Annotated in this window: 103 protein-coding genes and 2 pseudogenes (1 of these 105 cut by a window edge); 40 read left to right on the top strand and 65 right to left on the bottom strand. The window is 71.5% G+C overall.

Annotation, left to right across the window (positions count from 1 at the left end):
* Positions 1-122: the beginning of a TIGR03086 family metal-binding protein gene (locus IF67_RS0105185; RefSeq protein ID WP_078889275.1), read on the bottom strand. Its footprint begins 586 nt before the window's first position; the window shows 122 of its 708 coding nt (coding positions 1-122); its start codon is at positions 120-122; the stop codon falls past the left edge of the window.
* 52 nt (positions 123-174) lie between these two features.
* On the opposite strand from IF67_RS0105185, the gene IF67_RS0105180 reads away from it, so the two are divergent.
* Positions 175-702, top strand: coding sequence for a MarR family winged helix-turn-helix transcriptional regulator (locus IF67_RS0105180; protein ID WP_030982592.1), 528 nt, complete (start codon positions 175-177; stop codon positions 700-702).
* 186 nt (positions 703-888) lie between these two features.
* Positions 889-1,284, top strand: a complete 396-nt coding sequence (locus IF67_RS0105175; RefSeq protein ID WP_030982591.1) for a thiol-disulfide oxidoreductase DCC family protein — start codon at positions 889-891, stop codon at positions 1,282-1,284.
* Positions 1,285-1,396: 112 nt separating this feature from the next.
* Here the strand turns inward: IF67_RS0105175 and IF67_RS0105170 are convergent, their stop codons facing one another.
* Both IF67_RS0105170 and IF67_RS0105165 read right to left on the bottom strand, forming a co-directional pair.
* On the bottom strand, positions 1,397-2,128 hold the full coding sequence (locus IF67_RS0105170; RefSeq protein WP_051817605.1) for a L,D-transpeptidase family protein: 732 nt from the start codon (positions 2,126-2,128) through the stop codon (positions 1,397-1,399).
* Positions 2,129-2,271: 143 nt separating this feature from the next.
* Positions 2,272-2,700: a hypothetical protein gene (locus IF67_RS0105165; RefSeq protein ID WP_030982588.1), complete on the bottom strand. Its 429-nt coding sequence runs from the start codon at positions 2,698-2,700 to the stop codon at positions 2,272-2,274.
* Positions 2,701-3,045: 345 nt separating this feature from the next.
* Here IF67_RS0105165 and IF67_RS0105160 point away from each other — a divergent pair, with 345 nt between their 5' ends.
* Together IF67_RS0105160 and IF67_RS45930 are read left to right on the top strand one after the other, a co-directional pair.
* Entirely contained in the window at positions 3,046-3,525 is a 480-nt protein-coding gene (locus IF67_RS0105160; RefSeq protein ID WP_030982586.1) for an EF-hand domain-containing protein, read from the top strand.
* 575 nt (positions 3,526-4,100) lie between these two features.
* The gene (locus IF67_RS45930; protein WP_030982584.1) at positions 4,101-4,793 is read left to right on the top strand and encodes a transglycosylase family protein; all 693 of its coding nucleotides are present in this window, start codon (positions 4,101-4,103) and stop codon (positions 4,791-4,793) included.
* Positions 4,794-4,946: 153 nt separating this feature from the next.
* On the opposite strand, the gene IF67_RS44130 is transcribed toward IF67_RS45930, so the two are convergent.
* From IF67_RS44130 to IF67_RS44620, 3 genes are all read right to left on the bottom strand, one after another.
* Complete coding sequence (locus IF67_RS44130; RefSeq protein WP_051817602.1) at positions 4,947-5,588, bottom strand: LppU/SCO3897 family protein; 642 nt, start codon at positions 5,586-5,588, stop codon at positions 4,947-4,949.
* Positions 5,589-5,755: 167 nt separating this feature from the next.
* Positions 5,756-6,193: a CBS domain-containing protein gene (locus IF67_RS0105145; protein WP_030982579.1), complete on the bottom strand. Its 438-nt coding sequence runs from the start codon at positions 6,191-6,193 to the stop codon at positions 5,756-5,758.
* Between the two features lie 23 nt (positions 6,194-6,216).
* Entirely contained in the window at positions 6,217-7,308 is a 1,092-nt protein-coding gene (locus tag IF67_RS44620; protein WP_234340983.1) for a hypothetical protein, read from the bottom strand.
* Between the two features lie 127 nt (positions 7,309-7,435).
* On the opposite strand from IF67_RS44620, the gene IF67_RS44615 reads away from it, so the two are divergent.
* On the top strand, positions 7,436-8,506 hold the full coding sequence (locus tag IF67_RS44615; protein WP_234340982.1) for a M3 family metallopeptidase: 1,071 nt from the start codon (positions 7,436-7,438) through the stop codon (positions 8,504-8,506).
* An 89-nt stretch (positions 8,507-8,595) separates the two neighbouring features.
* On the opposite strand, the gene IF67_RS0105135 is transcribed toward IF67_RS44615, so the two are convergent.
* Positions 8,596-9,213: a maleylpyruvate isomerase family mycothiol-dependent enzyme gene (locus tag IF67_RS0105135; protein ID WP_078889312.1), complete on the bottom strand. Its 618-nt coding sequence runs from the start codon at positions 9,211-9,213 to the stop codon at positions 8,596-8,598.
* 124 nt (positions 9,214-9,337) lie between these two features.
* On the opposite strand from IF67_RS0105135, the gene IF67_RS0105130 reads away from it, so the two are divergent.
* Positions 9,338-10,342, top strand: coding sequence for a LysR family transcriptional regulator (locus IF67_RS0105130; RefSeq protein WP_030982576.1), 1,005 nt, complete (start codon positions 9,338-9,340; stop codon positions 10,340-10,342).
* Here IF67_RS0105130 and IF67_RS0105125 read toward each other — a convergent pair.
* The 3 genes from IF67_RS0105125 to IF67_RS0105115 all read right to left on the bottom strand — a co-directional run bounded on the left by IF67_RS0105125 (position 10,321) and on the right by IF67_RS0105115 (position 15,194).
* The gene (locus IF67_RS0105125) at positions 10,321-11,790 is read right to left on the bottom strand and encodes an SDR family NAD(P)-dependent oxidoreductase (protein WP_030982575.1); all 1,470 of its coding nucleotides are present in this window, start codon (positions 11,788-11,790) and stop codon (positions 10,321-10,323) included. The genes IF67_RS0105130 and IF67_RS0105125 overlap by 22 nt on opposite strands.
* Before the next feature lie 228 nt (positions 11,791-12,018).
* On the bottom strand, positions 12,019-14,646 hold the full coding sequence (locus IF67_RS0105120) for an MFS transporter (protein ID WP_030982573.1): 2,628 nt from the start codon (positions 14,644-14,646) through the stop codon (positions 12,019-12,021).
* Positions 14,643-15,194: a MarR family winged helix-turn-helix transcriptional regulator gene (locus tag IF67_RS0105115; protein ID WP_030982571.1), complete on the bottom strand. Its 552-nt coding sequence runs from the start codon at positions 15,192-15,194 to the stop codon at positions 14,643-14,645. The genes IF67_RS0105120 and IF67_RS0105115 overlap by 4 nt, the downstream gene beginning before the upstream one ends.
* Positions 15,195-15,430: 236 nt before the next feature.
* Between IF67_RS0105115 and IF67_RS0105110 the strand changes: the two genes are divergently transcribed.
* Positions 15,431-15,823 (top strand): PPOX class F420-dependent oxidoreductase, encoded by a 393-nt coding sequence (locus IF67_RS0105110; protein WP_030982564.1) that lies wholly within the window; start codon positions 15,431-15,433, stop codon positions 15,821-15,823.
* An 81-nt stretch (positions 15,824-15,904) separates the two neighbouring features.
* Here the strand turns inward: IF67_RS0105110 and IF67_RS38785 are convergent, their stop codons facing one another.
* The 4 genes from IF67_RS38785 to IF67_RS0105090 all read right to left on the bottom strand — a co-directional run bounded on the left by IF67_RS38785 (position 15,905) and on the right by IF67_RS0105090 (position 19,710).
* On the bottom strand, positions 15,905-17,281 hold the full coding sequence (locus tag IF67_RS38785; protein WP_063754302.1) for a nucleotidyl transferase AbiEii/AbiGii toxin family protein: 1,377 nt from the start codon (positions 17,279-17,281) through the stop codon (positions 15,905-15,907).
* Positions 17,278-17,997 (bottom strand): hypothetical protein, encoded by a 720-nt coding sequence (locus IF67_RS0105100; RefSeq protein ID WP_030982543.1) that lies wholly within the window; start codon positions 17,995-17,997, stop codon positions 17,278-17,280. The genes IF67_RS38785 and IF67_RS0105100 overlap by 4 nt, the downstream gene beginning before the upstream one ends.
* 79 nt (positions 17,998-18,076) lie before the next feature.
* Positions 18,077-18,760, bottom strand: a complete 684-nt coding sequence (locus IF67_RS0105095) for an APC family permease (RefSeq protein ID WP_030982527.1) — start codon at positions 18,758-18,760, stop codon at positions 18,077-18,079.
* A gap of 50 nt (positions 18,761-18,810) precedes the next feature.
* The gene (locus IF67_RS0105090) at positions 18,811-19,710 is read right to left on the bottom strand and encodes a carbon-nitrogen hydrolase family protein (RefSeq protein WP_030982526.1); all 900 of its coding nucleotides are present in this window, start codon (positions 19,708-19,710) and stop codon (positions 18,811-18,813) included.
* Between the two features lie 141 nt (positions 19,711-19,851).
* On the opposite strand from IF67_RS0105090, the gene IF67_RS0105085 reads away from it, so the two are divergent.
* Together IF67_RS0105085 and IF67_RS0105080 are read left to right on the top strand one after the other, a co-directional pair.
* Entirely contained in the window at positions 19,852-20,643 is a 792-nt protein-coding gene (locus IF67_RS0105085; protein ID WP_037838835.1) for a FadR/GntR family transcriptional regulator, read from the top strand.
* Positions 20,644-20,720: 77 nt separating this feature from the next.
* Positions 20,721-21,716 (top strand): D-cysteine desulfhydrase family protein, encoded by a 996-nt coding sequence (locus IF67_RS0105080; protein WP_030982524.1) that lies wholly within the window; start codon positions 20,721-20,723, stop codon positions 21,714-21,716.
* Positions 21,717-21,875: 159 nt separating this feature from the next.
* Here IF67_RS0105080 and IF67_RS0105075 read toward each other — a convergent pair whose 3' ends face one another.
* The 8 genes and pseudogenes from IF67_RS0105075 to IF67_RS0105040 form a co-directional block, all read right to left on the bottom strand.
* The gene (locus tag IF67_RS0105075; RefSeq protein WP_030982523.1) at positions 21,876-22,487 is read right to left on the bottom strand and encodes a TetR/AcrR family transcriptional regulator; all 612 of its coding nucleotides are present in this window, start codon (positions 22,485-22,487) and stop codon (positions 21,876-21,878) included.
* A 103-nt stretch (positions 22,488-22,590) separates the two neighbouring features.
* Positions 22,591-23,463, bottom strand: coding sequence for a 3-hydroxybutyryl-CoA dehydrogenase (locus IF67_RS0105070; RefSeq protein WP_030982522.1), 873 nt, complete (start codon positions 23,461-23,463; stop codon positions 22,591-22,593).
* A gap of 201 nt (positions 23,464-23,664) precedes the next feature.
* A complete protein-coding gene (locus IF67_RS0105065; protein WP_030982520.1) occupies positions 23,665-24,756 on the bottom strand; it encodes an acyl-CoA dehydrogenase family protein in 1,092 nt (363 codons plus the stop codon).
* A 152-nt stretch (positions 24,757-24,908) separates the two neighbouring features.
* Positions 24,909-25,912 (bottom strand): annotated as a pseudogene (locus tag IF67_RS38780) (acyl-CoA dehydrogenase family protein); the annotation flags it as partial.
* A 34-nt stretch (positions 25,913-25,946) separates the two neighbouring features.
* On the bottom strand, positions 25,947-28,034 hold the full coding sequence (locus IF67_RS0105055) for an acetate--CoA ligase family protein (protein WP_030982518.1): 2,088 nt from the start codon (positions 28,032-28,034) through the stop codon (positions 25,947-25,949).
* 2 nt (positions 28,035-28,036) lie between these two features.
* The gene (locus tag IF67_RS0105050; protein ID WP_030982516.1) at positions 28,037-28,228 is read right to left on the bottom strand and encodes a ferredoxin; all 192 of its coding nucleotides are present in this window, start codon (positions 28,226-28,228) and stop codon (positions 28,037-28,039) included.
* 13 nt (positions 28,229-28,241) lie between these two features.
* Positions 28,242-29,522 carry an NADH-ubiquinone oxidoreductase-F iron-sulfur binding region domain-containing protein gene (locus IF67_RS0105045; protein ID WP_030982515.1) on the bottom strand — a complete coding sequence of 427 codons (1,281 nt, stop codon included), beginning with the start codon at positions 29,520-29,522 and terminating at the stop codon, positions 28,242-28,244.
* Positions 29,519-29,929 carry a hypothetical protein gene (locus IF67_RS0105040; RefSeq protein WP_030982513.1) on the bottom strand — a complete coding sequence of 137 codons (411 nt, stop codon included), beginning with the start codon at positions 29,927-29,929 and terminating at the stop codon, positions 29,519-29,521. Before IF67_RS0105040 ends, IF67_RS0105045 begins: the two co-directional genes overlap by 4 nt.
* A 347-nt stretch (positions 29,930-30,276) precedes the next feature.
* On the opposite strand from IF67_RS0105040, the gene IF67_RS0105035 reads away from it, so the two are divergent.
* The 7 genes from IF67_RS0105035 to IF67_RS0105005 all read left to right on the top strand — a co-directional run bounded on the left by IF67_RS0105035 (position 30,277) and on the right by IF67_RS0105005 (position 38,391).
* Positions 30,277-31,428: an aromatic ring-hydroxylating oxygenase subunit alpha gene (locus tag IF67_RS0105035; protein ID WP_030982511.1), complete on the top strand. Its 1,152-nt coding sequence runs from the start codon at positions 30,277-30,279 to the stop codon at positions 31,426-31,428.
* Positions 31,429-31,576: 148 nt separating this feature from the next.
* Positions 31,577-32,710: a polyamine ABC transporter substrate-binding protein gene (locus IF67_RS0105030; protein WP_030982510.1), complete on the top strand. Its 1,134-nt coding sequence runs from the start codon at positions 31,577-31,579 to the stop codon at positions 32,708-32,710.
* A gap of 1 nt (position 32,711) precedes the next feature.
* Positions 32,712-33,614, top strand: a complete 903-nt coding sequence (locus IF67_RS0105025; protein ID WP_030982509.1) for an ABC transporter permease — start codon at positions 32,712-32,714, stop codon at positions 33,612-33,614.
* Complete coding sequence (locus IF67_RS0105020) at positions 33,611-34,453, top strand: ABC transporter permease (protein ID WP_051817600.1); 843 nt, start codon at positions 33,611-33,613, stop codon at positions 34,451-34,453. Before IF67_RS0105025 ends, IF67_RS0105020 begins: the two co-directional genes overlap by 4 nt.
* Complete coding sequence (locus IF67_RS0105015; RefSeq protein ID WP_420708604.1) at positions 34,450-35,568, top strand: ABC transporter ATP-binding protein; 1,119 nt, start codon at positions 34,450-34,452, stop codon at positions 35,566-35,568. The genes IF67_RS0105020 and IF67_RS0105015 overlap by 4 nt, the downstream gene beginning before the upstream one ends.
* 83 nt (positions 35,569-35,651) lie before the next feature.
* On the top strand, positions 35,652-36,965 hold the full coding sequence (locus IF67_RS0105010) for a flavin monoamine oxidase family protein (protein WP_030982504.1): 1,314 nt from the start codon (positions 35,652-35,654) through the stop codon (positions 36,963-36,965).
* The gene (locus IF67_RS0105005; RefSeq protein WP_030982502.1) at positions 36,958-38,391 is read left to right on the top strand and encodes an aminobutyraldehyde dehydrogenase; all 1,434 of its coding nucleotides are present in this window, start codon (positions 36,958-36,960) and stop codon (positions 38,389-38,391) included. The genes IF67_RS0105010 and IF67_RS0105005 overlap by 8 nt, the downstream gene beginning before the upstream one ends.
* A 57-nt stretch (positions 38,392-38,448) precedes the next feature.
* Here the strand turns inward: IF67_RS0105005 and IF67_RS0105000 are convergent, their stop codons facing one another.
* The gene (locus IF67_RS0105000; RefSeq protein ID WP_037838833.1) at positions 38,449-39,366 is read right to left on the bottom strand and encodes a DMT family transporter; all 918 of its coding nucleotides are present in this window, start codon (positions 39,364-39,366) and stop codon (positions 38,449-38,451) included.
* A gap of 458 nt (positions 39,367-39,824) precedes the next feature.
* Here IF67_RS0105000 and IF67_RS0104995 point away from each other — a divergent pair, with 458 nt between their 5' ends.
* The 12 genes from IF67_RS0104995 (at position 39,825) to IF67_RS0104940 (ending at position 53,204) form a co-directional block, all read left to right on the top strand.
* Positions 39,825-40,595 (top strand): GntR family transcriptional regulator, encoded by a 771-nt coding sequence (locus tag IF67_RS0104995; protein WP_030982497.1) that lies wholly within the window; start codon positions 39,825-39,827, stop codon positions 40,593-40,595.
* Between the two features lie 75 nt (positions 40,596-40,670).
* A complete protein-coding gene (locus IF67_RS0104990; protein WP_030982496.1) occupies positions 40,671-40,898 on the top strand; it encodes a 4Fe-4S dicluster domain-containing protein in 228 nt (75 codons plus the stop codon).
* 13 nt (positions 40,899-40,911) lie between these two features.
* Positions 40,912-42,357 (top strand): ABC transporter substrate-binding protein, encoded by a 1,446-nt coding sequence (locus IF67_RS0104985; RefSeq protein WP_030982493.1) that lies wholly within the window; start codon positions 40,912-40,914, stop codon positions 42,355-42,357.
* Positions 42,354-43,241: an ABC transporter permease gene (locus tag IF67_RS0104980; protein ID WP_030982491.1), complete on the top strand. Its 888-nt coding sequence runs from the start codon at positions 42,354-42,356 to the stop codon at positions 43,239-43,241. The genes IF67_RS0104985 and IF67_RS0104980 overlap by 4 nt, the downstream gene beginning before the upstream one ends.
* Complete coding sequence (locus tag IF67_RS0104975; RefSeq protein ID WP_078889273.1) at positions 43,238-44,020, top strand: ABC transporter ATP-binding protein; 783 nt, start codon at positions 43,238-43,240, stop codon at positions 44,018-44,020. The genes IF67_RS0104980 and IF67_RS0104975 overlap by 4 nt, the downstream gene beginning before the upstream one ends.
* 88 nt (positions 44,021-44,108) lie before the next feature.
* Complete coding sequence (locus IF67_RS0104970) at positions 44,109-46,889, top strand: fumarate reductase/succinate dehydrogenase flavoprotein subunit (RefSeq protein ID WP_030982488.1); 2,781 nt, start codon at positions 44,109-44,111, stop codon at positions 46,887-46,889.
* A gap of 217 nt (positions 46,890-47,106) precedes the next feature.
* Positions 47,107-48,180, top strand: a complete 1,074-nt coding sequence (locus IF67_RS0104965) for a PP2C family protein-serine/threonine phosphatase (RefSeq protein ID WP_234340981.1) — start codon at positions 47,107-47,109, stop codon at positions 48,178-48,180.
* Between the two features lie 210 nt (positions 48,181-48,390).
* The gene (locus IF67_RS38775) at positions 48,391-48,576 is read left to right on the top strand and encodes a hypothetical protein (protein WP_234340980.1); all 186 of its coding nucleotides are present in this window, start codon (positions 48,391-48,393) and stop codon (positions 48,574-48,576) included.
* 145 nt (positions 48,577-48,721) lie between these two features.
* Positions 48,722-49,060, top strand: a complete 339-nt coding sequence (locus IF67_RS0104955; RefSeq protein WP_030982486.1) for a hypothetical protein — start codon at positions 48,722-48,724, stop codon at positions 49,058-49,060.
* Positions 49,061-49,258: 198 nt separating this feature from the next.
* A complete protein-coding gene (locus IF67_RS38770) occupies positions 49,259-49,564 on the top strand; it encodes a hypothetical protein (protein ID WP_037838829.1) in 306 nt (101 codons plus the stop codon).
* Positions 49,565-50,014: 450 nt separating this feature from the next.
* Complete coding sequence (locus tag IF67_RS0104945; protein WP_030982484.1) at positions 50,015-51,826, top strand: M4 family metallopeptidase; 1,812 nt, start codon at positions 50,015-50,017, stop codon at positions 51,824-51,826.
* A 178-nt stretch (positions 51,827-52,004) separates the two neighbouring features.
* Positions 52,005-53,204, top strand: a complete 1,200-nt coding sequence (locus tag IF67_RS0104940) for an MFS transporter (protein WP_030982483.1) — start codon at positions 52,005-52,007, stop codon at positions 53,202-53,204.
* Between the two features lie 108 nt (positions 53,205-53,312).
* Here the strand turns inward: IF67_RS0104940 and IF67_RS0104935 are convergent, their stop codons facing one another.
* Complete coding sequence (locus IF67_RS0104935) at positions 53,313-54,581, bottom strand: cytochrome P450 (RefSeq protein WP_051817598.1); 1,269 nt, start codon at positions 54,579-54,581, stop codon at positions 53,313-53,315.
* Between the two features lie 341 nt (positions 54,582-54,922).
* On the opposite strand from IF67_RS0104935, the gene IF67_RS0104930 reads away from it, so the two are divergent.
* Positions 54,923-55,210 (top strand): hypothetical protein, encoded by a 288-nt coding sequence (locus IF67_RS0104930; RefSeq protein ID WP_030982479.1) that lies wholly within the window; start codon positions 54,923-54,925, stop codon positions 55,208-55,210.
* A gap of 80 nt (positions 55,211-55,290) precedes the next feature.
* Entirely contained in the window at positions 55,291-56,118 is an 828-nt protein-coding gene (locus tag IF67_RS0104925) for an alpha/beta fold hydrolase (RefSeq protein ID WP_030982477.1), read from the top strand.
* A gap of 97 nt (positions 56,119-56,215) precedes the next feature.
* On the opposite strand, the gene IF67_RS0104920 is transcribed toward IF67_RS0104925, so the two are convergent.
* From IF67_RS0104920 to IF67_RS0104890, 7 genes are all read right to left on the bottom strand, one after another.
* Positions 56,216-56,473, bottom strand: coding sequence for a hypothetical protein (locus IF67_RS0104920; protein ID WP_030982475.1), 258 nt, complete (start codon positions 56,471-56,473; stop codon positions 56,216-56,218).
* A 466-nt stretch (positions 56,474-56,939) separates the two neighbouring features.
* On the bottom strand, positions 56,940-58,271 hold the full coding sequence (locus IF67_RS0104915; protein ID WP_107050161.1) for an MFS transporter: 1,332 nt from the start codon (positions 58,269-58,271) through the stop codon (positions 56,940-56,942).
* On the bottom strand, positions 58,268-59,359 hold the full coding sequence (gene pdxA / locus IF67_RS0104910; RefSeq protein ID WP_051817596.1) for a 4-hydroxythreonine-4-phosphate dehydrogenase PdxA: 1,092 nt from the start codon (positions 59,357-59,359) through the stop codon (positions 58,268-58,270). The genes IF67_RS0104915 and pdxA overlap by 4 nt, the downstream gene beginning before the upstream one ends.
* Before the next feature lie 25 nt (positions 59,360-59,384).
* Entirely contained in the window at positions 59,385-60,671 is a 1,287-nt protein-coding gene (locus tag IF67_RS0104905; RefSeq protein WP_030982471.1) for a four-carbon acid sugar kinase family protein, read from the bottom strand.
* A 127-nt stretch (positions 60,672-60,798) separates the two neighbouring features.
* Positions 60,799-61,596, bottom strand: coding sequence for a DeoR/GlpR family DNA-binding transcription regulator (locus IF67_RS0104900; RefSeq protein ID WP_030982470.1), 798 nt, complete (start codon positions 61,594-61,596; stop codon positions 60,799-60,801).
* Between the two features lie 136 nt (positions 61,597-61,732).
* Positions 61,733-62,125: an SHOCT domain-containing protein gene (locus tag IF67_RS0104895; protein WP_030982469.1), complete on the bottom strand. Its 393-nt coding sequence runs from the start codon at positions 62,123-62,125 to the stop codon at positions 61,733-61,735.
* 47 nt (positions 62,126-62,172) lie between these two features.
* The gene (locus IF67_RS0104890; protein ID WP_030982462.1) at positions 62,173-64,902 is read right to left on the bottom strand and encodes a SpoIIE family protein phosphatase/ATP-binding protein; all 2,730 of its coding nucleotides are present in this window, start codon (positions 64,900-64,902) and stop codon (positions 62,173-62,175) included.
* A 448-nt stretch (positions 64,903-65,350) separates the two neighbouring features.
* Here IF67_RS0104890 and IF67_RS0104885 point away from each other — a divergent pair, with 448 nt between their 5' ends.
* Positions 65,351-65,689: a hypothetical protein gene (locus tag IF67_RS0104885; protein ID WP_030982460.1), complete on the top strand. Its 339-nt coding sequence runs from the start codon at positions 65,351-65,353 to the stop codon at positions 65,687-65,689.
* Positions 65,690-65,746: 57 nt separating this feature from the next.
* On the opposite strand, the gene IF67_RS0104880 is transcribed toward IF67_RS0104885, so the two are convergent.
* Together IF67_RS0104880 and IF67_RS0104875 are read right to left on the bottom strand one after the other, a co-directional pair.
* Entirely contained in the window at positions 65,747-67,204 is a 1,458-nt protein-coding gene (locus IF67_RS0104880) for an APC family permease (RefSeq protein WP_030982456.1), read from the bottom strand.
* A 316-nt stretch (positions 67,205-67,520) separates the two neighbouring features.
* The gene (locus IF67_RS0104875) at positions 67,521-69,605 is read right to left on the bottom strand and encodes a SpoIIE family protein phosphatase (protein WP_030982453.1); all 2,085 of its coding nucleotides are present in this window, start codon (positions 69,603-69,605) and stop codon (positions 67,521-67,523) included.
* 446 nt (positions 69,606-70,051) lie between these two features.
* On the opposite strand from IF67_RS0104875, the gene IF67_RS0104870 reads away from it, so the two are divergent.
* Entirely contained in the window at positions 70,052-71,599 is a 1,548-nt protein-coding gene (locus IF67_RS0104870) for an AMP-binding protein (protein WP_030982451.1), read from the top strand.
* 55 nt (positions 71,600-71,654) lie between these two features.
* On the opposite strand, the gene IF67_RS44125 is transcribed toward IF67_RS0104870, so the two are convergent.
* The 4 genes from IF67_RS44125 to ligD all read right to left on the bottom strand — a co-directional run bounded on the left by IF67_RS44125 (position 71,655) and on the right by ligD (position 74,835).
* Positions 71,655-71,984 (bottom strand): hypothetical protein, encoded by a 330-nt coding sequence (locus IF67_RS44125; protein WP_037838826.1) that lies wholly within the window; start codon positions 71,982-71,984, stop codon positions 71,655-71,657.
* A gap of 153 nt (positions 71,985-72,137) precedes the next feature.
* The gene (locus IF67_RS0104860; RefSeq protein ID WP_030982449.1) at positions 72,138-73,364 is read right to left on the bottom strand and encodes a PP2C family protein-serine/threonine phosphatase; all 1,227 of its coding nucleotides are present in this window, start codon (positions 73,362-73,364) and stop codon (positions 72,138-72,140) included.
* Between the two features lie 230 nt (positions 73,365-73,594).
* Complete coding sequence (locus IF67_RS0104855) at positions 73,595-73,786, bottom strand: hypothetical protein (protein WP_030982448.1); 192 nt, start codon at positions 73,784-73,786, stop codon at positions 73,595-73,597.
* Positions 73,787-73,821: 35 nt separating this feature from the next.
* Positions 73,822-74,835 (bottom strand): non-homologous end-joining DNA ligase, encoded by a 1,014-nt coding sequence (gene ligD / locus IF67_RS0104850; RefSeq protein WP_030982447.1) that lies wholly within the window; start codon positions 74,833-74,835, stop codon positions 73,822-73,824.
* A 117-nt stretch (positions 74,836-74,952) separates the two neighbouring features.
* Here ligD and IF67_RS0104845 point away from each other — a divergent pair, with 117 nt between their 5' ends.
* Complete coding sequence (locus tag IF67_RS0104845; RefSeq protein ID WP_030982445.1) at positions 74,953-76,014, top strand: ATP-dependent DNA ligase; 1,062 nt, start codon at positions 74,953-74,955, stop codon at positions 76,012-76,014.
* A gap of 39 nt (positions 76,015-76,053) precedes the next feature.
* Here the strand turns inward: IF67_RS0104845 and IF67_RS0104840 are convergent, their stop codons facing one another.
* The 4 genes from IF67_RS0104840 to IF67_RS0104825 all read right to left on the bottom strand — a co-directional run bounded on the left by IF67_RS0104840 (position 76,054) and on the right by IF67_RS0104825 (position 80,977).
* A complete protein-coding gene (locus IF67_RS0104840) occupies positions 76,054-77,046 on the bottom strand; it encodes an MASE1 domain-containing protein (protein WP_107050159.1) in 993 nt (330 codons plus the stop codon).
* Positions 77,047-77,100: 54 nt separating this feature from the next.
* Positions 77,101-77,934: a PP2C family protein-serine/threonine phosphatase gene (locus tag IF67_RS0104835; RefSeq protein ID WP_030982441.1), complete on the bottom strand. Its 834-nt coding sequence runs from the start codon at positions 77,932-77,934 to the stop codon at positions 77,101-77,103.
* 390 nt (positions 77,935-78,324) lie between these two features.
* On the bottom strand, positions 78,325-79,953 hold the full coding sequence (locus IF67_RS0104830) for an amino acid permease (protein ID WP_030982439.1): 1,629 nt from the start codon (positions 79,951-79,953) through the stop codon (positions 78,325-78,327).
* Between the two features lie 247 nt (positions 79,954-80,200).
* Positions 80,201-80,977, bottom strand: coding sequence for an ArsR/SmtB family transcription factor (locus IF67_RS0104825; protein WP_030982437.1), 777 nt, complete (start codon positions 80,975-80,977; stop codon positions 80,201-80,203).
* Between the two features lie 117 nt (positions 80,978-81,094).
* On the opposite strand from IF67_RS0104825, the gene IF67_RS0104820 reads away from it, so the two are divergent.
* Entirely contained in the window at positions 81,095-82,504 is a 1,410-nt protein-coding gene (locus tag IF67_RS0104820; protein WP_030982435.1) for an MFS transporter, read from the top strand.
* Between the two features lie 156 nt (positions 82,505-82,660).
* Here IF67_RS0104820 and IF67_RS44120 read toward each other — a convergent pair whose 3' ends face one another.
* Positions 82,661-83,131, bottom strand: coding sequence for an acyl-CoA carboxylase subunit epsilon (locus tag IF67_RS44120; protein ID WP_051817594.1), 471 nt, complete (start codon positions 83,129-83,131; stop codon positions 82,661-82,663).
* A 292-nt stretch (positions 83,132-83,423) separates the two neighbouring features.
* On the opposite strand from IF67_RS44120, the gene IF67_RS0104810 reads away from it, so the two are divergent.
* A complete protein-coding gene (locus IF67_RS0104810; protein ID WP_037838820.1) occupies positions 83,424-84,686 on the top strand; it encodes a Dyp-type peroxidase in 1,263 nt (420 codons plus the stop codon).
* A gap of 69 nt (positions 84,687-84,755) precedes the next feature.
* Here the strand turns inward: IF67_RS0104810 and hypE are convergent, their stop codons facing one another.
* The 15 genes from hypE to IF67_RS0104735 form a co-directional block, all read right to left on the bottom strand.
* Positions 84,756-85,880: a hydrogenase expression/formation protein HypE gene (gene hypE / locus IF67_RS0104805; RefSeq protein ID WP_030982431.1), complete on the bottom strand. Its 1,125-nt coding sequence runs from the start codon at positions 85,878-85,880 to the stop codon at positions 84,756-84,758.
* Positions 85,873-86,997 (bottom strand): hydrogenase formation protein HypD, encoded by a 1,125-nt coding sequence (gene hypD / locus IF67_RS0104800; RefSeq protein ID WP_030982430.1) that lies wholly within the window; start codon positions 86,995-86,997, stop codon positions 85,873-85,875. Before hypD ends, hypE begins: the two co-directional genes overlap by 8 nt.
* Positions 86,994-87,356 carry a HypC/HybG/HupF family hydrogenase formation chaperone gene (locus IF67_RS38760; protein WP_037838818.1) on the bottom strand — a complete coding sequence of 121 codons (363 nt, stop codon included), beginning with the start codon at positions 87,354-87,356 and terminating at the stop codon, positions 86,994-86,996. The genes hypD and IF67_RS38760 overlap by 4 nt, the downstream gene beginning before the upstream one ends.
* 52 nt (positions 87,357-87,408) lie before the next feature.
* The gene (gene hypF, locus IF67_RS0104790) at positions 87,409-89,823 is read right to left on the bottom strand and encodes a carbamoyltransferase HypF (RefSeq protein ID WP_030982429.1); all 2,415 of its coding nucleotides are present in this window, start codon (positions 89,821-89,823) and stop codon (positions 87,409-87,411) included.
* Complete coding sequence (hypB, locus tag IF67_RS0104785) at positions 89,820-90,674, bottom strand: hydrogenase nickel incorporation protein HypB (protein ID WP_030982427.1); 855 nt, start codon at positions 90,672-90,674, stop codon at positions 89,820-89,822. The genes hypF and hypB overlap by 4 nt, the downstream gene beginning before the upstream one ends.
* 3 nt (positions 90,675-90,677) lie before the next feature.
* A complete protein-coding gene (gene hypA / locus IF67_RS0104780; RefSeq protein WP_030982425.1) occupies positions 90,678-91,058 on the bottom strand; it encodes a hydrogenase maturation nickel metallochaperone HypA in 381 nt (126 codons plus the stop codon).
* 128 nt (positions 91,059-91,186) lie between these two features.
* Complete coding sequence (locus IF67_RS46135) at positions 91,187-91,291, bottom strand: DUF6893 family small protein (protein ID WP_406204727.1); 105 nt, start codon at positions 91,289-91,291, stop codon at positions 91,187-91,189.
* The gene (locus IF67_RS0104770; protein WP_030982423.1) at positions 91,285-91,851 is read right to left on the bottom strand and encodes a hydrogenase maturation protease; all 567 of its coding nucleotides are present in this window, start codon (positions 91,849-91,851) and stop codon (positions 91,285-91,287) included. The genes IF67_RS46135 and IF67_RS0104770 overlap by 7 nt, the downstream gene beginning before the upstream one ends.
* Positions 91,848-93,269 carry a hypothetical protein gene (locus tag IF67_RS0104765; protein ID WP_030982421.1) on the bottom strand — a complete coding sequence of 474 codons (1,422 nt, stop codon included), beginning with the start codon at positions 93,267-93,269 and terminating at the stop codon, positions 91,848-91,850. The genes IF67_RS0104770 and IF67_RS0104765 overlap by 4 nt, the downstream gene beginning before the upstream one ends.
* Entirely contained in the window at positions 93,266-93,970 is a 705-nt protein-coding gene (locus IF67_RS0104760) for a DUF6084 family protein (RefSeq protein ID WP_030982419.1), read from the bottom strand. Before IF67_RS0104760 ends, IF67_RS0104765 begins: the two co-directional genes overlap by 4 nt.
* Complete coding sequence (locus tag IF67_RS0104755; protein WP_051817592.1) at positions 93,967-94,635, bottom strand: DUF5947 family protein; 669 nt, start codon at positions 94,633-94,635, stop codon at positions 93,967-93,969. The genes IF67_RS0104760 and IF67_RS0104755 overlap by 4 nt, the downstream gene beginning before the upstream one ends.
* Positions 94,632-95,264 (bottom strand): hypothetical protein, encoded by a 633-nt coding sequence (locus IF67_RS0104750; protein ID WP_234340979.1) that lies wholly within the window; start codon positions 95,262-95,264, stop codon positions 94,632-94,634. Before IF67_RS0104750 ends, IF67_RS0104755 begins: the two co-directional genes overlap by 4 nt.
* Positions 95,261-97,045 (bottom strand): nickel-dependent hydrogenase large subunit, encoded by a 1,785-nt coding sequence (locus IF67_RS0104745; RefSeq protein WP_030982414.1) that lies wholly within the window; start codon positions 97,043-97,045, stop codon positions 95,261-95,263. Before IF67_RS0104745 ends, IF67_RS0104750 begins: the two co-directional genes overlap by 4 nt.
* Before the next feature lie 84 nt (positions 97,046-97,129).
* The gene (locus IF67_RS0104740) at positions 97,130-98,215 is read right to left on the bottom strand and encodes a hydrogenase expression protein HypE (RefSeq protein ID WP_030982412.1); all 1,086 of its coding nucleotides are present in this window, start codon (positions 98,213-98,215) and stop codon (positions 97,130-97,132) included.
* Between the two features lie 222 nt (positions 98,216-98,437).
* Positions 98,438-99,181: a DUF4232 domain-containing protein gene (locus tag IF67_RS0104735; RefSeq protein ID WP_030982410.1), complete on the bottom strand. Its 744-nt coding sequence runs from the start codon at positions 99,179-99,181 to the stop codon at positions 98,438-98,440.
* A gap of 933 nt (positions 99,182-100,114) precedes the next feature.
* Between IF67_RS0104735 and IF67_RS0104725 the strand changes: the two genes are divergently transcribed.
* Together IF67_RS0104725 and IF67_RS0104720 are read left to right on the top strand one after the other, a co-directional pair.
* A complete protein-coding gene (locus IF67_RS0104725) occupies positions 100,115-100,294 on the top strand; it encodes a hypothetical protein (RefSeq protein WP_158713032.1) in 180 nt (59 codons plus the stop codon).
* Complete coding sequence (locus IF67_RS0104720; RefSeq protein ID WP_030982406.1) at positions 100,291-100,824, top strand: GNAT family N-acetyltransferase; 534 nt, start codon at positions 100,291-100,293, stop codon at positions 100,822-100,824. Before IF67_RS0104725 ends, IF67_RS0104720 begins: the two co-directional genes overlap by 4 nt.
* A 188-nt stretch (positions 100,825-101,012) precedes the next feature.
* On the opposite strand, the gene IF67_RS0104715 is transcribed toward IF67_RS0104720, so the two are convergent.
* Together IF67_RS0104715 and IF67_RS0104710 are read right to left on the bottom strand one after the other, a co-directional pair.
* Positions 101,013-103,466 carry an MFS transporter gene (locus tag IF67_RS0104715; protein ID WP_030982399.1) on the bottom strand — a complete coding sequence of 818 codons (2,454 nt, stop codon included), beginning with the start codon at positions 103,464-103,466 and terminating at the stop codon, positions 101,013-101,015.
* Positions 103,467-104,041: 575 nt separating this feature from the next.
* On the bottom strand, positions 104,042-104,716 hold the full coding sequence (locus tag IF67_RS0104710; RefSeq protein WP_037838814.1) for a ScbR family autoregulator-binding transcription factor: 675 nt from the start codon (positions 104,714-104,716) through the stop codon (positions 104,042-104,044).
* A gap of 174 nt (positions 104,717-104,890) precedes the next feature.
* Here IF67_RS0104710 and IF67_RS0104705 point away from each other — a divergent pair, with 174 nt between their 5' ends.
* Both IF67_RS0104705 and IF67_RS0104700 read left to right on the top strand, forming a co-directional pair.
* The gene (locus tag IF67_RS0104705) at positions 104,891-105,874 is read left to right on the top strand and encodes a ScbA/BarX family gamma-butyrolactone biosynthesis protein (protein WP_030982395.1); all 984 of its coding nucleotides are present in this window, start codon (positions 104,891-104,893) and stop codon (positions 105,872-105,874) included.
* A gap of 204 nt (positions 105,875-106,078) precedes the next feature.
* Positions 106,079-106,843: an SDR family oxidoreductase gene (locus IF67_RS0104700; protein WP_030982393.1), complete on the top strand. Its 765-nt coding sequence runs from the start codon at positions 106,079-106,081 to the stop codon at positions 106,841-106,843.
* A gap of 42 nt (positions 106,844-106,885) precedes the next feature.
* On the opposite strand, the gene IF67_RS0104695 is transcribed toward IF67_RS0104700, so the two are convergent.
* The 5 genes from IF67_RS0104695 to IF67_RS0104675 all read right to left on the bottom strand — a co-directional run bounded on the left by IF67_RS0104695 (position 106,886) and on the right by IF67_RS0104675 (position 110,678).
* A complete protein-coding gene (locus IF67_RS0104695; protein WP_030982391.1) occupies positions 106,886-107,635 on the bottom strand; it encodes a 2OG-Fe(II) oxygenase in 750 nt (249 codons plus the stop codon).
* 68 nt (positions 107,636-107,703) lie between these two features.
* A complete protein-coding gene (locus IF67_RS0104690) occupies positions 107,704-108,216 on the bottom strand; it encodes a methylated-DNA--[protein]-cysteine S-methyltransferase (protein ID WP_030982384.1) in 513 nt (170 codons plus the stop codon).
* Positions 108,213-109,733 (bottom strand): AlkA N-terminal domain-containing protein, encoded by a 1,521-nt coding sequence (locus tag IF67_RS0104685; protein WP_030982382.1) that lies wholly within the window; start codon positions 109,731-109,733, stop codon positions 108,213-108,215. Before IF67_RS0104685 ends, IF67_RS0104690 begins: the two co-directional genes overlap by 4 nt.
* Positions 109,734-110,046: 313 nt before the next feature.
* Positions 110,047-110,217: a hypothetical protein gene (locus tag IF67_RS44115; protein ID WP_199812682.1), complete on the bottom strand. Its 171-nt coding sequence runs from the start codon at positions 110,215-110,217 to the stop codon at positions 110,047-110,049.
* Positions 110,218-110,450: 233 nt separating this feature from the next.
* Positions 110,451-110,678: a hypothetical protein gene (locus tag IF67_RS0104675; protein WP_030982381.1), complete on the bottom strand. Its 228-nt coding sequence runs from the start codon at positions 110,676-110,678 to the stop codon at positions 110,451-110,453.
* A 203-nt stretch (positions 110,679-110,881) separates the two neighbouring features.
* Here IF67_RS0104675 and IF67_RS0104670 point away from each other — a divergent pair, with 203 nt between their 5' ends.
* Positions 110,882-112,150, top strand: coding sequence for a cytochrome P450 family protein (locus IF67_RS0104670; protein WP_030982380.1), 1,269 nt, complete (start codon positions 110,882-110,884; stop codon positions 112,148-112,150).
* Positions 112,151-112,387: 237 nt separating this feature from the next.
* Here the strand turns inward: IF67_RS0104670 and IF67_RS42790 are convergent.
* Positions 112,388-112,492: pseudogene (locus IF67_RS42790) on the bottom strand (2-hydroxy-3-oxopropionate reductase); the annotation flags it as partial.

Here is a 112,492-nt window from a genome sequence, read left to right as displayed (position 1 = left end):
GGGGACATCCGGCGTATCAGGGTCACGCTGTCCCGGACCGCCCGGGCGTTGAGGCGCCGGAGGCGTGCGAAGTCCACGTGCGGTGTGGGCGCGTCCTCGCGATGTGCATTATTCGTATGCATGCACTTACGATCAGCGTGAGCACATGAATTGTCAACGGGTATTTTCATGGCCATGGCCGAGAACGCAGCCGACAGCGGCACCACACCCGGGGGGCGGCCGCCCCGTCCCGATCTGGCGGCGATGATCGTGCCCCTGGGCCGCGCACTCATGGCCGCCGAGCAGCCGATCCTCGACGCGCACGGTCTGACGATGTGGGCGTACTCGGTGCTGCTGCACCTCGACGAGACACCGATCCGCACGCAAGCGGCGCTGGCCGAGGCCATCCGGGCGGACAAGACCCGCATCATCGCCGTGCTCGACGACCTGGAGGCACGGGAGCTGATCCGCCGTCAGCCGGACCCCCAGGACCGACGGGTACGCCTGCTGTCGCTCACCGCAGCGGGCCGGCGGCTGCGGGATGAGGTGCAGACTGCGATCCAGCAGGGCGAGGAGCGACTGCTCACCCAGCTGCCGGCCGCCGACCGCGCCGGCTTCCTCAAGGGGCTCCAGGCGTTGTCCGCGCTGCCGGAACTGAAGCCTGGACGGGGCTCGCCGCCGTCCTCGTCCGGACCCGACGCCGCCCGAAGGCGCAGAACCTAGCGGCCGGCCGGACCTGGTAGCGGGCTTCCGAAGATCCCTTCACGGGCGGCTGCCGAGCACCGGCCCCACCCACAGCCGGTTACCGCGTCATGGCCCGCAGCGGACGTCCGCCCCTCTCCGGTCCTGTGGTGCCCCTGCACCTATCATGGTGATCGCCAGGGCACCCGCGCGAGAGGTGACGGAACGATGCAGAGGCAACCCGTACTTGTCTATGACGGCGACTGCGCCTTCTGCACGTCCTCGGTGCGGTTCGCGGAGCGGCGTCTGCGGCCGCGCTGTGACGCAACGCCCTGGCAGTTCACCGATCTCGCAGGGCTCGGCATCGCTCAACAGCGCGCCGAGCACGAAGTGTTGTGGGTGACGCCGGGCGGCGCCGTGCACGGTGGCGCCCAGGCTGTCGCCAAGCTGCTGATGAGCGCGCGGGGCGGGTGGCCGGTGGTGGGCGCGCTGCTCACGCTCCCGCCCGTACGGTGGCTCGCCCACGGTGCGTACAGGGTCATCGCCAACAACCGCCAGCGGATGCCGGGCGGTACGGCTGCCTGTGCGGTGCCCTCCGCCCCGCGTACGCAGAAGCGGGCGTAGCGGGTTCCGACCGGACGGGGCCGGCCGGCGTGACGACGGCAGGGCGCCCGCTGACATTCCCGCCATCGGACGCTCGCCCCCGCAGCGGCGCCCGGTCCGCCCGGTCCGGGGCTCAGGTACCGGACTTACGGCCGTAGACGTAGACGTCGTCACCGTTCTTGAGCAGGGACCAGTACTTCTTGGCGTCGTTGCTGCGCATATTGACGCAGCCGTGCGAGCCGGGGGCCGACCAGACGCTGCCGCTGATGGAGTGGAACGCCTGACCGCCGTCGAAGAACTGGCTGTACGGCATGGCCACGTGGTAGATCGTCGAGACATGATGCAGGTTGCGCCAGTAGATCTTCTTGGCGCCGGTGCGGGTCTCGTAGCCGTCGCGGCCGCTGCGGATCGGTACCGGCCCGAACACCAGCTTCGATCCGTCCTGGATCCAGCTGAGCTGGCGGGTCAGGTCGACACAGGCGATCCGGCCCTTGTCGGTGGGGCACTTACGGGCCTTGTTGGGATTGCTCCCGGCCGCCTTCTGCTGCGCCACGACGCTCATCACGCCCCAGGTGACGGGACCTGCGTAGCCGATGTTCGGGGTGATGCCGTGGCTGGTCTGGAAGGCACGGATCGCCCGGCAGTCGGCCGCCGACTGCCGGCCGTCCACCGGAAGCCCGAGGAACTTCTCGGCCTGCTTCTGGTAGGGGCCGCGGCTCGCGGTGCACGAGGACGCGGTGGCGGCCTGGGCCGTGGAGCCGAAGGCCACCGTCAGCGGGATGGTCAGCGCCGTGAGGGCGAGCGCCGCGCCCGCCCGGCGACCGGCGCCGGACCGCCGTATACCCGGGTTCAGTTGTCTTTTCATGCCCCGTAGGACTGTTTGCCCGACCCGTCGGTTGCAGGCGTGACCGACCCGAAATATCTGATACGTCGCCACGGGCCGACCGGGCGAGCCGCCCCGGCGGACGGACGGGTATCCGGTCCGGTCCGCCGGGGCGACGGCCGCGCTTACAGCACCACGACGGTCTCCTGGCGCGCGTAGCTGAATCCGTCGTTGTCGAAGTAGAAGACAGCCACCTTCGCCTTCTCGCCCTTGTCGAAGTGGGAACCGAGGGCCGTGTGCAGGGTGATCTGGGCCGCGTGACTGTTGTAGTCGCAGGTGAGCTTGTCCGTCTTGATGGTGCCGGCGGCGACCGGCTCCTCGGGACCGGGCTGGTTGATCTTCATTGCGTGGGCGACCAGCTGATGGTTCATGCCGGGGTCGCAGGAGTAGGTGACCTTCACCTGTAGGTCGGGCGCGTGCATCGCGACCTTGTTGATGGTCAGGAGGTTGGCCTTGGCGACCGCGGACGGCGCGGCGGCCAGTGCACCCGCGCCGACCAGGACGGTGACGGCTGCGGTACCGGCGAGGCGATGCCGGAGACGGGACGACTTCATCGAGGTTTCCTTCCCCCCTGCGCCGTCACCCTGGTCCGGTTCGGCGGAGGAATATCCACCTGTGGGGGTGACTGCGACAGTTATTCACTTTGGAGCGTGATCCTACGTGATCTCCCTCATGAAATCGCACATCTTTTCGCCATAATAAGTCGCCTGTCGTCCGTATCGGGCCGCCTGGACCCGCCGCCGCCTCCCCCTGCGGCGGGACCCCGAACACACCGCCCCTCGATGACGCTCCGCCATCACGTGGCGACTTAATGTGCTCATGGCGGGTGGTCGCGGCACCCCGCGAACGGCCGCCTCCCCGGGCTCCGCCGGGAGCCACACCTCCGGAAGGGACGACGCATGATCAACGATGCCCTGCGCGCCGAGTACGAGCACCGCTTCTCCCTGTACGACACCGATGGCGACGGCTACCTGACCGCACAGGACTTCACCGAGCGGGCGCGCGTGCTGACGGAAGCGGTGGGCGAACCGGAAGAGTCCGCCAAGGCACAGGCCTTGCGTGCGGGGATGCGCAACACCTTCGACGAGCTCGCCGCCCTGGCGGAGGTGGACGGTGCGGGGCGCCTGGACCGGGAGCAGTTCGTCACAGCGTTCGCGCGGGCCGGCGAGTCGGGTGCCCTCGGCAGAGTCGTGGGGCCGTCGGTCGCCGCCACCATCGCCCTGGCGGATGCCGATGGGGACGGTGTGGTCAGTCTGGCGGACTTCGCGACGGTGCACCGCGCGGCCGGGTACTCGGACGCCCAGGCGGAGGCGGCTTTCGCGGCGCTGGACCAGGACGGCGACGGGCGGCTGATGGTGGACGCATGGCAGGCAACGTGAGCGCGTAGGCGTCAGCGGCGCCGACGGGCTCCGCCCCCCGGCCCGACGGCGGAACGAGGCGGCCTCCGCGCACTCCCCCGGCGCGGAGGCCGTCGTCAGCCGGGTGGGTTCTGCCTCTACGACCAGCGGTACCGGTGCGAAACGCGCCGTTGCACCAGGGCAGAACGGGCCGTTGCACTGCCAACGGCCCGTGCGCGGTGCATGCGGACCTGCGCAACGCGTGCATCGAGTGCGCCGGGTGCGCTCGGCGGACACCCCCGGGCCGGGCACATGATCGGCGGACTCGGGGGTGTGATGCGCCTGCGGGGCGAGGGGTGCGCCCCTGCCCGTCTGAACAGGTGCGGATGCACCAAGCACGGCCGCGCTCCGACGGCAAGGGGGCAGGCCGGGCAGCGGCGGCGCTACCGCGCGCTCTGCCGAGGCGAACTCACGGCATGGTTGTCTCATCCCCGTCAAATTCATGGCGCCGCACGGAAATCGCGGTTCGAGCACCATTCGAACGCGGACACCGCAAACGCGTCAGGTTTCTTGAATGACCGCCAGGAAACTGCGCGGCGAGCGACGGGAGTAGACGCATGGAAATTCCGCAGGTTTCGGAATCGCCTGCCCGGAGTGAATTCCGGGGCTATGGTGTCCGGGGCATCACGGCAGCAGCAGTCCTGCTCGCGGCCGGCACGCTGAACCTGGCGTCCGGGCAGCCCGCCGAGGCCCGGGGAGGCGGGGCCTGGGACCGCCTGGCCGGGTGCGAGAGCGGAGGGAACTGGCGTATCGACACCGGGAACGGATTCTCCGGCGGGCTCCAGCTCGCCCACTCCACCTGGCACTCCTTCGGCGGCGGTGCCTACGCGTCACGGGCGGCGCGGGCGAGCCGGTCCCAGCAGATCCAGGTGGCGGAACGGGTACTGGCACGTCAGGGCTGGGGTGCCTGGCCGGCCTGCTCGGCCTCGCTGGGACTCAACTCGGCCACCGCGCACCGCACTCCGCGGACCACCGCCCCGCGCTCCGCGCCGCAGCGACAGGCGGACCCGTCGGCCCGGGCGCGGGCCCGCCATCCGCAGTCCCATGAGAAGCGATACAAAGTGGGACGCCATCGGAGTACCAACGGCTCGCTCGTCGTCAACGCCGGCGACACGGTCAGCGGAATCGCCTACACGCACGGCCTCGGCTGGCGGGAATTCTACCGGCTGAACCGACAGGTGATCGGGTCGAATCCGCACCTGATTTTCCCCGGCATGCGACTGGCCGTGCCTCGTTCCGGCGGTCACTGAACGCGTAACGGAATAGCGGGAATTCTCTGGTCCACCCCAGGGGAATTCCGCTGATACTCCGCCCTTTCACGCTGCGGTGGCCCGTCGGTGGGGACGGGCCACCGCGGGACGTGGCGGCGGGGCCGTACACGTGACGGCCGGTGCACCGCGGACCTACGGTGTGGTCGTCGTCTCGCCGACCCGCGTCATGCAGAGGTTCACTGTCTCGTAGTGGCCGTCGAGTTGCCGGTAGCGGGATTCTCCGGGCTTGCATTCGGAGTGCGCCTCGGTCTTGACCACCTTGTACTTCGCAGCCGGCTTCGCGCAGTCGATCAGCTTGAGGTCCGGCTCGTCGTCCGTACCGCCGGTTTGCTCCACGCAGTCGCCGACCTTGGCGAGGCCGACGCTGCGCGGGTCGACCTTGGGGCGCTTGTGGGCCTCGGCGTTGTACTCGTCCTGGTGCAGCACCACCCATGCGGCAACCCCACCGAAGACCAGAAGGACGACGAGGGCGCGGACGAAGCCGGGTATGCGCACCTGCCGCGGCGGCCGGCCGCCGGGGCCCCCGGGCACGGGGCCGCCGCCGGACGGCATCGGGCCCCCGGGGTAGCCGCCCTGCTGCGGCATTCCGGGCCCGCCGTACGGGGCCTGCGCCGGCTGGCCGTAGGGAGGCTGGCCCGGCTGCCCGTACGGCGCCTGGCCCGGCTGCCCGTAGGGCGCCTGAGGCTGCTGCCCGTACGGCGCCTGGGGCGGCTGGCCGTAAGGAGGGTGACCGCCCTGCGGCGCGTTGTAGCCACCCTGCGGCGGGGAGGGCATGGACACAGAAAATTCCCTTCGCCATGGCGAATCCGAGGAGGTGCCCAGCGCTGTGGGCGAAAAGTTGATCACCGCAGGTTAACGGGTGGGGCCACCGCCCGCCGCGGTGGCCCATTGGTCGAAGGGGTCGTCCTCGGTGCCTGCCTGCCGTCGCCCGGACAGGCACCTCAGCCGGCGGTCGCGTACACCCGGCTGACGAATTCCGCGATCTGTGCGTCGCTGAGGTTCTTGGCGAGGTTGGCCTCGGTGATCATGCCCACCAGGCGGTGGCCGCCTTTGACGTCGATCACCGGCAGGCGCTTGATGTGCTGCTCCTCCATGGTCCGCAGGACCTCGGAGGCGTCCGCGTCCGCATCGATCCAGTGGACCTTCCCGCCCATGGAACCGGCCTGCACCGTCATCGGGTCGACCCCTTCGGCACAGCAGGTGATGACGATGTCGCGATCGGTGATCATGCCCATGAGCCGGTTGTTGTCACCGCAGATGGGCAGGCACCCGACATCCAGATCCCGCATCATCTTCGCCGCATCCATCAACGACTCATGTGCACCCACACAATGCGCTCCGCCGGACATGATGTCTCGGGCTCGCAGCTTGCTGGCCATGATTCCTCCTGCCACAGGAGTCCTTATTGCTTGCCTCGCTTCGATGACACCACGAATGGCCGCACGACGCTCACCGGAGAACGGCCCGGAAGGCCCTGCCGCGGCGGGGCGGGATCACTCGTCATGCGGCGAGTGCGCGGGAGGGGAAGACGGAGTGAGGTCACGCGCTCGTGCCCCGGCCCGCCGCCGCGCATCCCGGGAGCCAACTGCCCCCGCACTCCGGCGTGATGGGGCGACTGCGGGACCGGACAGCGCCCCCGGGCGTAGTGTCGGCCCTTGTGACTGTGACGACGTCCAACCCCTTCTTCGAGCCGAGTGATCTGCCCTACGAACTGCCGCCTTTCGCGCGGATCCGGAACGATCACTTTCCCGCCGCCTTCGCCCGTGGAATGGCCGACCAGCTGACAGAGGTGGCGGCGATCGGTGCCTGCGCCGAGCCGGCGACTTTCGAGAACACCGTGGAGGCGCTGGAGCGCAGCGGCGCGGTTCTCGGCCGGGTGCGCCGGGTGTTCTACAACAAGGCCGCGACGGACACCGACGAGGAGGTCCAGGCGCTCGAGGTCGAGATCGCTCCGCTGCTGGCCGCCCATGACGACGCGCTGCTGCTCGACTCCGCCCTGTTCGCCCGGCTGGACACGCTCTTCGAGCGGCGCGGGCAACTCGGGCTGGACACGGAGCAGTTGCAGCTGCTGGAGCGCCACCACACCCACCGGGTCCGGGCCGGTGCGCGGCTCGGCCCGGAGCAGCAGCGGCGCCTGCGCGAGCTGAATGCCGAGATCGCCGCCCTGTGCACCGAGTTCGGGCAGAACCTTCGGACGGCCACCGCGGCCGCGGCGCTCGTACTGGAGCGTGCCGAGGAGCTGGCCGGCCTGCCCGAGGACCAGATCGCGGCCGCCGCCGCGAACGCCCGGGCGCTGGGACACGAAGGCAAGTTCGTGCTCAGTCTGAAGAACTTCTCCTGCCAGACCGAGCTCGCCGCGCTCGACGACCCTGCGCTGCGCGAGCGGCTGCTCACCGCCTCCCTCGGGCGCGGCATCGACAGCAACGGGCCGGTCGCCGTCGGCCTGGCCACCCTGCGTGCCGAGCGCGCCGCCCTGCTCGGCTACCCCAGCCATGCCGCCTGGGAGGTCGCGGACCGGACGGCCGGCACCACGGACGCGGTCGAGGAGCTGCTCGGCCGGCTGGTCGCCCCCGCCGTCGCCAACGCCGCGCGGGAGGGCGGCCCTGGCCGAGGCGGCCGGGGTGGCGGAGATCCGCGCGGCGGACTGGCAGTACTACTCCGAGCGGGTGCGCAAGGAGCGGTTCGACCTCGACGCGGCGGCACTGCGGCCCTATCTGGAGCTGGAGACCGTGCTGCACGACGGTGTCTTCCACGCCGCCGAGCTGGTCTACGGGATCACCTTCACCCGGCGCCCCGACCTGGTGTCGTACCACCCGGACGCCCGCATCTACGAAGTGCACGACACCGACGGCAGCCCGCTCGGCCTGTACATCGGCGACTTCCACGCCCGCGAGTCCAAGCGGGGCGGCGCCTGGATGGACGCACTGGTGCCGCAGTCCCGCCTGCTCGGCCACAAGCCGGTAGTGGTCAACAACCTGAATGTCGCCAAGCCTCCGGCGGGCGAGCCGGTGCTGCTGACCTGGAGCGAGGTCCACACCCTGTTCCACGAGTTCGGGCATGCGCTGCACGGCCTGTTCTCCGCTGTGCGCTATCCGCTGCTGTCCGGCACCCGAGTGCCGCGCGATTTCGTCGAGTTCCCCTCCCAGGTCAACGAGATGTGGGCGGACTGGCCGGAGGTGCTGGCCCACTACGCCCGGCACCACGTCACCGGTGAGCCGATGCCGCCCGAACTGCCGGCCCGGCTGCGCGAGACGGAGAACTTCGGTGCGGGCTTCCGGATGGTGGAGCACCAGGCCGCCGCGGTGCTGGACTGGGCCTGGCACACCCTCTCCGCCGACGGCGACACACCGGGGGCCGACGAGGCCGAGGCGTTCGAGGCGGCCGCGCTGGAGCGCTACGGTCTTGCGTCGGCCGCGATCCCGCCGCGCTATCGCACCGGGTACTTCGCCCATGTCTTCAGCGGCGGCTATGCGGCCGGGTACTACGGCTACCGCTGGGCCGAGGTGCTGGACGCCGACACCGTGCGCTGGTTCCGCGAGAACGGAAAGACGGTCCGCGAGAGCGGGGAGATCTTCCGCCGGGAACTCCTCAGCAAGGGCGGCAGCGTCGACCCGCTCGGGGCATTTCGCGCGGTCGTCGGGCGGGACCCGGAACTCGCGCCGCTGCTGGCACGCCACGGGCTGGACGGCTGATCCTCGCAGGCGGCGCCCGGCCTGAGGGCGCAGGGCCGGCGGCTGCTCCGTGCCGGCTGAACCCCGGCGGTCGCGCCGTCGGCCGGGGTTCAGCCGGTGACGAACCGGTGGTGCCGTTCACCGTGCAGGCGGCCGGGCGGGAGCTTGCGGCCGAACGCGACCAGCAGCAGATCCTGGGCCGCGCCGGACAGCGGCGTTCCGGTGCCGAAGGACCAGTCGAGATCGTCGGCCCGGAGCTCGGTACCGCTGAGGTCGGCTCCGAAGAACGCGGCGGACTTGCGGGTGACCTTCTCCAGGAGGATGCGCACCCGGTCCTCGGGAACCCGCCGGTCGAGGCCGATGGCGACGGTGATGTCCAGGCCGTGGACCACGTCGTGCCCCAGCGCCGACGTGATGCCGCCGACCGGCGGCTTCCAGGGGTGGTGCGCATTGTCCCGGAGGTGGTCGGCGAGCTCACCGGTCGAGGCGGCGGCCGCGTCCCTGCGGGCACACCGGTCGGCCATCCGGTGAATATTTCCCCTCGCTCTGAAGAGTTCGGCGGCCATCTTGGGGAGCGAGTAGCGGAACCCCATCGACATATGGGCCGCGACATCCCGCACCCGCCACCCCGCGCACAGTGTCGGCGCCTCCCACTGCTCGACCGTCAGGCCGTCCAACAGGTCCGCCAGTTCCCGGCGTTCGGCCGCGATCGCCGCTTCGACAGTCATCTGCGTCATCCGAGTTCTCCTCCCCCAGGGGATCCGGCTCTCGAACTTCCCCTGGTTGCAAGGATCTTGCTCCCTTCCCCATAAGTCCAAGAGCTGGCTGTTCTCCTCCTTAGAATCAGGAGTTATGGAACTTCGGCAATTGCAGTACTTCGTCGCCGTGGTCGAGGAGGCCAACTTCACCCGTGCCGCCGCCCGACTGCATCTGGCGCAGCCAGGGGTGAGCGCTCAGATCCGGCAGCTGGAGCGGGAGTTGGGGCAGCCGCTCCTGGACCGCTCGGGCCGTTCGGTGACCATGACGGAGGTGGGCGAGGCCGTCCTCACGTATGCGCGGGCCGCGCTGGCCGCCGTCGAGGAGATACGGCAGACCGTGGACGAGTTCAGCGGGCTGCTCCGCGGTCGCGTCCGGGTCGGCCTGGTCTCGGGGGCCAGCACCCGCAGATTCGATCTGGCTTCCCTCCTGGCCGATTTCCACGATGAGCACCCACAGGTCGAGATCTCCCTCACCGAAGACACCTCGGAACGGATGCTCGCCGCACTGCACGGCGGTGACCTCGACATCGCCGTGCTCGGCCTCGCGGACGAGGAACCGTCGCCAGGCGTCTCCTGCCAGGTCGTGGTCGACGAGCCCCTGGTCGCCGCCGTCGCGCCGGGCGACCCCCTGCTGGCGGCGCACGCGGACCGTACGAGCGTCCCGCTGGCTGCCCTCCGCGAGCGCCCGTTGATCAGCCTGCCGCGCGGTACGGGTCTGCGCGGGGTGCTCGAACGTGCCTGCGCGGAAGCGGGAATCCGGCCCCGTATCGCCTTCGAGGCGGCCGCCCCTCATGTGCTGGCGCGGCTCGCGGCCCGGGGCCTCGGCGTGGCCGTCATCCCGGCGCTGCCGGCGGCCGAGGCGTCAGCGGCCGGTCTGCGGATGCTGGAGATCACCGCGCCGCGGCCACGCGGCCGGGTCGCCCTGACCTGGCGGACGGAGGGACCCGCCGGCCCCGCCGCCAGAGCCCTCCTGGGAAGGCTGCGTACCAGTCTTCCCGTACCGGGAACCGGCGAGAAACCGCCGGCCGGACCGCATGCCGGGAACTCTCTCCGGCCTGCGGCGACCGGCGGTCAGGATCACCAGGCCGCGGGGGCGTAGTCCTTCAGGAAGCAGCCGAACAGATCCTCGCCCATCTCGCCGCGGACGATCGGGTCGTACACCCGGGCCGCGCCGTCGACCAGGTCGAGGGGAGCGTGGAAGCCCTCTTCGGCCAGTCGCATCTTGTCGGGGTGCGGGCGCTCGTCGGTGATCCAGCCGGTGTCCACGGCCGTCATGAGGATGCCGTCGCTCTCCAGCATCTCCCGGGCGCTGGTGCGGGTGAGCATGTTCAGCGCCGCCTTGGCCATGTTGGTGTGCGGATGGCCCGCGCCCTTGTAGCCGCGGCTGAACTGGCCTTCCATCGCCGAGACGTTGACCACGTACTTGCGGCGCGCGGCGGCCGCGGCCATCGCCGGGCGCAGCCTGCTCACCAGCAGGAAGGGCGCGGTCATATTGCACAGCTGGACTTCCAGGAGCTCGACCGGGTCGACCTCGTCCACTTTCTGGATCCAGGTGTTGGTCGCGTGCAGATCCGGTACCAGGCCGCCGGCGTCGATCGCGGTACCCGCCTCGATCCGGGCGGGCGAGGTGGAGCCGGTGGTCAGGGCGAGGGCAGTGATGTCCTCGGCGCTCAGCGTGCTGTGTGTGGCGGATGCGGCGGTGAGGGCGGCCGGGGCGGCGGGGGCACCGCTGCCGAAGTGGCCGAAGACGAGGGAGGCGGGCAGTTCCCCGGCGGGCAGCGGGGCGGACTCGGCGGCGATCAGCTGTCCGTACGCCTCGGGCGACCGGCGGACGGTCTGGGCGGCGTTGTTGATCAGGATGTCCAGGGGGCCCTCGGCGCTCACCGCATCGGCGAGCCCGATGACCTGGGCCGGGTCACGGAGATCGATACCGACGATCTTCAGTCGGTGCAGCCACTCCGCGCTGTCCGGCATCGCCTTGAAGCGGCGGATGGCGTCACTCGGGAAGCGGGTGGTGATGGTGGTGTGAGCGCCGTCGCGCAGCAGGCGGAGGGCGATGTACATACCGATCTTCGCCCGGCCGCCGGTGAGCAGCGCGCGCCTGCCGGTGAGATCCGTGCGGGCGTCGCGGCGGGACCGGTTCTCCTTGGCACAGGGCGGGCAGAGCTGGTGGTAGAAGGCGTCGACCTCGACGTAGCGGGACTTGCAGGTGTAGCAGGACCTGGGCCGCTTCAGGATGCCGGCGATCTCCGTGGTCACGGAGCTGGTGAGGGCCAGTCCCTGTGTCTCGTCGTCGATCCGGTCGGGCGCGCCGGTGGCCGTGGCCGCGGTCACGGCCCTGTCGTTGGCGGTCTTGGCCGCCCGGCGTTCCTGGCGGCGGCGCTGCTTCACCGAGCGGTAGATACCGGCGGTGGCGCGCCGTATGGCGATCGCGTCCGGGTGGTCGACGGGCAGCGCGTCGAGCTCCTCGAGCACGCTCAGGCAGACCGCCATCCGCTCCGAGTCGATACCCGTGCCATCGGCCCGGCCTGTTTCGGTCACCGTCATTGCCGCTGCCGCTTCCCTGGGATCGTGTGTTCTATTCAAGCTTCGGCGGAACTTTACGTAGGCCGGGGCGGCAGCGCCAAACCCGGTGGGCAGTGCCCCGCCCGGGAGCAGGGCGCCCGAGGGTGCTTCGGCGCCCTGCGCACACGGCTCCGCGTCCTGGCCGGTCACGGGTGAGAGGCCCGCCGCTCCTTCCCCGCCGGGCCCCTCACCTGCATCCTTCGCCGTGCGTCAGCTCGCCGGGTCGTGGCCGAGCTCGATGTCGAACTCGCTCTGTCCGGCAGCCCCCACATGCAGCGGGGCGGCGACCGGCGGATAGCCGGCGGCGATCAGGGTGTACTCCCCGCTGTCGAGGTCGGTGAAGACGTACTCACCGTCCTGACCGCTGGTGGCGGTGGCGACCACGTTGCCCGCCGGGTCCAGCAGGGTCACCCGGGCGTCGTCCACCGGTCCGCCGCGTACCGTCCGGACGGTGCCGCGGACCTGGGCGCCGAGCGTCAGCCGCACCTCGTACCAGTTGCGGTTGCCGGTGGTGACCTCCACCTGGAGGGCGGACGGGCGGTGGTGCTCGGCGCTGACGGCCAGGGTGTAGCTGCCCGGAGTCAGTTCCCCGAACGCGAAGCCGCCGTCCTGGCCGGCCACGCCCGAGGCGACGACCTCGCCGCGTACGTCCGTGGCCACGACGAGTGCGCCGGCCACCGGCTCGTCGCCCTTCTCCTCGCGGACCTCGCCGGAGAGACCCGCCGCGCCGCTCAGGGTCAGGTCGAACGACACGGGCTCGCCGCCCACCACCACGGTCACGGCCTGCGGCCTGCGGGCCCCCGCGGAACCGATCAGCACATAGGTGCCGGCACCCGTCGTGGGCAGCGCATAGCCACCGTCGGCCCCGGACGACGTACGGCCGAGCTGCCGGCCTCCGACGCTGATGAGGGTGACCGCGGCCTGTGTCACCGGCCTGCCGTCGCCGTCCCGCACCGTCCCGTGGATCACCGGACCGGTCGCACCGGTTCCGCGGTCCGCGGAGCCCGTGGGCATCGCGGCGAGGACCGGCACGGCGTCGGCGACCGGGACATCGGCCGGCTCGGCCGCCGTCCGCGTGTCCGCGCCCTTTGCCGCGCCCTCGGCACCGTGCGCCGCACCGTCGACGGCGCCTGCCGCGTCCTTGGCGGACTCCGCCTCGGCGTCGGCCTGCGCACGGGCCTGTAGACCGGAGATCTGCCGCAGTGGCACCTCCTTGATGAACCACATCAGCAGGAAGGCCACGGCCACGACGATCGCGCCCATGAGGAACACGGTGTGCATCGAGTCGGCGAAGCCGCGCTTGAACGGCTCGGCCAGCCGCGGATCGAGGTGCTGGATGAACGACGAATCGCTGAGCACACCCGAGGAGTTGCCGTTGCCGGGGTGCTTGAGCATGTCCAGCACGGGCTTGTTGGCGGGGTCGTGCAGCACCGCGGGGTCGCGCAGCGCGGCCTGGAAACGCTCGGTGGAGGCGGCGTCCTTGAACGCCGAGGAGATCTTGTCACCGACCGTGCTGAACAGCACCGACAGGAAGATCGCGGTACCCGCGGTGGCACCCATCTGACGGAAGAACGTGGACGAGGCGGTCGCCACACCCATGTCCCGCGGGGGCACCGCGTTCTGCACGGCCAGTACCAGGGTCTGCATACAGCCGCCCAGGCCGAGGCCGAAGACCAGCATGTACGCCATGGTCTCCCACAGCGGCGTGTCCCACTGGACCCTGAAGTGGAAGAGCAGCATCGCCGCGATCATCAGCGCGGTGCCGATGATCGGGAAGATTTTGTAGCGGCCGGTCTTGGCGGTGATCTGGCCCGAGGCGATCGAGGCGATCATCATGCCCGCCATCAACGGCAGCATTTCCAGACCCGACTTGGTGGGACTGGCACCCTTCACGATCTGGAGGTACTGCGGGATCATCAGCATCCCGCCGAACATGCCCATACCGATCAGCACGGACAGCAGACTGGTCTTGCTGAAGGTGCCGTTGCGGAACAGCCGCATCGGGATCAGCGCGTCATCGCCGATCCACCGCTCGACGAGGATCCAGGCGATGATGCCGACGACACCGATGGCATAACAGGCGATCGACCGGGACGAGTCCCAGCCCCACTCCCGGCCCTGCTCCGCGACGAGCAGCAGCGGAACGACGCCGAGGGAGATGGTGAACGCTCCCCACCAGTCGATGCGGTGATCGCGCCGGGTGTGCGGGATGTTGAGCACCTTCGCGACCACGAACAGCGCGACGATGCCGATCGGCACGTTGACCAGGAAGACCCAGCGCCAGCCGGTGATGCCCAGCAGCTGGTCCTGTCCGGCGAGCGCCCCGCCGATCAGCGGTCCGGCCACGCTGGAGGTGGCGAAGGTGCCCAGCATGTAGCCCTGGTAGCGGGCGCGTTCCCGCGGCGGGACGATGTCACCGATGATCGCCAGTGCCAGCGACATCAGGCCACCGGCGCCCAGGCCCTGAATCGCCCGGAACGCGGCGAGTTCGGTCATCGAGGTGGAGAACGTGCACAGCACCGAACCCGCGACGAAGATGGTGATCGCGGCCAGGTAGTACGGCTTGCGGCCGTACAGGTCGGACAGCTTGCCGTACAGCGGTGTGGCGATCGTCGAGGTGATCAGGTAGGCGGTGGTCGCCCAGGCCTGCTGGCTGAGGCCGTGCAGATCGTCGGCGATGGTCCGGATGGAGGTGCTGACGATGGTCTGGTCGAGCGCGGCGAGGAACATCCCCAGCATCAAGCCGCTGAGGATGGTGAGGATCTGACGGTGGCTCAGAATTCCTGGTTCGGATATCGCCTCGGCTCCCGCGGCGGGCGGGGAGGTGGCTGTGCTCATGTACGTATGTCTCCCTGCTCCACGGCGGCTCCCTGGTCTCCCCCGGTCGTCAGCCGTGTGTGTTGTCGTTCTGCCATGTCCTCGTTGAGACGGCCCAGCAACCGGATCAGGTCGGCCCGGTCCTGGGGCGACCACGGTTCGAGGAGCCCGGCCAGTTCGGCGTCGCGCTGAGCGCGGTAGTGCGCAAAAGCGGCACGCCCCGTATCGGTCGCCGCCAGCAAGGACCCGCGGCGGTCTTCCGGATCGGGGCGACGGGTCACCAGGCCCCGCTCGACCAGCGAACGCACCTGACGGCTGACGGTCGACAGATCGAGGAACGCGTCGGCGGCCAGATCGGTCGCCCGCTGGTCCCCACCGACCACCAGCCTGGCCAGCAGCACCCGGTCGGCGGCGCCGCCGTCGGTCTTGGCCCGCTGCTTCCATGCCGCGATCAGCCGCGAGAAGCGGACGATCTCCGTCCCCAGCCCGGCGGCAGCCTCATCCAGCCTCGACGAGGCGGTGACCTGCGAGGCAGCCCGGTCGCAGTCATGGACCGTGCCCTTACTCATCGTCGTGATCCTTCGCGGTGATGTCGTCGTTCCGCTGAATACATTGCTTGTATCCAGCAAGCATAGCGGCTGGATACAACTGCTCCACACCGGCTCACGGGAGAGGGGATGGGCGTGCAGGGGCAACGGACCGCCCCGTATACGCTCCGCCACGCCCCGCGCGAGCGGGGCGCGTCCAACCAGCGGCGGGAGGAGACCGAACCGCCCCCGCCCCTCCGACCGGCCGGGAGAACGCTGTGCACCTTCCCTCCGAAGTTCTCGGGCTGCTGCGCAGGCCGAGCACCTGCTTTCTGGCCACCTCGATGCCCGACGGTTCCCCTCAGCTGACCCAGACCTGGGTCGACACCGACGGCACCCATGTACTGATCAACAGCGTCCGGAGCCATGTGAAGACCCGGAACATCGGGCGCGACCCGCGGGTGGCCGTCGCCGTCTCCGATCCGGACAACCCCTCGCGCTACTTCCAGGTGCGCGGCCGGGTCGTCGAGACCACGGCCGAGGGCGCGGTCGAGCACATCGAGCAGCTCGCCCAGAAGTACCTCGGTGGGCCCTACCCCTGGTACGGGGGCCGCGACGAGGAACGCGTGCTCTTCGTCATCGAGCCGGAGGGCATCAGCAGCATGGGATAGGGCGCGTCGCGCGGAGCAGCCGGGGCCGCGGTGTCGCAGCAATGCTCCGGTTTCCACGGGCCCTCGGCGGCGAGCCCCCGCTCAGCCCTCCGTGCCGGTCTCGCCCCCGCTCAGCTCCTGCACCGCCTCGTCCGGGTCGGCGAGCAGCCAGGTCCACCGGGCAACCGCCGGATGGTCCCTGCGGAACTCCGCCACCACGGCGGCCGCGTCCCGCAGCGTGCATCCGTCGCGGCCGGACAGCTCCCGGGTGATGACGACCGTGTTCTCGAACCTCATCCGCCGCTCCAGCAGCAGGTCCTGCACCGCGTCCATACCGCGCTCGGCAAGAACCCCCGCGCATTCCGCGGTCAGCGACGCGAACCAGGCGGCCCGCTGCCGGTATTCGGCGGTGGCGCCGCTGCCGTCGTCGCCGGCGAAGGTGGGCTCCAGAGCCGTCGCGAGACGATGGACGTACCGGTACCCGCCGTACGGATCCACTGCCTCGGTCCCGGTCTGCGGCGGGTACTCCTTGCGGAACTCGGACCAGTCGCCTTCGATCCCGGCGATGGTCCGCAGCAGCACCGGATGGAGGTCGTAGTTGCCGTCGTCCGCACCCCGGAACACCTCGCGCAGCAGGGCGAACGGCAGCTCGGTGCTCTCCGCGAGCAGGACGGCGTCGTAGAGGTCCTTGCCCTCGGGATGCATGTCGCTCACCAGCCAGAGCACCTTCCAGGCGAGCGACAGCGCACGGGTCGCCGCATGGACCACCACCGGCGCGGCGCCCTGCGGCCCGCGGATCTCGGCGGGCTCCGCGGGCGCGGGGAGGTGCTCGTTGAAGACGAAGTCGAGCTGCACGCTGCCCGCCGGGACGCCGTCGGCTTCGGCCGTCCACGGGATGACCAGCCGCCGGCCCGGCACCCGGTCGTACGACCAGATCTCGTCGCCGACGGCGGCGCGCGCGTCAAGACGTACCGGGCCGCCGCGGTGGGACAGCGCCTCGGCCGCGGCGGCGATGCCGTCAAGCATCCGGTCCGTACGGTCGTCCTCCAGCTGCCAGGTCTCCGGTACCACGACGAAGTCGAGGTCCCCCGGCTCGCGTGCCGCGTCCCCGAACCACTCCTTCAGCAGCATGCTGCCGCGGAGCACGAGATGGCCGGCCCATGGGGACTGCGCGAGCGCGGTCAGTACGTGATGCAGGGCATGCCGCCGCGCCTCGTACCACCGCTCACCGACCGCCGTGTCCGCGAAGGTGGGCTCTCCCAGGCGCATGCCGAAGGCATGGTGGGTCGCCGCGGGGTCGAAGACCGGGCGCTGCACCACCCCGTCATCCGGTACGGGAAGCAGGGTGGTGGGCAGATCCATCTCGGCCCGCGTCGCCTCGTCGGGCCTGGCCCGCGGCACGACCTCGGTGTCCGCCCACGGTCCGTACCGGAACGCCTGCCACTGCGCCGCCGCACCCGTCTCGTCGGTCCCTGTCACGAGCCGATCCCCTCCCCCGCCCTCGCGTACTCCCCGTCCAGCCAGCCGGCGTCGAGCGCCAGATTCCCGTCGTGCACCACGAACTCCCGCTCCACGGAGGCGAGTTGGTGGCCCGCGGCACGCAGTTGCGCCGACAGGGCGTCCAGCCGCCGTCCCGCGGTCGTCAGGCCCACCCTCCGGCACCGTTGTGTCACAAACCGTTCCGCCCTGCCGTCGGACCGCACCCGGCGCGCGTTCCGCGAGAGATGCGCACCGTGCCCGACGGCGACGGCGAGCAGGGGGTCGAGGGGAGCGGAGCGCGCCAGCACCAGCTTGAGGTGATGCTCGAAGTAGTAGCCGGGGCCGAGCCCTGCGGCCTCGCCGTCCGTGACGGGTACGCCCGCGGCCCACGGAGTCGCCTCGATCTTCGTCCGCACCACGTCGAACCCCGCGGCGCGCAACCCGTCCGCCTGTGCGGCGGCTGCGGCCCGTACCTTCTCGTACGTCCCGGACCCGTGCAGCGTCAGCATCGGCTGCGAGGGCACGTCGCCCTGTTCCAGGAGGATGTGCACGTACGTGAGGCGATGGGCCGCCGCGTATGCGGCCAGCGCCCCGGCCGCCCCGCGGTCCCCGTCGTCCCGGACGGTGAGATGCACCTCGAACTCCCCGACGAAAGCAGGGCTCTCGGCCGCTTGCGTCCCGTACGCGGGCACTGCTGCCCCGCCACTCGCACTCATCCCGAGATGATCACACAACTTCCGGCAGCAGTGCCCCTGATGTGGTCTGAAGTGATCCGAAGTGGACTGCCGGGCCGCTTCAGGCGGCTGCGTCGGCGGTACGGGAGTCCTCGGAGAGGTCCATCTTCGGCGGCGGCCTGCGGAAGCCCTTCGTCAGATAGGTGAGGCATCCGACGCCCACGGCAAGCCAGATCAGGCCCAGGAGCTGGGCCTTGGAGTCGAGATGGGTCAGCAGCCAGATGTCGACGGCGGCGCCGATCACCGGGGCGATCACATAGGGCAGCACGCGAGGACGGTCGCCGGCCCGGCGGCTGCGGAGGTAGGTGGCGAGGACGCTGAGACTGACGAAGGTGAAGGCGGTGAAGGCGCCGAAGTTGATGAAGGACGTGGAGGTGGCCACGTTCATGCGCAGGGCGATCAGGCCGACGGCGCCGATGAGCCAGATGACCATGGGCAGGAAGAAGTAGTCGAGCAGCGTCGCCCAGCCGACGAGGAAGCCGACGCGTCCGTCGATGGCTTCCCTGACATCGGTGTACGCCGACCCGGCGACCGGGTATGCGGCCGCCATTTTCCCGTAGCTGTGCGCGGTGAACAGCATGGCGCACAGGGCGAGGAGATAGGCCGTGGGAACGGCACCGCCGGTGGTGTCGGCCACGACGCCGAAGGTCCCCAGGACGATCAGCGGGGTCATGTACGCGAGCCCGAACAGGACGACGGACTTGAGGGTGAGCGTACGGGCGAGCGTGTGCTCGGAGGGGTCCATGGGTGGCTCCGGGGGATGTGCCGCGATACGGGGTGGGAGGCGGGTGGCGGTCAGCTGCCCGTGCCGGGAGGGAACGGGGCGGGGCCGGCGGGCCGCCAGCGGCGTGGGTCGATGCGTCCGTCGTAGAGCGGGAGTTCCAGCGGCGCGTCGGTGTCGGTGAACTGGTCCCACATACGGTTCAGCCCGGCCGTGCCGAACTCCCGTACCCGGGTGACGTCGTCGAGGTCCAGCACATCGGTGAGGACGGCGGGCCCCTGGTCGGGGGCCTCGGTGCGTACCCGGCCTTCGGGGTCGACGACGAGGCTGCGGCCGGTGCCGGTGGGTCCCGCGGTGTTGACGCTGAGCACGAACACCTGGTTGACGATGGCGTTGGCGCGGGCGAGCACCAGTTCCTGGGCCCGGTCGGCGGTGGTGGTCATGACGGGATTGATGATCACCTCGGCGCCCATCCAGGCGAGGTGGCGGGCCACTTCGGGGAACCAGGCGTCGTAGCAGATCGAGAACCCGACCCGGCCGGTCCCCGGCAGGTCGAGAACGACGAAGCGGTCCCCGGGGTCGTAGGGCTCGTGCGGCCGCCACGGGAAGATCTTGCGGTACGAGGCGGCGGGACGGCCCTCGGGGGAGAAGGCCAGCGCCGTGTTGAACAGTTCGCCGCCCGGTCCCCGCTCGCAGACGCTGCCGGGTACGAGCCAGATGCCCAGATCACCGGCGAGCTCGGCGAGCTGTCGCGCGCGGGGGCCGTCCAGTGGTTCGGCCGCCGCCCGCAGCTCGGCCTCGGACCCGTCCGCGCCACCGGTCACCCCGCACAGATGCAGCTCGGGATAGACGACGAGCCGGGTCTGCGGGAAGCGCGCGATCAGCTCCCCGACGTCCGCGGCGAAGCCGGACAAGGGCGCCGTGGCCGGGCGGGGCGGTGCCTGGACGAGGGCTACGGGGAGGGGTCGGGACACGGGCCTCACCTGCGTTCTCAGTGGCCGGACGGCGGTGTGGCCGACGGGCCGCGGGGGTGGACTTCAGGACCCGCATGAAATTAGAGCAAGATGAGCTCTTATTCAAGAGATCTCATAATGAGATGTTTGTTAGAGTGAGTCATGCCCGGACACCTTCCCGACGCCACGGACCCCGAGGCCGCGGTGCGGGGTCTCAATGCCCCACCACTGGGTGGCATTCAACGGCTCTCCGCCCTGGACACGGTGCGCGCCCGTATCGCCCTCGCCGTCGAGCTCGGCCTGCTGGCCCCCGGCGAGCGCCTCCCCCCGACCGACGAGATCGCCGCGGCACTGGGCGTCGGGGACATCACCGTCCGCCGCGCGCTCGCCTCGCTGCACGCCGACGGTGTGCTGGAACGCCGGCGCGGCCGGACCGGCGGCACCCTCGTCGCCGAGCGGCCCGCGAAGGGGACGGTCACCGAGGCCGCGGCCTACCGCGCGGCAGCTGCCGAGGTCCACCGGCTGATCGACCACCGGCTCGTCCTCGAATGCGGGATCGCCCATCTGGCGGCCCTCCAGGCAGGCGATGCCGCCCTCGACGTCCTCGACCGGCTGGTCGGCGAGATGGACGCGGCCGGGAGCTGGACCGAGTTCCGCAGCCACGACGAACGGTTCCACCTCGCGGTGGCGGACGCCACGGGCGTCGCCTTCGCCGCCGCACCGTACGGCGCGGTGCTCCAGGACCTCTACCGCTACTACCTGCCGTATCCACTCGACACCCTCCAGCGGTCCAACTGCGAACACCGCGCCCTGGTCGACGCCCTGCGCCGGGGTGATCCGGTGGGCGCGACCGAGGTCGCCCGGCGGCATGTCGACCAGCTGCACCGGACGATGTTCGTGGGCCTGATGGACGACGCCGGGGCGGAGGCGGCCGGGGCAGGGGCCGCCGGCTGAGCGGGGTCCGGCGCCGGGTACGGCATGGCACGCTGGCCGGCGGACCGGTACCGCAGGGCAGACGGAAGGACATGACGATGAGTTCGGACAGCGGCACCCCCCGGCGGGCAGCGCTCGCGACCTGGCCGACCCCGCTGGAGCCGGCGCCGCGGCTGGCCCGCGCGCTGGGGCTCGGCGCGGAGGACCTCTGGGTCAAGCGCGAGGATCTCACCGGTCTCGGTGGCGGCGGGAACAAGGTCCGGAAACTGGAGTGGATCTGCGGTGCGGCGCTCGCCGAGGGGGCCACGACCCTGGTGACGACCGGCGCCGCACAGAGCAACCACGCTCGGCTGACCGCGGCCGCCGGCGCGCGGCTCGGGCTCGATGTGGTCCTCGTGCTGGCCGGTGCGGCCGGCTCCTCGACCTCCGGGAACCTCGTCCTCGACGGCCTCTTCGGGGCCACCGTCGTCTGGGCCGGGGAGGCCGGCGGCACACAGCTCGCGGCCGCGGCGGAGGAGGTGGCCCAGCGGCTCCGGGAGCGGGGAGCCGTCCCGGCGCTGATCCCGCTGGGTGGTTCCAGCCCGCTGGGTGCGTACGGCTATGCCGAATGCGGGCGCGAACTCCTCGGCCAGGCCCCCGACCTGGACACCGTAGTCGTCGCCCTGGGATCCGGTGGCACGATGGCCGGCCTGGTGGACACCCTCGGCCCCGGGAGGGTGCTGGGCATCGACTGCGGCGCGGTGCGCGACCCGGCGAGCACGGTCACCGGCCTGGTCACCACGCTGTCCGGCACCGTCCACGCACCGAAGACCCTGCGTCTGCGGCGGGATCAAGTCGGCGCCGGTTACAGCACGTTGACCGAGGAGTCGATGAACGCCCTGACACTGGCAGGCCGTACGGAGGGCATCGCGCTCGACCCGGTCTACACCGGGCGCGCGCTGGCCGGTCTGCGGGCGGCGGTGCGGGACGGAAGCGTGGCACCCGGGCGGCGCACCGTCCTGCTGCACTCCGGGGGGCTCCCCGGTCTGTTCGGCCACAGCGACGCCGTCGCCCGGTGCCAGGAAGCGCTCACGGTCCTTCCGATCCACGAGTGAGCACGGCGGGGCGGACGCCGACCGGCCAGGGCACGGGGGACGGGGCCGCCCGCCTGAGCCGCCCCGCGCCCGGAACCGGGTTTCGCGGCGGGACCGTTGCCATGGGCCGCCGCGGCCGTGCGACCGTCCGGCCCCACGGCGGCCTGCCCAAGGAGGAGGTCAGATCTCGGGGAAGGTGTCGGGGACGCCGAGCGTCCCCGCGACGGCCCGCCAGATGGCCGCTTGGGCGGCGGGGAGGTCGATCCGGGGGTCGCCCAGCATCAGCCGGATACCGAACCCGTCGCTCAGGGCGAGCAGCAGCGTGCTGGTCGCCTCGACATCGCAGTCGGTGAACTCGCCCGACTCGATGCCCCGCCGGATCGCCTGGCTGATCCAGGTGTGCAGCTGGTCGTACAGGTCGACGGCGAGATGCTGGGCGGTCTCGTCACGCAGCGCCCGCACCCACAGTTCCTGCCACAGCCGCCAGTCCTGCCGCAGCTCCGGGTCCGTGGGCAGCATGTTGTGCAGAATGCGGGCCAGGACCACCGAGGCGGGCACCGTGTCGGCGTCCCGTTCGAGTTCCGTGCCGGTCTGCGCGAAGGAGTGGGTCATCGCCTCGGCGAAGAGCCGCTCACGGTTCTCGAAGTGGTAGTGGAGCAGGGCGGTGGACACTCCGGCGTGCTCCGCGACCATCCGCATACGGATCTTTTCGAAGCCGACCTCGGCGATCACTTCGCACGCGGCGGAGAGGATCCGTTCCCGCGTTTCGAGAGTGCGTTCAGCCTTGGCCACGTGAGTGCTCCCCGGATCGGTGTCGGTGTCCTCGGCGGGCTCGGCCGCCCGTCGCGTCCATCTTCGCGCATCGCAGCCCGCGGCCGTCCGCCGCCGGCTGCGGTCATCGATAGCTGTGGAAGCCCCGGCCCGACTTACGGCCGAGCAGGCCCGCTTCGACCATCCGGGCCAGCAGCGGCGGCGGGGCGTAGCGCGTCTCACGGAACTCCTCGTACAGCGACTCGGCGATCGCCTGCGTCGTGTCCAGACCGATCAGATCGGCCAGCGCGAGCGGCCCGAGCGGGTGGGCGCAGCCCAGCCGCATCCCCCGGTCGATATCGGCCGCCGACGCGGCGCCGGACTCGGCCATCCGTACCGCGTCCAGCAGATAGGGGACGAGCAGGGCGTTGACGATGAAACCGGCGCGGTCCGCGGCGTGCACGACCTCCTTGCCCAGAACGCCGGCGGCGAAGGAGTGTGCCCTGCGGGTGGTGTCCTCGCCGGTCAGCAGGGAGGGCACCAGCTCGACGAGCGGCAGCACCGGAACGGGGTTGAAGAAGTGCAGGCCGATGACCTGCTGGGGGCGTGCGGTGGCGGCGGCAAGACGGATGACGGGAAGGGACGAGGTATTGGTCGCCAGGATCGCGTCCGGCCGCCGGACCACCTGGTCCAGCCGCGTGAAGACGGCCAGCTTGGCGGACTCGTCCTCGGCGACGGCTTCGACGACCAGGTCCCGGTCGGCCAGCGCGGCCAGGTCCGCGGTGACCGTGATCCGGGCGAGCGCGGCGTCCCGGTCCGGGGCGGAGAGCTTCCCGGCTGCCGTGGCACGTTCCAGGGAGCCCGTGATCCGGCGGAGTCCGGCGTCCGCCGCGCGGGGGTCCGTCTCAACGACGCTCACGTCCCGGCCCGCCCTGGCGCACACCTCGGCGATTCCGGAGCCCATCAGGCCGCAGCCCACGATCCCGATCCGCTCGACGGTGTCGGTGCTCTCGGACATGGGTCCTCCTTGGTCCGGGGGGGTGGGGCTGCCGGTCGGTGTCCGGGGAGGGCGGACAGCTCCCGGCGGTCCGTCCGTGACTCCTGGTGGTACGCGGTGGTCCGGGGGCCGGGTGGGGTGCCGGGGTGGGGTGGGGTGTGGCTGGGGCGTGTCCGGTGTGCCCTCCCCCGTCACACCCCGCCCCGGCGCCCCGGGAAGAGGTCAGCCTGCGGAGGGCATCTGGAGCACGCCCGTGCCCCGCTTGACCAGTTCACCGGCGATGATCAGGCGCTGGATCTCGGAGGTGCCCTCCCAGATGCGGTCCACCCGCAGCTCGCGGTAGAGCCGCTCGACGGGGTAGGAGCGGTCATAGCCACGGCCACCGAAGATCTGCACACAGCGGTCGATGACCCGGCCCGCCGCCTCGCTCGCCGCGAGCTTGGCGATGGCCGCGATATCGACCGCGCAGTCCGCCAGCATCCCCTGCACCAGCTGGAAGTCCGCGATCGGCGACCCGAACTGCCTGCGCTCCACCGCCCAGTCCCGCGCCAGCCGAAGCGCCCGCTCGGCGGCGCCCGTCGTACGGGCCGCGATCATCAGCCGTTCCTCCGTGAACCAGGACCGGGTGATGTCATAGCCCTTGCCGACGCCCCCGAGAACAGCGTCCTCGGGAACGTGCACCTCGGTGAAGGTGAACTCGGGGTGCTCGTAGACGAAGGTGTGCATGAAGCGCGGCACCCGCGTCATCTCGATGCCCGGGGTGTCCTTGTCGACGAGGAAGAGCGTCGGCTCCCGGTCCGTACCCGCCGCGGCGAGGACGATCATGAAGTCGGCGTGGTCGCCGACCGTCACGAACCACTTCTCGCCGTTCAGTACCCAGCCGTCGGCCGTCCGCGTCGCGGTGGTCGCCAGGTTCTGCGGGTCGGAGCCGGCCCCGGGTTCGGTCACCGCGTAGCAGTCGCGGCGCTCGCCGCGGATGACCGGTTCGAGGTAGCGCGCACGCTGTGCGGGGGTGCAGAAGCGCAGGGCGTTGGCGGGGCGCCACACGGTGTCCCACAGCGCGCCGGTGAGCTGCCCCAACTCCTCCTGGACGATGGCCTGTTCCAGGATGGTCAGCCCGGCGCCGCCCCACTCCCGGGGCATGTTGACGGCCTGGAGGCCGGAGGCGAGGACGACGTCGCGGATGGCCGCGTGGTCCTGCGCCGTCAGGCCGTTGTTCTCCTCGCAGTCGGTTTCGTAGGCGGTGAGCGTCTCGGTGAGCTCGCGCGCGGTGCGCTTGAGGTCCGCCTGGCGGGGGGTGAGACGGAAGTCCATGTCAGTCCTCGAAGGTCGTGGTGGGGCGGGGTCCGGTGGCGGGCGGCGGGTCAGGGCAGGGGCAGGTCGAGGGCGCGGGTGCCGCGCTTGATGAGCTCGTTGGCGATGATCAGGCGCTGGATCTCGGAGGTGCCCTCCCAGATGCGGTCCACCCGCAGCTCGCGGTAGAGCCGCTCGACGGGGCAGGAGCGGTCATAGCCACGGCCACCGAAGATCTGCACACAGCGGTCGATGACCCGGCCCGCCGCCTCGCTCGCCGCGAGCTTGGCCGTCGAGGCCTTCGCGTGCAGCGGATATCGACCGCGCAGTCCGCCAGCATCCCCTGCACCAGCTGGAAGTCCGCGATCGGCGACCCGAACTGCCTGCGCTCCACCGCCCAGTCCCGCGCCAGTTGCAGGGCCCGCTCGGCGGCGCCCGTGGTGCGGGCCGCGATCATCAGCCGTTCGTCGGTGAACCATTCCTTGGTGAGTTCGTATCCGTTGCCGACGCCACCGAGGACGTCGTCGTCGGGCACGAAGACATCGGTGAAGGTGAACTCGGGGTGCCCGTTCACGGCGGAGTGCATGAACCGCGGCACCCGGGTCATCCGTACGCCCGGCGCCTGCTTGTCGACAAAGAAGAGGGTGGCGGCCCGCTCGGGACCGGCGTCGGCCTGCACCAGCAGGAAGTCGGCGATGTCGCCGCAGGTCACGAACCACTTCTCGCCGTTGAGCAGCCAGCCGCCCTCGGTACGGGTGGCGGTGCTGGTGCCCGAGGAGGGGTCCGATCCCGCGCCGGGTTCGGTCACCGCGAAGGCGTCGAAGCGCTCGCCCCGGATGACGGGGAGGAGGTACTTCTCCCGCTGGGCCTCGGTGCCGTACGCCAGCACGTTGGCCGGCCGCCAGGGGATGTCCCACAGACAGTTGGTGACCTTGCCGAACTCCTCCTCGACGATGACCTGGTCGAGCAGCGACAGCCCCGGGCCGCCCCACTTCTCGGGCATGTTGATGGCGTAGACCCCGGCGTCGATCGCGGCCCGGGTCAGCTCGCGGACGGTGTCGGAAGGAAGCGGTCCCCCGGCCTCCTCGGCCTGGTCCTCGTACCGGAACAGCAGCTCGGTGTAGGCGGCGGCGCGGGCCTTGAGATCGGCCTGTCGGGGGGTGTAGCGGAAGTCCATGGTGTCCTCCGGGACGGCGGGCGGGGGCGGGGCGTCAGGCCAGTACGGCGCGGGCATCGAGGGCGAGGGCGCCGTCCGGGCGGACGAGCAGCGGATTGACCTCGATCTCCGTGATCTCGGGGTGAGCGGCGGCGAGTGTGGTGAGGCGCTCGATGACGGCTGCCGCGGCGGCCAGGTCGACCGCGGGCCGCCCGCGGACGCCCTTGAGGAGCGCGGCGGTCCGCAGCCCGGTCAGCAGCTGTTCGGCGCGGGCCGCCGGGACGGGTGCCAGGGCGAAAGCGACGTCGTGCAGTGCCTCGGTGAGCACTCCGCCCAGGCCGACCATGGCGACCGGGCCGAACCGGGGGTCGCGGTTCACCCCCACGATCAGCTCGACGCCGTCGGTCAGGTCGGCCATCGCCTCGACCGAGTAGGAGGCGGCACCGAGCCGTGCGTGCATCTCCCGGAAGGCGGTGACGAGTGCGGCGCGGTCCGGCAGCCCGAGGGCGACGCCGCCGGCGTCGGACTTGTGCAGCAGGTGGAGGGCCTTGAGGACGTAGGGGCCCTCGAACGCGTCGGCGGCGGCGAGCAGTTGGGCCTCGCCGGTGATCTCACGGGCCTCGGGGAAGGGCACTCCGGCGTCGCTCAGCAGGGTGCGGACGCCGTGGTAGCCGGGGTCGCGCAGCGGCGCCGCAGCCGGTGGCAGCGGACGGACTCCGGGCAGGCCGGCGGTCTCGGCCGTGGTCATGGCCGCGAGCGCGCGGGCCGCGTCCTCGGTGGAGGCGAAGACCGGTATGCCGGCCTCGACCAGCGTCCGGCAGCTGGGGGCGTCCGGGAACATCGACTGCACCACCAGGGGTTTGGCGGTCCTCGTCGCATGGACGGCCATCTGGTGTGCGGTCTCCAGCTCGCCCGCCGCGAGCGCGCTCCCGCCGCCCGCGGTGCCGCTCTCGGCCGCCGGGCCGCCCAGGCCGCCGGTCGCCGCCGAGTAACCGCCGAAGTACCCGGTCAGCACCACGGAGTCGACCTCGTCCAGGGCGAGCAGGGCGCCGACGGTGTCGCCGTAGGAGTGCGGGTTCTGCTCACCCATCCCGGCCAGGTCGACGGGGTTGCGCACCGCGGACTGTTCCCACAGCAGTGTTCGGAGCTGTTGCTGTGCGGCGGTGCCGAGTTCGGGTACGGCCAGCCCGGCGGCCTCGGCGGCGTCGGCCGCGATGGCACCGTGGCCGCCGCCGTCCGTGCAGACCGCGGTGCGGTGTCCGGTGGCGCTCCGCCCCCCGTTCAGCGCGGCGAGGACGACGGTCATCTCGTGGGGTGTGGCGACCAGTTCGACGCCCGCGTCGCGGCAGGCGGCGGCCACGACATCGGCAGAGGTGGTCAGGGCGCCGGTGTGCGACTGTGCGCTGCGGGCGGAGGCGGTGCCCCGCCCGGCGGTGAGCAGGACCACCGGTTTGCCGGCCGCGGCGGCCGCCTCGGCGAAGGCCCGGCCGTCGCCGAAGTCCTCCGCGTAGACGGCGATCGCCCGGGTGGCGTCGTGCCGGGCAGCGTCCTCGATGAGGTCGACGAGGGTGACATCGGCCTGGTTGCCCAGCGAGACGAAGCGGGAGAATCCCAGCCCGTGCGGGGCACAGCGGAGTTGGAGTTCGAGCGCGAGGTTGCCGCTCTGGCTCAGCAGGGCGATGCCGCCGGGTGCGAAGCGGTCCGAGGCGAGATAGAGCTCGGTGGTGTTGTCGGCGATGCCGAGGCAGTTGGGGCCGACGAGGACGGCGCCGGCGGCGCGTACCCGGTCGGCGATCGCCTGTTGGCGGGCCAGTCCGAGGGGACCGGTCTCGGCGAAGCCGGCGGTGATGCCGACGATGGCGCGTGCGCCGCAGGCGAGCGCGTCGTCGACGGCAGCCTCGAAACCGGGGCCCGGTACGGAGATCACCACGAGTTCGACCGGTTCGCCGATCCCGGCGAGCGAGGTGGCCGTGGTGCGCCCGAGGACCGTGCCGCCCCGGCGGTTGACGAGGTGGACGGGGCGGCGGTCGGGTGCCCGCAGCGCCTGGGCGGCAACCGCATGGCCGTACTTCGCCGGATCGTCACTGGCACCGACCACCGCGACCGACTTCGGGTCGAACAGGGCCGACAGATCACGTCCCATGGTCACCTCTCCAGCCGGAGCGCGGAGTTGGGGCAGGCCTCGGCGGCGGCCCGGGCGGCATCCTCGGTGGCGCCGGGGGCAGGGTCGGCGACGACGGCGGCGTACCCGAAGTCGTCGAGGTCGATGAGGTCCGGTGCGGGTTCCTGGCACAGGCCGTAGCCCTGGCAGCGGGTGGCGTCGAGACGGAGTTTCACGGTGGTCGTCCTTTCAGCGGGTGCAGGGGGCGGAGCGCGGGCGGGGCACGGTACGGCCGGCGACGTGCGGGACGGCCACGGTGAGCCGGCCGGCGTCGGCGGGCGCGGTACAGCCGTGGCAGGGGCCGTCGAGGTGGGAGCGGACCAGGTGGGGAAAGGCGCGCAGCAGGCTGCCGGCCGTGCCTGCCGCGGCATCGAGCAGACCGCAGGCGCCGCGGCCGGGCAGTGAGGTGGACCAGCGGTGCAGCCGGGTGAGGAGGCCGGGGTCGCCCGTACCGGTCGTCAGCGCACCGACGGCGTCGCGGATCGAGCCGGTGCCCGCGATACAGATGCCGCACTGCCGTGCGCTCTCGGCGGCGAGATGGGCGAGGGCGGCGGAAGCGAGGGACACCGGGCACTCGTCGGGGCCGAGGAAGCGGATCGCCCCGCAGCCCAGGGCCGTGCCGGCGGCCTTGAGTGTGTCGGGTTCCAGTGCGAGGTCGAGGTGACCGGGGCCGATCAGCCCGCCGAAGAGGCCGCCCATGAGGGCGCCGGCCGGCTCGGGGACGCCCTGGGCCTGCGCCAGGGTCCGCAGGGTGCAGCCGTAGGAGACCTCGGCGAGCAACGGTTCGGCGCCACCGCCCGCGAGCGTCACCAGGGTGGTGCGGGCCGTGCGGCGCCGGCGGTCCGGCTGTGCGGCGATGAGCGCGATACGGGCCAGCGTCTCCACGTTGGCGACGAAGGTCGGTGCGCCCCCGACACCCTGTTCGTAGGGGCGGGGCGGTTTGGCGGTGGGGAGGGCCGGGCCGCCGTTGATCCGGCGGACCACGGCGGTCTCCTCCCCCGCGACATAGGTGTGCGGGGTCTCGACGACGTCGCACGGCAGCCGAGGTGTCCGTTCGGCGAGCGCACGGCGGATCCGTTCGCCCGCCGCGGTGTCGGAGACATAGACATAGCCGCGCTCGGCGCCGGTGATTTCCGCGGCCCGGGCCAGCCCGTCCAGGACCAGATGCGGGCGGGCCCGCAGCAGCCAGCGGTCCTTGACGGAGCCGGGTTCCCCTTCCTCTCCGTTCGCCACGACGACGGGGCGGGGGCCGGCGTCACGGACGGCGCGGAGTTTCGCGGCGGTGGGGTAGCCGGCGCCGCCGCGTCCGCGCAGGCCGGCGGCGGCGATCCGGTCGAGGAGCTCGGCCGCTCCGGTTGCCGTGCGGTAGCCGCCGTTGACCGCGTACGCCCTGGCATCCTCGGTCACGCCGGGCGTCGCGCCGAGCACCGAGGGGGTCCCCTGCGGTATGAGCGAGTCGGTCCCGGTCATCCTCGGTCTCCGTCCGGTGGGGTGGCGCGCAGGGTGCGCACCGCGCTTTCCAGGGCTCTGCGGTCCGCGGCCGTCCGGTCGTAGCCCGGTCCGGGGAGGCCGATCAGCATGCGGTGGTGGTCGAGCACGACCTCTGCCGCACGGAGTGCGGCCCGCCGGTCGCCGGGGCGGTCACTGCCGGCGACGGCTGTCACCAGACCGGTCACCTCGGCGAGGTAGCGGAGCCAGCCGCGCTGGGTGCCGTGCAGGATCAGCCGCTCGACGCGGCGCCTCTCGGCCTCGGCCGCTTTTGCGGGCGCGTCCGCCGGCTGCCGCGCCGCGGTGCGCAGGGCGGCAACGGTGGCGGGGAGTTCCCGTTCCGGTTCGGGGGTGAGCCCGAGCCAGATCAGGTGCCGACGACCGCTCATGCGTGCCTCCGGGGAGAGGGGTGGAGTGCCGGCGCGGGTCAGGGCAGCGGGGTGTGGGGCGGTGCCGTGGCTCGTGCCGGGGTGAGGTGCCGTTGCGGGGTGCGGCCGGTGGACCGGGGCGCGGGGCGCCCGCTCGCTTCCGGGATCCGTGCGGCGAAGCGCCGGAGCAGCGATACCACTAAGCTAACTAATCAATTAGTCAGGACACAAGTCTTGACTTCGTTGAAACCCGCCAGCAATCTGACTGACCAATTAGTCAGCACGGATCCGGAGCGCCGTTCAGGGACTTTCCACCGCGCCCTGCCGCCCCGGCCCCGGCGCCCCGTGCGGCATGGAGGAGCGACCCGATGCACCCCGAAGCCACCACGGCACCGACGGAACAGGATGCCCCCGGGCAGGCACTGCCCGCCCGCTACTACACCGACCCGGCCACGACCGCCGCCGAGACGCGGCACATCTTCGCCAAGTCCTGGCAGCTCGTGTGCCATGAGTCCGATCTCCCCGGCCCCGGCGCACGGCTCGCCGCCACCGTCGCCGACCGCGAGGTACTGGTCGTCCGCACCGAGGACGGCACCCTGGCCGGGCATCTCAATGTGTGCCGGCACCGCGGCACCCGCCTGGTCTCCGCCCCCGAACCGTCCGGCAAGGCCATCCGCTGCCCATACCACGGCTGGACGTACAAGCTCGACGGGCGGCTGGTCGGCGCGCCCGAGGCACGGCAGATCCCCTGCCTCGACAAGCCGGCCCTGGGCCTCTTCCCGGTCCGGGTGGAGTCGTTCCTGGGGTTCGTCTTCGCCAACCTCGATCCGGATGCGGTGCCGCTGGCGGAGCAGTGCGCCGGGCTGGCCGAGGCGGTCGGCCATTACGCGGGCGCCGATCTGGTGCCGGTGGGCCGCAGCCGCATCCACGATCTGGCCGGCGCGGAAGTACAGGAGGCCAACTGGAAGGTCGCCGTCGACAACTACCTGGAGGGCTATCACGTCCCGGTCGCCCACCCCGGGCTGATGCGCCTGCTCGACTACCAGGGCTACACCAGCGAGATCGACGAGTCCTACGTCCTCTTCGCCTCCCCGCTGCGCGACAAGCCGTCCTCGAACTGGACGGAGCGGCTCTACCAGCGCCTCGCCTCCCCGATGCCGGGGCTGAAGGAAGCCGACCGGCGGATCTGGCGGTACGCGGTGATCTACCCCAACACACTCATCGACTTCTACCCCGACCATGTGCTTGCCTGGACCGCCATACCGACGGCGGTCGACCGCGTGGCCGTCCCCGGCGCTTTCTACACACGCCGCGGGACGAGTCCACGGACCCGGCTCGCGCGCCGGCTCAACATCCACATCGGCTGGATCACCAATGACGAAGACGTCGAATTGGTGTCCCGGGTACAGAAAGGCCTCGGCACCCCGGGCTTCGAGCCGGGCCCCCTCTCCCGCCGGGAAGCCGCGGTCGGCTGGTTCGCCGACCGGGTACGCACCGACCTCGGCGGCACGATGCGCTGACACCCACCGGTGAGACAGCGCCATGAGCCGTCCCCCTCGGCGCGCGACGCCCCGCGCCACGGCTGACAGGTCCCGCACGGAGGACAGGGCTTCCGTGCATCCGTGACCGCTCCCTGAAGCAGCGCTCATCCCCTACGGAGAGGACCCCATGTCCCCCGAGGAACCTCCATCTCCGTCCCGGCGCGCGTTTCTGCGCTCGGGCGTCGCCGCGGCGTTCGGTCTCGGCCTGGCCGGATGCGGCTTTCTGCCGGAGGAACGCAACGCCTTCGGAGACCCGGACCAGCCGATCGACGTCAAGGCGGACGGCGATCTGGTGTATTTCAACTGGGCGGACTTCGTCGCCCCGGCCGTCTTCGACGGATTCGAGAAGGAGTACGGCGTCAAGGTCATCCAGTCCAACTTCGACTCGATGGAGGGCATGGCCGCCAAGCTCAACGCCGGGAACCGCTACGACGTCATCTTCCCCACCGCGAAATGGGCCCAGCGGCTGGCCGACGGCCGGCGGCTGCGCCGTATCGATCACTCCCGGCTGCCGCACGCCGACGCGGTGTTCGGCCGGTACCGCTACTTCGCCGACCCCTGGTACGACCGCCACTCCGCGCATACCGTCCCGTTCACCATGTACAAGACGGGCATCGGCTGGCGGAAGGACCGGATAGGCGACGACCTGACCGGCTCCTGGGCCGACCTGTGGAACGCCCGGGCGAAAGGACAGGTCTTCGTCCTCGACGACCGCGACGAGGTCCTCGGCATGGCCGCGCTCAAACTCGGCCTGGACATCGACACCGCCGACGCACGCGACCTCGCCCGGATCACCGCCACGCTCCAGAGTCTCCGCCCCCGGCTGCGCGGCTTCTCCAGCGACAGCTACAACAACCTGCTCAACGGCAACGCGGTGATGACCCAGGCCTGGAGCGGGGACATGGCCGCCATGCTCGGCCAGGCCAAGGACCCGTCCGTCCTCGGCTTCGAAGTGGCCCGGGAGGGCGCGCCGATCAACTCGGACTGCTACGCGATCCCCGCCAACGCCCGCCATCCCGGTACGGCGATGCTCTTCATCGACTACATGCTCAGACCCGAGAATGTGCGCAAGAACATCCGGTACATCGGCTACCCCATGCCGGTCGGCGGCAGTGAGGACGTCTACGCCTCGATCGTGAAGCCGTTCCCGCAGTGCCTGGTCGCCCCCGACGACCTCAAGGCCGATCTCTTCTTCCGCAACGCGTCCTCGAGGGGCGAGCAGGCCCGCGATACCGCCTGGACCCACGTGAAAGCCGGCTGACATGGCACAACGCACCCCCTCCGGGGCACTCCGGGACCGGCGCGGGCGCTCCGCGTCCGGCACCCGGCTGTGGACCTGGCTCATGCTCCCCGGCACCCTGTGGATGACCGGGTTCCTCATCGCCTCCCTGATCCTCGTGGCCACTCTGGCCCTGGGCACCACCGACCCCCTCGGCAACCCGCGCTTCGGGTTCAACTTCGACAACATCGCGGCAATGGCCGACCCGGCCTACCGCATCGTGCTGCTGCGCTCGCTGGGTTTCTCGCTGATCGCCTGCGTGGTCTGTCTGGTCGTGGCCTATCCGGTCGCCTACACCATCGCCCTGCACGGCGGGCGGTTCAAGAATCTGCTGATCGCCGCGATCGTCGTCCCGTTCTTCGCCAACTACCTGGTGCGGATGTACGGCTGGTCGGTGGTGCTGTCCGACGGCGGACCGGTGCTGAAGGCGCTGCGCGCGGTCGGACTCGCCGACGGGCACACCAAGATCCTCCAGAGCGGGATCGGCGTCATCGCCGGGCTCGTCTACGGCTTCATCGTCTTCATGATCATCCCGCTGTACGCGGCGCTGGAACGGATGGACCTCTCGCTGATCGAGGCGGGACGCGACCTGTACGGAGGGCCGTTGCGGACCTTCTTCTTCGTCACCCTCCCGGCGACCCGGCAGGGCGCGGCCGCGGGCGCCGTCCTGGTCTTCCTGCCCGCCATGGGCGACTTCGTGAGCGCCCAGCTGATGGGAGGCCCGGACCAGATCATGATCGGCAACCTGATCCAGGACAAGTTCTTCCAGGGCCAGAACTGGCCGCTCGGCTCCGCCCTCACCATGCTGATGATGGCGGTGCTCTTCATCGGGATGCTCGGCTATCTGCGGCGCACCCGCAAGGACGAGGCGGAGGCCGCCCGATGACGCTCCGCCCCCCGCGCCGGCACCGCCGCGGCACCGACTGCAGGCCCCGGCTCGCCCTCACGGTCACCACCCTCTTCTTCCTCCTCCTCTACCTCCCCATCGGGGTGGTCGTCCTTTTCTCCTTCAACGGCCAGAAGTCCCTCACCGTCTTCAAGGGCTTCAGCCTCCGCTGGTACTCCGCCTTCTTCCACGACAACGTGCTGCTCGAATCGCTCGGCATGAGCCTGCGGGTCTCCCTGGTGGCCATGGCGGGGTCGGTGATCCTGGGAGTGGCGCTGGCCCTGGGGCTGGTGCGCTGCCGTACCCGGCTCGGCTCGCTGGCCGGCCTGATCATGCTGGTCCCGCTGATCACCCCGGAGATCGTCACCGGTGTCGCCGCGATGCTGCTCTTCAAGGGCATGGACATCACCCTCTCCTCCGGCACCGTGATGCTCGCCGAGATCACCTTCTCCATCTCCTATGTGACGGTGATCCTGCGCTCGCGGATCGCCGCCCTCAACCCGGAGGTCGAGGAGGCCGCGATGGACCTGGGCGCCACCCGCTGGCAGGCCCTGCGGCTGGTCACCCTGCCCGCGCTGCTGCCCAGCATCCTGGCCTCCGCGGTGCTCGTCTTCGCCCTGGTCTTCGACGACTTCGTGCTGGCCTACTTCACCACCGGCGTGGACCCGCAGCCGCTCTCCGTACGCATCTACTCGGCGATCCGGTTCGGCGTACAGCCCACCATCAATGCGGTCGGCACGCTGATGCTCGCCGGTTCCATCGGCCTCATCGGGCTCGCCCTGGCCATCCCGCGTCTGTTCGGCCGCCGCGGTGGCCTCGACCTGCTCTCCGGGAAGTGACACCCATGACCTCCTCCGACACGCCCTCCGCCGGCGCGGCCCCGGCCGACGGCACGCCCGCCGTCCGGCTCGACCACATCAGCAAGAACTACGGCGGTTCCTACGCGGTGCAGGACCTCTCCCTGGACATCGCTCCCGGCGAGTTCTTCTCCCTCCTCGGCCCGTCCGGCTGCGGCAAGACCACCTCCCTGCGGATGATCGGCGGCTTCACCGACCCCACCGCGGGCACCATCCTGCTCAGCGGTGAGGACGTGACCGCGCTCCCGCCGGACAAGCGCAACGTCAATACGGTCTTCCAGAGCTACGCCCTCTTCGACCACCTCTCGGTGGCTGACAACGTGGCCTTCGGCCTCAAGCGCAAGGGCGTGGCCCGCGCCGAGATCCGTGAACGGGTCGGTGCCATGCTCGACCGGGTGCAACTCGGCGGTCTCGGCGACCGCAAACCCGGCACGCTCTCCGGCGGGCAGCGCCAGCGGGTCGCCCTGGCCCGCGCCCTGGTCAACCGGCCCCAGGTGCTGCTGCTCGACGAGCCGCTGGCCGCGCTCGACCTCAAGCTCCGGCGGCGGATGCAGGTCGAACTCAAGCAGATCCAGCGCGAGGTCGGCATCACCTTCGTCTTCGTCACCCATGACCAGGACGAGGCGCTGACCATGTCGGACCGGGTGGCCGTGATGAACGAGGGCCATGTGGAACAGTGCGGGACGCCGGAGGACGTCTACGAACGCCCCGCGAGCCGGTTCGTGGCGTCCTTCATGGGGACGTCCAATCTCGTCCCCGGCACCTACCGCGACGGGCAGGTCGTCCTCGACTGCGGCCCCGCGCTGCCGGTCGGTGCGCGCAGCGGTGTCGCCGACGGCAGCAGCGTCAGTCTGTCGATACGGCCCGAGAAGATCTGGCTCTCCGATTTCGAACCGGGGATGGCGCTGGTGAACGGCGTGGTCCGGGAGACCGTGTACTCCGGCCCCACCACCACCTATCTGATCGAACTCGCTCCCGGCGTCACCGTGTCCGTGCTGGAGCAGAACACCGACCGCTCGCGCATGGAGGACCGCTGGAGCGGCGGCGAGAGCGTGGAGATCGGCTGGAAGCCCGAGCACTGTCTGGTCCTGGATTAGGGGATCCCCCAGGGGCTCCGGCCCCGTCCCGCCGACAGTCCGCACGCCCCAGCCGCTCACCGACAGCAAAGGAACGCTCCCCCATGAATCACGATGTCATTGTGCTCGGCGCCGGCCTCGCCGGTCTCGCCGCGGCACGGGACCTGAGCGCGGCCGGCGCCGACGTCCTCGTCCTCGAAGCCCGTGACCGGGTCGGCGGACGCGTCGAGCAGGCCGTGCTGCCCGACGGCCGGCTGGTCCAGCTCGGCGGAGAGGTGGTCGGCCGGGCCCACACCGCCTACCTCGCCCTGGCCGCCGAGCTGGGTCTGACCCTCATCCCCAGCTATGTCGCCGAGCCGGGCCGGATGGCACGGGCCACGGCGGAAGGGGTCTCGGCCGGCGACCCGCCGCACTGGTTCGGCCCCGGCGACGAGGCCTGCCACCGGAAGGTCACCGACGCATTCGTCACGCTGGCGCGGACCGTGGACCCGCTGGACCCGTGGTCCCATCCGCACGCGGAGACCCTCGACCGGCTGTCGGTCGGTGCCTGGCTGCGCGGCGAGGGGGCGAGCCCGGCCGTCGTGCGGCTGTGGGAAATCGGCCAACTGGCCCTGGCCAGCGGTTCCTACGAACGCACCTCCCTGCTCGCCGCACTGCGCAAACACGCCACGGTCCCCGGTGACGACCCCTACGCCTATGAGGACTGGGAGGGCCTGCGGGTGGCCGAGGGATCGGCGACCGTGGCACTGCGCATGGCGACGGAACTCGGCCGGCGCATCCGGCTCGAAGCGGCCGTCGAGGAGGTGACGGTGCGACCGGGCGGCTGCCGGGTACGCCTGGCCGGCGGGGAGACCCTGACCGCGGATGCCGTGGTCAGCGCCCTGCCGGTCGGTCCGCTGCGCTCGGTCGCCCTGACCGGCGTCTCCGAGGCCCGGCTCGCCTCGCTGCACCGCCAGCGGCAGGCCGTCGCGGCCAAGTTCGCCGCGGCCTACGACAAGCCCTTCTGGCGCAGCCTGGACCTCAACGGACTCTCCGAATGCGAAGGCGTGCTGGGCAGCACCTGGCCGCAGAGCGAGGGCATCCTCTCCGCGCTGATCCCGCCCGAGCGCTACGGCGTCCTGCTGGGCATGCCCGCCGCCGTCCGCGACCATGAGCTGCTCTCGGACATGGCCCGGCTCTATGGCGCCGAGGCCTTTCAGCCGTTCACGTCGTATCTGCGGATGTGGGGCACCGACCCCTGGACCCAGGGCTACGTCACGCAGTGGAATCCGGGCGATGTGATGGCGGTCGGTCCGCTGCACGGCTCCCACGAACCGCCCTTCTACGTCTGCGGATCCGACCAGTGGGTGGCCGGCTATATGGAGGGCGCGGTACGCACCGGCCGCGGTGCGGCGCGCGAGGTGCTCCGTCATGGCTGAGGCAGGCCCGGCCGGCCCGGTCCGTAATCACCTCGCGGGGGCCGACCGCCCGGCGGCCTCCGGCGCGACGATGGACCTGATCGACCCCGCCACCGGCGAGGTGCACGGCAGTGCCCCGCGCTCCGGCCCGTCCGATACGGACGCGGCGTGCACCACGGCGGAGGCCGCCTTCGCCCGCTGGTCGCTGACCACTCCCGCGCAGCGGCAGCAGGCGCTGCTGCGGATCGCCGACGCGATCGAGGAGCACGCCGACGCCCTGGTGGCCGCCGAGGTCGGGGACACCGGCAAGCCACCTGAGCAGTTCCGGACGGAGGAACTGCCCGCGGTCATCGACACCTTCCGCTACTTCGCGGGGGCGGCGCGCAATCTGCCGGGGGCGGCCGCCGCCGAGTACACCGAGGGCCGTACCTCCGTGCTGCGGCGCGAACCGGTGGGTGTCTGCGCCCAGATCACCCCCTGGAACTACCCGCTGATGATGGCCGCATGGAAGGTCGCCCCGGCGCTCGCGGCAGGCAACACGACCGTCCTGAAGCCCGCCGACACCACCCCGTCGTCCACCGCTCTGCTCGCCGGGATCGCCGCGGATCACCTGCCGCCAGGGGTGCTCAATGTGGTCTGCGGTGACCGCGACACCGGCCGGTCGCTGACGGCGCACCCTGTACCCCGTCTCCTCGCCGTCACCGGCAGCGTCCGGGCCGGGCGGGAGATCGCCGCGGCCGCCGCGGCGGATCTCAAACGGGTGCATCTGGAGCTGGGCGGGAACGCCCCGGTCGTCATCCATGAGGACGTGGAGGTGGAGGCCACCGCGGCCGAGCTCGCGGCCGTCGCCTACTACAACGCCGGCCAGGACTGCACCGCTCCCACCCGGTTCCTGGTGCACCACCGACGGTACGAGGCCTTTGTGGCCGCGTTCGCGGCAGCCGCCCACAAGCTGCGCACCGGGCCGCCCGGCGAACCGGACGCCGACTACGGCCCGCTCAACAGCGCGGCCCAACTGGACTCGGTGCGAGGCTTGCTGAGCCGCCTTCCGCGCCATGCCGAGGTGGTGACGGGAGGTACGGCGGTGGGGCGGCCGGGATGGTTCCACTCCCCCACGGTCGTTGCCGGGGTGCGCCAGAGCGACGAGATCGTGCAGGAGGAGATCTTCGGCCCGGTCGTCACGATGCAGCCCTTCACGGACGAGACCGAGGCTCTCCGGCTGGCGAACGGGGTCCGGTTCGGTCTGGCGGCGAGCGTGTGGACCGCCGACCACGCGCGGGCCATGCGGGCCACCCGGGCCCTGCACACCGGGATCGTGTGGGTGAACACCCACGGCACCACGGTGTCGGAGATGCCGCACGGCGGGGTCAAACACTCCGGCTACGGCAGCGATCTGTCCCTGGCGGGGCTGTTGGACTACACCCAGGTCAAGCACGTCATGCTGTGAGGCGACAGCTTCCGGCCGCGGCCCTGCCCGGGGGCGCCGCGGGTCGTCGCACGGCGCTCACGTATCCGCCGGTCCGGGCTCCGTACCGGTCTCCCGGGCGGCCGCGGGCGCCGTGTCCTGAGCGCCGGTCAGATCCCGGGCCAGCGCGACGCGGGAGAGCAGCACGGCGCCCCACAGGACCAGGGCGATGCCCAGGCATTCGGGGATCAGCCACCAGCCGGTCCGGACCCGTTCGTCGTAGAGGGTGACGCCCAGCGACAGGCTCACCAGCGCGTCTCCGAGGGTGAGGACCGGCTGCGAGGCGGTCAGCGGACCCGACTGCATGGCGTTTTCCAGCAGGAAGAGGGCCGTCACTCCGACGGCGGCGAAGCCGTAGGTCTGCCACGCCGTGAAGAACGCGGCGGGGCCGCCGGTCTGCCAGGCGTGGGTGGCGTCCTTCATCAACGCCGCGGTGAGTGCGTAGGCGACCGCCGTCGCCCCGGCGAAGCAGGCCGCCCGTACACCGCCCTCCCCATGGCGGAGTGCGGCAGCGACCGCCGTGGCGATCACCGCGGCGCAGACCACGAGCGCGGGCACCCAGCTGCTGAACGCGGCATGGTCGGTGCCGATGGTGGGCGCGGCGGCCGCGAGGGCGCAGCCGAGTCCGACGACGAGCAGCACCACCCCTGTCCATCCGCCGCGGGAGATCTGTCCGCCGAGGATGACCCGTCCGATGAGCAGGGCCAGGGGCAGTTCCAGGACGAAGAGGGGCTGCACCACCGACAGCGCTCCCTGCGACAGGGCCAGCGCCTGGAAGCAGGCCGCGGCGATGACCGCGAGCATCCCGCCGAGCCAGACGGCACGGTGCAGCAGATCGACGAGCAGACCGAGGCGCAGCCCGGTGGACAGCGGGACCGTGCGGGCCGCGCGTCGCTGGAGCACCGTGGCCAGCGCATTGCTGGCGGCCGCGAGCAACGCGAACACTACGGCCGCCACGCGCCCACCTCCTCGTCGGCCGCCCAGGCCCGGCTGCGGGCCCGCACCGCCGGCGGCCGCGCCGGGCGGTGCGGGTCGGGGCGGGGGCGGCGTTGTACTGGGCTTCGACGCTATCCGGAGGTCGGCGCGGACCGCCCGGCGACACGGATGCCGGACGGCCGCATCCGCTGGGCCGGACGGCCGCATCCGCGGTGTCGCGGGGCAATCGGAAAGGCTGCCGCGGGGACGCCGGAAGGGCTGCCGCGGGGGTGCCGGGCGGCCGGCGCGGGGTGTGCCGTGGGGGTCAACGTGGAGTGTGCCGGGGGGCCGCGCGGGGGTGCCGTGCGGCCGTGTCCGGGGTGGCAGATCTTGCCGCGGCAGCGCCGTACGCCCAGGTCACAGCCGCTCTTCGCACGGCGGTAGGTGGCGCAATACTGCGGCAACACCATGGGCCGGATCTGCTCGGTAGGGTCCACCGCATGCCAGCCGAACGCACCCGCCAGCACACCACTCCGGTAGCCGCCGCGCGCCGTCGCCGGCTCCGCGCGGACCGCGCCCGGCAGCTCGCCGACCTGCTGCGGCACCAGGTGCTCGGCAGCCTCTTCCCCGACGGGGTGCTGCCGCACGAGGAGGTGATCGGCGCGGACTACGGCGTCTCCCGCAACACCGTCCGTCAGGCCCTCGACCTGCTCCGTGCCGAACGGCTCGTGGCCCGCCAGCCGGGTGTGGGAACGGTGGTGGTGGGCCAGAAGTATCCGCATGCGCTCGACCGGCTGATGGGTCTCGCCGAGACCCTGCACTCGCACGGCCGGGTCACCAACGAGGTGCGCACCATCAGCCCGGTCGCCGCCCCGGCCCCGGTGGCGGACCGGTTGCGGATCCCGCCGCGCGGCGAGGTGCTCTACGTGGAACGGCTGCGCAGGCTCGACGGCCTGCCCCTCTCCCTGGACCTCACCTACATCCCGATGGACATCGGGCTGCCCCTGCTCGACGCCGATCTGGAGAACAACGACGTTTTCCGGCTGATCGAGGAGACGGCGGGACAGCCGCTGGGCACCGCCGAGATCACCCTGGAGGCCGTCAATGCCGATGCGCACTCCGCCGCCGTACTGGAGGCGCCGCGCGGCACGGCCGTGCTGATGCTCGAACGCCTCACCCATCTCGCCGACGGCACCCCCGTCGACCTGGAGTTCATCCGCTTCCGCGGTGACCGTCTCACCATGCGGGGCCTGTTGCACCGCACGATCTGAGCCCCCGCCCCCGCTTCCCCCCGCCCGCTCCCCCCCCCCGCCATTCCCCTCCCCCGCCATGCCCTGGAGACCGCCATGCCTCTTGCGCCCCAACGCGCCGACGTGCCCGTGACCATCGACGAATCCAAGTGCATCGACGGCTGCACGCTGTGCGTCGACATGTGCCCCCTGGACTCGCTCGCCATCGACCCGGCGAGCAGCAAGGCGTACATGCACGTCGACGAGTGCTGGTACTGCGGGCCGTGCGCCGCGCGCTGTCCCACCGGCGCAGTCACGGTCAACATGCCCTATTTGTTGCGATGAGAGGCCCCCGTTCATGAGCTCCCGATTCACGGGCTCCCCGTTCGTGCCGTCCCCCTCCCCCTCCCGGCGCCCGCCCGCCCCTTCTTCCGCCGCACCCCGTGCCGCTCACCGCAGGGCGCTCGCCGCGGCGCTCCCGGCCGCTCTGCTGGCGGCCTCGCTCAGCGGCTGCGGCACCGCCGCGGACGCCTCGGACGACAAGACCGTCACCGTGACCGTCGGCTACCAGTCCAAGACCATCAACACCGTCACCGCCGGCACCCTGCTGCGCTCGCTGGGCTTCTTCGAACGTGCGCTGCGCGCCCAGGGCAAGCGCGACGGCAGGACGTACAAGGTGCGGTGGCAGGACTACGCGACCGGTGCGCCGATCACCGCGCAGATGGTCGCGGGGAAGGTCGACATCGGCTCGATGGGCGACTTCCCGCTGCTCATCAACGCCGCCCGTGGCCGGCAGTTGCACGCACCGACCCGGCTGATCTCCGTCACCGGCTACAACCTGCGCGGGGCGCTCAACACCATTGTCACCAAGCCCGGTTCCGGCCTGCGGTCGCTGGCGGACCTGCGCGGCAAGACGGTCTCCAGCAGCGTCGGCTCGGCTTCCGACGGCACTCTCGTACGGGCCCTGCGACAGGCCGGGATCGATCCGGAACAGGACATCCACAAGCTCAACCAGCAGCCGGCCGTGGGGGCCTCGGCCCTCCAGTCGGGCACCGCGGACGCCCTCTCCCAGTTCGTGGCCTGGCCGGGGCTGCTCGCCTTCCAGGGCAAGGCGCAGGCGCTCTACGACGGGGGCGCGCTCGGCCTGCCCACCTTCCACGGTGTGACCGTACGCGACGCCCTCGCCGCGCAGCGCCCGGCCGTGGTGCGGGCGTTCCTCACCGCACAGCGGGAGGCGACGCGCTCGTTGCAGACCCACCCGGTGGATGCCGCCCGGCGAGTCGCCGAGGCCACCGGTCTGCCGCCCGAGGTGGTCTACCTCTACAACGGCGCCGGCGGCCTCGCCACCTTCGATCCCACCCTCAAACCGCAGCTGGTCGCCGCGCTGAAGAAGGATGTGACCGTGCTGCGCGCGGGCAAGCTGACCGGCCCGGTCAATGTTGACTCCTTTGTCAATGACCGTTACGTCAAGCAGAGTTACGGCAGCGGGTACGCCAAGGCCCGGAACAGCACCGCCCACCCGTCGCCCGACGAGGTGTGGCTGCGCGGCGAGGACCGTACCCACTCCTTCACCGGCCCGGACGCCCTGCTGCGGTTCGCCGCCGCCCACCACGGCAAGGTGCGGGCCGCGTATGTGGCCGACGCGACGACCGGCACCCGCTGGTTCGCCGACAAATCCGTCTGGGTCCGTGACGGCGCACGGCTGCTGCCCTTCGCCGCGCGGGCCACCGCCGACGCCTGGACGCGCAAGCACCGTGGTGCGCGCCCCCTCAGCTACGCCGCCGCTCTGGAGCAGGCCCGGTGAGCGCACCCACCACCACGGGGGCGGGACGGGCGGGCCCGCGCCGGTGGGCCCGGGCCCGCCCTGCCCGGCGCACGGCAGCGGTCCTCGCGGCGCTCGCCGTATGGCAGTTGCTCGCCCAGTACCGGGTGAACCTGTGGCTGCGGTTCTCCCAGTTCCCGACCGTCATCGAGACGGCCCACGAGTTCGCCCGCCGGCTCGGCACGGCCGCGTACTGGCAGGACGTCTCCGACAGTGTGACCCGGATCGTCGGCGGCTTCGCCCTCGCCGCCGTCCTGGGCGTCGCCGTCGGCACCGCCGTCGCCCGCTCCCCCCTCGCCTCCGACCTTCTCGGTCCGCTGCTCGAAGTGCTGCGCCCCATACCGGCGATCGCGCTGGTACCGGTGGCGATCCTGCTGTTCCCCAGCAATGAACAGGGCATCGTCTTCATCACGTTCGCCGCGGCGTTCTTCCCGGTGACGGTCTCCACCCGGCATGCGGTACGGGCGCTGACGCCCGTCTGGGAGGAGGCGGTCCGCACCATGGGCGGGGGCCGGTGGCGGGTGCTGTGGTCGGTGGTGCTGCCGGGGGCGCTGCCGGGCATCCTCGGCGGGCTGTCGGTGGGCATCGGCGTCTCGTGGATCTGTGTGATCTCCGCCGAGATGATCTCCGGCGAGTACGGCGTGGGCTACCGGACCTGGCAGGACTACACCATCGTCGACTACCCGGGGGTGTTCGTCGGCATGGCCACGATCGGTCTGCTCGGCCGGCTGACCTCCACGGCGGTGGAACGGCTGGGACGGCGCGCGACGCGGTGGCTGCCGCGGACCGCGGACGACCCGTCCGGGCCCACGGGCGGCCGGGTCCGGTGGCGGGTGGCCCGCACGGCGGTCGGAGAGCCCTCATGACCCGCACCGAGATCTCCGCCGCGGTGCCGGCGCAGGAACCCGCCCCGGGCCTCCGGCTCGTCCTCGACGACGCCGTGCTGGGCCGGCCCGGCGCCCCCGTACTGGACGGACTGGACCTCGATGTCGCCGCCGGTGAGATCCTCACCGTCGTCGGGCCGTCCGGCTGCGGCAAATCCACTCTGCTGCGCACTCTGGCGGGCCTGCTGCCACTGCTCGGCGGCCGGCTGAGCCAGGACGGCGAACCGGTCGCGGGGCCCGCCGCCGACCGTGCGCTGATCTTCCAGGAGGATGCGCTGCTGCCCTGGCGCACGCTGCGGGCCAATGTGGAACTCCCGCTGGCCATCCGGGGGGTGGCGCGCGCGGAGCGCCGCGCGCGGGCGGACGACTGGCTGGCCCGGGTCGGACTCACCGAGCACGCCACACGTCTGCCGCACCATGTCTCCGGCGGGCAGCGGCAGCGCGCCCAGCTGGCCCGTGCGCTCGCCGGGCGGCCGCGTGCGGTCCTGATGGACGAGCCGTTCGGGGCGCTCGACGCGCAGACCCGGGCCGGCATGCAGGACTTGCTGGTGACGGCGCTGCGCGGTACCGGCGCCACCGTCGTCTTCGTCACCCACGACGTGGACGAGGCGCTGTTCCTGGGCGACCGGGTGGCTCTGCCGGGCACCGGCCGGATGCTGGACGTACCGCGGCCACGGGCACGCGCGGCACATGCCGATCCTGCGACGGTCGCGCTGCGCCGCGAAGTCCTCGCGTCCCTGGGCGACCGGCCCGGTCCCTGACCCGGTGTCGAGACCCGGGATGACCCACGACATGACCGATGTGACGGGCGCGTCATACGACGTGACCCGGCAACCGAAAGGCACCGCCATGGAGACCACGGAAGCCATGGAGATCCCCTCCCTCGACACCGCCGAGGAGCTGTCCTGCGACGTCCTCGTGATCGGTGGCGGCACCGCCGGGACCATGGCGGCGCTCACCGCCGCCGAACACGGCGCCTCCGTCCTGCTGTTGGAGAAGGCGCATGTCCGTCACTCCGGTGCGCTCGCCATGGGCATGGACGGGGTCAACAACGCCGTCGTCCCGGGCCGCGCGGAACCCGACGACTATGTAGCCGAGATCACCCGCGCCAACGACGGCATCGTCGACCAGTCCACCGTCCGCCAGACCGCGACCCGCGGCTTTGCGATGGTGCAGCGGCTGGAGTCGTACGGCGTGAAGTTCGAGAAGGACGAGCACGGCGAGTACGCGGTCCGCCAGGTGCACCGCTCCGGCTCGTACGTGCTGCCGATGCCGGAGGGCAAGGACGTCAAGAAGGTCCTCTACCGGCAGCTGCGCCGGCGGGAGATGCGTGAGCGCATCCGCATCGAGAACCGCATCATGCCGGTGCGGGTGCTGACCTCCGGCGGCCGGGCGGTGGGCGCGGCGGGCTTCCACACCCGTACGGGGCGGTTCGTCACGGTCCGGGCCGGCGCGGTGATCCTCGCCACCGGTGCCTGCGGCCGCCTCGGCCTGCCCGCCTCCGGCTACCTCTACGGCACCTACGAGAACCCCACCAACGCGGGCGACGGCTACGCCATGGCGTATCACGCGGGCGCCGAACTGACCGGCATCGAGTGCTTCCAGATCAATCCGCTGATCAAGGACTACAACGGCCCGGCCTGCGCCTATGTCGCCAACCCCTTCGGTGGCTACCAGGTCAACCGGCACGGCGAACGGTTCGGCGCATCCGACTACTGGTCGGGGCAGATGATGGCGGAGTTCGCGGCCGAGGTCGCCTCCGAACGCGGTCCGGTCTACCTGAAGCTCAGTCACCTCCCGGAGGAGTCCGTCTCCGCCCTGGAGACGATCCTGCACACCACCGAGCGCCCCACCCGCGGCACGTTCCACGCCGGCCGCGGCCACGACTACCGCACCCATGACGTGGAGATGCACATCTCCGAGATCGGCCTGTGCGGCGGTCACTCGGCGTCGGGCGTACGCGTCGACGACCATGCCCGCACCACCGTGCCGGGTCTCTATGCGGCGGGTGACCTGGCCTGTGTCCCGCACAACTACATGATCGGCGCGTTCGTCTTCGGCGATCTCGCGGGTGCGGACGCGGCCCGCCACCGTGCGTATCAGGGCGAGTTGCCCGCCGACCAGCTGCACGAGGCCCACGAGCTGATCTACCGGCCGCTGCGCAACCCCGACGGCCCGCCGCAGCCGCAGGTCGAGTACAAGCTGCGCCGCTTCGTCAACGACTATGTCGCCCCGCCCAAGAGCGGCGCCCGGCTGTCGCTGGCCGTCGAGCACTTCGAGCGGATGCACGCCGATATCGCCGCCATGGGCGCTCGCACGCCGCACGAGCTGATGCGCTGCGCCGAGGTCGGCTTCATCCGCGACTGCGCCGAGATGGCCGCCCGGTCGTCGCTGGCCCGCACCGAGTCCCGCTGGGGCCTCTACCACGAGCGCACGGACCACCCGAAGACCAATGACGAGGACTGGCTGCACCACCTCGATCTGCGCAAGTCGGCCGTGGGAGCGATGGAGTTCACGGCCAGGCCCGTGGCGCCGTATCTCGTCCCGGTCGACGAGTACACCCCGGTGGGCGGCACCCCCCGGTTCCTCGGCGAGGTCCACCCCGAGCAGGTCGCCACAGCCGGGCGGAGGGACACACCCCCGGTGGGGTCCACGGGCGCGGGTCCCGAAGGGGCGAGCGCTGCGGTGCCGGACGGCGCGGCATCAGGTGACGGCGTCACGGCCGGAAACCCTCCCGGGGACGGCTCCGCGCCCGGCCCCTCCCCCCGCATCCTCGAACTCCTCGCCCTCGCCGAGGACCAGCCCGACCTCCCGACGCTTCGCCCCTACCTCGCCGACCCCGACCCGGCCGTCCGTCGCGCCGCCGTGGACGCGCTCACCGAAAGCGTCCCGCCCGGCACGGGACGGGCCCTGGCCGCCGCCCTCGCCGATCCCGACCCGGCCGTACGGGCCGCCGCCGGTGCCTCACTGCGGGAACTGATCGAGGTCCTGACACCGGAGCCCGACCTGCGCACACCGCTGGCCGCCGCCGTGCACGGCCCCGACGCCGTCGTCCGCTCGGCGGCCGTGGAGGTGCTGCGCACGCTCCGCCTCGGCGACCGGGCCCTCTTCGTCACCGCGCTCACCGATCCGGCCGTGGAGGTGCGGATCCAGGCCGTCCGCGCCCTGGTCTCCGTCGACGCCTCCGAGGCTCTGCAACGCGCTGCCGCGGACCCCTCGCGCGAGGTCCGGGTCGCCGCCGCGCACGGCCTCGGCACGGTCGGCGGGCCCGACGACCTGGCGGCGCTGCTGCACGACGAGGACCTCCTCGTACGGGCCGCGGCGCTCGCGGCGCTGGCCACCACCGGCTGCCCACCGCCGTACGACACCGCGGCCGTCGCGGCGCTCGGCGACCCGGCCTGGCAGGTCCGGGCCGGCGCCGCCACGGCCCTGGCGGCCGCCGGACCCGAACTCGCCGTGCCCGCGCTGCGCTCCGCGCTCGCCGACTCGCACGCGGATGTGCGCAGGGCCGGGGTTCTCGCGCTGCGCCCGCACTCCGGCCGCGAGGAGGCCCGCCAGGCCTGGGTCGCGGTCGCGGACGACCCGGACGCGGATGTCCGCGCCCACGCCCGGCTCGCCTCGAAGGAGTGACACACGTTCGGGCGTCCGGGGTGCCGGAGGGCCGCGGGCTGTGGGCCGAGGGCGCACGGCGGGCGACTCGCCGGCATCGCCCGACCACCGAAGCGCGCTGTATAAATCGGCCCGGAACAGGCATATTCCTGACTACCCCGACATGGATGGCTGGTCAGGAATATCTATGCCTTCTTTCTCCCCACGATGGCCCCGATACGTCGAGTTCGCTCCGAGCGTGCTGGTCGCCGGAGGGCTCATCTGGGACGCGTTCTCGCCTGCCGACTACTGGGGCGACCCGATGCTGACGGCGGCCAGCGTGACGGCCGGTGCGCTGCTCTCCCTGCGGCACACCCTGGCGATCGGCGCCGCCATCATCGTCGGCGTCTTCGCGCTGACGGTGAAGGACGGCACCGCCGACGTCCTGGAAGGCCATCTGGAGCTCATCAACACCCTCTTCGCCGCGCTCATGGGCGTCGGGGTCAACCGGGTGATCGCCCGTCACGGACGCCACCTGGACGTCGTCCGGTCGGTGGCGGAGGCCGCTCAGCTTGCCGTGCTGCCCGCACCGCCGGACCGTATCGGTCCGCTGGCCATCGCCGCCCGCTACCAGGCCGCACAGAGCGAGGCCCGGATCGGCGGTGACGCCTACGCCGTCCAGCGCACCCCGTTCGGCGTCCGGCTGCTGATCGCCGATGTGCGCGGCAAGGGACTGGGGGCGGTGAGCGCGGTATCGGTGCTGCTCGGCGCGTTCCGGGAGGCCGCCGAGCAGGAGCCGGAGCTGACGGTGCTGGCCGACCGGATGGAACACGCCCTGCTGCGGGAGAGCGAGCACACCTCCGAGGAGAACCGGCTCGAAGGCTTCATCACGGCCCTGATCTGCGAAATCGTCCCGGGCGCCACGGCACTGCGGTTGCTGAACTGCGGTCATCCCGCGCCCTATCTCTGTCTCGACGACGAGGTGCGCGCACTGGAGGTCGGCGATCCGGGCCTTCCGCTGGGGATGGGTGCACTGGGCGCGGCGCGGACCGGCCCCACCGACTGGGCGTTCCCGGCGGGCAGCACGCTGCTGCTGGTCACCGACGGCGTGACGGAAGCCCGGAACCATGCCGGAACGTTCTACGACCCCGCGGCGCAACTGGCGGACCACGGGCCGTTCCGGGGGCCACGGGAGTTGATCGACCGTCTGGTGGGGGAGGTCGAGCGCTGGAGCGGCGGGCCGCGCGACGACGATATGGCGGTCCTCGCGATCACCCGGCAGGCGGAGAGCCGCAGGAGGGGCGCGCAGAGCGTGCGCGGCGCCGGACGCTGACCCCTGGCGCCCTGGCCCCCGCAAGCCGTTCGGGGCCTGCCTTCTCTTCGCGGCCATAACACGACCCGGACGCCATTTTGATGCTTTCCGTCCCCCTTTCGGAATTTTCTCGTGTGCTGCCGAAAATCCGGGGGGTGAGATGAGAAGATCAGTTAGAGCATCAGCATCCGCACCGAGCGATTCATCGCTCCCGCGCAGATCGGAGTTGATGTGTCCGACAACAGATCAACCCTGCTGAGTCAGCGCGCCGCCGTCATTTTTCTGCTTGGCGCCCTCACCGCTATCGGCGCCGGTGTGCTCACCTTTTTCAATGGGGGCACACCGGCTTCCGCAACCCTCATCGGCGGCGCTGCCTTCGGCGCCGCCGTCACCTTCTTCCATACGGTCATCGACTGAGATTCCGCCGGGGATTTCGGTCGGATGGCTCGGCCCGGTGGCTCACCGTGGCAAGGACAGCCGTAACGGTCCCGGCCCGCTCGATGACCCGTGCGGGCCGGGACCGTACTCCCCCCACGGGTGCGGTGCGTCCGAAAACGCCTCGGTGAGCGAGCCCGGCCGGCTGTGCGAGGTCATGCTCGATGACGAGCACGGTGTTGCCCAAGTCCATGATTCGACACAGCACTTGGATCAGGCGGGCGGCGTCGACGGCCGCCGGACCGGCGACGATGACGCGCCCCTGCCCTCGGGGCGGCGCGTGCCACGGCAGTGCGGGCAGGTCTTCTTGCATCAGTGGCTGCTCGGCCTTTTCGCGGTGGGCGACGTCGTCGATGCGCTGGGCGCAGCGCCGCACCATGGTGGTGACCACGCCCTCGCAGCGTCCACCGGCCATGGCGGGCAGACAGGCAAGCGGGCAGACCGGGCAGGCGGGCACGGACGGTGACCAACGCTCGTCCAACGGTGATCGAGGCGGCCACCGGCCTGCCGAGCTGACGGAGCCGGCGACCAGGCGCGGCAACACGTCCCACGACTTTTCCGGAATCCGCGCCACCGCATGCGGTGCGCTCCCGCACCTCAGGTGCCAAACTTGAGACACCGCGCCCGGCCGCCGGCCGGGGCCCTTGCCGCCGAGGGGAACATCATGACCTGGGCATCTTGGACCACTGTCGGGATCCACGCTCTACCCGGCGCGGTTCGCACCGCAGAGATCGGCGTGATCAACGGCGACCTGACCATCCACACGACCTGGTCGGAAGACCTGGCGCATGTAGCTGTGCAGTACACCGGAGCCACGGACTGGTACACCATGGCCGGCAGCCCCGTCCCGTGCCACTCCGAAGAAGCCAGCCGCACCTTCCACCAAGCCGTCGTCGAAGCCGTACGTGGCGGCGAGCGTGCCGACGCCTCCCTTGAGGAACTCTTCCACCCGCAGCCCGGCCCCCTCTGATCCCGACGCTGCGATCCCCGGCACCGGCCCGGACACCGGCCCCGGCTTGAGGGACCTTGCGAGCGGCCCTGCCGTGTCGTGCGGATTTTCCTCGCCGACGGACTGACCGGCGCCCGGACCCTCCCCCGTTCCCCTGTTCCGCGCCCGGCAAGGCGCGCGGCGAACCCTCCGGTGTACGGCATCGCCTTCGGCGCACTTTCCGAGCAACCATTTCGCGCCACTCCATGTCTCTTCTCATGGAGCACCGTTGGTCACCTTCTGGCTACTCAAAGCTGACCAATTGTTAAATTTCGACCAGGAATCTTGAATCCTGATCTTTTCGCTTTACATGCCCATGCCAGACATACCAGGGTTTGCGCGGGGCCTCACGGCCCCCGCGGTGCACAACAGCACCGCGCGTACGGGCGGTTGGCCAGCCGACCGCCCCCGCAGCGCTAAGGACCCACAGCAGTGCGTAGACCCCACATACGCAGACACCGCCTGGCCATCGCCGTCGCAGTGACGACGGCCGCAACCCTCACTGCGGGGGTGGCGGGCAATGCCTCCGCCTCCCCCGCGGCCTCGCCGGTCGCTGCCTCCCCCTCCTCCTCAACCCCCGCCCTCCAGAAGGCCGTTGATGCGGCCCGCGCCGCCGCGTACGCCCACGCCTCGGCCACCGGAGTCGGCAAGAAGGACACCCTCAAGGCCACGGATGCGCTCGTCGACCCCGACGGCCGGCAGCATGTCCGTTTCGTGCGCACCCACCGCGGACTGCCGGTTCTCGGTGGTGACCTCGTCGTCCACCTGACCGCCAAGTCGGCGTACGAGAGCGTGACCCGGGCCTACCGTCACCAGCTCGACGTGTCCGGCACGGACCCGAAGCTGTCGGCCGCAGAGGCCCGGACGAAGGCGGCCGCCGTGGCGAAGGGCCACGCCGGTGACGCCGAACTGGTCGTGGACGCCCGCGACAACCGGACCACGCTGGCCTACCGGGTGCAGGTGGCCGACAGCCGTACCGCCGAGGCCGAGGGCGCCCGTACGGTCGTCATCGACGCGGCCTCCGGAACGGTGCTGAGCAACGTCCTGGCCAACGACTCGTTCCTGTCGCCCGCCCTCCAGGCCAAGCTGCGGGCACGGGGCGAACGGCTCAACCCGTCGACCAGCATGCTCGCTCCCACCGCGCCCGCCACCGACAAGGCGGCCAAGGCCAACGGGTTCCCCTCCGCGGCCACCGGCTCCGGCGCGTCGTTCTTCGTCGGCAGTGTGCCGCTGTCGACCACGCGGACCGCGAAGAATTCCTTCACCCTCAAGGACTCCACCCGCGGCAACACCGAGACCCGGGACGCCGGCGACAAGGAGCTGGAGAAGTTCGCCGACGGCAAGGCGTTCACCAGCACCACCAACCGCTGGGGCAACGGCACCACGAGCAACCGGGCGACCGCCGCCGTCGATGCCCAGTACGGCATCGCCAGCACTCTGGACTTCTACAAGAAGACCTTCGGCCGCAAGGGCATCAAGAACGACGGCCGCGGGGCGCGCGCCCTGGTGCACTACGGCAAGAAGGTCGGCAACGCCTACTGGTCCCCGGACTGCGGCTGCATGCTCTACGGCGACGGTGACGGCAAGACGTTCGCCAAGCCCCTGGTCGTACTGGACGTCACGGGCCATGAGCTCAGCCACGGCGTCGTCGACGCGACGGCCAACCTCCAGCCCACCCGCGTCGACGCCGAAGGGAACCAGTTCGGCGAGCCCGGCTCCCTCAACGAGTCGCTGGCGGACATCTTCGGCAGCGCGGTCGAATTCTCGACCAACAACCCGAAGAACCCGCCGAACTACCTGATGGGCGAGAAGCTCGGCCTGGAGCAGAAGTTCCTGCGCCGTCTGGACAAGCCGTCCCTCGACAAGCTCGAAGGCACGGTCGACTACTGGTCGAAGGCGTCCTACGACACCGAGGTGCACGCCGGCTCCGGCGTCTCCTCGCACGCCTACTACCTTCTCGCCGAGGGAAGCGGCAAGAAGACGATCGGTGGCGTCACCTACAACTCCCCCACGTACAAGGGCTCCAAGGTGACGGGCATCGGCCGGAGCAAGGCGACGGCGATCTTCTACCGGGCGCTCACCCGGTACATGGTCTCCACGACCGACTTCCATGACGCCCGGACCGCGACCCTGCGCGCGGCCAAGGACCTGTACGGTGCCGGGAGCACCGCGTACAAGACGGTGGACAAGGCCTGGGCCGCGGTGAATGTGACGGCGGCCAACACGCCCTCCGCCAAGCACTGATCCGCTCCGGACCAGGCACAGTGTGGTGCCCTCGCCGCTCGCGGGGGCACCACGCCCCGGCCCGTCCACGGGTCAGGGGGTGTCTCCCCGGCCTCCGTGGAGACACCCCCTGGTCCCTCGCCCGCGGGTCCCTCCAGTGATTCTCGACGGCACGGCCCACGGGACCTACGTTGAGACCATGATCAGCGATCGCACGAGTGGCAGGCGACGACTCGGCTATCCGGTGGCGGCGGGCGTGTTCGCGATCGGCATGGCCGGGACGACACTGCCCACCCCGCTGTACGGGCTCTATCGCGAGCAGCTCGGGTTCTCCGAGCTGATGGTGACCGTGGTCTTCGCCGTGTACGCGCTCGGCGTCATCACCGTTCTCCTCCTCGCCGGCAACTTCTCCGACGAGGTGGGCCGGCGCCCGGTGCTGTTCTGCGCACTGGGGCTGTCGGCGGCGAGCGCACTGTGCTTCGTGTTCGAGGGCGGGCTGCCGATGCTGCTGCTGGGGCGGGTGCTGTCGGGGTTTGCCGCAGGGTTGTTCAGCGGTGCGGCCACGGCGGCCGTGCTGGAACTCGCGAAGCCCGGCCAGGAAGCACAGGCGGGATTCGCCGCCACCGCCGCGAACATGGGCGGCCTCGGCTGCGGCCCGTTGCTGTCGGGGCTGCTGGCCCAGTACGCGCCGTGGCCGTTGACCCTGCCGTTCCTGGTGCATCTTGCGCTGGTGGCCGTGGCAGCCGTGGCGACCTGGCGCTTGCCGGAGACCGTCGAGCATCCGCACCGCCCCCGCAAACTCCAGCCCCAGCGGCTTCGGCTGCCGCCCGAAGTGCGGGGCGTCTTCACCCCCTCGGCCGTCGCCGCGTTCGCCGGTTTCTCCCTCCTGGGGCTGTTCACCGCGGTCGCGCCGAGCTTCGTCGGCGAGACCCTTGGCGTGCACAACCTGGCGGTCGCAGGGCTCATCGTCTTCACGGTCTTCCTGGGATCGACCGTCGGACAGTCCCTCACGGAACGGATCGGCGTACGCAAGGCCCTGCCGGGTGGCTGTCTGGTGCTGGTGGTGGGGCTCGTGCTGGTGGCCACCTCGCTGGCCCTGAGTTCACTGCCGGTGCTGGTCATCGGCGCGGTGTGCGGCGGTATCGGCCAGGGGCTGGCGTTCCGGGCCGGCCTGACCGCCGTGAGCCGCGCGGCACCGCCCGAGCGCCGCGGCGGTACCATCTCGGCCTTCTTCCTCGTCGCCTACCTGGGCATCTCCCTGCCCGTCGTCGGCGTCGGCGCGCTCACCTTGGTGCTCGGCCTGCGCGGCGCGGGCCTGACCTTCTCCGCCTGCGTCATCGTGCTCGCCGTGACCGTCGGCCTCTACGTACTGCGCCGGCCACCAACGACCGGCACCTGACCCCTGCGGCTGCCACACGAACGGCCCGGAGCCCGGACCGCACCGCTGCGCCCGGACGTTCGCTCCCTCTCCCTCTTGCCCTCCTCCTGGCGCCTCACGGTGCGGACATCACTGTCCGGAGGGGTGTGGGGCAGAGGGAGCGCTACGGGCTCCCGTCCCCTCACCGGGCGTGAGCCGCACCTGGAGCCGCGCCGGGCCCCGGGTGAACACCCCCGCGTCGGGGGGTGCCGTGTCCCCCGCGAAGTCCATGGCGGGGAAGGCGTCGAGCAGTTGGTTGACGCCGACCTCCATCTCGGTCTTGGCGAGCAGAGCGCCCACGCAGAAGTGCCGGCCGAGCGCGAAGGCCACGCGGTCGGCGGCGGCGCTGAAGGCCGTGGCGGGCGTCAGGTCGGTGCGGAAGACGTTGAAGGCGTCGGGCCGGGCGTAGTGGCGCTCGTCGCGGTTCGCGGAGCCGATCAGACAGGTGACCGTGGCGCCCGCGGGGACCGTACCGCCGCTGAGGGTCACATCGGCATCGGGCTGACGCATGATCATCTGGACCGGCGGGGTGTAGCGCAGGGTCTCGGCGAAGGCCGCGGTGACCAGCGACCGGTCGGCGCGTACGGCGGCGAGCTGGCCGGGGTGGGCCAGCAGGTTGCGGAACAGTGAGCCGAGGGCCTTGTCCGTGGTTTCGCCCCCGGCGGCCAGCAGCAGGCTGACGAACGACGTGATGTCCTGATCGTTCATCCGGGTGCCCTCGACCTCTGCGGTGCAGAGGGTGGAGAGCAGGTCGTCGCCGGGTGCGGCTCGCCGTTCGGTCAGGACCGGCCGCAGGTAGGCGGAGAGCTCTTCGCCGGCGCGCAGGCCGGCGGCCGCGACCTCGGGATCCTGGCTCAGGTTGCCAAGGAATCCGACGACGGATTCGTACCAGCCGTGGAAGCGGTCGTGGTCGGCCCGGTCCAGGCCGAGCATGTCGACGATGACGTTGATCGGGAAGCGCGTCGCGAACTGCGCCACCAGATCGGCCTCCACGTCCTCGCGGAAGGCGTCGATCAGCTCCCGCGCGTTGCGCTCGATGACCGGCAGGAACTTCTCCCGCAGCTCCCGCCCCCGGAAGGCGGGGGCGACCAGGGCCCGGCGTACGGAGTGCTCACGGCCGCTCATCTGGGGCAACGTCCGGCCGCCGTGCGCCGGTTCGATCTGCCACTCATAGTTGTCGCTGGTGAACACCGGCTCGCGAAAGGCCCGTGCCACGTCCTCGTACCGCGAGAGCAGATAGCTGTCGGTGCCCTTGTCGTGGAAGAGCGGGTAGTGCGCACGCAGGATGCGGTACGCGGGGTACGGGTCCGCCGCGAACTCCGGTGACAGGATGTCGGGCGGCGGAGGGATGGTGGTCACAACGCGTCCTCGGCTTCCCCTGGTGGAAATCGGACTCGGACGGTGGTGCACGGCCGGCTTGCGACGCTAAGGCACGGCGTCGTGCCCGTCCAGAGCGCCTCCACGGCAAGGCAGGCGGGTACCGGCGGCCGTCTCCTGGGAGGGCCCGGCCGACCAGGACGGGATCTCGCGTGCGCAGGGCCGCCGGGAAGCACGGCAGGGCCGGTCACCACTCGGATGGTCGGCCGTCTTCACCCTTCTGCCTTCCACGACACGCTCTTCCGGCCGAGGCCGGAAACGCTGAGATCCACCGATCCTTCGATCCAGCAGCCTCCCCGTCGAGGCGGAGAAGCGAGAATCGCATGGCCGCACCACCCGCCCCTGGCTCGCCGAGCCTCCTCCGCCGTGGGTATGCCGTCACCTTCCTGCTCATCGCGTTGTTCGTCACCACCGCCGGGCCGGCCACCGCCGACGGCGGCGGTGCCGCCACGCCGACCGCAGCACCCGCCCTGGCAGCAACGGGCACCAAGCCCCTGGTGTTCATGGGGCTCGGCACGATTGCCGGTCTGGCCGTGGTCGCCGGAGCCGGGCTCATCGCGAGTGTCCGCCGACGGCGTGGCGCCGACGCTCCGCCGACGGACCGCTGCTGACCGTCCCGAGAACAGCCACCTCCCGGCCCCCACGGCCACGTCCCGCACACCGGTGAACGGAAGGAAGGACCGATCGCATCATGGGCACCATCACCACCACCGACGGCACGGAGATCTACTACAAGGACTGGGGGGCCGGCCAACCCGTCGTGTTCAGCCACGGCTGGCCGCTGAACGCCGACGCCTGGGACGACCAGATGCACGTGGTCGCCTCCCACGGCTTCCGGGCCGTCGCCCACGACCGCCGCGGGCACGGCCGCTCCGGCCAGCCGTGGCACGGCAACGACATGGACACCTACGCGGACGACCTGGCGCAGCTGATGGAGGCCCTGGACCTGCGGGAGGCGGTGCTGGTCGGGCACTCCACGGGCGGCGGTGAAGTGGCCCGCTACATCGGTCGTCATGGCACCGGCCGGGTGGCCAAGGCGGTCCTGCTCGGCGCCATCCCACCGCTGATGCTCAAGACCGAGGCCAACCCGGAGGGGCTGCCCATCAAGGTCTTCGACGAGCTGCGCGCCGGTGTCGCCGCCGACCGGTCGCAGTTCTACAAGGACCTCAGCGAGAGCTTCTACGGTGCCAACCGGCCCGGTTCCACCGTCTCCCAGGGAGTCCGCGAGGCGTTCTGGCTCTGGAGCATGCAGATGGGGCTCAAGGGGGCGTACGACTGCATCAAGCAGTTCTCGGAGACCGATTTCACCGAGGACCTCAAGCGGTTCGACATCCCGACCCTCATCATCCACGGTGACGACGACCAGATCGTGCCGATCGTGGCCGCCGGCCAGAAGTCGGTGAAGCTGGTGAAGGATGCCACGCTCAAGGTCTACCCGGGTGCGCCGCACGGCCTCTCGGCGGTCGGCACGTACAAGGACGACTTCAACGCCGATCTCCTGGCCTTCCTCAACAGCTGACGGGCGGCCCCCCGGCGTGCGGCCCGCACATGCAGCCGGTGCCGGCCGATCGGACCTGTGGTCGTCTCGGCCGGCACCGGCTGGACAGCTTTCTGGCTTACCTCCCGTTGCGGCCGCGGTCGCCCCAGCCCCAGCCGCCGTTCTCGCAGCCCTCGCTGAAGACCGGGCCGACGTGGTCGAGGACGCCCGCGGAGAGCCAGCAGGAGCCGTAGTGGCCGTGGCCGTGGTGGTGCTTGTAGTGGTGGCCGTGGTGCTTGTCCTTGTGGTCCTTACCGTGAGCCAGGGCGGCGCTCGCACCGCCCAGGACGATAGTGGTGGCCAGGGCGCTAGCTGCGATCGCGGCGCGGATGCGCATGTCTGCTCCTCAGGAGGATCAAAGGGGTATATCGACCTTTTCAGGGATCACCTTCACGGAACCTCCCAAAACCTTGCTCCTCGTCAATTGCGCGAGTCGGAGTAACCGTCCGCCGGACTGACAAGAAGAGTGCGCCGGGCCATCGCGGCATCGGCGGGGCCCCTCCACAGCACCCTCACGCGCCCAACTCGCAGACTTGAGCTCCTTGTTCACCGTCGGCGCGGCCACCCGACGCGAGGGGGAGCGGGCGCCGCCCCCCGCGTCGGGGCCGTCTTCCAGGAATTTCCTTACGGATGTCGCCCGTTCGGGGAGACGACTGGCAGCGGAACCGCGCCCCTTTAACTGACCGGACGTCAAAGGAGCGCTCTGCCGGGTGAGCACGGGCCCGGCCGGACGGCCGGCGGGCCCGCCCCGAGCCGAAACGGGCCCGCCGGCACGGGTTGATGGAGCGTCAGCCGTGCGCCGCTCAGGCCCCCTCGGGCGCCTGCCCGGCCACCTGGGGTACGGGGCGCGCGCTCGGGCGCAGCCCCAGTGTCACCGGCGCCACGGCCACGGCGAGGAAGGCGGACAGCACCGCGAAGCCGGTCACACTGGACCCGGTGACGTCGGTCAGCCAGCCGACCAGGTAGGGCCCGGCGAAGCCGCCGAGGTTTCCGAGGGCGTTGATCAGCCCCATCGCCACGGCCACGACTTCGAAGCGCAACAGCTGGCCGGGGATCGCCCAGAACGGCCCGTACGGCGCATAGACCGCGGCGGCCGTCACACACAGCAGCAGCATCCGGGGCAGGGCACCGTCCACCGCCTGTCCCAGCAGCAGCGCGGCGATGCCCACGACGAGCGGGAGGGCCACCGCTTGGCGCCGTCTGCCGGTGCGGTCGGACCAGGCGGCATTGGCAATCATCACGATCAGTGCGACGGTGAACGGGATCGCGGTGAGCGCTCCCACCTCGGTGGGCGATCCGCCGTGTGTCAGCTCCTTGATGACCGACGGCAGCCACAGGTTGAAGCCGTAGAAGCCGGTGATCCAGAAGAAGTAGACACCGATGAGGACGAGGACCGATTTCTGCTTGACCGCGTCGAGGTACGAACCGCTGCCCGCCGAGGGTTTGGCGGCTTCGTCGGCGGCGATCGCGCCCTCCACATGGTCGGCCTCGGCGCGGGAGATCCACCGGGCCTGCGCGGGCCGGTCGGCGACCGCGAACCACCAGACCACCGCCCACACCAGGGGCGGGATGCCCTGCATCACCAGGACCCAGTGCCAGGTCCCGTGGTCGAGCATCCACCCCGACAGCGGCGCCATCAGCACCGAGGAGAGCGGCAGGCACGCCATCCACAGCGCGTTGGCACGAGCCCGCTCGCGCAGCGGGAACCACGAGGCGAGCAGGATGAGGACGGCGGGCCAGACGCCGCCCTCGAAGAGGCCCAGCACGAAGCGGGCCACGTAGAACTGCGACTTGGTCTGTACGAGACCGGACAGCGACGCGGCCACGCCCCACGCCAGCATGAGGATGAGGACGGTCTTCCGGGCGCTCCAGCGCTGGGCGAGGATCGCGGCCGGGATCTGGAGGAAGACATAGCCGACGAAGAAAATGCCGCCGACCAGCCCTTTGTCGGCGTTGGACAGCTCCAGATCGCCGTGCATGTACGGGAGGATGACGGAGACATTGTTCCGGTCGAGATACGCCAGCATGTACATGATCGCGGCGACCGGAATGACATACATCCAGCGCTTGGCGGGGGGCGCGGGCGACGTCTGCGGGATCGACTGCGGTATCGACTGCGGGTTGGCGTCCGTCACTGGGCGGCCGCCGTTCCGTACGCGGCCCGGATCCGGTCGGTGAAGCGGCTGAAGCCGGCGGCGGCCCGGAAGGCCGCGGCCATCGTGCCGTGTGAGGCCAGGCCGCTGCCGGCGATGTCGAACGCGGTGCCGTGGTCGACGGAGGTGCGCAGGATCGGCAGGCCCACGGTGACGGACACGGTGCCGTCGAAGTCGACGGTCTTGGCGGGGATATGGCCCTGGTCGTGGAAGTGCGACAGCACTCCGTCGAAGCGGCCTTCGAGGCCCTGGTGGAAGACCGAGTCGGCCGGGATCGGTCCCACGACCCCGAGACCCTCGGCGGCCGCCTTCTCCACCGCCGGACGCAGGACGGTGATCTCCTCGTCGCCGAAGTGGCCGCCCTCACCGCCGTGCGGGTTGATCGCGGCGACGGCGAGCCGGGGCTCGTCATGGCCGAAGACGCGCAGTGCGGTGGCGGCGTGACGGATGCTCGCGGCGACCCGTTCCTCGGTGATCTGGTCGAGCGCCTTGCGCAGGGCGAGATGTCGGGTGGTGAAGAAGATCTTGAGGCCGCGGACCACGAACATGGTGTCGAAGTGCGCGGCGCCGGTGAGTTCGCCGAGCATCTCGGTGTGACCGAGGTGCGGTGAACCCGCCGCCCAGATCGCCTCCTTGTTGATCGGCGAGGTGACGACGCCGTCGACCTCGCCGGCCAGCGCGGCGCGGGTGGCGGCCTCGATCGCGGCCACGGCGGAGCGGCCCGCCACCGCGTCGACCGTGCCCCAGGGAAGGTCGGCGGGGGCGATGCCGAGGTCGAGCACATCGATGGTGCCGGGCTCGAAGCGTGCCTCACCGGGCGTGCCGACCGCGTTGACCTCGACGTCCAGACCGCAGACGGCGACCGCGCGGCGCAGTACGGCGGCGTCGCCGACGGCGAGTCCGCGGCCGAGTGCGGTGGCCGCCGGGTCGGCGAGGGTACGGGCGGTGATCTCGGGGCCGATCCCGACGGGATCGCCGAGGGTGACGGCGAGGAGCGGCAGCGGGCCGTCGGAGGCCGGACGGCCGGTGGCGGCCGTCCGGTCGTCGGTCGCCTGCTGAGGGTGGGTCATGGGGTCGCCTTTCGGGGTGCCGTGTTCAGGTCGTGCTCAAGGTGGGGCCGAGGGTGTGCCGGGTGCAGGCCGCGCGCAGGTGTTCCAGGCAGTCGCGGGCGGCGTCGGGGCCGCCGATGAGACCGCCCTTCGTGGCGAAGAGCAGTCCGTCGTGGGGGCCGCCCACCAGGTGTCCCGCGATGGCGAGCGGCAGCACCTCGGTCTCGATGGCGAAGCCGTCGGCGCCCAGCGCCGAGGTGACCGCCGTGGCGACATCGCCGCCCGAGGCATACAGGCCGCCGGGACACAGCTCGACGACCGCGCGGCGGGCGATCTCGGCGAGTGCCTGGAGGATGCGGGCGGCGGCGGGGTCGGGAGCGGGTCCGGCGGTGGTCAGCGGATCGGGGGCCACCCGTACGCCGAGCACCGTGGCCCCCTCCGCCGCCGCCGCGCGCAACTCGGCCAGCACCGCGCCGGGATCCGGCGCGGCGGGGTCGAGCTCGGCCCAGCGGGCGCCGAGCGCGGTTTCCGTACGGGCGAGCTGGGTGCGGGTGCGGTCGGTGACGCTGCCGACAACCGCCAGGATGCGGGCGGGTGCGCCGCCCTCGGGCCGCAGGCCCAGCTCACCGGCGAGGGCCGCGCCGAACGGTCCCGAGTCCAGCGCCACCCAGCGGATGCGGTCCTCGACGGCGAGGCGGGCGGCGGCCACCGCGACCGTGCGCAGATGGGCGTTCTCGGTGGCGTCGCAGACCACGGTCTCGGCCTGGCTCGCCCGCAGCGCCGCGGCCACCGCGTCGGGGCCCCGCTCCACCACGTCCAGGGCGAGTTCGCCCGTGCTGCGCCGGCTCTGCGCGCCGAGCACGGCCGCGACGCGTGAGTGCCGGACGGGATCGAAGGGATCTCGGGCCACGGCCGTACGAGTGAGCGGGACACCGTCGACGAGGTGCAGACCGCCCACCGTGCTCCGGCCGGCGTCGGGGAAGGCGGGAACGGCCAGCGTCCGGATCCGGGCCGCGGGCTCGCGGGCGGCGAGGACGTCCACCACCGCGTCGAGTTCGCTGCCGGGGTTGCCGCGCAGGGTGGTGTCGACGCGCTTGACGATCAGGGGTGCTCCGCCCGCTGATTCGGCGGCGGCCCGGACGGCCGCATGGGCGCGGGCCGGGGACCAGTGCCGCGAGGCGGTGTTGATGACGAGGACGTCCACCCGGTCCGCGTAGCGCTCCACTTGGTTGAGCGCACCGACGGTGACGGCCCGCAGGCCCAGGCGCGCATAGAGCGCGCCGGTGGCATTGCTGCCGGTGAGGTCGTCCGCGATGACGAGCACCTGGGCCACGAGGTCTCCTCCTGTCGGCTCCGGTGCCGCCTGCGACCCCGAAGTGACCGGACCACGCATTTTTAATTGCGCGGTTCACGCAATTCAGAGTGGCTACTCGGCGAACGGGCTGTCAAGAGGTGTGCACTCAGGCGCTCTCGACGGGCGCCTGGGCACCGTCCGCGGCGGTGCGCACCGACCACCCCGCCTCCGTGAACGCGGCCACCTCCCGCTCGTCACTGCCGGAGATCAGGCCCGTCCCGGCCGGCATTGCCGCCCAGTAAGGGAAGCCCCCTCCCCCACAGAGCTTGGAGTGGTCGGCGAGCACCCAGGCGGCCCGGGCACACTCGGCCATCGTCTCCTTCAGCGCGGCCTGTTCGGGATCGGGGCAGTTGATGCCGCGGCGGGGGTCGAGGCCGTCGACGCCGAGGAAGGCGATGTCCGGGGTGAGCCGGCGCAGCGCCTGTTCGGTCCGGGTGCCCAGCAGCGACTCGTTGGGGCGCCGCAGCCGGCCGCCGAGCACCACCACCTCCACCTCCGCGTCCGCCAGCTCGACGAGCGTGGACAGGCCGTTGGTGACGACGGTCAGATCGCCGCGGTCCCGCAGCTCATGTGCCACCCGGGCGACGGTGCTGCCCGCGTCGAGAAGGACGACGTCACCGCTGCGGACCAGCGCTGCGGCGGTGCGGGCGATGGCGTCCTTCTCGCCCGGCTGCTCGTGTTCCTTGTCGTGCCAGGAGCGTTCCACCGCGCGGGGATCGACCGCGCCGCCGTAGGTACGGGTGATCCGGCCGAGCGCGGCCAGCGTTGCCAGGTCGCGGCGGACGGTGGACAGCGAGACATCGAACTCGGCGGCGAGATCGTGCACGCTGATGTCCCCGGCGCCGAGCAGTTCCACCATCCGCTCCCGTCGGCGCCGAGTGGCCGAGCGTTCCCCACTGGTCACTTCACTGCCCGCCTCTGTCTGCCGTCGTCCGCCCGGCACCCCGTTCGGGGCGCCTCTCAAGTTGCGCGTTTCGCGCAATTCGAGATTAGCAGTCGAGGCGACAGCGGCGGCAGTGACCGCGTCATGGTGTCCGCGGTCAGGCGAGGATCTTCGCCTTGGCCTTCTGGAACTCCTCTTCCGTGATGTCGCCGTGGTTCTTCAGGTCGGCGAGCTTCGCCAGGGAATCCGCATGGCTCGTCCCCTCCCCGGTCGCGACGGTGTCCCGCAGGTAGGACTGAAGCTGCTTTTGCTGCCGCTCGGCCTGGGCGACCTCCCGTTCGCTCATCCCGTGGCCACGCGCGATCACGTAGATGAAGACGCCCAGGAAGGGCAGCACGATCACCAGGATCAGCCACCCCGTCTTGGCCCAGTTGTTGAGGTCCCGGCTGCGGAAGATGTCACCGATGATCCTGAACAGCAGGATCAGCCACAGGACCCACAAGAAGATCAGGCACATCGTCCAGAATGCGTTGAGCAGCGGGTAATCCATCACAGCCTCCTCGTACGCTCGGAGCCCCCGGACTCATCCGTCTCGGCTCAAGCATCCTCGCCGTCGTCCTCCACCGCGACCAGGTCGATGCCGGTGAGCGCCTGTTCCGTCCAGATCACCTTGCCGCTGGTGGTGTAGCGGGTCCCCCAGCGTTCGGCCAGTTGGGCGACCAGGAAGAGGCCGCGGCCGCCCTCGTCCGTGGTGGCGGCCTGCCGCAGATGGGGTGAGGTGCTGCTGCTGTCGGAGACCTCGCAGATCAGGGAGGTGTCGCGGATCAGTCGTACGCGGATCGGGCCGGAGGCGTACCGGATGGAGTTGGTGACCAGCTCGCTGAGGATCAGCTCGGCGGTGAACGCCTCCTCCGCCAGGCCCCATTCGATCAGCTTGCGGACCGCGGCGGCCCGTATCTGGGCCACGGCCGAGGGGTCGGGCGGCACCTCCCAGTCGGAGACATGCGCGGTGTCCAGCACCCGGGTGCGGGCCACCAGCAGCGCAATGTCATCGCTGGGGCGCTCCGGCAGCAGCGCGCCGAGCACGGCCTCGCAGGTCTCCTCCGGAGTCCGGCCGGAGTGCTCGGCCAGGGTGCGGCTCAGCAGCCCGATGCCCTCGTCGAGGTCCCGGTCCCGGTCCTCGACGAGCCCGTCGGTGAAGAGCACCAGCCGGGTCTCCTCGGGCAGTTGCCGCTGCCAGGTCTCGAAGGGCAGCCCGCCGAGCCCGAGGGGCGGGCCGCCGGGCACATCGGCGGTCTCGGCAGTGCCGTCCGGCAGCAGCAGCATGGGCTGGACGTGCCCGGCGCGCGCCATGGTGCAGTTCCCGGACGCCGGGTCGTAGATCGCGTAGAGACAGGTGGCTCCGGTGACCGAGCCCTCGGCCTCCTCGGCGCCCTCGTCCTGGTCGATACGGGTGACGAGCTCGTCGAGGTGCCAGAGGATCTCGTCGGGCGGCAGGTCCAGGGTGGCGAAGTTGTGCACGGCGGTGCGCAGCCGGCCCATGGTGGCGGCGGCGTGCAGTCCGTGCCCCACGACGTCGCCGACGACGAGCGCCACCCGGGCACCGGGCAGCGGGATGATGTCGAACCAGTCGCCGCCGACGCCGCCGAGCCCGCCGAGTCCGGCCTGTGCGGGCAGATAGCGGTAGGCGGCCTCGACGGCGTTCTGCTCCGGCAGGCCGCGCGGCAGCAGACTGCGTTGCAGGGTGACGGCCATGGTGTGCTCGCGGGTGTAGCGGCGGGCGTTGTCGATGCTCACCGCGGCGCGGGCGACCAGTTCCTCGGCGAGGGAGAGTTCCTCGTCCTCGAACGGCTCCGGTTTGTCCGAGCGCCAGAAGATCACCACGCCGAGGATGACGCCACGGGCGCTCAGCGGCACCGCGATCCTCGAATGGATGCCGTGCGCGACGATCTTCCTGGCCCGGCCGGGACTCTGGAGATGCCAGCCGGAGAACGCCGCCAGATCCGCTTCGAGGGCCGCCTTGCCGCTGGTGAGGCTGGCGCCGAGGGCGGTGGCCGGCTCGAAGCGGATCAGCCTGCCGACGGGGTAGAGGCCGCTGTCCGCGGGGGCGCCGCTGGTGGCCGTACGCCGCATCTCGATGGCCGCACCGGTGGAGACCGTCGGCTCCTCGCCGATCAGCACGTCCTCGGCCAGGTCGACGGTGACGATATCGGCGAACCGGGTGGAGCCGAACTCCGCGAGTTCCTCGCAGGTGCGCACCACGTCGAGAGTGGTGCCGATCTCCGTGCCGGCGTCGTAGAGCAGCTTCAGGCGGCCGCGGGCCACATCGGCGCGGCCGGTGAGCGCCCGCAGCTCGGTGGTGTCCCGCAGCGTCGTGACGCTGCCGGGCGGTCCGCCGGCCTGCTCCGTGGAACGCTGGTTGATGGCCAGCAGCCGTTCGCCGACCGGGTGGACCTCGTCGGTGACGACCCGGCCGGAGGCCAGCAGGCGGCGCGTGGCGGGGTCGAGTCCGAGATCGGCGACCGGGCGCCCCTCGACGTCAGCCGGCAGGTCGAGCAGCCGGCGTGCCTCGTCGTTGGCGAGCAGCAGACAGCCGTCGCCGCCCACAATGATCACGCCTTCGCGCACCGCGTGCAGCACCGCGTCGTGGTGCTCATACATCCGGGTCATCTCGGCGGGGCCGAGGCCGTGGGTCTGGCGCCGCAGGCGCCTGCTCACCAGCGCCGTACCGCCGGTGGTCAGGAGGAGGATGCCCGCGGCGGCGCCGAACAGCAGCGGGAACTGGTCGTCGACGACACCGCTCACCCGATTGACGGTGATACCGGCCGAGACCAGCCCGATGACCTTGCCGTTGTCCTTGCCGCTGTGGCCGTATACCGGCACCACGGCCTGGACGAGGGGACCGATGGTGCCGATGATCTTCTCGGTGACCACATGGCCGGACAGTGCCGGTTGCAGGGTGCCGACGAACTTCTTGCCGATCCGGTTGGGGATCGGGTGGGTGTAGCGGATGCCCTGGGTGTTCATCACGACGATGAAGTCGACCTCGGAGCTCTTGCGCGCGGCCTCTGTCCGCGGCTGGAGCACCAAGGTCGGATCGGCGCTCTTCAGCGCTGTCTCGATGCCCGGCGCATTGGCGAACGCTTCCGCCACGGCGACGGATCTGTTGCGGGCTTCGCGGTCTCCGTCGGCCCTGGATTGCAGCACAAGCGCCGCAATGGCGGCGGCGACGAGCAACACCACGATCGCCACCTGCAGGAGAAAGACCTGACCTGCGACAGTTCGCATCCTGAGAACCGAACGCGGGCGGCCGTAGCGTCCGGCCATGTCCTCTTTCTACACCTCCCGCATACGGTGGGCGAGCCGCGCGATGCGGAGCGCAGCAGCGGTCAGGGCCCGCGCTGCGCCGGGCGGCCTCACGGGCTGTCCGAGGATGGTCCCGTGATCCGGGGCCGGGCGCCAGAGGGCGGGAAGACCCCCGGGTAGGTTTTGCGGCCACGCATATGCGACAGTATTCGACGAAGGGGACATACGCGGCGGCCGCATCGCGCCACGGCACTGGGTACAAATCGCCCAGGGGCCGGATGGTTCATGTAACTCTTCCCACAGGCCCGGCGGCTTGCCTGACAGGTGTCTACCAGTCGGGTGAGTTCGGCGCCGGCGCAACATGCCTGGTCAGCCGCTTCGTCCGAGGGGCGGAGCCGGCCCGGGGACGGCACCGGCGCCCTCTATGCCCTGGTCGGACCCGGCGAGGCGGTATGAGACGTTCGTGGGCATGCATGTTCCCGAGGAGATCCGAGCCGAGGCGGCCGCGCTCATCGACCACCACGCGCTCGGTCTGTGGAAGCCCCACGACGCCGACCGGCAAGCCGCCGTGGCGTTGTACCGCTTCCTCGAAAGCGGTCAGCCGCTCACCGGCGAGCAGATCCGGTCCGTCCTGGCGCACGCGGAGCCGGCGGCCGGCATGAACGAGCGACTGCGGGAGCTGCTGCACGGGACCGCCGGGCTGCTCGACGACGCAGCGGTGGCCGAGGGCCCCGACGGGCGGGACGCCGTCGACCACGTATGCCTTCTTCTGGACGCGCTCGCGCTCGCCAAGCTCACCGGCCAGTAAAGAAGAAGGCCCGCCCGGGCACAGGCCGGGGCGGGCACTTCCTGGGCCTTCAGGGCCCTACGCAGGCAGCGAGGCCGCGGACGGCGCCTCGGCGGGAGCCTGCTCGTCCTCGGGTACCGAGATCACCCAGTGCGTCTCCTGGCGCGGGCGGAGGTAGCACGCCCAGTACAGCGCGGCGACGGCCACGATGACGCCGGTGATGACCAGACTCTTCGCGCTCTGCTGGTAGAGCACCCAGGCCAGCACCACGATCAGCAGCGCCGGGACCGCCGGCCACAGGGGCATCCGCCAGGCCGGCCGGTGCTTGTGCTCGCCGCGGCGCGAGGCCAGGGCACCCAGGGCGACGAACACGTACATCGCGGCGACGGCCACGCCGGTGACCTCGCTCAGGGTGTCGAGGTTGACGAAGCACAGGGCCGCCCCGGGGACACCCACCGCGAGGGTAGCCGCCCAGGGGGAGCCGAAGCGCCGGCCGACGTGCGAGAGGACCCGGTTGACGGCCGTCGGCCAGGCCGCGTCACGCGCCGAGGCGAAGACCACGCGGGAGTTCTGGATCACCATCACGATCGCCGCGTTGATGATCGCCAGGGCGATACAGAGGCTGACGAACGTGCCGACCCCCGAGTTGCTCCAGTCCTGCACCATGCCGGCGACGTCCCCGGCACCGAGCGTCTTCAGGTCGGGGGCGCCGAGGGTGATCGCCACCACCGGGATCAGCACGACGGCGACGCCGATGCCGAGGGTCCACAGCACGGTGCGGGAGACGTTGCGGCGGGGGTTGTCCATCTCCTCCGCGAGGTACACGGCGGTGGAGAAGCCCTGAAGGATGAAGAGCGCGGTGGCCAGTCCGGTCACGATGAGGCCGGCGGTGACGGCGGTGCTGTGCCCGTGCCCGGCGTCGATCACGGGGTGCACGAGCACGGACGCGGACCGCTGGGTGTGCGTGAAGCCGAGGAAGGCGACCACCGCGCAGGCGACGACCTCCAGCACCAGGAAGATGCCGGTGATCCAGGCGTTGGCGCGCAGATCCAGCAGGCCCATGGCGGTGGCCAGCAGCATGACACCGGCGGCGGTGAGCTGCGGATCGAGTCGGACGATCGGTGCCAGATAGTCGGCGGTGCCCAGGGCGATGATGGGCGGCACGATCATGACGACGATCAGCGAGAGTATGAAAACCAGCCACCCGGCGAGGCGCCCCATGAGCGTGCCGACCATGGCGTACTCGCCGCCCGAGCTCGGTATCAGCGTGCCGAGTTCGGAGTAGGTGAAGGCCACTCCGATGCACAGCAGAGCCGCGACGGCGATGGTCAGTGCGGTGCCGGTGCCCAGACCGGCGAACGAGTCCGGCACGATCACGAAGAGCGAGGACGCCGGGGTCAGACAGGACAGCGTGAGCAGGGTGCCACCGACCACGCCGATCGACCGGGTGAGTTTGGGGGAGGTGGAGGCGTCCCCCTCCGTCGCACTACGGGTGTCCCGCTCCGGAGCTGCGGAGGCAACAGGCGTGTAGGGCATATCGGTATCCGTATCCCATCAGTGCTGGCGGCAGAAGGGGCGGCGCCTGGGGGGGAAGTACGCCGCAAAGCGGCCCGAACCCGGATATCCCGCAGGCCCCCTTTGGTGACCGAATAAAACCCCCGCCGACGACTCACGTCAAGGCCTTGTTAAGGTCCGCGGACAACGAAATCCGTAGCTCTCAAGGGCCATAGAAGCGCTTATCCGCGCCACAGTCGCGGAAATAAGCGAATTCCGCGGCCGAACGAGGCCTGCGCGTTCCTGCCGGGACACCGCCGAATCCGTTGCGGGCCCGCCGGATCCGGTGCCCGTTCGTTCAGTCCTCGTGCGCGTGCACGCGGGCGATGAGCAGTGCCACGTCGTCGTGGTCGTGCTCATCGCGCAGCGCGGCGAGGAGACGGTCGCAGAGGTCTTCCAGATCCCGCTCGGGCTCCGCCAGCAGCTCCAGCAGGATGTCCAGGCGGGCGTCGATGGGCTGGTCCCGGGTTTCGATCAGCCCATCGGTGTAGAGCACCAGCAGATCGCCGTCGCGGAGCGGAACCGTGGTCTGCTCGAAGGGGACGCCGCCGACCCCGAGCGGCGCCCCCGTGGGCAGATCGAGGAGTTCGGGAGGCCGGTCCGGGCGTATCACGATGGGGGGCAGATGCCCGGCGACGGCGATCCGGCACAGGGTGCGGTGCGGGTCGTACACGGCGTACAGACACGTGGCGAAGGCCGGGTCGAGACCGACGGCGATGTGATCGAGGTGGCGGAGCACCTCGGCCGGATCGAGGTCGAGGTCGGCCAGCGCGCGGGTGGTGGTGCGCAGTTGGCCCATGGTGGCGGCGGCGTTGATTCCACTGCCCATCACGTCGCCGACCACCAGCGCGGTCTTGTCGCCGGCCACCGGAATGGCGTCGAACCAGTCGCCGCCGACCTCGCTGGCCGCCTGGGCGGGCTGGTAGCGGTAGGCGATCTCCATGGCCGTGGGCTGCGGCGGCCGGTGGTTCATCAGATGGCGCTGGAGGGTGAGCGCGGTGCGGCGTTCGCTCTGGTACGAGCGGGCGTTGTCGATGCAGACCGCCGCCCGGGCGGCCAGCTCGACCGCCAGCACCGCATCGTCCTCGTCGAACGGCTCCTGGTTGCGGACGCGGTACAGCGACAGCGCACCGAGGACCTCGCCGCGGGCGATCAGCGGTACGGCCAGGTAGGAGTGCAGTCCGGCCTTGCCCAGGAGGGCGGCGCCCTGCGGGTCCGCGGCGATGTGCGACAGATCGTCCGGACCCACGTGGGCGATGCGCACCGGACGGGCCTCGGTCACACAGCGGGTGATCAGCCGGTCGGCTTCGTAGGAGGCGATCTGGCCGGTGGGGTCTGCGGCGCGGACGGCCTCGGTGGAGTAGGCCGTGGCCACGGCGAGCGCACGGAAGCGGGCCGGGCCGCCGCGGGACAGCGAGGTCGGGCGGCGGCCGTCGAGCACGGCATCGAGGACGTCGACCGCAGCCAGGTCCGCCAGCTCGGGCACGATGACGTCGGCCAGTTCATGGGCGGTCTGGTCGACGTCGAGGGTGGTGCCGACGGTGGCCGAGGCGTCGGCGATGACGGCCAGCCGCCTGCGGGCGCGGGCGGCCTCGGTGGCGGCGCGGTGCTGCTCGGTGACGTCCACGACGGACGTGGCCAGCCCCAGCACCCGGCCGTGGGCGTCCTCCAGCCGGTAGTACGACACCGACCAGGCCCGGTCCGCGTGGGGGTCGGAGGCAGTGCGGCCGACGAAGAACTGGTCGAGCAGCGGTGTCCCGGTGTCGAGGACCTCGCGCATCCGGGACACGATGGTGCCGGTGTCCAGAAAGGACAGGGCCTCCCCGACGTCGCGGCCGATGTGCTGGTCGGCGGGCAGCTCGTTGATGCGCTCCAGCGCCGGGTTGACCATGACGAAGCGCAGCGAGGTGTCCAGGACCGCCAGGCCGATCGGCGACTGGGCGACCAGGCGCACCGACAGCGCCAGATCCCGCTCCACCCGCCGCAGCACGGCCTGGTCGGTGGCGATGCCCAGGGCGTAGGACTCGCCGCGCTCGTCCAGCAGCCGCATGTTGCGGAATTCGACGAGCCGGGTGCTGCCGTCCTTGTGCTGGACCGGGAAGACCCCCGCCCAGCTCTCGCCGCCCGCCATGACCTCGGAGAAGAGACTCAGCACCAGATCGAAGTGCTCCGGTCCGACCAGCAGCTGCGCGGCGGGCCGGCCGAGTGCCTCCTCCGCGCTCCAGCCGAAGAGCTGCTCGGCCTGGGGGCTCCACAGGGTGATCCGCCCGTCCGCGTCCAGCATCACCGCGGCCACGCCCAGCACGTCCATCAGGCCGCCGGGCTGCCCCGGTGTGGCCCCGACAGAGGGAGCACCCTCGGGGAACGCGTCGGTCGCACCCATCCAGGTACTCCTTCCGCCGGTCACCGCAGACCGACAGCCGTGGCGCTCTCCGTACATCGACCGATTCTCGCTGTGCTTCCGTTGCTCTCCATCATCTCTCGCCACGGGACGGACCCGCAGGGAGAGCGAGATCCGCAGGGCACCGTCGCCCCGTGCGCGAGGGAGCATTATCCGTCGCTGTTCCCGGGTCGGCGAGCGCGTTGACGATATTCGGGGCGATGATTCCGGACGCGCTCGCGGGACGGGCATGCGGGGCGGCGGCCGGACGCCGCAAGGGCTGCGCCGCTGCGTGACCGCTGGGCTTCTCCCGGACGTCACCGTCCGACTTGGAGATGTCGATCTACAGCGACTACCCTGACTTTAGTTGCCTCTAGCAACTAAATACATGCATACCGCATCCGGCGTAGCGGACTGCGCCCGCCGGTGTCAGGAGGAAGCCTCACATCATGCCCATCGCCGCCCGGACATTCCGTACCTACGTGGAGGAGAACCTCGATGTCCTTAGCGCCGACCCGGCGCGCGAAGCCCTGGTCCACCAAGGCCGTCGCGTCACCGCAGGTGAGTTCCGCTCACTGGTCCACCGCATGGCACGGGCCCTGCGCGCCCGCGGCGTCGACCGGGGAGCGACCGTCACCCTGCTGAGCGGCAACCTCCCGGAGATCATCGCCGCCCGTTACGCAGCCAACCTGATCGGCGCCCGCGTCAACTACCTCTACAACAAGCTGTCCGCCGAGTCCCAGGCCGCCATCGTCCGCGATGTCGAGACCCGCGCCCTGATCGTCGACCCTCGCCATGCCGAACGCGCCGCCGAGGTCACCGAGTTGGCGCCGGTGCCGGAGGTCCTCGTCCTCGGCCCCGCCAAGGTGGGCACGGATCTGCTGGAGCTGACGGCCGGGCAGTCCGACGAGCCGTACGCGAGCCGGGCCCGGCCCGACGATGTGTGCACCATCCGCCACACCGGTGGCACGACCGGCCACCCCAAGGGCATCTGCACCACCTTCGACCAGGCTCGCTGGTTCCACGGCGTGATCCAGCAGGAGCCGGAGGCCGCGCGCCGGCAGCTGGTCTGCACCACCCTCGCGCACGCCGCGGGCCTGATGGCCGACAGCACCCTGCACGCGGGCGGCACCGTCGTCCTGCTCGACGACTTCGACCCGGGCACCGCACTCGCCGCCATCGAACGCGAGCGCATCACCGACATGTTCCTGCTGCCGCCGCTGCTCTACCAGCTGATGGACCACCCCGACGCCCGCCACACCGACACCTCCAGCCTGCGGCTGCTGACGTACGGCGGCTGCCAGGCCTCCCCCGCCCGGATAGCCGACGCGGTACGGGCGTTCGGCCCGGTGCTGATGCAGGGCTACGGGCAGAACGAGGCCGGCGGCATCAGCGTGCTCACCCAGGAGGACCACGACCCGCAGCGGCCCGGGCGACTGCGGTCCGCGGGGAAGGTGCTGCCCGACGTCGAGGTGGCGATCCGCGACGAGTCGGGCCGTGACCTGCCGGCCGGCGAGCACGGCGAGGTCTGTGTGCGCTCCGACATGATCATGAAGGGATACTGGAAGCAGCCCGAGCTGACCGCCGAGGTGCTGCGCGACGGCTGGCTGCACACGGGCGACATCGGCTTCCTCGACGACGAGGGCTACTTGACGATCGTCGACCGGCTCAAGGACATGATCGTCGTGGTCGGCGGCCATGTGTACACCACGGAACTGGAGGACCTGCTGAACTCGCACCCGCAGGTACTACAGAGCGCCGTCTTCGGTGTCCGTGACACCGACCGCATGGAGCGGGTGCACGCCACGGTGGTGCGGGCGCCCGGCAGCACCGTCGACGCGCAGCAACTGCGCGAGATGGTCTGCGCGGAGCGGGGCGCGATGTACGAACCGGCCCGGATCACCTTTGTCGACGCGCTGCCGCTGACCGATGCCGGGAAGCCCGACAAGAAGGAGCTGCGCCGGCGGGCCGAACAGGAGGCCGGCACCGTGGCATGACAGCGACGAGCCGCCGCAGCCCAGGGCTGCGGCGGCCTGTCAGTGCTACTGCCGGTCAGAGGATGCCCAGCAGGCCGAAGGGGAAGCCCCCGAAGCCGTAGCCGTTGTTGCCGTAGCCGCAGCCGCCGAAGCCGTTGTAGCCGTTGAAGCCGCCGAAGCCGCCAAAGCCGCCGAAGCCGCCGAAGCCGTTGAAGCCGTTGAAGCCGCCGTTGTGGTGGCAGTGGTGCCTGTAGTGGTGATGACCGTGGTGGTGACGACCGTGGTGGTCGCCCTTGGACGATGCGGCCGGCGCCTGCGGGGTGGCCGAAGCTATGCCGGCGAGCGGGAGGACGGTAGCGGCGGCAAGGGCCGCGGTGGCCACGGAGCGGCCTATGAACTTGCGCATTGCGTTTCTCCTGTTTGGCAGGAAATCTGACATTCGATAAGTACCGCGCCCCACCCGAAACCGTGCAGACACGGCGGACAGCCACTCCAACGGCCCCAAGAATTGCTCCACTCGCGGTAATGAATCGGCAAAGCATCCTGGTGAACGGCCTGATCAGAGTCGGATGATGACGAGGGCCGCATCGTCGGTGGCGCCGCCGGGCGGCAGCAGATCCGCCAGCAGCGCGTCGGCCAGCGTCTCGGCGTCGGCGCCCCGATGCCGGGTCAGCGCCTCGGCCAGCCGCGCCAGACCGACGTCGATGTCCTCGTGGCGGCGCTCGATCAGCCCGTCCGTGTAGAGGACCAGCACGGCATCGTCGGCGAAGGCGACCCGCGCCTCCGGGCGGTCCACATGCTCGGGCCGCGCCCCCAACGGCGGGTCGGTCGCCCGGTCCAGCAGCTCCACGGTGCCGTCCGGGTGCAGCAGGGCCAGCGGGGGATGACCGGCGCTGCTGTAGGAGAGGGTGTGCGTGGACCAGTCGATGACGGCCTGCACCGCGGTGGTGGACTCCGCGCCGTCCACGGAGCGGGCGTAGATCCCCAGTACCTCCAGCGCCCGGGCGGGGCCGTCGGCGACCCGGGCGGCGGCGCTCAGCGCGCTGCGGAGCTGTCCCATGACGCAGGCGGCGGCCAGTCCGTGGCCGACGACATCGCCGACCGCGGCCGCCATCCGGTCCCCGGGCAGATCGGCCAGGTCGTACCAGTCGCCGCAGACATTGAGCGCGCCGACCGCGGGCCGGTAGCGCACCGCTGCCCGGTGGTGCCCCACGGGCACGGGCGCGGGCAGCATCGCTTCCTGAAGGGCCAGCACCACCTCCCGCTCCCGGACCTGGGCCAGGCGGAGCCGTTCGTTGACTTCCTGGAGATCCTGGGCGCGGGTGAAGAGCTCGGCCTCCATCCGCACCCGGTCGACGGGATGGTCCCCGGCACCGGCCCGGACGATCTCCGTGACCTCCTCGACCCGGTGCACGATCAGCCGCACCCGTCCGTCGGCGTCGAGCACGGGCGTATTGACCGGGCTCCAGTAGCGCTCCTCGAACGTCCCTGGCCGGCCCGGAGCCTCGACGTCGTAGCGCTGCAACGCCATGGAGTCGCGGACCCCGGTGGCCACCACGCGTTCCAGGGACGCCCGGAGATTGCGCATACCCGACGCGTCGGGGTCGTCGGGATTGCCGGGGAAGACGTCGAAGAGGGGGCGCCCGATCAGTTCGTGGCGTTCGCGCCCGGCCCGCCACAGCAGGGCCTCGTTGACATCGGCGATCACCAACTGCGGGGTGAGCAGCAGCACTCCGCCCGGCAGTGCCTGGAAGACGGCCGCATAGTCGATCGGGAAGGCGCTCACGTGCTGCCTGCATCCGGCGAGGGGGCCGGCCGTGGCATCCGAGTCCCCGGATGCAGAGGTGCGTGCGGGCGGTCCGCCTCCGGTGCGTTCCTGTCGTGCGCCACGTGCGGAATGTTCTCGCGCGGACCGGGCGCGCGCATGCCGGGTACGGGGACCGGGCGGCCCGCCGGCAGGCGAACGGCGAGGCCGGTCCCGCCCTGTGGCAGCCGCGGCCGGTACCCCCGTTCGGGTCAGGCGTCCCCGCGCGGCCGGCGGTGCGCGCGCTCGTCATGGCCGGGTTCCTCGAAGTGCGGCGCGGCGACGGCACATTCGTCACCGGTCCGCGGCCGGACCGCCTGCTCGACGCCATCGGCAGCTCCCGCGAGCTCTTGGCTGAACCCGGCGGCGGAGCAGCCGAGCAGGCGGACCCGGCCGTTGGCCACGCACCTCGCCGCCCTTCGGCCCCGAGGTCGAATGCCTAGCGCTTACGGGCCCGGCTCGGCTGGACCCTGGAAGGCTCCCCCGGCATCTTCGGGTGGTCGGGCGGATATGGCATATCGCCCAGTCCTTCGTCCGCCTCCTGACGGTCCGCGAGCTCCAGGACGGATTCCAGGCCGAAGGCGTGGTCCGTCATGTCCGCATGGACATCGCCGAGTTCGGCGAACCGCGGGGGGACCGTCCGCAGATCGAAGTCCTCGGGCGCGGCGTCGGACAGCTCGTCCCAGCGCAGCGGTGTGGAGACGGTCGCCCGGGGCCGGGCGCGCAGCGAGTAGGCGGAGGCGATGGTCCGGTCCCGGGCCATCTGGTTGTAGTCGACGAAGACCTTCGCGCCGCGTTCCTCCTTCCACCAGGCCGAGGTCACCAGCTCCGGCATCCGGCGCTCCAGCGCCCGGGCCAGGGTGATCGCGGCCCGTCTGACCTCGGTGAACGTCCAGCGGGGCTGGATCGGCACATAGACGTGCACACCACGGCCACCGGACGTCTTGGGCCAGCCGCGCAGCCCGTGCTCCGCCAGCAGCTCGCGCAGGAGGTGGGCGACCCGGGCGGCGTCCGCGAAGTCGGTGCCGGGCTGCGGGTCGAGGTCGATCCGCAGTTCGTCGGGGTGCTCGGTGTCACCGCGGCGGACGGGCCACGGATGGAACGTCAGACATCCCAGGTTGGCGGCCCAGAGGACCGCCGCGGGCTCGGTGGGGCACATCTCGTCGGCGAACCGTCCGCTGGGGAAGGCGATACGGGCGGTGGGCAGCCAGTCCGGCAGTCCTTTGGGCGCCCGCTTCTGGTAGAAGAACTCGCCCTCGACGCCTTCGGGGAAACGCTGCATGGTGGTGGGCCGGTCCCGCAGCCCCCGCAGCACCCCGTCGGCGACGGCGAGGTAGTACTGCGCGACGTCCAGCTTCGTGAAACCGCGCTCCGGGTAATACGTCTTGTCGGGGTGCGACAGGCGCACGGTGCGCCCCGCAACGTCCAGCTCCACAGCTCCGGCTCCGGCCATGACTCCACGCTAGATTCCGGGCGCCGCCGCCGCGCGCCGGGAAAGCGGCGGCCGGGCGGCCCCCGGGGGTTCCCGTCCGGCGCGCGGGAAGCGGCCTCAGCCTTCAGGATCGGGACCATGGACCTGCCCGTCATGCCCCCGGTCTCCCCCATGCTCGCGAAGCTGGTGACCGACATCCCCGCCGGCATGCAGTACGAGGCCAAGTGGGACGGCTTCCGCGTCATCGTCTTCCGGGACGGCGAGGACATCGAGATCGCCAGCCGCACGACGAAGCCGCTCACCCGCTACTTCCCCGAAGTGGTCACCGCGGTACGGGCCGAGCTGCCGCGGCGCTGCGTCGTCGACGGCGAGATCGTCATCGCCCACGACGGCCGGCTGCACTTCGAGGAGCTGCTGGAGCGCATTCACCCGGCGGACTCCCGGGTCCGTACCCTCGCCGAGCGGACGCCCGCCTCGCTGGTCGCCTTCGACCTGCTGGCGCTCGGCTCCGATGCGCTGGTGCACGAGCCGCAGTCGGCCCGCCGGGAAGCCCTGGTCGAGGCGCTGCGCCCGGCGCGGGCGCCGGTGTACACGGCGCCCGCGACGACGGATCAGGAGCTGGCGCGCAGCTGGTTCACACAGTTCGAGGGGGCGGGGCTGGACGGGGTGGTCGCCAAGCCGCTCGATCTGCCGTACCGGCCCGGCGACCGCGCCATGTTCAAGATCAAGCATGCCCGCACCGCCGACTGTGTGGTGGCGGGCTACCGCCTGCACAAGAGCGGGCCGGTGGTCGGCTCCCTGCTGCTGGGCCTGCACGACGACGACGGGCAGTTGCAGCACGTCGGGGTGTGCGCCTCGTTTCCCATGGCCAGGCGGCGTGCGCTGGTCGAGGAGCTGGCGCCGCTGCGGATGGACGATGTCTCCGGCCATCCGTGGGGCGCGTGGACCGACGAGACGGCGCATGCCTCGCGGCGGATGCCCGGCGGGCCCAGCCGCTGGAGCGGCGGCAAGGATCTGTCGTGGGTGCCGCTGCGCCCGGAGCGGGTGTGCGAGGTCGCCTACGACCACATGGAGGGCAGCCGGTTCCGTCATACTGCCCAGTTCCGCCACTGGCGCCCCGACCGTACGCCGGAGAGCTGCACCTATGCCCAGTTGGAGGAGCCGGTGGGCTACGACCTGGGGCAGCTGCTGCCGGGCTGACCGGACGGGTCGGCTCGCCGGTCACCTCCGGGCGCCGGGTCAGGTGTGGTCACCGTCCGGCGGCCAGCGGCGCCGGCTCTCCCCCGGCGCGAGCCGGTCCACCACGTCGGCCAGTTCGCGGCAGGCCTGCTCGATCTTGCGGCGGATGCTGTTCTGCTCGGTGACGATCGCCGACAGCAGCAGCGCGGTGAGCGCCGCGGACGCGTTGAGGGCCTGAAGATTGACCATCGCCTCCAGAAGGCTCTGGCCCTCGAACGGTCCGGTCCGGGCCGTCGCCGCCGCGATGACCAGGACGGACACCAGCAGCACACAGGGCGCGGCGCCCGCCAGCTGGAAGCGCAGGGCCGCCCACACGATCAGCGGAAAGACCAGGAAGAGCAGCGACAGCTCACTTCGGACCGCCACGAGCGTCACCATCACCGAGACCACCGCCAGGGCTGCCGCCTCGGCCCACCGGTAGCCGGGGACGTCCCGGGGCCACCGGATCGTACGGCAGGCGAGGAGGAGCGGAGTGACGACGAGGATGCCCATCGCATCGCCCACCCACCACGCCGCCCAGGTCGGCCAGAAGCCCACGGCCGGCAGCGCGCCCTTGAGGAGGAGCATCGCGGTGCCCAGCGTCGCGCTGATCAGCATCCCGGCGAAGGCGCCGAGGGCGACCAGCGCCACCCCGTCGCGCAGCCGGTCGAGTTCGGGCCGGAAGCCCACCCGGCGGAGCATCAGGAAGGCGCAGACCGGGGCGAGGGTGTTGCCCGCCATGATCCCGAGGACCGAGGCATCGAGCGGGCTGATCGTGGCCACGACCAGGAAGGCGCCGAGGGCGATGCCCGGCCAGGTCCGCAGGCCCAAAAGGAGCAGACAGCTCAGGGAGATGCCCGTCGGCGGCCACAACGGCGTGACCACGGCACCCGCGATGACCACCTGCTCCAGCAGACCGATCCGGGCGGACGCGTAGTAGACGCCGGCGAGGCCGAGGATCGTCAGGGCCGGTGCAAGACGTCGGAGTTCCCCGGTGCGCACCACATCAGCCATCAGACAACGCCGAGGGCCGGGCGTCGGCTGCGACACGCACGCTCGGGCCTCGCTTCACCCGGCTCTGGGCGCGGTCGCGTCGAAGCGCAGCACGATCACCGCGGCGTCATCGGTGTGCCCGGTGAACTCCGCCACGCTCATCGCCGCGTCGGCCACCGTGGCCGGATCGCCCCCGGCGTTCGCGCTGACCAGTCGGGTCACCTGAGTCAGCCCCGCCTCTATCGGGAAGGACGGCCCCTCGACCACTCCGTCGGTGAGCAGCACAAACGCCCCCGCAGTGGCGAAACGCCGACGGGTGACCGGATATCTCTCGCCCGGCACGATGCCGAGCGGCAGGCCACCGGGGTCATCGGCGAGGCCGGACCGGCCGTCGGTGGTGGCCCAGATGCCCGGTACATGGCCGGCCCGGGCGCTGGACAGTTCCCAGGCCACCGGGTCGAAGCGGACGAAGGTGCAGGTCGCGAAGAGCCCGCAGTCGACCGAGACCAGCAGGTCGTTGGCCCGGCTCAACACCTCTCCCGGGTCCGCGGCGTGACCGGCGACCGCGCGCAGCCCGAAGCGGATCTGTCCCATGAAGGCGGCGGCCTCGACGTCGTGGCCCTGCACATCGCCGATGCAGAAGGCCAGCGAGCCGTCGGGCAGGGTGAAGCCGTCGTACCAGTCGCCCCCGATGTCCAGGCCGTGCCGGGCGGGTGCGTAGGTGGCAGCCGCGCGCAGCCCCGGGGTCCCCGGCAGCACGGCCGGCAGCATCTCGTGCTGAAGCGCCTCGGCCAGCTCCACCCGGGCCCGCTGCTTCTCGGCGCCTTCCCGCGCCTGAGCGGTCAGCCGTCCGAGCGTGGTCAACAGGTCGTCAGCGCTCGCGGACCGCGGGGGACGACGCCGAAGCATGGACCGCTCCAAGGTGCATCGGTGTACCGGCCAGGGAGCGTGCTCCCGTACGGCAGTCCGCGGTGGCCGCCCCGTCTGGCCTCTCGGGGCTCCCGGGGAGCCCGCCTTTCCCGATTCATCTTATTTCTGGGGGGTGACTTCCGCTTGACGGCCGCGTGGCAGGCGGGCTGCCACGCGGCCGGTGGTGTCTGCCGGTCGTCGGCGTGCACGGGGTGCGGCGGGGTGCTCCCGCGCCGCACCCTCCCCGCGGTCCCGCCGGGACCGGCACCCTCCGCAGTCAGATGTGCGTGCGGAGCAACCCTTGCTGCGCCTCCCCTCGGAGGCCCGGCCGGTCCCGTACCCCTCCTCCCGTGCCGCCCCGCGGCCGGGCTCAGGCGTCCGCGATCGGGCTCAGGCGTCCGCGGCCGGGGACACCGCCAGGTGCCGGACGCCGGACCGTACGGCCCAGAAGAAGACCGCGAACGCGAGGGCGGCCACGGTGATCGAGTCGTACGGTGCCGGCAGCCGGCCGGAGCCCTCGAACGTGCCCAGCCAGGAGAGCACGGTCAGCGCGATGAGGTAGACCACCAGCCAGGCACCGGTGCGGAGTTCGGCGCCGAGCGAGCGGTCCCGGCCGGTGCTGTCGCTTTCGGCGCGTGCCCCGGTGCGGCGCATGGCCAGGAAGATCAGCAGACCCCCGAGTACGAGCGGCAGCGCGAGGCGCAGGTCGTGCCAGCCCGACCAGTAGACGAACTCGCTGGCCACCACGAAGCTGAGCGGCGCGATCCAGCCCAGCCCCGGGATCCAGTCGGCGGTGTGGCCGCCCGGCTCGGCGCGGAACACCGCGACCGCGACCGCGGAGGCGGCGTAGATCAGCAGATACATGTCGCCCATGACGCTGACGATGTCCTGCCAGCCGCCGAACGGCAGCAGGAAGATCATGATGACGACGAGGTTGATCGCCAGGGCCCGGCGCGGGACGCCGAACCGCTCATTGACCTTCATGAAGAACCGGGGAATCGTGCCGTTCTTGGCGAGCGCGTAGGTGTGCCGCGCGTTGATCGCCACGCCCACGTACGCCGAACCGCCGGGCGAGATCACCGCGTCCGCGTAGAGCAGGCTGGACAGCCAGTGCAGATTGAGGATCAGGGCGAGCTGGCCGAAGGGCGAGTCGAAGGAGACCCCCTTCCAGCCGTGGCCGAGCAGATTCTCGGGGACGGCGAAGAGGAACGCCAGTTGCAGGGCCAGGTACATGATGACGGCGAGGCCGATACCGGTGAGGACCGCGGCGGGGATGGTCCGGCGGGGGTTGCGGGTCTCGCCCGAGAAGTCCAGCGGCGCCTGGAAGCCGTTGACGGAGTAGACGATGCCGCCGCCGGCCAGCGCGGTCAGACAGGCGACATACCCGTACGGTGCGAAGCCGCCGTGGTCCGTCAGACGGCCGGAGTGCCAGCCGGAGGCGATCAGCGCGATCACGGTGACCACCGGGACCACGATCTTGAACACCGAGACCAGGTTGTTGAGTTGGGCGAACATCCGCACCGCGAACCAGTTCAGCGCCGTCAGTACGACGCTGAGCCCGGCGGCCAGGGCCAGCCCGGAGAGGGTGAGGGTGTGCCCGTTGTAGATGCCCGGCAGGTAGTGCGCGGCGTACTGCATGATCGCGCTGATCTCGGCCGCGGTTCCGCCCACCGACAGCAGGGTCGACCAGCCGATGAGGGTGCCGACGAGCCGGCCGCTGGCGAACAGCGGCCAGCGGACCGTGCCGCCGCCCTCCGGCCGGGACGCGCCGAGTTCGATCATGACCAGGGCGACCAGGCCGCACAGCAGACCGGCGCCGACCCAGGAGAGCAGCGCCGCGGGGCCGGCGACCTGTGCCGCGTACATCGCGGCGAACAGCCAGCCGGAGCCGACGATATTGGAGAAACCGATCCCCGTAAGGCCCCAGAACCCCAGATCGCGGCGCAATCGGCGCTCCTGCGCCAGCACTTCCGGCGCGCCGGCCCCGTCGCCCCCACCTGACACCTGACGCTCCGTCACGAAAACGGCCTCCTTGATTCTCTGTTCCGGCTCGCCGGACCCTACTCGACGATCGCCGAAGAGGAATCTTCCGCTCCACCAGCGGACACTTCCTATACGCAGCGCATTGATCAAGAACTCAGCGCAGTGGTGAGGCGCTCGACGGACCCCGCCCCCGACTCCGACTCCGGCCGACACCGACACCGACACCGACACCGACACCGAGGAGAGGGTCCCGGATGACGACGCGGACACCCCGGGACGGGCCTCACTCGACCTGGTCGCCCCGGACGCCGAAGGCCGTCGCCAGGCCTTCCCGCCCGGCGTCGGTGAGATGGACGACGCGGCGGTACTTCCCGTGCCGGAGCCACTCCAGGTCGAACAGCCGGGCGGTGAGGGCGGCACCGAGGGCACCCGCCAGGTGGTGGCGCTGCTCGGCCCAGTCGACGCAGTAGCGGACGGACGCCCGGCGGCGGGGGAGGCGGTCCGTCTCGATGCCGAAGGCGGCCAGCTCCTGGCGGCCGTGCGGGGTGAGGACGTAGGCGACGTCGAGGGAACCGGCACCCGTACCGCCGGTGCCGGCGCCGGCATCGGCATCAGGGGAACCGCCACCGCTTCCCGTCCGCTCGACGGCGAGAATCTCCCGCTCCTGGAGGGCACTCATCACCGCGACACCGAGCCGGCCCGCCAGGTGGTCGTAGCAGAGGCGGGCGCGCAGCAGGGCCTTGGCGCGGGTGTCCGCGTTCAGGGACCGCACCGGCAGGGGACGGGCGATCAGGGCGAGCTGTTCGAGGGCGCGGGCGACGTCCGTGGTGGCGAGCCGGTAGTAGCGGTGGCGGCCGTCGAGTTCGACGGTCAGCAGCCGGGCATCGAGGAGCCTGGCCAGGTGGCCGCTGATGGTGGAGTTGCCGACACCGGCCTCGGCGGCGAGGGCGCTGGCCGGCAGCGCGCCGCCCCCGGCGAGGGCCAGCAGCACCTTGGCACGGGAGGGGTCACCGATCGCCGCCGCGACATGGGCCACGTCGGTCTCGGTCCGGGCATCCATGGGCACGACGGTACGCCGATCACGCTTCGGCGGATGGCGAAACGTTCTCCCGCTGCCGCCCCGTATGGCGAGAACGTTTCGGCATCTGCCGAACGGATCCGGCAGAACACTGACCGTATGCGCACGATCTCCGCGCCCACCACGGCACAACGGACCGCGCCCCGGCTGTCGCCGCTGCCGCTCGTTGCCGTGTGCCTGGGCTACTTCATGGTCATCCTGGACGTCACCGTCGTCACGGTGGCACTCCCGGCGATCGGCACCGCCCTGCACACCGGGGTGACCGGACTCCAGTGGGTGGTGGACGGCTACACCCTGGTGTTCGCCGGTCTGCTGCTCTTCTGCGGCGGGCTCGGCGACCGGCTGGGCGGCAAGGTGGTGTTCCTCGGCGGCCTGGTGGTGTTCACCCTCGCCTCCGCCGGGTGCGCGCTCGCTCCCACGGCCACGGTCCTGGTCCTGGCCCGGCTGGTGCAGGGGCTGGGGGCGGCGCTGATGGTCCCGTCCTCACTGGCACTGCTGCGGACGGCCTACCAGGACCAGGCGGCGCGGGCCCGCGCCTTCGGCGTCTGGGGCACCGTCGCGGGCCTCGCCGCCGGGGCCGGTCCCGTCCTGGGCGGTGTGCTGGTCGCCGGGCTCGGCTGGCGGTCGGTGTTCTTCCTCAATCTGCCCGTCGGCCTCGCCGCACTGTTCCTCACCCACCGCCACGTCCCGGCCTCCCCCGCCGACCGCACCCGCCCCGGACTGGACGTGCCGGCCCAGACCGCCGCGACGGTGTGCCTGGCCGCCCTTGCCACCGGATGCATCGAGGCCGGGGCACTGGGCTGGACACATCCGGCCGTGCTCGGCGCCTTCGCGGGCTGCCTCGCCGGACTCGTCGCCTTCCTGGCGCTGGAGCGGCGCTCGCCCGCGCCGATGCTGCCGCTCGCCCTCTTCCGTACCCGTGTCTTCGCGGCCTCCGCGGTCATCGGCGTGCTGCTCAACACCGGCTTCTACGGGCTGCTGTTCCTCGCCCCGCTGTACTTCCAGCAGGTCCACCACTACAGCGCACTGCGCACCGGATTCGCGTTGCTGCCGGCCGTCGGCGTGGTGGCCGTCGGCTCCGCGCTGGCCGGGCGGCTCACGGCCCGCACCGGGCCGCGGCTGCCCATGGTGGCGGGCCTGGCCGTGGGCGCGGCCGGACTGGCCGGCTGGCTCGTGGCCGGCCCCGGCACGCCGTACCTCGCGCTGGTGGCCCCCATGGCCTGCGCCGGCTTCGGTACCGCGCTGACCATGCCGGCCTCCCTCGCGGCGGTGATGGAAGCCGCGCCGGACGAGCGCAGCGGCGCCGCGGCCGCGGTGTTCAACGCCGCGCGCCAGATCGGCAGCGCTCTCGGCGTCGCGCTCTTCGGCACGCTGATCGCCGCCGGCCTCGTCGCGGGCCTGCACACCGCGGTGCGCATCGCCGCCGTGGGGTTCCTCACCGCTGCGGCCCTGGCCGCCCGCTGCATCCCGGGCAGTGGACGGCCGGGCCGCCGGACGCGGCGGGAATGAAATGCGCGGGAGCGGAATCCGCGGGACCGCAGGAGGCGAAGCCGCACGGCTCGGCGTACGTGATGCCCCGCCCGGGACCGTGCATGGCACTGCGTCATGCCGCGCGCCCCCTCGCCCGAAGCGCTCTTCCCCGGAGGTTCCCGCGGCCGGGCGGGTTCAGCCGCAGGACCAGCAGCCCGACCAGCATGCGGTGTGGCGGGCGTGGTGGCGCCGGCCGGCGAGCCGCTCCTCGGTGGGGCCGCGCTCGGCGAGGGCGCGCAGGCGGGCGAGCTGGGCGCACAGCACGACGCTGATCGCGGCGATTTCCTCGGGCTCGGCATGGCCCTTCTCGATGCGCAGCCAGGATGCGGGCAGGTCGTCGGGCGGCGTACTCCCGTCGGGGGACACGACGTCATCGACTGCTGTGCACTCCCCGGCGGCCGTGCCCTCGTCGGTGCAGGCGTCCGCACCGGCGGGTGCGGCCTCGCCGAGGCCCGTGCCGCCGGCGCCGACCGTGCCTGCGCCGACGGCGGTGCCCTCATCGGTGGAGGGACACTCGCCGAGGGCCGTGCTCGCCTCGGTGGATGTGCCGTCACCGACAGATCTGGCCTCGCCGATGACTGTGCTCGCGTCGGTGGATGTGCTCATGTGTGGGGGTCCATGGGCTCGGTGGCGGTGCGTGGTGCGTGACGGGCTGCCCCGGCATGGCGCTGTGCCGTGTCCGGGCAGGTCACAGGGCCGACGCTAGAAGCGCGCGGGGGCCCTGTCGCGCGGGAGGCGCTCCGGCTGCGCCATTCGGACGACCGGCCCGCGGCCAAGGCGTGATATCCGCCGCCGAGGCCGTGTTGCTCCCTGCCGACGCGTCCTGGGCGACGAGCATCGCGCACAGGTTTGTGCAGGCACGCGGCTGCCGGACGACGCAGTCAGGATGGGCGGGACCATGAGATGTGATCAGGCCGGCGACGAACGTGCCCCTGTGCGGGACGACGGGCGCCGAGGCTTTCTCAAGTGCGCGGCCGGGATCGCCGGTGTGGCGGCCGCGACCGGGCTCGGCAAGGAGGCGGCCGCGGCTCCGGCGGACCGGCCCGTGGGCGGGATCCGCAACAACGCGGGGCTGCTGCCCGACCGGGTTCCCTTCCATGGGCGCCACCAGGCCGGCATCGTGACCCCGATGCAGCTCTTCGCCGGGTTCGTCGGCTTCGATGTGCTGGTCGACGACCGCGAAGGCCTGACGGATCTGTTCCAGAAGCTCACCACGCGCGCACGGGTGCTGGCGGGCGGGGTGAAGCCACAGGACGAGCAGATCGCCTCGGAGCAGCCCACCCCCGACTCCCTCACCATCACGCTCGGCGTGGGTGCCTCCCTGTTCGACGACCGGTTCGGGCTCTCAGGGCACAAGCCCCGGCATCTCAAGGCCATGCCGGCCTTCCCCGACGACCGGCTGGAGCCGTCGCGCTGCCACGGTGACCTCTCCCTCCAGATCTGCGCCCAGCACCCGGACGCCATCGTCCATGTGCTGCGCGATCTGGCGCGGGAGACGGACGGGCTGCTGCGGCCCCGCTGGCGCGCGGACGCCTTCCTCAACCCTTCGCGGCCCTCGGGCTCGCCGCGCACCTTCGTCGGCTTCAAGGACGGGATCGTCAATCCGGACACCGGCTCGGCCAGGGAGATGAACCGGCTGTTGTGGGTGACCCCGCCCTGCGGGGAGCCGGACTGGGCCCTGGGCGGCAGCTATCAGGTGCTGCGTCTGATCCGCTTCCACATCGAGAAGTGGGACAAGGTGCCGGTGGCACGGCAGGAGAAGATCTTCGGCCGGCGCAAGGCGAGCGGTGCACCCCTGGGCAGCCGGAACGAGACGGACCCGCCGAGGTACCGCGACGATCCGCACGGCAGGACGATCCCGCTCGACGCACACATCCGACTGGCCAACCCGCGCACCGAGAAGACCGACGACTCCCGTTTCCTGCGCCGGAGTTACAACTACGACCGGGGCTTCGACCGCTCCGGGCGGATGGACCTCGGGCTGGTCTTCTGCGGCTACCAGCAGGATCCGGAGCGGCAGTTCGCCACCGTACAGCGGCGCCTGCGGCACGAGCCGCTGTCGAAGTTCATCACCCCGCTCGGCGGCGGCTACTTCTTCATCCTGCCCGGGGTACGGGACGCCGACGACTGGTTCGGGTCCCAGCTGTTGAAGAAGGTCTGAGCAGCGGCACACGGAGCGAGGGCGGCGCCGGAACGGGCGCCGCCCTCGGACGTATGACGGGAGATCCGCTCAGCAGATCCGCGGCAACTGCTCCCCCAGCGGCAGATCGACCACCCGGGTGCCGCCCAGCGGTGTGCGGGCCACCACCATGCCGGGATGGGTCGCGACGGCCTCGCCGATGATCGCGGCGCCGGCGCCCAGAGGGTGCGCACGCATGGCGTCCAGGACGGCATCGGCGTGCTCCCGGGGGACGAAGGCCACCAGTTTGCCCTCGTTGGCGACGTACATCGGGTCCAGGCCGAGGATGGCGCAGGCGTTGGCGACGGCCGGCGGGACGGGGATGGCACGTTCCTGGATGACGATGCCGGTGCAGGAAGCCGTGGCGATCTCGCACAGGGCGGCGGCCAGGCCGCCGCGGGTGGGGTCACGCAGCACATGCAGGTCGGGGGTGACGGCGAGCATGGTCTCGACGAGGCCGCCGAGGGCCGCGCAGTCGCTCTCGATCTCGACACCGAACTCCAGGCCCTCGCGGACGCTCATGATCGCCACGCCGTGGAGGCCGATGTCTCCGCTGACGATCACCACGTCGCCGGGGGCGACGCGCTGCGGGCGCAGATCGACGCCCGCCGGGATCAGCCCGATGCCGGCGGTGTTGAGGTAGACCCCGTCACCGTGGCCCGCCTCGACGACCTTGGTGTCGCCGGTGGCCACCTCGACCCCGGCGGCCCGCGCGGCCGCGCCCATGGCGTCGGCGACACCGGCCACCACCGGCATCTCCACACCCTCCTCGAGGATGAAGCCGCAGGAGAGGTAGGCGGCCTTCGCGCCGCTCATGGCAAGGTCGTTGACGGTGCCGTTGACGGCGAGGTCGCCGATGCAGCCGCCGGGGAAGAAGAGCGGCCGGACGACATAGGAGTCGGTGGTGAACGCGAGGCGTACGCCGCCGAGGGACACCGCAGCGGAGTCGCCGAGCTGGGCGAGGATCTCGCCGCCGAAGGCGGGGGCGAAGATCTGCTGGACGAGTTCGGCGGAGAGTGCGCCTCCCCCGCCGTGCCCCATGACGACGCGGGGCTGGTCGCGCAGCGGGGTGGGGCAGGTCCAGCCGGAGATGTCGACGGTGGGCAGGCCGCGGTCGGCCGGTGTGGGTCCGCCGCGGGTGGGGCCGCCGGGAGTGGGGTGGATGGTGTCAGACAACGGGGCTCGCCTCCTGTGGGGTGGGCGTGGTGCCGAGTCGGCGGTAGAGGTAGTAGGCGGCGCAGGCGCCCTCGCTGGAGACCATGGTGGCGCCGAGCGGGGTGCGCGGAGTGCAGACGGTGCCGAAGGCCGCGCACTCGTGCGGCTTGATCAGTCCCTGGAGGACTTCCCCGCTGCGGCAGGCGGCGGGCTCCTTGGTGGTGATGCCGTCGACGGAGAAGCGGTACTCGGCGTCGTAGTCGCGGTAGCGCTCCGACAGCCGCCAGCCGCTGGCCGGGATGGTGCCGATGCCGCGCCAGGCACGGTCGGTGACCTCGAAGACGTCCGCGAGCATGGCCTGGGCGGCCGGGTTGCCCTCGCTGCGCACCGCGCGCGGATAGGCGTTGTCCACGGTGTGTTCGCCGCGCTCCAGTTGGCGGACGGTGCGGCGGATGCCCTCCAGGATGTCCAGTGGCTCGAAGCCGGTGACCACGATCGGCACCCGGAAGCGGTCGGCCAGTTCGGGGTACTCCCCCATGCCCATCACACTGCACACGTGACCGGCGGCGAGGAATGCCTGGACCCGGCACCTGGGCGACGTCATGATCGCCTCGATCGCGGGCGGTACCCGGACGTGTGAGACCAGCAGGCTGAAGTTGGGGATTCCGAGCTTGCGGGCCTGATGGACCGTCATGGCATTGGGCGGTGCGGTGGTTTCGAATCCGATCCCGAAGAACACCACCTCGCGCTCCGGGTTCTGCTGCGCGATCTTCAGCGCGTCGAGCGGGGAGTAGACGACCCGTACGTCGCCGCCCCGGCTGCGCACCTGGAACAGATCCCGGTCGCTGCCGGGTACGCGGAGCATGTCGCCGAAGGAGCAGAAGATCACGTCGGGGCGGGAGGCGATCTCCAGGGCCTTGTCGATGACTTCCAGCGGCGTCACACAGACCGGACAGCCCGGTCCGTGGATCAACTCGACCTCTTCGGGCAGCAGTTGGTCGATGCCGTGCCGGATGATGGTGTGGGTCTGGCCGCCGCAGACCTCCATCAGGGCCCAGGGCCGGGTGACCGTGGACCGGATGTCGTCGAGCAGCCGGCGGGCGAGCTCGGGGTTCTGGAATTCGTCGAGGTACTTCACCGGTTCGCCTCCTGCGCTCCGTCGCCGACCGCGGCCGCGGGTGCGGAGCCGGGGGCGGCGCCCGCCCCGTCGCCCGCCTCGTCCCATCCCGGGGGCGCGCCGGCCGCCTCCCACGGATCGCCGAACTCCTCCTGAAGCAGGCCCAGTTCCTCGAAGAGGGCCAGGGTCTGCCGGGCGGATTCCTCGTCCAGCCGCTGAAGCGCGAAGCCGACATGGACGATGGCGTACTCGCCGACCTGGAGGTCGGGGACGTACTCCAGGCACACCTCCTTGACCACACCGCCGAAGTCGACGGTGGCCATACGGGTGCCGTCCCGTTCTTCGATGTCCAACACTTTGCCGGGTACCGCCAGGCACATGGGGGCCTCTCCTCGTCGTGGGTACGTTGCGTCTGCCGCGCGGGGGCGCCGCTCAGCGCGCGGCGGCTCCTGCGGTGCGCGCCGCCACGACGATCTGGCCGAGCGCCAGTCCCCCGTCGTTGGGCGGGACGCGGCGGTGGCGCAGGACGGTGAAGCCGTCCTGCCGCAGGAGGCGGGCGGTGGCCTCGGCCAGCAGGGTGTTGGCGAAGACGCCGCCGGTCAGTGCCACGGTCGTCAGGCCCGCGCGCTCCCGGGCCAGGGCGCAGCAGCGCCGGACGAGGTCGGCGACCGCGGTGTGGAAGCGGGCCGCGATCAGCGCCGGGGCGGTGCCCGCACGCAGGTCCGCGACGACGGCGGTGAGCACCGGCGCGGGGTCGGCGACGGTGTCGGCGCCCGTCTCGCCCGTCGGTGCGGCGCGCAGCGCGAACGCATAGCCGGGTCCGCGGTCCTCCTCCGCGGTCAGGGCCGCGGCTTCGAGTGCGACGGCGGCCTGGGCCTCGTATCCGGCCTGGTGGCAGATCCCGGCCAGTGAGGAGACGGCGTCGAAGAGGCGGCCCATGCTGGAGGTGGGCACACAGTTGAGGTGGCGTTCGAGCTGCCGTACCAGCAGTCGTCGCTCCTCCGGCGGGCAGGCCACCACCGGGGGCAGGTCCTCGGCCCAGTCGATCCCGGCGGCGCGCAGATGGGCAAGGGCCATCCGGTAGGGGCGCCGTACGGTGGTGTCGCCGCCGGGCAGCGGGACGTAGGCGAGCTGTCCGAAGCGGCGGTATCCGTCATAGTCGGCGAGCAGGATCTCGCCGCCCCAGACGGCCTGGTCGTCGCCGTAGCCGGTGCCGTCGAAGGCGACGCCGATGACGGGGTGACCGTCGTGCAGGCCGTGTTCGGCCATGGCCGCGGCGATATGGGCGTGGTGGTGCTGGACGCGTACCAGCGGCCGGCCGTCGGTGTGACGCTGGGCCCACTGCCCGGAGCGGTAGCCGGGGTGCCGGTCGGCGGCGAGGAGTCGGGGGCGCACTCCGGTCACCGTCTCCAGATGTGCCTCGGCCCGCTCGAACGCGAGCTGGGTCGCCAGATCGTCCATGTCACCGATGTGCGCGGACAGCCAGGCGCGGTGTCCTTCGGCGAGACAGAGCACGTTCTTGAGGTCGCCGCCGGCCGCGAGCGCGGGCTGCACCGGCACCGGGAGGGCAACGGGCAGGGGCGCGTATCCACGGGAGCGGCGGACCAGCAGCTGTTCCCCGTCGCTGATGCGGACCACGGAGTCGTCGCACGGGATCCGGATCGGCCGGTCGTGGGTGAGCCAGGCGTCCGCCAGGTGCGCCAGACGCGCTACGGCTTCGTCGTCGTCGGTGACGATCGGTTCGCCCGCGACATTGCCGCTGGTCATGACGAGCAGCCGGGGTCCCGGCGGGTCATCGGGCAGACCGAGCAGCAGATGGTGCAGCGGTGTGTACGGCAGCATGACGCCCAGGTCGGGGCTGCCGGGGGCGACGGCGGCCGACAGCGCCGGCGCGTCCGGGGCGGGCGCGGGGGCCGGGAGGCGGCGCAGCAGGACGATGGGGCGTACCGGCCCGGTGAGCAGGGCGCGCTCCTCGGCGCGGACGCGCACCAGATGCTCGATGTCGGTGAGGTGACGTGCCATCAGGGCGAAGGGCTTGTCGCCGCGGGCCTTGCGGCGGCGCAGCAGGGCGACGGCGTCGTCGTCGGAGGCGTCACAGACGAGGTGGTAACCACCGAGGCCCTTGACCGCCACGATCGCGCCGGCGGCGAGCAGCCGGCGGGTGTCGGCGACCGGGTCGGGGCCGGGCGCCGGGCGCGGTGGACGGGTGCGGTCGGCCGGGTCCGCGGTCAGCAGGCGCAGGCGGGGACCGCAGTCGTGGCAGGCGATGGGCTGGGCGTGGAACCGCCGGTCGGTTGGGTCCGCGTACTCCCTGGCGCAGCGGGGGCACATCGGGAAGCGGTCCATGGTCGTCAGCGCACGGTCGTAGGGGACCGCGGTGACGATGGTGAAGCGCGGACCGCAGTGGGTGCAGGTGAGGAAAGGGTGCCGGTGGCGGCGGTCGGCCGGATCGGTCAGCTCGGCGAGGCAGGCGTCGCAGGTGGCGGCGTCCGGGGAGACCAGGGTGCGGGAGAGGCCGTCCGCGCGCGAGGGCAGGATGCGGAACCCGGCGTCGCCGGTCAGCGCGATGTCCTCGCCCTCGACGGCCTCGACCACGGCCAGCGGTGGCGCCTCGGCGCTGATCCGCCGGGCGAAGCGGACGAGCGCGGCGGAGGCACCCTCGACCTCGGCGACGACACCCTCGCCCGTGTTGGTCACATGGCCCGTCAGACCGAGTTCCGTGGCGAGGGTGTGGACGAACGGGCGGAAGCCGACGCCCTGGACGACGCCGCGCACGGTGATCCGGCGGCGTGCGGCGGCCGTCGCGGGGGCCTTCGCGGTGACCCCGCCGACCTGCCCTGTGGTCATGAGCGGCTCGACGCCACGGTGTCGGAGTCGGTCGTGTGCGCGTGGCCGCGGTCCTGCGCCCGCGCGGCGTGGGCGTGCTCCCCGTGGTGGGTGTGGCCCTCGTCGTCGTGGGTGTGGCCCACGTCGTGCGGCTGGCCGTCCTCGGCGTCGTGGACGTGGTGGGACTTGCGGGTCATGACCGGGATGTGCACCGGCGCGCCGTCGCGCGCGGCCAGCGCCCGGTCCAGCAGCAGACCGTCTCCCTCACCGCCGCGCGCCGAGGTGAGGACGACCTCCACGCCCGGGTTGATGCGTTCGACGTTGGCGCGGAACTCCTTCTCGTCGAACGAGACCGCCTCGGCGATATCCGTCTTGGTGACCACGACCAGATGGGCGAGTCCGAAGGCGGTGGGGTACTTCAGCGGCTTGTCCTCGCCCTCGGTCACCGACGCCAGCACGATGCGCAGCGTCTCCCCCAGATCGTAGGAGGCCGGGCAGACCAGATTGCCGACGTTCTCGATGAACAGCAGCCGGGTGTCGGCGGGGAGCCAGCCGTGGAGGTGGCCGCCCAGCATCTCGGCCTCCAGGTGGCACAGCCCGTCGGTGAGCACCTGTTTGACGGGCACTCCGGAGCGGGCCAGCCGTACGGCGTCGTTCTCGGTGGCGAGGTCCGCGGTGAGCGCCGCGACGGGGATGCCCCGGCTGTGGGCGAGGGTGAGTTCGCGCTCCAGGAGGGCGGTCTTGCCGCTGCCGGGGCTGGAGAGCAGGTTGACGACCGCGGTGCCACGGGCGGCGAGGTCCTCGCGGAGGGTGTGGGCGCAGGCGTCGTTCTTGGCGAGGACCGCCTGTTGCAGATCGACGACACGGCACATGGTTCAGCGCTCCTTGTGCATAGGGACGTGTACCGGGGCGTCGTTCCAGCACACACTGACGATCTGAAGTTCACGGCCGGTCAGCAGCTCCGCCGTCGCCCCGCCGCATCCGGGGCAGCTGAGTTGTGGCGGCATGCCCACCGGCCAGGTGTCCGCGCAGGGGCCGCAGCGGGCGCGGGCCGGGACGGGCTCGGTGACCAGTTCCGCACCCTCCAGCACCGTTCCGGCACAGGCGAGTTCGAAGGAGAAGGCCAGCGCGTCGGGGACCACCCCGGCCAGTTCGCCGACCTGGAGCCGGACGCTGTTGACGGTGGTGGCCCCGGTGGGCCGGGCCGCGCTTTCGACCTGCTCCACGACCGCAAGCGCGATGGACATCTCGTGCATCGGTCCCTCTCTGGTGCGGGGACGACCGGGGGCCTCTCGGCTTCATTAGACGGCGGGTCCGGAGGGCCGCCGCGGTGCCTCGCCGCGGCGGTGCGGTGGCGTACACCGTTCGGTGCAGCGCCGCCCGGTCACATGGAGCGGATGCGCAGGTAGCGCTTGACGTCGGGCAGTACGGCCTTGAGGGCGAGGGCGAGCGCGGCGGCGAACGCCCCGCTCAGGGCGAGCTTCAGCATGGTGTCGTGTTCCTCTCGGTTGTGTGCGGTCCGGCGGCGGACGGTGCCGGCTCCGCCGCGCCGACCAGCCGCAGGATCAGCTCCACGGCTTCGTCGACCGCGGCGTCGACCGGTTCGCTGAGCCCGATGCCTTCGGCGACATCGGCGGGTTCGCAGCCGACGACCAGGACGCGCTCGGGGCGCCGGCCGCCGGTGCCCGCGCTGAGCGTGTCGAGCAGCGCGAGCACGGCATCGGGGGTCATGTGGTGGCCGTCGAGCGCGGTGTCCGGGGGGCGGGTGCCGGCCGGAGTGGTGGCGTCGAGGAGGTGGACGGTGCCGGGTTCGCCTCCGCGCGCGGAGGCGTCCACGAGGAGCACGGTGTGGTAGCCGTCCAGCATCTGGTAGGCGAGGTGGACGCCGCGTACGCCGATGTCGACGACCTCGACTCCGTCGGGGAGCGGGTGCTCGCCCAGCCGGCGGACGGCCTCGACACCGAAGCCGTCGTCGCCGAGGAAGATGTTGCCGACCCCGGCGATCAGGGTCTTCGCGGGCGGCCCGGCGACGGGTGCGGCGGCGTTCACGCGTCCTCCAGCGGAGCGATCTCATCGGGTTGGAAGTACAGGAAGCGGCCCTGCTCGCGACGGATGTCGGCACCCGGGTCGCCCTCCACGGTCACCGCGAGGTGCACTCCGCCGTCGACGTCGTGCAGGACGGCCTCCACCTGGGCGGTGCGGCCCTGGAGGAAGAGGTCCTGGGCGTCGGTGCGCCGCAGACCGGGCCGCAGCAGCACCCGGCTGCCGGCGCCGACCGAGTGCCCGTCGACCGTGATCCGGTCGCGTACGGGATCGACGCTGCGGTCGCTCTCCGGGTCCCACCAGGGGGTGTCGGGGCGCAGTCCCGGCACGTCAGGGGTCGGGGCGTCGGGGGCGGCCGGACCGGGTCCGGTGACCTCGCGCAGTGCCCGTACGGCGCCGTGCAGGCGCTCCAGCACCTCGGGCGGCATGGTGTCGGCGAGCTCGATGACCTCGGCGGCGCGGGGGTCGGTGCCGCGGGCCTCGCGCTTCTCCTGGTCGGTGAGGGCCGCGGTGCGCAGGGCGAGGATCTCGTCGATCTCCAGGGCGTCGTAGAGCGCGCCGGGGCTCTCGGGGGCGATGGCCGGGTGGTCCTCCAGGATGATCGGGGAGGACAGGACCACGTCGGCGCGGCGGTCGGCGCCGGCGAGCACCGGCCAGGCGTGTGCGTTGCGGCAGGCCGCGACGGCGCCTCGGGCCCACTCCGGCGGGTCGGTCATCGACACGAACGAGCCCGCGCTCAGGCCGAGGAGGAGATGGGCGCCGACCAGGGAATGGGGCAGCGCCGCATCACGGTCGGCGCCGGTGCCGTCCGGCTGCCAGCCGCTGGTGTTCTCGACGGTCGCGGTCAGCCGCAGCGCCGTGTACGGACCGTCGAGTTCGCTCGCGGTCAGCCGTACATGTCCCTGGACCTCCGCGCAGCGGCGCACCAGTCGGCCGACGAGCTTCCCGTCGGCGTCGTGCACCGGCTCGGTCTCCTCCCGCGCGGGCCGGGTGAACGGGACGGTGACGCCCTCCCCGGTCAGCTTGGAGATGTCGGCCACGAGCGTGACGCGCTCCTCGGAGCCCTCGTCCCAGGGGACCAGTACCCGGTCGGGCAGTTCGAGTTCCTCGACGGTCTCGAACCCGTCGGCCGGGGACAGGCGTTGGACGGTTCGCCGCTGGGCGTGCAGAAACCGCAGCTCGGCCGAGAGCCGGGCGCCGGACCTGGGCTCCATGAGGCATTCGGTGCGTTGGAAGGAGTGCTCCGCGCTCTCGGCACCCCAGTGGGGCGGTACGAGGACGCCGAACTGCCAGCGGAGTTTGTTCTTGGCGGCGGAGGCGCGGTACGGGTAGAGCACATAGCCCTCGAACAGCACGGCGTCCGCCACTTGGCGGGCGGTGGCGAAGTGGTCCGCCGTCTCGTCGGGCAGGACGCTGGTCGTCACGGCGCGGTCCTCTCGCTGACGGGGCGGGCGACGGCGCCGGGGAAGAGCCGGGCGCGCGGTGCGGGCGGTTCGGGGTCGCCGGCCGTGGCCAGCAGCGACTCGACGGTCGCCTGCCAGGAGGGCAGGGCGTGCCGGGAGCGGTGGGCGAGCAGCGCGTCAAGGGTCTCGCGGGGCAGCCGGAGCCAGCCGCAGCCGGGGAAGTGCGTGTCGGTCATCTCCTGCCAGACCGCCACCGGCATCCGCACGGACGCCTCTTTGCTCCAGGGCACCGGCTCGACGTGGAAGCCGCCGGCCCCGGCGAACACCGTGCCGGAGAACAGCAGCAGCAGCGGCACCTCGCCGTCGCGCAGCGCATGGAAGTACCGGCCGACCGCGACGTCCAGGTCGTAGCTGCACGGGACCGGGAGGTCCACCTCGGTCTCGCCGGTGAAGCCGGGGACGACCAGGGAGACCTGGGCGAACTGGAGGGGGTGCAGGGTGCTGCCCCAGCGGGACCGCTCGCCGAAGAGGTCGGACAGCGCCTCGGCCTCGTCGGACCGGTAGCCGCGCCGGGCCGGTTCGATGCGGAGCTGGCAGCGCAGCGCGAGGGCGTGCACCCGGTCCGCTGCGGCGGCGGTGATGCGCAGCCGGAAGAGGAGGGTGGGGGCGGCGGCGTAGCGGTCGGCGCGTACACCGGTGCAGACGAAGGACAGGTCGGTCACGTCCGGTCGTCCTCCTTCGGCTCACGGGCCCGGCGGGCGACCTTGGTGAAGAAGTCGGAGAGTGCGGCGCGTGCCTCGGCGCCGCCGTCGAAGCCCTGCCACAACAGGCGCATCCGGCCGACGAGTTCGTAACAGATGTCGACGGGCACCAGATAGCAGTCGATACGGCCCTCGGAGCGGCGCAGCAGCAGCGCCTCCACATCGGATTGGAGGAGGCCGGCCAGCCGGCTGGCGGCGAGCACGGCCTCCCAGGTCGACGGGTCGAGTTCGCTCTCCGTGGCGCCGGCCGGGCTGGGGTAGAGCGCGACCAGCCGGTCGAGGTCGGCATTGCGCAGGAAGAAGGCGACACCGACGGGGATCTGGAGCAGGTCCCAGGCCGCGTCGTCGAGGGTGTGGCCGGAGTCGACGAGATAGCGGTCCGGAACCGTACGGAACTGTCCGCTGCCGGCACCGGGCCGCTCGAAGAGCAGCGCGCAGGGGATGCAGGCGCAGGCCAGTGCGCGGCGTTCGATGTGGACCAGGTGGCGGTGGTTGTGCTCGCCGAGCACCACGCCGCACAGCTCACAGCGCTCCGGAGCGGGGGGCACCGGTGCGCGGAAGCGGCGCAGGCCGCGGTGGGCGGTCGGCGGTCCGAGCCGCGGGGGCGCCGTCTGCCGGGCGCTCACGAGGCGGTGGCGGCGGTCGGCGGGCGGCGGGAGATCTGAAGCAGCGCCGGTTCTTTTCCGGCTCCCGCCGCCTCCCACTGCACCGAGGTCACCTCGGGCGCGAAGCAGGACACGGCGGCCTCGACGGCCTGTTGGGCCTGCTGGTTCGTGCTCGGGCAGCCGCAGCCTCCGGAGTCGCCGGAGCGCAGTCGCAGCGTTCCGCTGTCCGCGTCGAACTCCGCCACCTCGGCGGGGTGTTGCCGGCGGACGCTGTCCAGGGCGCGGTCGATGCGTGCCGTGGTGTCCTCGGGGTGCAGATCGTGCAGCACCAGCAGGCTGGTCACCAGCTCGTCGCGGAGCAGCGCCGAGCCGGGGCCGCCGTCGTCCGTGCCGCTGCCCAGGAGGTGCATGATCCGGGCGAGTCCCGCGCCGTAGAAGTCCATCAGGACGCGGACGAGCTCCTCGGCGGCGGCGCCGGCCTCGCGGTCGTCGCGCTGTGCGAGGCGGTCCAGTACCTCTTCGACGCGCCGGCCGGTCGCCTCGGCGTTGGGTGCGGCGGCGTGGGGCGCGTCTGCCTGCACTGTGGCGGACTGCGGTCCGTCGGTCTGCGGTGCGGCGGCGGCCGGCGCCGTGGTGGTCCGGGCGCTCATCCGGACAGCCCGCTCAGGCCGGTGGGCACATGCATCTTCTGTACGGACTTGCCGTTCCCGACGTACATGTGGACGCCGCAGGGCAGACACGGGTCGAAGCTGCGCACCGCGCGCATGATGTCGATGCCCTTGAAGTTCTCCGGGGAGTTCTCCTCGAAGATCGGGGTGTTCTGGACGGCGTCCTCATAGGGGCCGGGGGTGCCGTAGGTGTCTCGGGTGCTGGCGTTCCACGGGGTCGGCGGGTACGGGTGATAGTTGGCGATCTTCCCGTCCCGGATGACCATGTGGTGCGAGAGGACGCCGCGTACCGCCTCGGTGAAGCCGCAGCCGATGGACTCGTCGGGAACCTCGAACTTCTCCCACGTCTGGGTGCGTCCGGCGCGGACCTCTTCGAGGGCCTGCTCCGCGAAGTGCAGCGCCATGGCGGCCGTGTACGCCTGGAAGTAGGTGCGGGAGCGGTTGCGTTCCAGCGCGTTGCTCCACTTCGGGATCTTCCACTCGAAGCGGGTCGCGGGCTTGGTCATGCTGCGCGGCAGGTCGATGACGACACTCCGGCCGGTGGCCTTGACGTACGGGGTGTCGACGAGCCCGGACAGCGCGGTGGACCACAGCCGGGCGATCGGGCCGCCGCCGGTGTCCAGCGCCAGGTGCTCCTTGCCGTCGAACCAGCGCGGGGACATCACCCAGCTGTACTTGTCGTTGAAGTCGCGCTTCTGCGGGGCCGGAATGGTGTGCTGGTTCCAGGGGTGGCGGGGGTCGACGGGGTTGCCGAGCGGGTCGTGGGTGACGAACTGCTCCTGACCCTCCCAGTCCTGGTAGTAGGAGCTGCCCAGCAGGATCCGGATGCCGAGGTTGATCTCGGTGAGGTCGTTGGTGACCAGCTTGCCGTCGACGATGATGCCGGGGGTGACGAACATCTTCCGCCCCCAGTCCGTCATGTTGCGATAGGTGAAGTCGCAGTGGTCGGGGTCGTTGAGCGCACCCCAGCAGCCGAGCAGCACCCGCCGCCGGCCGACTTCCTCGTAACCGGGCAGCGCCTCGTAGAAGAAGTCGAACAGGTCGTCATGGAGCGGGACGACACGCTTCATGAACTCGACATAGCGCATCAGCCGGCTGAGGTAGTCGGTGAACAGCTGGACGCTCGCGACGGTGCCGACGCCGCCCGGGTAGAGCGTGGAGGGGTGCACATGGCGGCCCTCCATGAGACAGAACATCTCCCGGGTGTAGCGGCTGACCTGGAGCGCCTCGCGGTAGAACTCGCCCTCGATGGGGTTGAGGGAGCTCATGATGTCGGCGATGGTGCGGTAGCCGTGGTCGCCCGCGTGGGGGGCTTCGGTGCGCTGGGCGAGCTCCCACACACCGGGGTTGGTCTCGCGGACCATCTTCTCGCAGTAGTCGACCCCGACCAGGTTCTCCTGGAAGATGTTGTGGTCGAACATGTACTCGGCGGACTCGCCGAGGTTGATGATCCACTCCCCCAGGTGCGGGGGCTTCACCCCGTAGGCCATGTTCTGCGTGTACACCGAGCAGGTGGCGTGGTTGTCACCGCAGATGCCGCAGATCCGGCTGGTGATGAAGTGGGCGTCGCGCGGGTCCTTGCCCCGCATGAAGACGCTGTAGCCGCGGAAGACGGACGAGGTGCTGTAGCACTCGGCGACCCGCTTCTGCTTGAAGTCGATCTTGGTGTGGATACCGAGGCTGCCCACGATCCGGGTGATCGGATCCCAGGACATCTCCGTCAGACCGCTGCCGTCACCGGCCGCCTTTGTCTTCGGTGCCATCGTGAGTGCCGTGCCCTTCTGTTGCGCGCGGAGGTGAGGTCGGACGGAGGTCCGGGGTGCCGGACGACTGCTGGCGGGGTGGGCTCACCACGGCTTGCGGTAGCCGGTGGTCAGTTGGTCGCCGCGATGGCGCCACTTGGGCTCGTGGTCGACGGTCTTGGCCGTGATGTCCCGCAGCCTGCGGATGACGCTGCCGTACGCGGCACTGGCGGTGCTGGAGATCTTGCCGCCGGGCGGCTCGTCCATGAACGGCATGAACTTGTCGGGGAAGCCGGGCATGGTGCAGGCGATACAGATACCGCCGACGTTCGGGCAGCCGCCGATTCCGTCCATCCAGCCCCGCTTGGGCACGTTGCATTTGACCACGGGACCCCAGCATCCGATCTTCACCAGACACTTGGGCGAGTCGTAGGTGGTGGCGAACTGGCCCTGTTCGTAGTAGCCGGCCCGGTCGCAGCCCTCGTGCACGGTCGCCCCGAAGAGCCAGGTGGGACGCAGCTGGTCGTCCAGCGGGATCATCGGGGCCGAGCCCACCGCCTGGTAGAGCAGATAGACCAGCGTCTCCGAGAAGTTGTCCGGCTGGATCGGGCAGCCGGGCACACACACGATCGGGATCCCGGCCTTGGACGTCCAGTCCCAGCCCAGGTAGTCCGGCACACCCATGGCTCCGGTCGGGTTGCCCGCCATCGCGTGGATACCGCCGTACGTGGCGCAGGTGCCGATCGCGACAACGGCGAGCGCCTTGGGGGCGAGCCGGTCGATCCACTCACTGGTGGTGATCGGCTGACCGGTCTCGGGGTTGTCGCCGAAACCGCACCAGTAGCCTTCCGGCTTGATGGACTCGTTGGGGATCGACCCCTCGATGACCAGCACGAACGGGTCGATCTCGCCGCGTTCGCCCTTGAAGAACCACTCGATGAAATTGTCCGCGCCCTGGACCGGGCCGCACTCGAAATCGATCAGTGGCCAGTGGACGGCGACCTTGGGCAACCCCGGCAGCACACTGAGCGCGATCTCCTCAATGCTCGGCTGGGTCGCGGCGGTGAGCGACACGGAGTCGCCATCGCAGCTCAGGCCGGCGTTGATCCAGAGAATGTGGATCGGGGACTCGTCCTCGGCGGACGGCTTTCCGTTCGCAGCGGCCTGGTCGGCCACGCTCGAAGCAGCCATGGGGATGTCTCCTAGGCAGATATGCAGCGAAAGCGCTCATTTCAAGACTTCCATCCACCTTGGTAACACCGATCAGCAGCGACGGGGCGGTCACAAGGGGCCGTTGCGGTGACACACCACCCGAGCGCCCGGTCCGAGGAGCGCCCTCCACCCGACGGACAACGCAGGGAGCCGGACAACCGCCCTCGCGGCCGCCCGGCTCCCGTGTCGCCGTAGTGCGCGTCAGCCCAGTGCCCCGGCCTCCACCGCGGTCACATCGAACCGTCCGCCGCACACCCGCAGTCCGTCACTGCCCGTGGTCATCGGCTCCTTGGAGCCGGGCGGGTAGACGAAGACGAGCTGCGAGCGGTCCCAGCACGGGGTGTCCGAGACGCCGTCGTTGAGGGTGTGCAGCAGGGCGTGGGCGCTCTGCCCCGGCTGGAGCCGGACGACGGGTCCGGAGCCGCCCTCGCGGGTGGCGGGCTTGCCGACGGCCGAGCCATCACGCTTGATGAGCGAGACCCCGGGGAAGCCGCGCAGCGTACAGGCCTTTTTGCCCTTGTTCGTGAAGACGAGGGGGTAGCGGATGTTGCCCGCACCGATGTCGGAGCGCCCCAGGCGCAACGACATATCGGCGGCGTTGCAGCGGTCCGAGGCCGTCATGGCGGAGGCCTGGGACTGTGCGGCGCTCGGGGTCCTGGCCGTCGGCTTGCCGCCGGGGGATGCCGCCTTCGCCGGCGCCGACGGCCGCTGGCCGTTCGCCGAGGACTGCGGCTTCGCGGCGGACGACTGAGCGCTGCCACCGGCCGACTGTGCGCCGTTGCCGCGCTCCGTGTCCTGGGACGTCACCGGTGCGGCGGCCGACGAGGGGCGGGATGCAGCGTCGGGCCCGCCCTTGCAGGCGGTGAGCCCGAGCGCCGCGACGGCGATCAGCGATCCCGCGGCGACACGACGGCCGCGGCCGAGTGTCTTGGTGGTGAGCGACATAAGTGTCCCCCTCGTCTGGTAGGTGCGAGCTCTCGTCGTGGGTGTCTACGGTCCGTGCGGTGCTCCAGCCAGCGTGGCCCCGGGCACTGCCGGTCCGCTAACGAGGCACTAACACACCACTAACGAGCCGGTGCGCTCGGCACGCCGGTAACCCCGGCAATCGGTGTGACCAGCCGGTATTCGGGGCGTGTCGCTCAGAATCGCAGATAATTCCCGAGTTGCGGATGCCGCACCGCCAGGTTCGGCCGTTCCGTCGATCGAGATCACCTGCCCCACGCATCCCGGCAGGCCCACCGGCCCCGGTGAACCTGCCGGTCGCGTGACCCGCTGCACCCCGTGTCCCTGGTAGGCGCCGACGTTCGGCGGGTCGGGGAGCGGATGGCCGTAGAAGTCACGGCCACCTCCTTCCGGGGCGGGGACACCCGCACCCGGCGCCGGGGAGACGGTGCGCTACCGCACGTCACCGGGGGCGGCGAACCGCGGATCGGCGCGCACCTCGCCGGCCCGCCCGCACGGGAATCCCCACGAGGCGGGCGTAGAGATTGTGGGCGTAGGAGTTGCGCGGATCGGCGATCGGGGAGCGCGCGCCCTGGCGACGGGGCGCCGACGAAGATGTGGTTACGGAACGTGACGCCGCCGAGGCTGATGCCGCTGACCATAGCCGTGCCCGGGACGGTGATGCGGGTGTCGATGAGGGTGTTGTTGTACACCAGGGTGCGGGTTGCGGGGCCGCAGACGACCGAAACGACGCCATAGGGCGCGGAGGTGTTGCGGTCGTTGCCGCTGACGTTGTAGCGGACGGTGTTGCGGTCCGACACCCTCCCCGCGCCATGGCAGATCAGCAGGGAGCCGCCACGGGCGCCGGCTGCCCGTCCTCGAGCCGGGGCACGGTGGGTTGGGCGGCACGGAGCCCCGGACGACGTACACCCGGTGATGACCAGCCTGCCGCGGGTCGGCGGCGAGGCGATCCAGAAAGTCCAGGCCCTTCGGCAGCGCCTCGGTGGCCGGCGCGATGCCCTCGGCGAGGGCCGCCGCGTCCCACCGGCCGCGGCCCCCGCGCGGGCACCCGCCGATTACCGCTGGGCCACCGCTTTCGACAGGATGGGCGGATGACCGAGATCCACACCCCCCGCCTCATCCTCCGCCGCTGGACCGACGACGACCTCGCCCCCATGGCGGACATCAACGCGGACCCGGTGGTCATGCGCTGGATCGGCGACGGTTCCGTCCTCGACCTGGACGGGACCGCCGAGGAAATCGAACGGTGGGAGGAGGAGTGGGACGACGAAGGCTTCGGCCTCTTCGCCGTCGAACTGCTCGCCTCGGGTGAACTGGCCGGCTGCGCCGGCCTGTCCGTCCCCGAGTTCCTGCCGGAAGCGCAGCCCGATATCGCGATCAGCTGGCGCTTCGGCCGGCAGTACTGGGGCCAGGGTTACGCGTCCGAAGCCGCCCAGGCCGTGCTGGAGTTCGCCCTCCAGGACCGCGGCCTCGACCGCGTCATCGCCATCAACCGGCTCGGCCATGAGTCCTCGGAAAACGTGGTGCGCAAGCTAGGCATGGCCTTCGAGCGGGAGGCCACGCATCCGGAGTACGGCCATGCGCTGACCGTGCACAGCATTGACCTCACGGAGTACCAGGGCTGAGAGGCATCGGCGCCTTCCGGACGTGGCGCCCCTTCCCCGGGATCCCACCCGGGGAAGGGGCCACGTCCCGCAGGCGCCGGCCTGAGCACGCGGCACCATGTGCCCACCGCACGCCGACAGGTACGCGAAGTACACGCCGGTGCCTCCATGCCAGTCACGGCGTCTGTGCGTGGACAGCTACACGCAGGTCAGCCGGCGGCCACCGACGGCTGGGCGAGGTCCAGGTCGAGGATCTCGTGGGCGCCGCCGGCGAGGGATATCGGGACCGCGTGTGGCGGGTAGCCGGCTGCCGTGAGGGTGTAGTGAGGGCCGCTCAGGTCGGAGAAGGCAAAGGTACCGTCCGGGCCGGTGACGGTATGCGCCGTGACCGTGCCGTCCTCGACGAGGGTCACTGCGGCGTCGGCGAGCGGCCGGCCGTTCGGGCCCCGGACCGTTCCGCGGACGGTAGCGGTCGGCTGTAGGCAGATGTCCTGCCGTTCCGGTTCGCCGCCGGACAGTTCGACGGCGCGGGCCTGCGGCTGGTGACCGGGGGCGCTGAGAACCAGGGTGTACGGGCCGGGCGGCAGCGGGGCCGTCTCCCACCTCCCGTCGGTGCCGGAGGTCGTACGGGTCACCACTTCGCCACCGGCATCGGTCAGGACGATGCTCCCGCCGGCCAGCGGGGCGCCTTCGGGGCCCCCGCGCAGCACGCCGCCCAACCGGCCGGTGCCCGCGAGGATCAGATCGACCTGGGACGCAACGCCCTCGCCGCGGTAACTGGCAGAGGCGGCATACGGGGTGTGGCCGGGCGCTGCGCCCGTGAGGACGTAGGTGCCGGCCGCGGGGGCGGCGAGCGCATAGCGCCCGTCGGCGCCGGCCGTGGTGACGTCGGCCTGGCGGCCCTGCCGGTCGATCAGGGTGATACTCGCGCCCGGGACCGGGGTGCCGGAAGCGTCCAGGACGCGGCCGGCAAAGCCGGCCGGCGTCTCGGCCGGTCCGGTCGCGGTCGCCTCGGCGGGCGCGGACGGTAGACGGACGGCCTGCGTTGCGGTGGCCGGCCGGGCCCAGGACGGTGCGGACTTCACGAGCCGGCCCGGCCGGTCGGCCGGTGGGACCGCCGCCCCGTCGGCACCGGCGTCAGCTGCGAGCACCTCCTCGGCACCGCTGTCCGTGCTCTGCGCGACCAGGGTCGGACGGGACACCTTGTGCTGCGACGGCAGGAAGGAGGCCAGGAGGACACCAACGATGACCGCGGCCGTCGCGATCAGGAAGGAGACCCGGAAGCCGGCCATCGTGGGCACCGTGACCGTCCCGACGCGCTGGGACATATGGGCCAGCACCATGCCGATCACGGCGCTGGACACCGAGGTGCCGATCGAGCGCATCAGGGTGTTCAGTCCGTTGGCAGCGCCGGTCTCGGACGGGTCGACGGCGCCGATGATCAGCGCGGGCAGCGAGGAGTACGCCAGGCCGATGCCGGCGCCGACGACCACCGCGATGATGACGGTCTGCCAGGGGGCGTTCATCAGGCCGATGCCCGCGCCGTAGCCGATCGCGATGACCAGCATGCCGAGCAGCAGCGTGACCTTGGGACCGCGCCGGGCGGCGATGCGCGCATACAGCGGGGCGACGAACATCATCGTCACGCCCAGCGGTGCCACACACAGACCGGCCACCACCATGGACCGGCCCAGGCCGTAGCCGGTCGACTCGGGCAGTTGCAGCAGCTGCGGCAGCACCAGGGAGATCGCGTAGAAGGCCACACCGACGGTGATCGAGGCGAGGTTGGTCAGCAGCACCTCGCGGCGGGCGGTGGTCCGCAGATCGACCAGAGGGTCGGCCATGCGCAGCTCCATCACACCCCACAGCACCAGGATCAGGGCCGCGACGCCGAACAGGCCGAGGGTGGTGGGCGAGCCCCAGCCCCAGTCGCTGCCCTTCGTGATGGGCAGCAGCAGCGCGACCAGCCCGGCCGACAGCCCGAGGGCGCCCGCCACGTCGAAGCGCCCCTGGGCCCGTACCGCGCTCTCCGGTACGACGAGGAGGGTGAGCAGCATCGACAGCACGCCGAGCCCGGCAGCGCCGAAGAACAGGGTGTGCCAGTTGGCGTGTTGGGCGACCAGGGCCGCGGCCGGCAGCGCGAGTCCGCCGCCCACGCCGATCGACGAGCTCATCAGGCCCATGGCCGAGCCGAGCCGTTCGCGCGGCAGCTCGTCGCGCATGATGCCGATGCCGAGCGGAATGGCGCCCATGGCGAAGCCCTGGAGCGCCCTGCCCACGATCATGGTGATCAGGTCGCTGGTGAATCCGCAGATCAGCGAGCCGACGACCATGACCGCGAGGCTGGTCAGCAGCATCCGCCGCTTGCCGTAGAGGTCGCCGAGCCGTCCCATGACGGGCGTCGAGACGGCACCCGCGAGAAGGGTGGCCGTCATGACCCAAGTGGCATTGCTGGGTGCCGTGTTGAGCAGCACGGGCAGGTCCTTGATGACCGGCACGAGCAGCGTCTGCATCACGGCGACGACGATGCCGGAGAAGGCGAGGACCGGGACGATGCCGCCGCGGGTTCTGTGGCGCCCGCCCGCGGCCGGGTCGGGCGTCGGGGGCGCGGCAGCGGTGGTCGCCGCCCTTCCGGGAAGCTGGTCCGTCGTCGTCCGGGTCATGCGTGCGGCCTCCAGGCGGCAGAGGGTGAACGTCAGGGAGAGTGGGGGTGAGCGTGTGTCGTGAGGAATGGCGGGGCAGGGGTGAGCAACAGGCGTTCGCGGTGTGGGCGTCGCCCACGGGCATCGGCACGATCAGGCCATTGATACGTGCATGCCGAACGTTTTATCTCGCGGGCCTATTCCGGCGCACCGGCCGGCATCTCCCCGCACCGCTCGTGATCTGCCTCACGCCGCCCCGCCTCCGGCTCCCCTTCACCCCGTGCATCTGGCCTCCCCCGACCTCGCCTTCGATGCGGAATCCGCTGAACCCGCCGAATCCAGTGAACAGCACGCCACTGACAATGCGGCCCGGCGGTGACCGCGCACCACCACGGCCTGTCGTTGACCGCAGCACCCGTCAACGCTGAGAGGCGCCGTGACATCTCCACGACGCCTCTGACGTGCACGATTCGTGCACGACTCTTCCACACTTCAACAATCAACACCGCGTGCGCGGTATGTTTTCACCACCCTGAATGCACCGGAATGTGCACGCCGCTACCCGACTCCCGAACCCCCCGCGGACCGGGACCGGTTCAGCTCGCGGCGACGCCGGCCGCGGACTCTGCCGGCGCTCCCCCCTGAAGAGCCGCATTGAGTTTCGCACCGCGCTCCGGATCCAGATTGAGCTTGGCGAGGATGGCCGGCACCGCAATGCTGGGGAGGGTGTGCTCGAAGAACACAGTGAGCCGGCGACTGAGGTCGGCCTGGTTGGTCAGGGCCTGCGACATCATCTGGAGTCCGGCGAAGGCGCCGACGAACAGCTCCGCGGTCTCGCGTACGACGATGCTCTCCAGCACTTCGCCACGATCCCTCGCCTCGTTCAGCAGGCTCTCGACGAAATGGGTCCACGAGATCATCGACTGCTTGCGGTCGAGGTGGTTGGAGCCCTGCTCAACGGCCAGTCGCGCCGCACCACGCTGGATCGGATCGCTGCGCAGCCGGTATGCCAGCACCTGGCCCGAGTCGACGAATTCCTGAAGTTTGATCTTCTGCGGCTCGACGGCGATATCGACTACCTGCTCCTCGAGCACCGCGAGCGCTAGCTGTTCCTTGGAGGCGAAGTGGAAGTACAAGGCGCCCTTCGTCACGCCAGCGCGCTCGAGGACTTCGGCGATCGTCGCGCGGTCGTAGCCTTGCTCGTCGAAAACCGACGCGGCCGCCTCCAAGATCACTCGCCGGGTCCGGATCGCGCGGTCCTGTTGTGCCACAGGACGCCTCCTGTCTCTCGATGTCTTCACGTTCCGCAACAGTTAGCTACAGCCCAAGTCACTGCTGGATCAGCTACTTTCCCCTTTTCGTCGGCCCGGCATTGAAAATAAAACCGGATGGTACGTATCTTAACAGCGATGTACCTCATCCCGTAGAGATGCCTGGGGGCAGTCATGAGCGAAACGATGCACGTCAGCGGCACGGTTCAGCCCAGGTCTCCACATCAGCTGCGGTTCAACCGGAAGCAGCCCGGCACCCCGCCGCCCCGTCTCGACGTCCCCGTCCGGCGGGAGTTCGTGCATCGCCCCTTCGCCGACGACATTCTGGTCACTTCGTGGCGCCGCCTCGATGAGTCCCACTTCTCACTGACTGCCCAGTGGCCGCACGATCACGGGTACTTCGCCCCCAACCGCGGGCGTCACCATCTCATCCTCACCGGCGAGACCATCCGTCAGGCCGGGTTGCTGCTCTCCCACACCGAACTCGGCGTACCTGTCGGCCACCACTTCATCCTCGGGGACCTCGTCTATACCACTCACCCCGAACACCTCGCGGTGGGAAGCGGACCCACTTCGCTGACGATTGACGTCACGTGCAGCAAAATGCGCATGCGGGCCGGTGCGATGGCCGGCGGCCGCTTCGACATGACGATCCGCAAGGCGGGCCGGATCGTGGCGACGGGCCACTCCAGCGTCACGGTCACCTCGCCCGCCGTCTACCGACGGATCCGCGGCGAGCGGCTGGCCGCGCGGCGCACCCTCGCCCCGCTCCCCGCCCCGGTCCCGCCCCGGCTGACCGGCAGCGTCAGTGACAGCGACGTCCTGCTCTCCCCCACCGACCGGCCCGACCGTTGGCTGCTGCGCGTCGCCCCCGGTCACGCCGCGGTGGTGAACCCGGCGAACGACCATGTTCCGGGCATGGTGCTGCTCGACGCCGCACAGCAGGCCGCCCGCATCCTGACTGTCCCCGACGGCTTTGTTCCCTACGCGTTCGGCACCGACTTCCGCCGCTACGCCGAGCATGACGGCCCCTGCGTAATCGAGGCCCGCCGCATCTCGTCGGCGCTGCCCTGCAGCACAACAGTCCAGGTCACCGGCTCACAGGGCGGCCACCCCGTGTTTGTGTCCACCCTGACGGCGCTGGACCCCCGGCGCTGAGCGCACCGTCCACGAGGAACGTACTTCTCAACGGGCCCTTACCCCGGTCAGCGCACCACGCTTCCTGAGCCACCACATGTCAGGAGCAGCAGCGGCTCTTGAGACAGGGGCAGCCGGCCCCCGGCTGCCGAAAAACTTCACAGCAACCAACAGTCCTCGGCGGCAGCACGCCCGCTGCAGACACGGAAAGGCCAAAGAACGATCATGGGTGAGCTCAACAGAAAGACCGCGCTGGTAACGGGATCCAGCCGGGGTATCGGCCGGGGCATCGCCCAGCGCCTCGCCGAGGACGGTGCACTGATCGCCGTCCACTACGGCAGCAACGACACCGCGGCCAAGGAAACGGCCGAGAGCATCCGAAACGCGGGCGGCCGGGCCTTCATAGTAGGTGCGGAGATGGGAGTTCCCGGTGATGCCGAAGCACTCTTCGCCGCGTTCGACGACGGGCTTGCGGCGTGCGGCGCGGAGCCCGGCCTCGACATCCTCGTCAACAACGCCGCGATCAGCATTCCGGGGCACATCGACGAGGTGACGCCCGAGGACTTCGACCGCACCCTCGCGGTCAACACCAAGGCACCGTTCTTCGTGATCCAGCACGGTCTGCGCCGGATGCGGGACGGCGGACGCATCATCAACATTTCGTCGGCGGTGACGAGTACGGCATTCCCGTCGACCATCGCCTACGGCGTCTCCAAGGGCGCCGTGGATACCCTGACGCGCACCCTCGCCAAGGAGGTCGGTGCGCGCGGCATCACGGTGAACACCATCTCCCCCGGCTTCATCGAGACCGACATGAATGCGGCGATGCGGGCGACACCCGAGGCGCATGCGGCGCTGGCGTCCATCTCCGTGTTCAACCGGATCGGCCACCCCACGGACATCGCGGACGTCGCCGCGTTCCTGGCCTCGGACGACTCCCGCTGGGTCACCGGTCAGCGCATCGACGTCACCGGCGGCTCCATGCTCTGACCCGCCGGGACGGTCCTGGGTCCGGCGCAAGCCGCGGCGTCGTCAGGCGTCATGGAAGACCAGGCCCAGGGAATGCCGTTGGCCCGAGCGGACGGTGCTCACACCGTGGCGTACCGGACCGGCCGACCAGCCGCGGGCGGAGCGAACGGGGCGGTCGCGGGTGGTGAAGATCAGGCCGTGGCCCTGTGGCAGGACGGTGGTGGTGCCGCGGGACTGTGCGCGGGGCCGCTGCTCGACGAGCAGGAACTCACCGCCGGTGTAGTCGGTGCCCTGCTCGTCCAGGCCGATGACGACCTGGAGGGGGAAGACCATGTCCCCGAAGATGTCCCGGTGCAGCGCGTTCCAGTCGCCCGCCCCGTAACGGAGCAGAATCTGCGAGGACTTGGCCTGCCCGGCCTCATGGCACAGGGTGAGCCACTCCCCCAGGGTGTCCGGCCAGGGCGCCGGCCTGCCGAGCTTGTCCGCCCAGTCACGCGCCGTCCGCAGCAGGTGCGGGTAGAACGCCTCGCGCAGGGCCCGGACCGGTTCGGGCAGCGGGTCGGCGAAGTAGCGGTACTGGCCCGAGCCGAAGCGGTGCCGGGCCATCTCGATGGTCGAGCGGAAGCGGGAGGGCCGGTCGTACAGCGCGATGAGGTCGCGGCAGTCGGCCGGGCTGAGCAGACGAGGGGTCAACGCACAGCCCAGGGTGTCGAGTTCGTCGGTCAGCGCCGTCCAGTCGGCGGCCCCGACGCGCTCGGCGAGCGAGGCGGTGCGGGCTCGGCGCTTGGCAGTCGTGGTGGTCGTGGTGGTCATGGTGTGCTCCAGGGGGGCTTCGGGCGGGGCGGTTCAGAGGAGCGGGGGCCGCGTCCCGTACAGCGGACTCAGCCGGCGTCCGGCGCGACACCCTCGATGCCGAGGAGTTGCCGCTTGCGGACGGGGCCCGCCGCGTAACCCGACAGGGATCCGTCCGCGGCGATCACACGGTGGCAGGGCCGGACGACGAGCAACGGGTTCGCGCCGATCGCCGTGCCGACGGCGCGCACCGCGCCCCGCGCCGCACCGACATCGGCGGCAATCGCCCCGTACGTGGTCGTGGTGCCGTACGGAACGGCCTCCAGGGCCTTCCACACGCGCCGTTGGAAGTCCGTGCCCCGGGTCGGTGCGTACTCGATGCCGAAACGGGTCAGCTTCCCGTCGAAGTAGGCGCGGAGCTGGCGGGCGATCTCGGCGAAGGCGTCGGGGTCATACGTCCAGCCGTCCTGGATGGTCGCACCGCCCTTCTGGCCGGGCACGGTCAGCGAGGCGAGCGCGGTACCGCCCGGTGCGGTGGCCGATTCCTCGCCCACCAGCAGGAGTTCGCCCAGCGGGCTGTCGAGGGTGGTGTAGAGCGTCATGGTCCTGTGCTTTCCGTGGTGGAGGGGCGGGTGCGCGCCGGCTGTGTGGCCGGCACGTTCCAGAAGTGGTGCATGGCGTAGGAGCGCCAGGGGCGCCAGGTGTCCGCCCGCGCTGCCGGACCGGCCGTCGGGACTCCGGCCCGGCACATACCGGCCCGTACGGCCACATCGCCGGTCAGCAGCACATCGGGGTCCCCGAGGGCGCGCATCCGGATGTAGCCGGCGGTCCACGGGCCGATGCCGCGCAGCCCGAGCAGCGCGCGCTCGGCCTCGTCCCGGTCGGCTCCGGTGTCCAGCCTGACGCTGCCGTCGGCGAGCGCGGAACCGAGGGTGCGCAGGGTCGTCCGCCGGGACTCGGGCATGCCGAGCTCCGCGAGCGAGGCCCCCGCCAGGTCGTCGACGCGAGGGAAGAGATGGGTGAGCGCACCGGACGGCTCCGGCAGCGGTTCGCCGTACGCGGCGACCAGGGCGGCGCCGAGAGTGCGGCCGGCCGCGACCGAGACCTGCTGACCGAGTACGGCACGGACCGCGAGCTCGTCCGGGGCGGCGGCGCCCGGGGAGCGCAGTCCGGGGCGCTCGGCCACCAGCCGTGCCAGGACGGGGTCCTCGGCGAGCCGCTCGGCGACCGCGTACGGGTCGGCGTCCAGGTCGAAGAGGCGCCGCACCCGCTGGCCCGCGGTGGTGAGATCGCGCAGTTCGGTGAGGCGCAGCCGGCAGTCCAGCCAGCCGTCGCCGGCCGCCTCGTCGACCTCGGCGATACCGGTGCCGTTCGGCAGCCGCAGGGTGCGCCGGTAGGTGCGGGCGCCGAGCTCGCCGCTGACGTCCTCGATGCCGGTGAGGGCGCGCCGCTGGAGGTGGTCGAACAGCTGCCGTGCCGCGTACGGCCCGCGGAAGGCCAGCCGCAGCGGCAGCACCCCGGGCATGGCATGCGGCGCCACCGCGCCATATCGGGCCGTCTTTCCGGGGCGGGCGGCGCGCAGCTCGCTCGGGGTCAGTGCGTAGATCTCCTTGATGGTGTCGTTGAACTGCCGCACGCTGGCGAACCCGGCCGCAAAGGCGATCTCGGCCGCTTGCAGACCGGTGGTCTGGAGCAGGACCCGGGCGGTGTGCGCGCGCTGTGCCCGCGCCAGCGCCACGGGACCGGCGCCCAGCTCGGCGTTCAGCTGCCGCTGCACCTGCCGGGCGCTGTAGCCGAGCCGGGCCGCCAGCCCGGAGACCCCTTCCCGGTCGACCACACCATCGCTGATCAGCCGCATCGCCCGCCCGACGACATCGGCGCGGGCATTCCACTCCGCGGAGCCGGGCACCGCGTCGGGACGGCAGCGCCGGCAGGCGCGGAAACCGGAGCCCTGGGCGGCCGCGGCGGTCGGGAAGAAGGCGACATTCCGGCGGCGGGGCGTGGTGGCGGGGCAGCTCGGCCGGCAGTAGATCCCGGTCGTGGACACCGCGAAGAAGAAGGCGCCGTCGAATCTGGCGTCCCTGCTGCGCACCGCCTCGTACCTGCTGTCCTCATGCATCACAGAGTCCACTGTGCAGCAGGTCAGACGGCGACGCTGGCGGAAATCGGACGGCACGTTCGGCAGCCCGGAGAGCCTGAGCACAGAGGAACGGGACGCGGGCGTCGGTTCACGGGCGTGCGGGTCGCGGCACGGCCGGGTCGCGAGCGTACGGGTCGCGGCCGGACCGGACGTGGGGACACGGGAAGCGGCGGTGCTCGGGGGACGAAGTCCCCGGCAGTCGACCGCAGTTCCGTGGAGAAGGCCGGGCGGGTCGGAACGGCTCGGCACGGCGCGCGGGGCGCACTCGCGCCAGGCGGACTGTGCGGACGCCCTACGACGCCATCGCTGCCAGGACCACCAGGAACACGACCAGCGCGAGCGTCTCCCAGCGCATTGCCCTCCGCAGGACGCTCACGCTCGGGAGGCCGCTCGACGACGAGCCGTGGCTGCTCATACCGTCGTCACCGTAGCCGCTGTCCCCTGTGTCCCCGCTGTCACTCACGCCGTACTCCCGCCCTCTTCTGCCGCACCTCACGAACTGACAGCCTTTCGACCGCCGCTCACCAGCGTATGTCTTGCCACCAGCACTGGTTTCAGGCGGTGCGGGTACGGCTCCGCTCCGGCTCTGGAAGGTGGCTACGGCTACGGACGGGTGGCGTACCCGTCGTGGCCCGTCCGCCCGAGCCTCAGCCGCGCCGACGTCCCTGCCGCTGCCCGGAGGCACCGCCCGCCGCGTCAGGCGGGCGGCATCGGCCAGTCGTCCAACGAGCCGCCGCGCCATTCGACAAGCCGGGGATCGTCCAGCGCAATGTCCTCGGCCTGGCCGGCGACGCCCGCGCGGCGGAGGAATTCGGCGACATCGCCACGGCCGTGAGCCAGGCCGACGATCTGCCCACGTACGGTCACCCGTCGGCCACCGGAGGGCGTCGGCGGGTGCACGATGACGGGCGGGTGCTCAGTCATGCATCCAGCGTGCGCCGGGCTCCGCGCTCGCGCATTTCGACAGCCGCCGTGAGCATCAGCGGCCGCCGTGCGCACCAGCGCTTGCCCCGGCAAGCATTCACTAGGCTGGCCGGGTGGCAGGGACACGGAGCGGGCGGCTGGTCCGCACGGCCCCGGAACCTGCCTCTTCGACGAGGGACAAGAGGCCGACCGTGAACAACCCCATGGACTCAGCCGAGTTCTCCCGGGACCCGTATCCGCTGCTCGCCGCCTTGCGGTCGCGCGGTCCCGTGCAACAGGTGAGGACGGGCAACGGCCGTACGACATGGGTCGTGACCGGATGGGCGGAGGCCCGGTCCGCGCTGGCGGACGCACGGTTGTCGAAGGACACCGCCCGCTACTTCGCCGACCGTCCCGGCAAGCGCGACCTGGCGCCCGCCGTCAGCCGGACCATGCTCGCCACCGACCCGCCGCACCACGGCCGGCTGCGGAAGCTGGCGATGAAGGCATTCACTCCGGCGGCCGTCGCACGGCTGGAGCCCCGCATCCGTGCGATCGCGGAGGAGCTGGCCGACGCACTGGCCGCGCGCGGGTCGGCGGATCTGGTCGAGGAGTTCGCCGTGCCGCTGCCGATCGCGGTGATCAGCGAGCTGCTGGGGGTACCGGAGCCGGACCGTGCGGCGGTGCGGCGCTGGTCCCATGACCTGTTCGCCGCGGCGGCCCCGGACACCGTGGACCTCGCGTCGCATGCCCTCAGCGACTACATGACACGGCTGATCGCGGCCCGGCGCCAGGACCTCGGGGACGACGTCCTCAGCGGTCTGATCGCCGCCCGCGACGAGGCGGACCAGCTGTCCGAGGCCGAACTCGTCTCCCTGGCCGTGCTGTTGGTGGTCGCGGGCCACGAGACGACGACCCACCTCATCGGCAACGGGATGCTGGCCCTGCTCCAGGACGACGCGCTCCGCTCCCGCCTCCGGGCCGATCCCGGCCTGCTGCCCGCCGCGGTCGAGGAGTTTCTGCGCCACGACGCCCCGATCACCCTCGCGACCTTCCGCTTTGCCACCGAACCGATCGAACTCGGCGGCGCCCGGATCGGCGCGGGGGAGGTGGTTCTGGTGTCCCCCGGAGCCGCCAATCGTGATCCGGCACAGTTCCTCGCGCCGGACGAGGTACGACTGGACCGTCACGTCCGTACGGCGCGCCCGGACCGTCCCGAGCGTCCGAACGGCCCCCGGCTCCCGAACGGTCCCCAGCGCGGCCGGCATTCCGAGGGACCCGAGCGCTCGGGTGGACATCTCTCGTTCGGACATGGTCCGCACCACTGCCTCGGTGCGCCGCTGGCCCGCGTCGAGGCCCGGATCGCCTTCGAGGTGCTGCTGACGCGTTTCCCCGGCATCCGTCCGGCGGTGGCCAGTTGGGATGCGCTGGAGTGGCGGCGCACGCGTTTGATGCGCGGTCTGGCGAGCCTTCCGGTGACCCTCGGCCGGTGAATCGGGCCGTACGCGAAAGTCCCGGCGGTCAAAACCGCCGCACTTCGCCCCGTTGAGCAGCCACACATCGCTCCGACAGACCGCTACATATCGCCTCGCCCGAGCCGTTCCCACCGGCCCCGCAAGTGCCCGCCCGGCGAGAAGCCGCCCCACAGCAGACCGGCGCCGCGACTGCGGGTACGGCAGTCGCGGCGCCGGCCGACCCCGTGCGGCCACGGGGCGGTCCCGCGGAGCGGTTCAGTCTTCGGTGGTGTGTCCGGAGAGTCGTTCGACGCCGCGCAGGAGGGCGGAGTGGTCGAGGCCGCCGTCGCCTTGTGCGCGCAGGGAGGCGACGAGGCCGGC

It is taken from the genome of Streptomyces sp. NRRL S-1813 (assembly GCF_000719605.1).
Taxonomy (GTDB): Bacteria; Actinomycetota; Actinomycetes; order Streptomycetales; family Streptomycetaceae; genus Streptomyces; species Streptomyces decoyicus.
Note: the sequence above shows the minus strand (reverse complement) of the source record. Positions and strands in the feature narration are given on the sequence as shown.

Bases quoted from the DNA above. Each gene is read 5' to 3' on its own strand.
- IF67_RS46135 (WP_406204727.1), bottom strand. From the start codon at position 91,291: ATGCTGAAGCTCGCCCTGAGCGGGGCGTTCGCCGCCGCGCTCGCCCTC.
- IF67_RS0105025 (WP_030982509.1), top strand. From the start codon at position 32,712: ATGGCACAACGCACCCCCTCCGGGGCACTCCGGGACCGGCGCGGGCGC.
- IF67_RS0105080 (WP_030982524.1), top strand. From the start codon at position 20,721: ATGAGTTCGGACAGCGGCACCCCCCGGCGGGCAGCGCTCGCGACCTGG.
- IF67_RS0105130 (WP_030982576.1), top strand. From the start codon at position 9,338: ATGGAACTTCGGCAATTGCAGTACTTCGTCGCCGTGGTCGAGGAGGCC.
- IF67_RS0104990 (WP_030982496.1), top strand. From the start codon at position 40,671: ATGCCTCTTGCGCCCCAACGCGCCGACGTGCCCGTGACCATCGACGAA.
- IF67_RS0105145 (WP_030982579.1), bottom strand. From the start codon at position 6,193: ATGGCCAGCAAGCTGCGAGCCCGAGACATCATGTCCGGCGGAGCGCAT.
- IF67_RS0104940 (WP_030982483.1), top strand. From the start codon at position 52,005: ATGATCAGCGATCGCACGAGTGGCAGGCGACGACTCGGCTATCCGGTG.
- IF67_RS0105135 (WP_078889312.1), bottom strand. From the start codon at position 9,213: ATGACTGTCGAAGCGGCGATCGCGGCCGAACGCCGGGAACTGGCGGAC.
- IF67_RS0104890 (WP_030982462.1), bottom strand. From the start codon at position 64,902: ATGGCCGGACGCTACGGCCGCCCGCGTTCGGTTCTCAGGATGCGAACT.
- IF67_RS44620 (WP_234340983.1), bottom strand. From the start codon at position 7,308: ATGGCTGGGGTAGCCGAGCAGGGCGGCGCGCTCGGCACGCAGGGTGGC.
- IF67_RS0105170 (WP_051817605.1), bottom strand. From the start codon at position 2,128: ATGAAAAGACAACTGAACCCGGGTATACGGCGGTCCGGCGCCGGTCGC.
- IF67_RS0104875 (WP_030982453.1), bottom strand. From the start codon at position 69,605: ATGGGTGCGACCGACGCGTTCCCCGAGGGTGCTCCCTCTGTCGGGGCC.
- IF67_RS0105065 (WP_030982520.1), bottom strand. From the start codon at position 24,756: ATGGACTTCCGTCTCACCCCCCGCCAGGCGGACCTCAAGCGCACCGCG.
- IF67_RS0104695 (WP_030982391.1), bottom strand. From the start codon at position 107,635: ATGACCACCACGACCACCACGACTGCCAAGCGCCGAGCCCGCACCGCC.
- IF67_RS0105070 (WP_030982522.1), bottom strand. From the start codon at position 23,463: ATGTCCGAGAGCACCGACACCGTCGAGCGGATCGGGATCGTGGGCTGC.
- pdxA (WP_051817596.1), bottom strand. From the start codon at position 59,359: ATGACCCACCCTCAGCAGGCGACCGACGACCGGACGGCCGCCACCGGC.
- IF67_RS0104740 (WP_030982412.1), bottom strand. From the start codon at position 98,215: ATGGCTGCTTCGAGCGTGGCCGACCAGGCCGCTGCGAACGGAAAGCCG.
- IF67_RS0105095 (WP_030982527.1), bottom strand. From the start codon at position 18,760: ATGGACCCCTCCGAGCACACGCTCGCCCGTACGCTCACCCTCAAGTCC.
- IF67_RS0104750 (WP_234340979.1), bottom strand. From the start codon at position 95,264: ATGAGCGCCCGGACCACCACGGCGCCGGCCGCCGCCGCACCGCAGACC.
- IF67_RS0104885 (WP_030982460.1), top strand. From the start codon at position 65,351: ATGCATGTTCCCGAGGAGATCCGAGCCGAGGCGGCCGCGCTCATCGAC.
- IF67_RS0105100 (WP_030982543.1), bottom strand. From the start codon at position 17,997: ATGAGTGCGAGTGGCGGGGCAGCAGTGCCCGCGTACGGGACGCAAGCG.
- IF67_RS0104925 (WP_030982477.1), top strand. From the start codon at position 55,291: ATGGGCACCATCACCACCACCGACGGCACGGAGATCTACTACAAGGAC.
- IF67_RS0105115 (WP_030982571.1), bottom strand. From the start codon at position 15,194: ATGAGTAAGGGCACGGTCCATGACTGCGACCGGGCTGCCTCGCAGGTC.
- IF67_RS0105030 (WP_030982510.1), top strand. From the start codon at position 31,577: ATGTCCCCCGAGGAACCTCCATCTCCGTCCCGGCGCGCGTTTCTGCGC.
- ligD (WP_030982447.1), bottom strand. From the start codon at position 74,835: ATGGCCGGAGCCGGAGCTGTGGAGCTGGACGTTGCGGGGCGCACCGTG.
- IF67_RS0104920 (WP_030982475.1), bottom strand. From the start codon at position 56,473: ATGCGCATCCGCGCCGCGATCGCAGCTAGCGCCCTGGCCACCACTATC.
- IF67_RS0104975 (WP_078889273.1), top strand. From the start codon at position 43,238: ATGACCCGCACCGAGATCTCCGCCGCGGTGCCGGCGCAGGAACCCGCC.
- IF67_RS0104685 (WP_030982382.1), bottom strand. From the start codon at position 109,733: ATGCATGAGGACAGCAGGTACGAGGCGGTGCGCAGCAGGGACGCCAGA.
- IF67_RS0104845 (WP_030982445.1), top strand. From the start codon at position 74,953: ATGGACCTGCCCGTCATGCCCCCGGTCTCCCCCATGCTCGCGAAGCTG.
- IF67_RS0104985 (WP_030982493.1), top strand. From the start codon at position 40,912: ATGAGCTCCCGATTCACGGGCTCCCCGTTCGTGCCGTCCCCCTCCCCC.
- IF67_RS0104745 (WP_030982414.1), bottom strand. From the start codon at position 97,045: ATGGCACCGAAGACAAAGGCGGCCGGTGACGGCAGCGGTCTGACGGAG.
- IF67_RS0105035 (WP_030982511.1), top strand. From the start codon at position 30,277: ATGCACCCCGAAGCCACCACGGCACCGACGGAACAGGATGCCCCCGGG.
- IF67_RS0105055 (WP_030982518.1), bottom strand. From the start codon at position 28,034: ATGGGACGTGATCTGTCGGCCCTGTTCGACCCGAAGTCGGTCGCGGTG.
- IF67_RS0104810 (WP_037838820.1), top strand. From the start codon at position 83,424: ATGAGATGTGATCAGGCCGGCGACGAACGTGCCCCTGTGCGGGACGAC.
- IF67_RS0105165 (WP_030982588.1), bottom strand. From the start codon at position 2,700: ATGAAGTCGTCCCGTCTCCGGCATCGCCTCGCCGGTACCGCAGCCGTC.
- IF67_RS0104720 (WP_030982406.1), top strand. From the start codon at position 100,291: ATGACCGAGATCCACACCCCCCGCCTCATCCTCCGCCGCTGGACCGAC.
- IF67_RS0104995 (WP_030982497.1), top strand. From the start codon at position 39,825: ATGCCAGCCGAACGCACCCGCCAGCACACCACTCCGGTAGCCGCCGCG.
- IF67_RS0104870 (WP_030982451.1), top strand. From the start codon at position 70,052: ATGCCCATCGCCGCCCGGACATTCCGTACCTACGTGGAGGAGAACCTC.
- hypA (WP_030982425.1), bottom strand. From the start codon at position 91,058: ATGCACGAGATGTCCATCGCGCTTGCGGTCGTGGAGCAGGTCGAAAGC.
- IF67_RS44120 (WP_051817594.1), bottom strand. From the start codon at position 83,131: ATGAGCACATCCACCGACGCGAGCACAGTCATCGGCGAGGCCAGATCT.
- IF67_RS0105175 (WP_030982591.1), top strand. From the start codon at position 889: ATGCAGAGGCAACCCGTACTTGTCTATGACGGCGACTGCGCCTTCTGC.
- IF67_RS0104820 (WP_030982435.1), top strand. From the start codon at position 81,095: ATGCGCACGATCTCCGCGCCCACCACGGCACAACGGACCGCGCCCCGG.
- IF67_RS0105180 (WP_030982592.1), top strand. From the start codon at position 175: ATGGCCGAGAACGCAGCCGACAGCGGCACCACACCCGGGGGGCGGCCG.
- IF67_RS0105005 (WP_030982502.1), top strand. From the start codon at position 36,958: ATGGCTGAGGCAGGCCCGGCCGGCCCGGTCCGTAATCACCTCGCGGGG.
- IF67_RS0104725 (WP_158713032.1), top strand. From the start codon at position 100,115: ATGACCAGCCTGCCGCGGGTCGGCGGCGAGGCGATCCAGAAAGTCCAG.
- IF67_RS0104670 (WP_030982380.1), top strand. From the start codon at position 110,882: ATGGACTCAGCCGAGTTCTCCCGGGACCCGTATCCGCTGCTCGCCGCC.
- IF67_RS0104825 (WP_030982437.1), bottom strand. From the start codon at position 80,977: ATGGATGCCCGGACCGAGACCGACGTGGCCCATGTCGCGGCGGCGATC.
- IF67_RS0104690 (WP_030982384.1), bottom strand. From the start codon at position 108,216: ATGACGCTCTACACCACCCTCGACAGCCCGCTGGGCGAACTCCTGCTG.
- hypB (WP_030982427.1), bottom strand. From the start codon at position 90,674: ATGTGCCGTGTCGTCGATCTGCAACAGGCGGTCCTCGCCAAGAACGAC.
- IF67_RS0104705 (WP_030982395.1), top strand. From the start codon at position 104,891: ATGAGCGAAACGATGCACGTCAGCGGCACGGTTCAGCCCAGGTCTCCA.
- IF67_RS0105085 (WP_037838835.1), top strand. From the start codon at position 19,852: ATGCCCGGACACCTTCCCGACGCCACGGACCCCGAGGCCGCGGTGCGG.
- IF67_RS0105160 (WP_030982586.1), top strand. From the start codon at position 3,046: ATGATCAACGATGCCCTGCGCGCCGAGTACGAGCACCGCTTCTCCCTG.
- IF67_RS0104735 (WP_030982410.1), bottom strand. From the start codon at position 99,181: ATGTCGCTCACCACCAAGACACTCGGCCGCGGCCGTCGTGTCGCCGCG.
- IF67_RS0105020 (WP_051817600.1), top strand. From the start codon at position 33,611: ATGACGCTCCGCCCCCCGCGCCGGCACCGCCGCGGCACCGACTGCAGG.
- IF67_RS44125 (WP_037838826.1), bottom strand. From the start codon at position 71,984: ATGCGCAAGTTCATAGGCCGCTCCGTGGCCACCGCGGCCCTTGCCGCC.
- IF67_RS44130 (WP_051817602.1), bottom strand. From the start codon at position 5,588: ATGCCCTCCCCGCCGCAGGGTGGCTACAACGCGCCGCAGGGCGGTCAC.
- IF67_RS0104715 (WP_030982399.1), bottom strand. From the start codon at position 103,466: ATGACCCGGACGACGACGGACCAGCTTCCCGGAAGGGCGGCGACCACC.
- IF67_RS0105045 (WP_030982515.1), bottom strand. From the start codon at position 29,522: ATGACCGGGACCGACTCGCTCATACCGCAGGGGACCCCCTCGGTGCTC.
- IF67_RS0104930 (WP_030982479.1), top strand. From the start codon at position 54,923: ATGGCCGCACCACCCGCCCCTGGCTCGCCGAGCCTCCTCCGCCGTGGG.
- IF67_RS0104700 (WP_030982393.1), top strand. From the start codon at position 106,079: ATGGGTGAGCTCAACAGAAAGACCGCGCTGGTAACGGGATCCAGCCGG.
- IF67_RS0105010 (WP_030982504.1), top strand. From the start codon at position 35,652: ATGAATCACGATGTCATTGTGCTCGGCGCCGGCCTCGCCGGTCTCGCC.
- IF67_RS0104970 (WP_030982488.1), top strand. From the start codon at position 44,109: ATGGAGACCACGGAAGCCATGGAGATCCCCTCCCTCGACACCGCCGAG.
- IF67_RS38760 (WP_037838818.1), bottom strand. From the start codon at position 87,356: ATGTGCCTGGCGGTACCCGGCAAAGTGTTGGACATCGAAGAACGGGAC.
- IF67_RS0105040 (WP_030982513.1), bottom strand. From the start codon at position 29,929: ATGAGCGGTCGTCGGCACCTGATCTGGCTCGGGCTCACCCCCGAACCG.
- IF67_RS0104675 (WP_030982381.1), bottom strand. From the start codon at position 110,678: ATGACTGAGCACCCGCCCGTCATCGTGCACCCGCCGACGCCCTCCGGT.
- IF67_RS38770 (WP_037838829.1), top strand. From the start codon at position 49,259: ATGACCTGGGCATCTTGGACCACTGTCGGGATCCACGCTCTACCCGGC.
- IF67_RS0104840 (WP_107050159.1), bottom strand. From the start codon at position 77,046: ATGGCTGATGTGGTGCGCACCGGGGAACTCCGACGTCTTGCACCGGCC.
- IF67_RS0104835 (WP_030982441.1), bottom strand. From the start codon at position 77,934: ATGCTTCGGCGTCGTCCCCCGCGGTCCGCGAGCGCTGACGACCTGTTG.
- IF67_RS0104895 (WP_030982469.1), bottom strand. From the start codon at position 62,125: ATGGATTACCCGCTGCTCAACGCATTCTGGACGATGTGCCTGATCTTC.
- IF67_RS0104880 (WP_030982456.1), bottom strand. From the start codon at position 67,204: ATGCCCTACACGCCTGTTGCCTCCGCAGCTCCGGAGCGGGACACCCGT.
- IF67_RS45930 (WP_030982584.1), top strand. From the start codon at position 4,101: ATGGAAATTCCGCAGGTTTCGGAATCGCCTGCCCGGAGTGAATTCCGG.
- hypF (WP_030982429.1), bottom strand. From the start codon at position 89,823: ATGACCACAGGGCAGGTCGGCGGGGTCACCGCGAAGGCCCCCGCGACG.
- IF67_RS0105120 (WP_030982573.1), bottom strand. From the start codon at position 14,646: ATGAGCACAGCCACCTCCCCGCCCGCCGCGGGAGCCGAGGCGATATCC.
- IF67_RS0105125 (WP_030982575.1), bottom strand. From the start codon at position 11,790: ATGACGGTGACCGAAACAGGCCGGGCCGATGGCACGGGTATCGACTCG.